This window comes from Nonomuraea sp. NPDC049758 (assembly GCF_040674635.1).
Lineage (GTDB): Bacteria > Actinomycetota > Actinomycetes > Streptosporangiales > Streptosporangiaceae > Nonomuraea.
In genome coordinates, this window is sequence record NZ_JBFAMZ010000013.1 from 57,672 (window position 1) to 172,113 (window position 114,442).

Annotated in this window: 105 protein-coding genes, 1 tRNA gene and 2 pseudogenes (2 of these 108 only partly in view); 66 read left to right on the plus strand and 42 right to left on the minus strand. The window is 71.5% G+C overall.

The window, feature by feature from the left end; translation table 11 throughout:
• The 19 genes and pseudogenes from mfd to AB0J46_RS30745 all read left to right on the plus strand — a co-directional run.
• Positions 1–2,957, plus strand: the 3' portion of a protein-coding gene (mfd, locus tag AB0J46_RS30655; protein ID WP_364337709.1) for a transcription-repair coupling factor. 544 nt of this gene lie to the left of the window's left edge; only the last 2,957 of its 3,501 coding nucleotides appear in the window; its start codon lies off the left edge, out of view; it ends in the stop codon at positions 2,955–2,957.
• Between the two features lie 23 nt (positions 2,958–2,980).
• Positions 2,981–3,577 (plus strand): annotated as a pseudogene (locus AB0J46_RS30660) (SurA N-terminal domain-containing protein); the annotation flags it as partial.
• 4 nt (positions 3,578–3,581) lie between these two features.
• Positions 3,582–4,514 carry a MazG family protein gene (locus AB0J46_RS30665; protein ID WP_364337710.1) on the plus strand — a complete coding sequence of 311 codons (933 nt, stop codon included), beginning with the start codon at positions 3,582–3,584 and terminating at the stop codon, positions 4,512–4,514.
• 75 nt (positions 4,515–4,589) lie between these two features.
• On the plus strand, positions 4,590–6,506 hold the full coding sequence (locus AB0J46_RS30670; protein ID WP_364337711.1) for a protein kinase: 1,917 nt from the start codon (positions 4,590–4,592) through the stop codon (positions 6,504–6,506).
• Between the two features lie 177 nt (positions 6,507–6,683).
• The gene (gene eno, locus AB0J46_RS30675; RefSeq protein WP_364337712.1) at positions 6,684–7,961 is read left to right on the plus strand and encodes a phosphopyruvate hydratase; all 1,278 of its coding nucleotides are present in this window, start codon (positions 6,684–6,686) and stop codon (positions 7,959–7,961) included.
• 71 nt (positions 7,962–8,032) lie between these two features.
• Positions 8,033–8,443 carry a septum formation initiator family protein gene (locus tag AB0J46_RS30680; protein WP_352323568.1) on the plus strand — a complete coding sequence of 137 codons (411 nt, stop codon included), beginning with the start codon at positions 8,033–8,035 and terminating at the stop codon, positions 8,441–8,443.
• Positions 8,433–8,921, plus strand: a complete 489-nt coding sequence (locus AB0J46_RS30685; RefSeq protein ID WP_364337713.1) for a DUF501 domain-containing protein — start codon at positions 8,433–8,435, stop codon at positions 8,919–8,921. The genes AB0J46_RS30680 and AB0J46_RS30685 overlap by 11 nt, the downstream gene beginning before the upstream one ends.
• A complete protein-coding gene (locus AB0J46_RS30690; RefSeq protein ID WP_358294514.1) occupies positions 8,912–9,859 on the plus strand; it encodes a Ppx/GppA phosphatase family protein in 948 nt (315 codons plus the stop codon). The genes AB0J46_RS30685 and AB0J46_RS30690 overlap by 10 nt, the downstream gene beginning before the upstream one ends.
• 188 nt (positions 9,860–10,047) lie before the next feature.
• On the plus strand, positions 10,048–11,469 hold the full coding sequence (locus AB0J46_RS30695; protein ID WP_364337714.1) for a hypothetical protein: 1,422 nt from the start codon (positions 10,048–10,050) through the stop codon (positions 11,467–11,469).
• Positions 11,470–11,557: 88 nt separating this feature from the next.
• Positions 11,558–11,884, plus strand: a complete 327-nt coding sequence (locus tag AB0J46_RS30700; protein WP_352323564.1) for a PadR family transcriptional regulator — start codon at positions 11,558–11,560, stop codon at positions 11,882–11,884.
• Positions 11,881–12,792 carry a hypothetical protein gene (locus AB0J46_RS30705; RefSeq protein ID WP_364337715.1) on the plus strand — a complete coding sequence of 304 codons (912 nt, stop codon included), beginning with the start codon at positions 11,881–11,883 and terminating at the stop codon, positions 12,790–12,792. Before AB0J46_RS30700 ends, AB0J46_RS30705 begins: the two co-directional genes overlap by 4 nt.
• Before the next feature lie 18 nt (positions 12,793–12,810).
• A complete protein-coding gene (locus AB0J46_RS30710; RefSeq protein ID WP_364337716.1) occupies positions 12,811–13,605 on the plus strand; it encodes a uracil-DNA glycosylase in 795 nt (264 codons plus the stop codon).
• A gap of 95 nt (positions 13,606–13,700) precedes the next feature.
• Positions 13,701–15,017 (plus strand): NAD(P)/FAD-dependent oxidoreductase, encoded by a 1,317-nt coding sequence (locus tag AB0J46_RS30715; protein WP_364337717.1) that lies wholly within the window; start codon positions 13,701–13,703, stop codon positions 15,015–15,017.
• Positions 15,018–15,097: 80 nt separating this feature from the next.
• A complete protein-coding gene (locus tag AB0J46_RS30720) occupies positions 15,098–15,610 on the plus strand; it encodes an ACT domain-containing protein (RefSeq protein WP_364337718.1) in 513 nt (170 codons plus the stop codon).
• Positions 15,607–16,131, plus strand: coding sequence for a peptide deformylase (locus AB0J46_RS30725; RefSeq protein WP_358294502.1), 525 nt, complete (start codon positions 15,607–15,609; stop codon positions 16,129–16,131). The genes AB0J46_RS30720 and AB0J46_RS30725 overlap by 4 nt, the downstream gene beginning before the upstream one ends.
• 49 nt (positions 16,132–16,180) lie before the next feature.
• Positions 16,181–16,256, plus strand: a tRNA-Leu gene (locus AB0J46_RS30730).
• A 365-nt stretch (positions 16,257–16,621) separates the two neighbouring features.
• Entirely contained in the window at positions 16,622–17,413 is a 792-nt protein-coding gene (locus AB0J46_RS30735) for a Bax inhibitor-1/YccA family protein (protein ID WP_364337720.1), read from the plus strand.
• Between the two features lie 159 nt (positions 17,414–17,572).
• A complete protein-coding gene (locus tag AB0J46_RS30740) occupies positions 17,573–17,806 on the plus strand; it encodes a DUF4287 domain-containing protein (protein ID WP_352323556.1) in 234 nt (77 codons plus the stop codon).
• A gap of 56 nt (positions 17,807–17,862) precedes the next feature.
• Positions 17,863–18,270, plus strand: coding sequence for a PPOX class F420-dependent oxidoreductase (locus tag AB0J46_RS30745; RefSeq protein ID WP_352352999.1), 408 nt, complete (start codon positions 17,863–17,865; stop codon positions 18,268–18,270).
• A 63-nt stretch (positions 18,271–18,333) separates the two neighbouring features.
• On the opposite strand, the gene AB0J46_RS30750 is transcribed toward AB0J46_RS30745, so the two are convergent.
• The 3 genes from AB0J46_RS30750 to AB0J46_RS30760 form a co-directional block, all read right to left on the minus strand.
• Positions 18,334–19,551 carry an acetyl-CoA C-acetyltransferase gene (locus AB0J46_RS30750; RefSeq protein ID WP_364337721.1) on the minus strand — a complete coding sequence of 406 codons (1,218 nt, stop codon included), beginning with the start codon at positions 19,549–19,551 and terminating at the stop codon, positions 18,334–18,336.
• A 74-nt stretch (positions 19,552–19,625) separates the two neighbouring features.
• The gene (locus AB0J46_RS30755; RefSeq protein WP_364337722.1) at positions 19,626–20,954 is read right to left on the minus strand and encodes a PQQ-binding-like beta-propeller repeat protein; all 1,329 of its coding nucleotides are present in this window, start codon (positions 20,952–20,954) and stop codon (positions 19,626–19,628) included.
• 146 nt (positions 20,955–21,100) lie between these two features.
• Positions 21,101–22,084 (minus strand): SGNH/GDSL hydrolase family protein, encoded by a 984-nt coding sequence (locus AB0J46_RS30760; protein WP_364337723.1) that lies wholly within the window; start codon positions 22,082–22,084, stop codon positions 21,101–21,103.
• 126 nt (positions 22,085–22,210) lie between these two features.
• Here AB0J46_RS30760 and AB0J46_RS30765 point away from each other — a divergent pair, with 126 nt between their 5' ends.
• Positions 22,211–23,581, plus strand: coding sequence for a cystathionine beta-synthase (locus AB0J46_RS30765; protein ID WP_352323551.1), 1,371 nt, complete (start codon positions 22,211–22,213; stop codon positions 23,579–23,581).
• Here AB0J46_RS30765 and AB0J46_RS30770 read toward each other — a convergent pair whose 3' ends face one another.
• Positions 23,582–24,430 (minus strand): NAD(P)-binding domain-containing protein, encoded by an 849-nt coding sequence (locus tag AB0J46_RS30770; RefSeq protein ID WP_364337724.1) that lies wholly within the window; start codon positions 24,428–24,430, stop codon positions 23,582–23,584.
• A 72-nt stretch (positions 24,431–24,502) separates the two neighbouring features.
• Between AB0J46_RS30770 and AB0J46_RS30775 the strand changes: the two genes are divergently transcribed.
• Positions 24,503–27,697, plus strand: a complete 3,195-nt coding sequence (locus tag AB0J46_RS30775) for a BTAD domain-containing putative transcriptional regulator (RefSeq protein ID WP_364337725.1) — start codon at positions 24,503–24,505, stop codon at positions 27,695–27,697.
• A gap of 285 nt (positions 27,698–27,982) precedes the next feature.
• Here AB0J46_RS30775 and AB0J46_RS30780 read toward each other — a convergent pair.
• Positions 27,983–28,645: pseudogene (locus AB0J46_RS30780) on the minus strand (histidine kinase dimerization/phosphoacceptor domain-containing protein); the annotation flags it as partial.
• Positions 28,646–28,837: 192 nt separating this feature from the next.
• On the opposite strand from AB0J46_RS30780, the gene AB0J46_RS30785 reads away from it, so the two are divergent.
• Together AB0J46_RS30785 and AB0J46_RS30790 are read left to right on the plus strand one after the other, a co-directional pair.
• Positions 28,838–29,038, plus strand: coding sequence for a hypothetical protein (locus tag AB0J46_RS30785; RefSeq protein ID WP_364337726.1), 201 nt, complete (start codon positions 28,838–28,840; stop codon positions 29,036–29,038).
• 134 nt (positions 29,039–29,172) lie between these two features.
• Positions 29,173–30,312 carry a cystathionine gamma-synthase gene (locus AB0J46_RS30790; protein WP_364337727.1) on the plus strand — a complete coding sequence of 380 codons (1,140 nt, stop codon included), beginning with the start codon at positions 29,173–29,175 and terminating at the stop codon, positions 30,310–30,312.
• Here the strand turns inward: AB0J46_RS30790 and AB0J46_RS30795 are convergent.
• Positions 30,309–30,740, minus strand: coding sequence for a DUF2269 family protein (locus tag AB0J46_RS30795; RefSeq protein WP_364337728.1), 432 nt, complete (start codon positions 30,738–30,740; stop codon positions 30,309–30,311). The genes AB0J46_RS30790 and AB0J46_RS30795 overlap by 4 nt on opposite strands.
• A gap of 10 nt (positions 30,741–30,750) precedes the next feature.
• Positions 30,751–30,876: a hypothetical protein gene (locus AB0J46_RS30800; RefSeq protein ID WP_352326121.1), complete on the minus strand. Its 126-nt coding sequence runs from the start codon at positions 30,874–30,876 to the stop codon at positions 30,751–30,753.
• 139 nt (positions 30,877–31,015) lie between these two features.
• Between AB0J46_RS30800 and AB0J46_RS30805 the strand changes: the two genes are divergently transcribed.
• The 3 genes from AB0J46_RS30805 to AB0J46_RS30815 all read left to right on the plus strand — a co-directional run bounded on the left by AB0J46_RS30805 (position 31,016) and on the right by AB0J46_RS30815 (position 33,315).
• Positions 31,016–31,438: a DUF6292 family protein gene (locus tag AB0J46_RS30805; RefSeq protein WP_364337729.1), complete on the plus strand. Its 423-nt coding sequence runs from the start codon at positions 31,016–31,018 to the stop codon at positions 31,436–31,438.
• Positions 31,439–31,509: 71 nt separating this feature from the next.
• Positions 31,510–32,403: an IS982 family transposase gene (locus AB0J46_RS30810; RefSeq protein WP_364337731.1), complete on the plus strand. Its 894-nt coding sequence runs from the start codon at positions 31,510–31,512 to the stop codon at positions 32,401–32,403.
• A gap of 456 nt (positions 32,404–32,859) precedes the next feature.
• Positions 32,860–33,315 carry a hypothetical protein gene (locus AB0J46_RS30815; protein ID WP_364337732.1) on the plus strand — a complete coding sequence of 152 codons (456 nt, stop codon included), beginning with the start codon at positions 32,860–32,862 and terminating at the stop codon, positions 33,313–33,315.
• Between the two features lie 74 nt (positions 33,316–33,389).
• Here AB0J46_RS30815 and AB0J46_RS30820 read toward each other — a convergent pair whose 3' ends face one another.
• The 4 genes from AB0J46_RS30820 to AB0J46_RS30835 form a co-directional block, all read right to left on the minus strand.
• A complete protein-coding gene (locus AB0J46_RS30820; protein WP_364337733.1) occupies positions 33,390–34,772 on the minus strand; it encodes a DUF2079 domain-containing protein in 1,383 nt (460 codons plus the stop codon).
• A 371-nt stretch (positions 34,773–35,143) separates the two neighbouring features.
• Complete coding sequence (locus tag AB0J46_RS30825) at positions 35,144–37,111, minus strand: hypothetical protein (protein ID WP_364337900.1); 1,968 nt, start codon at positions 37,109–37,111, stop codon at positions 35,144–35,146.
• Positions 37,112–37,148: 37 nt separating this feature from the next.
• The gene (locus AB0J46_RS30830) at positions 37,149–37,907 is read right to left on the minus strand and encodes a hypothetical protein (RefSeq protein WP_364337734.1); all 759 of its coding nucleotides are present in this window, start codon (positions 37,905–37,907) and stop codon (positions 37,149–37,151) included.
• A gap of 62 nt (positions 37,908–37,969) precedes the next feature.
• Positions 37,970–39,361: a sigma 54-interacting transcriptional regulator gene (locus tag AB0J46_RS30835; protein WP_352326127.1), complete on the minus strand. Its 1,392-nt coding sequence runs from the start codon at positions 39,359–39,361 to the stop codon at positions 37,970–37,972.
• 172 nt (positions 39,362–39,533) lie between these two features.
• Here AB0J46_RS30835 and AB0J46_RS30840 point away from each other — a divergent pair, with 172 nt between their 5' ends.
• Complete coding sequence (locus tag AB0J46_RS30840; RefSeq protein ID WP_352353142.1) at positions 39,534–40,715, plus strand: FIST N-terminal domain-containing protein; 1,182 nt, start codon at positions 39,534–39,536, stop codon at positions 40,713–40,715.
• Positions 40,712–41,725 carry an ROK family protein gene (locus AB0J46_RS30845; protein WP_364337735.1) on the plus strand — a complete coding sequence of 338 codons (1,014 nt, stop codon included), beginning with the start codon at positions 40,712–40,714 and terminating at the stop codon, positions 41,723–41,725. The genes AB0J46_RS30840 and AB0J46_RS30845 overlap by 4 nt, the downstream gene beginning before the upstream one ends.
• A gap of 116 nt (positions 41,726–41,841) precedes the next feature.
• Here the strand turns inward: AB0J46_RS30845 and AB0J46_RS30850 are convergent, their stop codons facing one another.
• The 4 genes from AB0J46_RS30850 to hppD form a co-directional block, all read right to left on the minus strand.
• The gene (locus tag AB0J46_RS30850; protein WP_364337736.1) at positions 41,842–42,525 is read right to left on the minus strand and encodes a hypothetical protein; all 684 of its coding nucleotides are present in this window, start codon (positions 42,523–42,525) and stop codon (positions 41,842–41,844) included.
• Positions 42,522–43,067, minus strand: coding sequence for a sigma-70 family RNA polymerase sigma factor (locus AB0J46_RS30855; protein WP_364337737.1), 546 nt, complete (start codon positions 43,065–43,067; stop codon positions 42,522–42,524). Before AB0J46_RS30855 ends, AB0J46_RS30850 begins: the two co-directional genes overlap by 4 nt.
• Positions 43,068–43,140: 73 nt before the next feature.
• Positions 43,141–44,547, minus strand: a complete 1,407-nt coding sequence (locus AB0J46_RS30860) for a M1 family metallopeptidase (RefSeq protein ID WP_364337738.1) — start codon at positions 44,545–44,547, stop codon at positions 43,141–43,143.
• Between the two features lie 186 nt (positions 44,548–44,733).
• The gene (gene hppD, locus AB0J46_RS30865) at positions 44,734–45,816 is read right to left on the minus strand and encodes a 4-hydroxyphenylpyruvate dioxygenase (protein WP_364337739.1); all 1,083 of its coding nucleotides are present in this window, start codon (positions 45,814–45,816) and stop codon (positions 44,734–44,736) included.
• Between the two features lie 130 nt (positions 45,817–45,946).
• Here hppD and AB0J46_RS30870 point away from each other — a divergent pair, with 130 nt between their 5' ends.
• Complete coding sequence (locus AB0J46_RS30870; protein WP_352323250.1) at positions 45,947–46,426, plus strand: Lrp/AsnC family transcriptional regulator; 480 nt, start codon at positions 45,947–45,949, stop codon at positions 46,424–46,426.
• A 217-nt stretch (positions 46,427–46,643) separates the two neighbouring features.
• The gene (locus tag AB0J46_RS30875; RefSeq protein WP_364337740.1) at positions 46,644–48,710 is read left to right on the plus strand and encodes a transglycosylase domain-containing protein; all 2,067 of its coding nucleotides are present in this window, start codon (positions 46,644–46,646) and stop codon (positions 48,708–48,710) included.
• On the opposite strand, the gene AB0J46_RS30880 is transcribed toward AB0J46_RS30875, so the two are convergent.
• A complete protein-coding gene (locus tag AB0J46_RS30880; protein ID WP_364337741.1) occupies positions 48,696–50,660 on the minus strand; it encodes a thioredoxin domain-containing protein in 1,965 nt (654 codons plus the stop codon). The two genes, AB0J46_RS30875 and AB0J46_RS30880, sit on opposite strands and share 15 nt — an antisense overlap.
• A 95-nt stretch (positions 50,661–50,755) precedes the next feature.
• Between AB0J46_RS30880 and AB0J46_RS30885 the strand changes: the two genes are divergently transcribed.
• The gene (locus AB0J46_RS30885) at positions 50,756–51,907 is read left to right on the plus strand and encodes a hypothetical protein (protein WP_364337742.1); all 1,152 of its coding nucleotides are present in this window, start codon (positions 50,756–50,758) and stop codon (positions 51,905–51,907) included.
• Here AB0J46_RS30885 and AB0J46_RS30890 read toward each other — a convergent pair.
• Genes AB0J46_RS30890 through mca form a run of 3 tightly spaced genes read right to left on the minus strand, consistent with a single transcriptional unit; the run spans position 51,893 to position 53,267 of the window.
• Positions 51,893–52,186 (minus strand): GNAT family N-acetyltransferase, encoded by a 294-nt coding sequence (locus AB0J46_RS30890; protein WP_352323254.1) that lies wholly within the window; start codon positions 52,184–52,186, stop codon positions 51,893–51,895. The genes AB0J46_RS30885 and AB0J46_RS30890 overlap by 15 nt on opposite strands.
• Positions 52,187–52,348, minus strand: a complete 162-nt coding sequence (locus AB0J46_RS30895) for a hypothetical protein (protein ID WP_352323255.1) — start codon at positions 52,346–52,348, stop codon at positions 52,187–52,189.
• 34 nt (positions 52,349–52,382) lie between these two features.
• On the minus strand, positions 52,383–53,267 hold the full coding sequence (gene mca / locus AB0J46_RS30900) for a mycothiol conjugate amidase Mca (protein WP_364337743.1): 885 nt from the start codon (positions 53,265–53,267) through the stop codon (positions 52,383–52,385).
• A gap of 147 nt (positions 53,268–53,414) precedes the next feature.
• Here mca and AB0J46_RS30905 point away from each other — a divergent pair, with 147 nt between their 5' ends.
• The 13 genes from AB0J46_RS30905 (at position 53,415) to AB0J46_RS30965 (ending at position 65,301) form a co-directional block, all read left to right on the plus strand.
• Entirely contained in the window at positions 53,415–53,837 is a 423-nt protein-coding gene (locus tag AB0J46_RS30905) for a DUF4307 domain-containing protein (protein WP_357974645.1), read from the plus strand.
• Positions 53,838–53,945: 108 nt separating this feature from the next.
• On the plus strand, positions 53,946–54,446 hold the full coding sequence (gene greA / locus AB0J46_RS30910) for a transcription elongation factor GreA (RefSeq protein ID WP_352323258.1): 501 nt from the start codon (positions 53,946–53,948) through the stop codon (positions 54,444–54,446).
• Between the two features lie 86 nt (positions 54,447–54,532).
• Positions 54,533–55,696 (plus strand): C40 family peptidase, encoded by a 1,164-nt coding sequence (locus tag AB0J46_RS30915; RefSeq protein ID WP_364337744.1) that lies wholly within the window; start codon positions 54,533–54,535, stop codon positions 55,694–55,696.
• A gap of 66 nt (positions 55,697–55,762) precedes the next feature.
• On the plus strand, positions 55,763–56,284 hold the full coding sequence (locus AB0J46_RS30920; RefSeq protein WP_352352974.1) for a hypothetical protein: 522 nt from the start codon (positions 55,763–55,765) through the stop codon (positions 56,282–56,284).
• A gap of 249 nt (positions 56,285–56,533) precedes the next feature.
• On the plus strand, positions 56,534–58,327 hold the full coding sequence (locus AB0J46_RS30925; protein ID WP_364337745.1) for a phosphoenolpyruvate carboxykinase (GTP): 1,794 nt from the start codon (positions 56,534–56,536) through the stop codon (positions 58,325–58,327).
• A 130-nt stretch (positions 58,328–58,457) separates the two neighbouring features.
• Positions 58,458–59,381, plus strand: coding sequence for a TIGR04222 domain-containing membrane protein (locus tag AB0J46_RS30930; protein WP_364337746.1), 924 nt, complete (start codon positions 58,458–58,460; stop codon positions 59,379–59,381).
• Between the two features lies 1 nt (position 59,382).
• A complete protein-coding gene (locus AB0J46_RS30935) occupies positions 59,383–60,222 on the plus strand; it encodes a DUF692 domain-containing protein (RefSeq protein WP_364337747.1) in 840 nt (279 codons plus the stop codon).
• A complete protein-coding gene (locus AB0J46_RS30940) occupies positions 60,215–60,613 on the plus strand; it encodes a hypothetical protein (protein WP_364337748.1) in 399 nt (132 codons plus the stop codon). Before AB0J46_RS30935 ends, AB0J46_RS30940 begins: the two co-directional genes overlap by 8 nt.
• A 36-nt stretch (positions 60,614–60,649) precedes the next feature.
• Positions 60,650–61,528: a hypothetical protein gene (locus AB0J46_RS30945; RefSeq protein WP_364337749.1), complete on the plus strand. Its 879-nt coding sequence runs from the start codon at positions 60,650–60,652 to the stop codon at positions 61,526–61,528.
• Between the two features lie 27 nt (positions 61,529–61,555).
• On the plus strand, positions 61,556–62,383 hold the full coding sequence (locus tag AB0J46_RS30950) for an amidohydrolase family protein (RefSeq protein ID WP_364337750.1): 828 nt from the start codon (positions 61,556–61,558) through the stop codon (positions 62,381–62,383).
• 25 nt (positions 62,384–62,408) lie between these two features.
• The gene (locus AB0J46_RS30955; protein WP_364337751.1) at positions 62,409–62,957 is read left to right on the plus strand and encodes a hypothetical protein; all 549 of its coding nucleotides are present in this window, start codon (positions 62,409–62,411) and stop codon (positions 62,955–62,957) included.
• 55 nt (positions 62,958–63,012) lie between these two features.
• A complete protein-coding gene (locus AB0J46_RS30960; RefSeq protein WP_352323268.1) occupies positions 63,013–63,774 on the plus strand; it encodes an isoprenyl transferase in 762 nt (253 codons plus the stop codon).
• Between the two features lie 207 nt (positions 63,775–63,981).
• Positions 63,982–65,301 carry a PhoH family protein gene (locus tag AB0J46_RS30965; RefSeq protein WP_352352966.1) on the plus strand — a complete coding sequence of 440 codons (1,320 nt, stop codon included), beginning with the start codon at positions 63,982–63,984 and terminating at the stop codon, positions 65,299–65,301.
• A 12-nt stretch (positions 65,302–65,313) separates the two neighbouring features.
• On the opposite strand, the gene AB0J46_RS30970 is transcribed toward AB0J46_RS30965, so the two are convergent.
• Genes AB0J46_RS30970 through AB0J46_RS30980 form a run of 3 tightly spaced genes read right to left on the minus strand, consistent with a single transcriptional unit; the run spans position 65,314 to position 67,930 of the window.
• Entirely contained in the window at positions 65,314–65,835 is a 522-nt protein-coding gene (locus AB0J46_RS30970; protein WP_364337752.1) for a hypothetical protein, read from the minus strand.
• Positions 65,836–65,843: 8 nt separating this feature from the next.
• Positions 65,844–67,259: a HAMP domain-containing sensor histidine kinase gene (locus AB0J46_RS30975; RefSeq protein WP_364337753.1), complete on the minus strand. Its 1,416-nt coding sequence runs from the start codon at positions 67,257–67,259 to the stop codon at positions 65,844–65,846.
• A complete protein-coding gene (locus tag AB0J46_RS30980; protein WP_125636689.1) occupies positions 67,256–67,930 on the minus strand; it encodes a response regulator transcription factor in 675 nt (224 codons plus the stop codon). Before AB0J46_RS30980 ends, AB0J46_RS30975 begins: the two co-directional genes overlap by 4 nt.
• A 267-nt stretch (positions 67,931–68,197) precedes the next feature.
• Between AB0J46_RS30980 and AB0J46_RS30985 the strand changes: the two genes are divergently transcribed.
• On the plus strand, positions 68,198–68,908 hold the full coding sequence (locus AB0J46_RS30985) for a lytic transglycosylase domain-containing protein (protein ID WP_364337755.1): 711 nt from the start codon (positions 68,198–68,200) through the stop codon (positions 68,906–68,908).
• Positions 68,909–68,998: 90 nt separating this feature from the next.
• On the plus strand, positions 68,999–70,981 hold the full coding sequence (locus AB0J46_RS30990; RefSeq protein ID WP_364337756.1) for a glycosyltransferase family 2 protein: 1,983 nt from the start codon (positions 68,999–69,001) through the stop codon (positions 70,979–70,981).
• Here AB0J46_RS30990 and AB0J46_RS30995 read toward each other — a convergent pair.
• The 9 genes from AB0J46_RS30995 to AB0J46_RS31035 form a co-directional block, all read right to left on the minus strand.
• Positions 70,971–72,122: a tannase/feruloyl esterase family alpha/beta hydrolase gene (locus AB0J46_RS30995; protein WP_364337757.1), complete on the minus strand. Its 1,152-nt coding sequence runs from the start codon at positions 72,120–72,122 to the stop codon at positions 70,971–70,973. The genes AB0J46_RS30990 and AB0J46_RS30995 overlap by 11 nt on opposite strands.
• The gene (locus AB0J46_RS31000; RefSeq protein ID WP_364337758.1) at positions 72,122–73,123 is read right to left on the minus strand and encodes an alpha/beta hydrolase; all 1,002 of its coding nucleotides are present in this window, start codon (positions 73,121–73,123) and stop codon (positions 72,122–72,124) included. Before AB0J46_RS31000 ends, AB0J46_RS30995 begins: the two co-directional genes overlap by 1 nt.
• Entirely contained in the window at positions 73,120–74,394 is a 1,275-nt protein-coding gene (locus AB0J46_RS31005) for an MFS transporter (RefSeq protein WP_357974599.1), read from the minus strand. Before AB0J46_RS31005 ends, AB0J46_RS31000 begins: the two co-directional genes overlap by 4 nt.
• A 31-nt stretch (positions 74,395–74,425) precedes the next feature.
• Positions 74,426–76,384 carry a helix-turn-helix domain-containing protein gene (locus AB0J46_RS31010; protein WP_364337759.1) on the minus strand — a complete coding sequence of 653 codons (1,959 nt, stop codon included), beginning with the start codon at positions 76,382–76,384 and terminating at the stop codon, positions 74,426–74,428.
• Positions 76,385–76,516: 132 nt separating this feature from the next.
• The gene (locus tag AB0J46_RS31015) at positions 76,517–77,269 is read right to left on the minus strand and encodes a 3-hydroxybutyrate dehydrogenase (protein WP_358294463.1); all 753 of its coding nucleotides are present in this window, start codon (positions 77,267–77,269) and stop codon (positions 76,517–76,519) included.
• Positions 77,270–77,344: 75 nt separating this feature from the next.
• Positions 77,345–78,742: a class II fumarate hydratase gene (locus tag AB0J46_RS31020; protein ID WP_364337760.1), complete on the minus strand. Its 1,398-nt coding sequence runs from the start codon at positions 78,740–78,742 to the stop codon at positions 77,345–77,347.
• 88 nt (positions 78,743–78,830) lie between these two features.
• The gene (locus tag AB0J46_RS31025) at positions 78,831–80,567 is read right to left on the minus strand and encodes a protein kinase (RefSeq protein ID WP_364337761.1); all 1,737 of its coding nucleotides are present in this window, start codon (positions 80,565–80,567) and stop codon (positions 78,831–78,833) included.
• A gap of 35 nt (positions 80,568–80,602) precedes the next feature.
• Positions 80,603–81,712: a serine/threonine-protein kinase gene (locus AB0J46_RS31030; protein ID WP_364337762.1), complete on the minus strand. Its 1,110-nt coding sequence runs from the start codon at positions 81,710–81,712 to the stop codon at positions 80,603–80,605.
• Between the two features lie 70 nt (positions 81,713–81,782).
• Complete coding sequence (locus AB0J46_RS31035) at positions 81,783–82,391, minus strand: superoxide dismutase (RefSeq protein WP_358294459.1); 609 nt, start codon at positions 82,389–82,391, stop codon at positions 81,783–81,785.
• Between the two features lie 340 nt (positions 82,392–82,731).
• On the opposite strand from AB0J46_RS31035, the gene AB0J46_RS31040 reads away from it, so the two are divergent.
• Both AB0J46_RS31040 and AB0J46_RS31045 read left to right on the plus strand, forming a co-directional pair.
• Complete coding sequence (locus AB0J46_RS31040) at positions 82,732–83,403, plus strand: CHAP domain-containing protein (protein WP_364337763.1); 672 nt, start codon at positions 82,732–82,734, stop codon at positions 83,401–83,403.
• A 463-nt stretch (positions 83,404–83,866) separates the two neighbouring features.
• A complete protein-coding gene (locus tag AB0J46_RS31045) occupies positions 83,867–84,055 on the plus strand; it encodes a DUF5999 family protein (RefSeq protein ID WP_358294619.1) in 189 nt (62 codons plus the stop codon).
• A gap of 79 nt (positions 84,056–84,134) precedes the next feature.
• On the opposite strand, the gene AB0J46_RS31050 is transcribed toward AB0J46_RS31045, so the two are convergent.
• Complete coding sequence (locus tag AB0J46_RS31050; protein WP_364337764.1) at positions 84,135–85,784, minus strand: fumarate hydratase; 1,650 nt, start codon at positions 85,782–85,784, stop codon at positions 84,135–84,137.
• Between the two features lie 31 nt (positions 85,785–85,815).
• Positions 85,816–86,682, minus strand: coding sequence for a DMT family transporter (locus AB0J46_RS31055; protein WP_364337765.1), 867 nt, complete (start codon positions 86,680–86,682; stop codon positions 85,816–85,818).
• Positions 86,683–86,750: 68 nt separating this feature from the next.
• On the opposite strand from AB0J46_RS31055, the gene AB0J46_RS31060 reads away from it, so the two are divergent.
• On the plus strand, positions 86,751–88,127 hold the full coding sequence (locus AB0J46_RS31060; RefSeq protein WP_364337766.1) for a PLP-dependent aminotransferase family protein: 1,377 nt from the start codon (positions 86,751–86,753) through the stop codon (positions 88,125–88,127).
• 24 nt (positions 88,128–88,151) lie between these two features.
• Positions 88,152–89,090: a Gfo/Idh/MocA family oxidoreductase gene (locus AB0J46_RS31065; RefSeq protein ID WP_364337767.1), complete on the plus strand. Its 939-nt coding sequence runs from the start codon at positions 88,152–88,154 to the stop codon at positions 89,088–89,090.
• Positions 89,091–89,103: 13 nt separating this feature from the next.
• On the opposite strand, the gene AB0J46_RS31070 is transcribed toward AB0J46_RS31065, so the two are convergent.
• Positions 89,104–90,267 (minus strand): MFS transporter, encoded by a 1,164-nt coding sequence (locus tag AB0J46_RS31070; protein WP_364337768.1) that lies wholly within the window; start codon positions 90,265–90,267, stop codon positions 89,104–89,106.
• Between the two features lie 105 nt (positions 90,268–90,372).
• On the opposite strand from AB0J46_RS31070, the gene AB0J46_RS31075 reads away from it, so the two are divergent.
• The gene (locus AB0J46_RS31075) at positions 90,373–90,975 is read left to right on the plus strand and encodes a TetR/AcrR family transcriptional regulator (protein WP_364337769.1); all 603 of its coding nucleotides are present in this window, start codon (positions 90,373–90,375) and stop codon (positions 90,973–90,975) included.
• On the opposite strand, the gene AB0J46_RS31080 is transcribed toward AB0J46_RS31075, so the two are convergent.
• Positions 90,950–91,612: a DUF998 domain-containing protein gene (locus tag AB0J46_RS31080; RefSeq protein ID WP_364337770.1), complete on the minus strand. Its 663-nt coding sequence runs from the start codon at positions 91,610–91,612 to the stop codon at positions 90,950–90,952. The two genes, AB0J46_RS31075 and AB0J46_RS31080, sit on opposite strands and share 26 nt — an antisense overlap.
• A 249-nt stretch (positions 91,613–91,861) precedes the next feature.
• On the opposite strand from AB0J46_RS31080, the gene AB0J46_RS31085 reads away from it, so the two are divergent.
• Entirely contained in the window at positions 91,862–92,512 is a 651-nt protein-coding gene (locus AB0J46_RS31085) for a DUF1707 domain-containing protein (protein WP_364337771.1), read from the plus strand.
• 6 nt (positions 92,513–92,518) lie between these two features.
• On the opposite strand, the gene glpX is transcribed toward AB0J46_RS31085, so the two are convergent.
• Complete coding sequence (glpX, locus tag AB0J46_RS31090) at positions 92,519–93,553, minus strand: class II fructose-bisphosphatase (protein ID WP_364337772.1); 1,035 nt, start codon at positions 93,551–93,553, stop codon at positions 92,519–92,521.
• Between the two features lie 248 nt (positions 93,554–93,801).
• On the opposite strand from glpX, the gene AB0J46_RS31095 reads away from it, so the two are divergent.
• From AB0J46_RS31095 to AB0J46_RS31105, 3 genes are read left to right on the plus strand one after another with little or no spacing between them, the layout of a single operon-like run.
• Entirely contained in the window at positions 93,802–94,410 is a 609-nt protein-coding gene (locus AB0J46_RS31095; RefSeq protein ID WP_364337773.1) for a TetR/AcrR family transcriptional regulator, read from the plus strand.
• 11 nt (positions 94,411–94,421) lie between these two features.
• Positions 94,422–94,952 (plus strand): DUF4245 domain-containing protein, encoded by a 531-nt coding sequence (locus tag AB0J46_RS31100; protein WP_364337774.1) that lies wholly within the window; start codon positions 94,422–94,424, stop codon positions 94,950–94,952.
• Positions 94,953–94,988: 36 nt separating this feature from the next.
• Positions 94,989–95,216, plus strand: coding sequence for an exodeoxyribonuclease VII small subunit (locus tag AB0J46_RS31105; protein WP_352325447.1), 228 nt, complete (start codon positions 94,989–94,991; stop codon positions 95,214–95,216).
• A 4-nt stretch (positions 95,217–95,220) separates the two neighbouring features.
• Here AB0J46_RS31105 and AB0J46_RS31110 read toward each other — a convergent pair whose 3' ends face one another.
• The gene (locus tag AB0J46_RS31110) at positions 95,221–95,634 is read right to left on the minus strand and encodes a nitroreductase family deazaflavin-dependent oxidoreductase (protein WP_364337775.1); all 414 of its coding nucleotides are present in this window, start codon (positions 95,632–95,634) and stop codon (positions 95,221–95,223) included.
• Between the two features lie 83 nt (positions 95,635–95,717).
• On the opposite strand from AB0J46_RS31110, the gene AB0J46_RS31115 reads away from it, so the two are divergent.
• Positions 95,718–96,323, plus strand: a complete 606-nt coding sequence (locus tag AB0J46_RS31115; RefSeq protein WP_364337776.1) for a helix-turn-helix domain-containing protein — start codon at positions 95,718–95,720, stop codon at positions 96,321–96,323.
• Here AB0J46_RS31115 and xseA read toward each other — a convergent pair.
• Together xseA and AB0J46_RS31125 are read right to left on the minus strand one after the other, a co-directional pair.
• The gene (xseA, locus tag AB0J46_RS31120) at positions 96,320–97,522 is read right to left on the minus strand and encodes an exodeoxyribonuclease VII large subunit (protein WP_364337777.1); all 1,203 of its coding nucleotides are present in this window, start codon (positions 97,520–97,522) and stop codon (positions 96,320–96,322) included. The genes AB0J46_RS31115 and xseA overlap by 4 nt on opposite strands.
• Before the next feature lie 26 nt (positions 97,523–97,548).
• Positions 97,549–98,649 carry a hypothetical protein gene (locus tag AB0J46_RS31125; RefSeq protein ID WP_364337778.1) on the minus strand — a complete coding sequence of 367 codons (1,101 nt, stop codon included), beginning with the start codon at positions 98,647–98,649 and terminating at the stop codon, positions 97,549–97,551.
• Positions 98,650–98,749: 100 nt separating this feature from the next.
• Here AB0J46_RS31125 and AB0J46_RS31130 point away from each other — a divergent pair, with 100 nt between their 5' ends.
• Positions 98,750–99,715 (plus strand): 4-hydroxy-3-methylbut-2-enyl diphosphate reductase, encoded by a 966-nt coding sequence (locus tag AB0J46_RS31130; RefSeq protein ID WP_358294443.1) that lies wholly within the window; start codon positions 98,750–98,752, stop codon positions 99,713–99,715.
• On the opposite strand, the gene AB0J46_RS31135 is transcribed toward AB0J46_RS31130, so the two are convergent.
• Together AB0J46_RS31135 and AB0J46_RS31140 are read right to left on the minus strand one after the other, a co-directional pair.
• Positions 99,712–100,221 carry a DUF6542 domain-containing protein gene (locus AB0J46_RS31135; RefSeq protein ID WP_364337780.1) on the minus strand — a complete coding sequence of 170 codons (510 nt, stop codon included), beginning with the start codon at positions 100,219–100,221 and terminating at the stop codon, positions 99,712–99,714. The genes AB0J46_RS31130 and AB0J46_RS31135 overlap by 4 nt on opposite strands.
• Positions 100,222–100,235: 14 nt before the next feature.
• Positions 100,236–101,501, minus strand: a complete 1,266-nt coding sequence (locus tag AB0J46_RS31140; protein WP_364337901.1) for a DNA recombination protein RmuC — start codon at positions 101,499–101,501, stop codon at positions 100,236–100,238.
• A gap of 86 nt (positions 101,502–101,587) precedes the next feature.
• Between AB0J46_RS31140 and AB0J46_RS31145 the strand changes: the two genes are divergently transcribed.
• Positions 101,588–102,313, plus strand: coding sequence for a hypothetical protein (locus tag AB0J46_RS31145; RefSeq protein ID WP_364337781.1), 726 nt, complete (start codon positions 101,588–101,590; stop codon positions 102,311–102,313).
• A gap of 11 nt (positions 102,314–102,324) precedes the next feature.
• Positions 102,325–103,401, plus strand: coding sequence for a redox-regulated ATPase YchF (gene ychF, locus AB0J46_RS31150; protein ID WP_352352936.1), 1,077 nt, complete (start codon positions 102,325–102,327; stop codon positions 103,399–103,401).
• A gap of 12 nt (positions 103,402–103,413) precedes the next feature.
• Here ychF and AB0J46_RS31155 read toward each other — a convergent pair whose 3' ends face one another.
• On the minus strand, positions 103,414–103,713 hold the full coding sequence (locus tag AB0J46_RS31155; protein WP_364337782.1) for a hypothetical protein: 300 nt from the start codon (positions 103,711–103,713) through the stop codon (positions 103,414–103,416).
• A 197-nt stretch (positions 103,714–103,910) separates the two neighbouring features.
• On the opposite strand from AB0J46_RS31155, the gene AB0J46_RS31160 reads away from it, so the two are divergent.
• From AB0J46_RS31160 to AB0J46_RS31190, 7 genes are all read left to right on the plus strand, one after another.
• Entirely contained in the window at positions 103,911–104,210 is a 300-nt protein-coding gene (locus tag AB0J46_RS31160; RefSeq protein WP_352352934.1) for a hypothetical protein, read from the plus strand.
• A 431-nt stretch (positions 104,211–104,641) separates the two neighbouring features.
• Entirely contained in the window at positions 104,642–105,586 is a 945-nt protein-coding gene (locus tag AB0J46_RS31165; protein WP_364337783.1) for a conjugal transfer protein, read from the plus strand.
• Between the two features lie 81 nt (positions 105,587–105,667).
• Positions 105,668–105,913 carry a hypothetical protein gene (locus tag AB0J46_RS31170; RefSeq protein WP_352325464.1) on the plus strand — a complete coding sequence of 82 codons (246 nt, stop codon included), beginning with the start codon at positions 105,668–105,670 and terminating at the stop codon, positions 105,911–105,913.
• A gap of 55 nt (positions 105,914–105,968) precedes the next feature.
• A complete protein-coding gene (locus AB0J46_RS31175) occupies positions 105,969–109,157 on the plus strand; it encodes a TcpE family conjugal transfer membrane protein (protein ID WP_364337784.1) in 3,189 nt (1,062 codons plus the stop codon).
• 47 nt (positions 109,158–109,204) lie between these two features.
• Positions 109,205–111,682, plus strand: coding sequence for an ATP-binding protein (locus tag AB0J46_RS31180; protein WP_364337785.1), 2,478 nt, complete (start codon positions 109,205–109,207; stop codon positions 111,680–111,682).
• Positions 111,679–113,991: a type IV secretion system protein gene (locus tag AB0J46_RS31185; RefSeq protein WP_364337786.1), complete on the plus strand. Its 2,313-nt coding sequence runs from the start codon at positions 111,679–111,681 to the stop codon at positions 113,989–113,991. The genes AB0J46_RS31180 and AB0J46_RS31185 overlap by 4 nt, the downstream gene beginning before the upstream one ends.
• 2 nt (positions 113,992–113,993) lie before the next feature.
• Positions 113,994–114,442: the 5' portion of a hypothetical protein gene (locus tag AB0J46_RS31190; protein WP_364337787.1), read on the plus strand. The gene runs 175 nt beyond the window's last position; only the first 449 of its 624 coding nucleotides appear in the window; it begins with the start codon at positions 113,994–113,996; its stop codon lies beyond the right edge, outside the window.

Here is a 114,442-nt window from a genome sequence, read left to right on the forward strand (position 1 = left end):
TGGCCGTGCGCGGCGGGCTGCTCGACGTGTTCCCGCCCACCGAGGAGCATCCGCTGCGGCTGGAGTTCTGGGGCGACACGGTCGAGGAGATCCGCTGGTTCAAGGTGGCCGACCAGCGCTCGCTGGAGGCGGCCGAGGACGGCCTGTTCGCGCCGCCGTGCCGCGAGCTGCTGCTGACCGGCGAGGTCAGGGCGCGGGCGCGGGAGCTGGCGCAGGAGCATCCGGCCCTCGCCGAGGTGCTCGACCAGCTCGCCGACGGCATTCCGGTCGAGGGCATGGAGGCGTTCGCGCCGGTGCTGGCGGGGGAGATGGACCTGCTCCTCGACCACCTGCCGGTCCGGTCGGCGGTGTTCGTGTGCGACCCCGAGCGCATCAGGGGCCGGGCGGAAGAGCTCGTACGCACCTCGCAGGAGTTCCTGGAGGCGTCCTGGATCAACGCGGCGGCCGGCGGCGAGGCGCCGATCGACCTCGGCGCGGCGGCCTTCCGCACGCTGGAGGAGATCCGCGGCCACGCCGACGCGCTGGGCCAGCCGTGGTGGACGATGGCGCCGTTCGGCAACGGCGTCGAGCTCGACGCCCATGACTCCGAGGCCTACCGGGGCGACACCGCCAAGGCGCTGGCCGACATCAAGGGCTGGCTGGCCGAGGACAAGGCGGTCGTGCTGCTCAGCGAGGGCCACGGGCCGGCCGAGCGCATGGTCGAGCTGCTCAAGGGCGTCGACGTGCCCGCGCGGTTGCAGCGTTTCCTGGACAAGGCGCCCGAGCCCAAGGTCGTGCACGTCTCGACCGGCCTGATCGAGCACGGGTTCATCACGCCGCGCCTGGCCGTGCTCACCCACCTCGACCTGGTGGGCCAGAAGGCGTCCACCAAGGACATGCGCCGGCTGCCCTCGCGCCGCCGCAACATGGTCGACCCGCTCCAGCTCAAGGTCGGCGACCACGTCGTGCACGAGCAGCACGGCGTCGGCCGCTACGTCGAGATGGTCCAGCGCACGGTCCAGGGCGCGACCCGCGAGTACCTGGTCATCGAGTACGCCAAGGGCGACCGCCTCTATGTGCCCACCGACCAGCTCGACGAGGTCACCCGCTACGTCGGCGGCGAGGCGCCCACGCTCAACCGCATGGGCGGCGCCGACTGGGCCAAGGCCAAGTCCAAGGCCAAGAAGGCGGTCAAGGAGATCGCCGGCGAGCTGATCAGGCTCTACTCGGCCCGCATGGCCTCGCCGGGCCACGCCTTCGGCGCCGACACGCCGTGGCAGCGCGAGATGGAGGACGCCTTCCCCTACGCCGAGACCGGCGACCAGCTCGAAGCCATCGACGAGGTCAAGCGCGACATGGAGCGCGGCGTCCCGATGGACCGGCTGATCTGCGGCGACGTCGGCTACGGCAAGACCGAGATCGCGGTGCGGGCGGCGTTCAAGGCCGTCCAGGACGGCAAGCAGGTGGCCGTGCTGGTGCCGACCACGCTGCTGGTGCAGCAGCACATGTCCACCTTCACCGAGCGGTTCTCCAGCTTCCCCATCGCGATCAGGCCGATCTCGCGCTTCCAGACCGACGGCGAGGTCAAGGGCACGCTGGAGGGGCTGCGGTCGGGCGCGGTCGACGTCGTCATCGGCACCCACCGGCTGTTCAGCCCCGAGGTGCGCTTCAAGGACCTCGGGCTGATCATCATCGACGAGGAGCAGCGCTTCGGCGTCGAGCACAAGGAGGCCATGAAGCACCTGCGCACGCAGGTCGACGTGCTGGCCATGTCGGCCACGCCGATCCCGCGCACGCTGGAGATGGGCCTGACCGGCATCCGCGAGATGTCCACGATCCTCACGCCGCCGGAGGAGCGGCACCCGATCCTCACGTTCGTGGGGCCGTACGAGGAGAAGCAGATCGGGGCGGCGATCCGGCGCGAGCTGATGCGCGACGGCCAGATCTTCTTCGTGCACAACCGGGTGGCCTCGATCAACCGGGTGGCGGCGCGGCTGCGCGAGCTGGTCCCCGAGGCGCGCATCGCGGTCGCCCACGGCCAGATGAACGAGCACCAGCTCGAAAAGATCATGGTCGGCTTCTGGGAACGCGAGTACGACCTGCTCGTCTCCACCACGATCGTCGAGTCCGGCCTCGACGTGCCCAACGCCAACACGCTCATCGTCGACCGGGCCGACAACTACGGCCTGTCCCAGCTGCACCAGCTCAGGGGCCGGGTCGGGCGAGGCAGGGAACGCGGTTACGCGTACTTCCTCTACCCGCCGGAGAAGCCGCTGACGGAGACCGCGCACGAGCGCCTGGCCACCATCTCCCAGCACACCGAGATGGGCGCGGGCATGTACGTGGCGATGAAGGACCTGGAGATCCGCGGCGCGGGCAACGTGCTCGGCGCCGAGCAGTCGGGCTTCATCGCGGGCGTCGGCTTCGACCTCTACGTGCGCCTGATGGCCGAGGCCGTCCAGGAGCAGAAGGCGAAGCTGTCCGGGGCCGAGGTCCAGGAGGAGCAGCAGGACGTCAAGGTCGAGCTGCCCATCAACGCCCACATCCCGCACGACTACGTCACCTCCGAGCGGCTGCGGCTGGAGGCGTACAAGCGCATCGCGGCCATCACCACGCCGATCCACATCGACGAGGTCCGCGACGAGCTCACCGACCGCTACGGCAAGCCGCCGGTGGAGGTGGAGAACCTGCTGGAGGTGGCCCGCTTCCGGATCAAGGCGCGCTCGGCCGGGCTCACCGACGTCACGCTGCAGGGGCAGAACATCAAGTTCGGCCCGGCGCGGCTGCGGGAGTCGCAGCAGGTCAGGCTCGACCGGCTGTACAAGAAGGCGGTCTACAAGCAGGCGGCCGAGACGTTGCTCGTGCCGGTGCCCAAGACCAAGCCGCTGGGCGGGCAGCCGTTGCGCGACCTGGATCTGCTCAAATGGTGCGGCGACCTGGTCGAGGCGATGTTTCTTGAGCCCGCGCGGGTAAGCTAAGCGCGGTTTTTGTTCGGAAAGGGACGCATGTGAAGTCGATTCGAGTGGCTGTGGCCGCCGGTGCGGTAGGACTCGCCGCGCTGACCGCCTGCTCTTCGCCCATGGAGGCCGGAGCCGCGGCCGTGGTCGGGAGCGAGCGCATCTCGGCCCGCGACCTGACCAAGAACGTTCAGGAGTACGAGGCCGCCCTCAAGCGCGCCAACGTCTCGGCCGAGCAGCTCGGGGTGCCCGTCACCCAGTTCGTGCTCTACCGGATGGCGAACGAGAGCGCGTTCAGGCAGCTCGCGGCCAAGCACAACGTGCAGGTCAGCGAGAGCGAGGTCGACAACGCGCTCAAGGACCCGGGCCAGTACCAGTCGCCCGAGATCAACCTGATCGCCAGGGGCGTCAGCCCGGCCGACGCGCGTGGCTACCTGCGCGCGGAGCTGGGCGCGGTCAAGGTGCGCAACCAGCTCGGCGGCGCCCAGGACCAGGCCGCGCAGGAGAAGTTCGTCAAGGAGCTGACGAGCATCAAGCCGATCTACAGCCCGCGTTACGGCGAGTTCAGCCAGCAGGGCTTCGTCGATCCGGGCCGGTTCGGCAAGTCCTCCCAGCAGGCGCAGCAGCAACAGCAGGGCTAGCCCGATGCCGCTGATCGTCGTCACCACCTCGCCCAGGGTCGCGCCGGGCCTGCTGAGCGACCAGGCCTGGCAGGCGCTGCGCTCGGGGCCCGTGCTGACCGGCTCCGCCGGTCATCCGCAGCTTCCCTATCTGGCCGCCGCCGGGATCGAGGCGGAGGTCGTCGTGCCCGACGCGGTCGCGCTGTCCAGGCGGGCGGTGCGCGAGCGGGTCGTCTGGCTCGCCGGTGACGACGAGGACTTCATGCGCGCGATCGGGCGCGCGGCCATCGCGCTCGACGAGCCGCCGCTCATCGAGGTCGTGCCCGGCTCGTACGATCTGCCCGGCTCGCGGGTGCTCGACCTGGTCGCGGTGATGGACCGGCTGCGCACCGAATGCCCGTGGGACCGCAAGCAGACCCACGAGTCGCTGGTGCCGTACCTGCTGGAGGAGTCGTACGAGGTCCTGGAGACGATCGAGCAGGGCGACTACCCGGCGCTCCGCGAGGAGCTCGGCGACCTGCTGCTCCAGGTGGTCTTCCACGCCCGCGTGGCCGAGACGTTCGACATGGACGACGTCGCCGCGGGGATCGTCGAGAAGCTCGTCCGGCGGCACCCGCACGTGTTCGGATCGGTGCGGGCCGAGAGCGCGGACGAGGTCAACGACAACTGGGAGGCGATCAAGGCGGCCGAGCGGGCGGCCAAGGGCGGCGAGTCGTCGGTGCTCGACGGCGTCCCCATGGGCCAGCCCGCGCTCGCGCTGGCCGCCCAGCTGCTGCGCAGGGCCGAGCGGGCCGGTGCGCCCGAGGCGCTGGCGGCCGCGATCGGCCAGGGGGTGGCGCGCGAGCTGTTCGACCTCGTACGCCGGGCGCAGGAGGCCGGGGTGGACCCCGAGGCCGAGCTGCGCGCCGCGGCCCGTGCCTACCGCGACCGCGTACGCGCGTGGGAGTCCAACGCCTGACCGCCCTGCTTGTCGGAAGAAGTCACCAAATGCCAGGATCCTCGGGGGCTTGAACCGGCGAGCCGAGGGGGACTGGTGGTGGAGCTGAGACCGCTGCGCTCGGGGGAGCCGCGGGAGGTGGCGGGCTACCGCCTGCTCGGCCGGCTGGGCGACGGCGGCCAGGGGTCGGTGTTCCTCGGCCGCGACGCGGGCGGCGGCCACGCGGCCGTCAAGGTGCTGCATCCGCGCCTGCTCGGCGACGAGCGGGCCACCCGCCGGTTCCTGCGGGAGAGCACGACCGCCGCCAAGGTGGCGGGCGCGCGCACGGCGCGGATCTACGGCAGCGGGCTGGCCGAGGGGCGGCCGTACATCGTCAGCGAGTTCATCGACGGGCCGTCCCTGCACGACCTGGTCCTCGACGGCGGCCCGCTGACCGGCGGCGAGCTGGACCGGCTGGCGGCCGGCACGATCACGGCCCTGACCGCCATCCACGGCGCGGGCATCGTGCACCGCGACTTCAAGCCGAGCAACGTGCTGATGGGCCAGGACGGCCCCCGCGTGATCGACTTCGGCATCGCCAAGGACCTGGACGTCTCCACCACGGCGAGCAGCATCGTCGGCACGCCGGGGTACATGTCGCCGGAGCAGATCGCGGGGGAGAGCGCGACGGCCGCCTCCGACGTCTTCAGCTGGGCGGCCACCATCGGGTTCGCCGCCACGGGGGAGCCGCTGTTCGGCCGGGACTCCATCCCGGCCGTGATGAACCGGATCCTGCACGCCGAGCCGGACCTGCGCGAGGTGCCCGAGCCGCTGCGCGCGGTGCTGGCGGCGTGCCTGGCCAAGGAGCCGCAGGCGCGGCCGTCGGCCGACGACGTGCTGGCGCGGCTGCTGGGCCGTACGGCGCCACGCGGGCACGTCGGCGGGCATGCCCGTGGGCACGTCAGCGGGCACGTCCGTGGGCGGGCGCGGTCCGGGGCCGGTGAGGGGCGGGGGGCGGCGTCCGGCGGGCGTCCGGTGACGCGGCGGGGGTGGGCCGCCGCCGGGGTCGGCGTGCTCGTCGTCGTGGGGGTGGTGGCCGGGGCGCTGTGGCGGAACGCCGGTCTGCCCTCCGGCGGCCGGGACGGTGGGCAGGCGGCGGCGTTCGGCGTCGAGCTCGGCCCCGAGTTCGGGCCCGAGCCGGGGGCCCAGGTGGCGGCGATGGCCATCGGCCACCACAAGGGAGCGCCCGTCGTCGTCTACGCCGAGCGGTCGGGCAACTCGATCGAGGTGTGGGACCCGCGTGCCGGCGAGCGGCTCGACCGGCTCGCGAACGCCGGCCCCACGCCGGTGCGCTCGCTGCTGCTGGTCCCGGTGGGCGGCCGGCAGACGGCGGTCTGGACGGGCACGGACGGGGCCGTGCGGCGCTGGCGCATCGGGGACGCCCGCCCCGGCACGTGGCAGGCGGTGTGCCCGTCGGAGGCCAGCCTGGCGCCCGGCCAGTGGCGCACGCAGCCCGCGGTCGTGATCGGCTGCCGCGACGGCCGGGTCGTGACGCTCGACCTGGCCTCCAACCGCGTCGTCGCCAGCGCCAGGGCCGCCGCCGGCCCGGTCACCGCCCTGGCCTGGGACGAGGCCAGCGGCAAGGCCCTCGTCGGCACCGGCCGGGGCCTGGTGGGCGCGGCCGGCGGGCTGCTCGGCGAGGGCAAGGGCGAGGTGCGCTCGGTCGCCGCGCTCGGCGACGGCCACGCCGCCGTCACCACGGGCCGCTCGACCGCCGTGTACGACCTGGCCAGCGGCGCCTTCGTGCGCGGCTTCAGCACGGGCGCGGCGGGCGCCGGCGTCACGGCCGCGGGCGGCCGCCGGATGATCGCCGGCGGCGGCGACGGGGTCACCGTCTGGAACGCCGACCGCGGCGAGCGGCTGGGCGGCCTCGCGCCGGGCAGGAAGATCACCGCCCTGGCGGTGGGCGACGGGCTGCTGGTCGCCGCGACGGGCGGCCGCCTCCAGGCCTGGAGCCTGTCCCCGACCAGCTGACCCACGACGGGCCCGACGCCTGTCCTCGACGGGCTGGGCCGCGAGCGGCCCGACGCCTCTTGCGACCGGCTGACCGCGAGGGGGCCGACGTCCGGCGGCCGGACCGTGCCGTACCGGTGGCCCGGGGTACCGATAGGCTCTGATGGCATATTGCCTTTCGATTTAGGAGCGCAACCCGTGGCTACCATCGAGGTCGTTTACGCTCGCGAGATCCTCGACTCCCGGGGCAACCCCACGGTCGAGGTCGAGGTCGTGCTCGACGACGGCAGCAGCGGCCGCGCCGCCGTGCCGAGCGGGGCGTCCACCGGCCAGTTCGAGGCGGTCGAGCTGCGTGACGGCGGCAAGCGCTATGGCGGCAAGGGCGTGGAGAAGGCCGTGCTCGCCGTGACCGACGAGATCTTCGAGGAGATCAACGGGGTCGAGGCCGAGGACCAGCGCATCATCGACCAGATCATGATCGACCTCGACCGCACGCCCAACAAGGCCAAGCTGGGCGCCAACGCCATCCTGGGCGTCTCGCTCGCCGTCGCCAAGGCCGCGGCCGACAGCGCCGACCTGCCCCTGTTCCGCTACGTCGGCGGCCCCAACGCCCACGTGCTGCCCGTGCCGATGATGAACATCCTCAACGGCGGCGCGCACGCCGACACCAACGTCGACATCCAGGAGTTCATGATCGCGCCGATCGGGGCGGAGACGTTCCGCGAGGCCGTGCGCATGGGCACCGAGGTCTACCACGCGCTCAAGGGCGTGCTGAAGGAGAAGGGCTACGCGACGGGCCTGGGCGACGAGGGCGGCTTCGCCCCCAACCTGCCCTCCAACCGCGACGCCCTCGACCTGATCCTGGTCGCGATCGAGCGGGCCGGCTACGTGCCGGGCGAAGACGTGGCGCTGGCCCTCGACGTGGCCGCCTCCGAGTTCCACAAGGACGGCGTCTACACCATCGACGGCAAGGGCATCTCGGCGCAGGAGCTCATCGCCTTCTACGCGGACCTGGTCGCCAACTACCCGCTCGTCTCCATCGAGGACCCCCTCGACGAGGAGGACTGGGAGGGCTGGAAGGCCATCACCGAGGCCCTCGGCGACAAGGTGCAGCTGGTCGGCGACGACCTGTTCGTCACCAACCCCGAGCGGCTGGAGCGCGGGATCAACGCGGGCACCGCCAACGCCCTGCTGGTCAAGGTCAACCAGATCGGCACGCTGTCGGAGACCCTCGACGCCGTCGACCTGGCCCACCGCAACGGCTACCGGTGCATGATGAGCCACCGTTCCGGCGAGACCGAGGACACGACGATCGCCGACCTGGCGGTGGCGGTCAACTGCGGCCAGATCAAGACCGGCGCCCCGGCGCGGTCCGACCGCGTGGCCAAGTACAACCAGTTGCTGCGCATCGAGGAGCTTCTCGACGACGCCGCCCGCTACGCGGGTCGCGCGGCTTTTCCGCGGTTCCGGCGCTAGTTTCGACTGACGGTCCGCGGCCTGGGAATGTCTGACGGCCGCGGGCCGTACGTCGAAGGGGGTGTGCAGCATTGGCGAAGAGGCCGCAGCTGACCGGGCGGGCCGCCATCCTCGCGGTCGTGGTGTGCGCGATCGCGATGAGCCTGGCCTACCCTGTGCGCGAGTACATCAGCCTGCGCCGCAGCATCGCCGAGCTGCAGGCGGAGAAGGCCAGGGTCGAGGCCGAGCGGCAGACGCTGCTGGCCCGCGACCGGCAGAGCGACGATCCCAACTGGATCAAGCGCACCGCCAAGGAGCGGCTGCACTTCTGCGGCCCCGGCGAGAAGTGCTATGTGGTGATGGAGCCCGAGCAGGGCAAGGAGCAGACGGCCGTGAAGCAGCCCGTCGAGGTGCCGCCGTGGTACCAGACGCTGTGGGAGTCGGTGGAGGCGGCCGACAAGGGCACGGGCCGCAGAGCGGTGGAGAGCAGCAGTGGAAAGTGACGACGTCGAGGCGGTCCAGCGGCAGCTCGGCCGGCCGCCCAGAGGGCTGCGCGGGGTGGCCCACCGCTGCCCGTGCGGCAATCCCGACGTGGTGGAGACCGCGCCGCGGCTGCCCGACGGGTCGCCGTTCCCGACCCTGTACTACCTGACCTGCCCCAAGGCCGCCTCGGCCATCGGCACGCTCGAAGGCTCCGGCCTGATGCGCGAGATGCAGGCCAGGCTGGCGAGCGACCCCGACCTGGCGGCCGCCTACCAGGCCGCGCACGACGACTACGTCGCCAGGCGCGACAAGGCGGCCCACGACGAGGGCATGGAGCCGCTGCCCCGCGACATGCAGAGCACCGGCGGCATGCCGCAGCGGGTGAAGTGCCTGCACGCCCTGGTGGCGCACGAGCTGGCGGTGCCGGGGAGCAACCCGTTCGGCAGGGAGGCGCTCGACGCGCTCCCCGACTGGTGGAGTGACGGACCATGCGTGTAGCCGCCATCGACTGCGGCACCAACTCGGTGCGCCTGCTCATCGCCGACGTCCGCGACGACACGCTGCACGACGTCGAGCGGCGGATGGAGATCGTCCGTCTGGGGCAGGGGGTCGACCGCACCGGCATGCTGGCGCCCGACGCGCTGGAGCGCACGTTCAAGGCGATGCGTTCCTACCGGGAGCTGATCGACCGGCACGGCGCGGTCGCGACCAGGGTGGTGGCCACGAGCGCGACCCGCGACGCGGGCAACCGGCAGGAGTTCGCCGACGGCGTCCGCGAGATCTTCGGCGTGACGCCCGAGGTCGTGACGGGGGCGGAGGAGGCCGAGCTGTCGTTCAGGGGGGCGACCAGGGGCCTGCTGCGCATCTCGCCGGAGACCGAGATGCCGCAGGGCCCGCTGCCGCCCTACCTGGTGGTGGACATCGGCGGCGGTTCCACGGAGTTCGTGGTCGGCTCCGAGCACGCCGAGGCCGCGCTGTCGGTGGACATCGGCTGCGTCCGGCTGACCGAACGCCACCTGAGGGACGCCGGCGATCCGCCGCCGGCCCCGGCGCTGGAGGCCGTCGTCGCCGACATCGAGGCGGCCCTCGACCGGGTCGAGGAGGCGGTGCCCGTCGAGCGGGCGCACACGCTGGTCGGCCTGGCGGGCTCGGTGACCACGATCGCGGGCATCGCCCTCGACCTGCCGGCCTACGACTCCGAGCGCATCCATCACTCCAGGATCACCGCCGAAGAGGTTCACGAGGTGACGCGGCGGCTGCTCGCGATGACCCATGGTGATCGCGCGCGGGTTCCGGTGATGCATCCTGGGCGGGTTGACGTGATTGGCGCCGGTGCGCTAATTCTTGACCGGATCGTGCGTCGTTTTGCGTTTTCCCAGGTCGTCGTCAGTGAACACGACATCTTGGACGGAATCGCCTGGTCCCTCGCCGGCTGAGATAGCCAAATCCGGACATTTCCGATCTATGACCCGTGTTGAGCGTGCAATCACTATTGTGATTAGGTAAAGGCGCAAAACGGGGGCTTTGCCATATTGCTGTGCACGGAATGTGACGGCGTGGCGACCGTTCCCGAGCGCGTCTTTTCCCTCACGGAATGGAGCACTCTCACATGATGTCTGTTGGGTTGGCACGTAAGGCGGCGGCGTTCGGCGCCTCCGCCGCCGTGCTGGCCGCCATGGCAGCGGGCCTGGTAGCCAGCCCCGCTCAGGCGGCGACCTCGGCCGCGGCGGGCAAGGCCAGTACGGCCACCGCGGCCAAGTCCTCCAAGGTCTCGGTCACCGCACCGAAGGCCGCCGACCAGGACTACCAGGGTTCCTGCCCGGTCAAGGTCAACTTCTCGGCCAAGATCAACGTCCCGGTCAAGGGCAAGACCGAGCTCGCCTACCGCTGGCTCCACGGTGACGGGTCCAAGGGCAAGGTCCAGGTTGTCAAGCTCAAGGGCCACGGCACCAAGTCGGTCACCGTCAAGGAGTCGGTGACCTTCAAGGGTGACGTCAAGGGCTGGGAGGCCGTCCAGGTCCTCGGTCCGAAGAAGGTCACGTCCAAGAAGGGCTACTTCTCGGTCTCGTGTGTCGACCTCGGTGGCGTCCGTACGGACAAGGACGTGTCGGTCTCGGCTCGCGCCTGGGCCAACCCGTCGTCCTACGAGGGCGCCTGCACCCCGGGTGACAAGATCGACTTCACCGGTCTGATCAGCGTCAACCACCCGACCTGGGTCCGCTACCGCTGGATCCTGAACGGTGAGGTCGCCGACCACGGCAAGGTCAAGGTCTGGAACAAGCGTAAGGTCGGCTTCGGCATCTCCCCGCGTCACAGCCAGCGTGGCTGGGCGCAGCTCGAGATCGTCGGCCCCGACGACGCCCTGTCCAACCGCGCCTACTACAAGGTGTGGTGCAAGGACTCGACCCCCGCTCCCGCTGTCAAGGTGTCGGCCACCAACCTGGTGACGGCCACCAACCACAACGGCTGCAAGGTCGGCGCGCACGCCACGGTCAGCGCGACCGGCGCCGCGCGCGTCCAGTACACCTGGGCGGTCAACGGCGAGTCCGTGGCCAAGGGCGAGAGCGTCTTCGCGGGCAGCGGTTCCAAGACCGTCGAGCTCTCCGAGCAGGCGCTGACCGGCGAGGCCGCCAAGGGTGGCAAGATCACCCTGACGGTCACCGGCCCGAACAACAACGACTCGATCACGCAGTCGTACGCGGCGTGCGAGGCTCCCAAGCCCACCGCGTCCGTGTCGTCCGTGTCGGTCACCAACACCCGCACCGACATGTGCAAGGACAACCGTGGTCCCGGCGTGGACTTCTCGGCCACCCTGCACAGCACCGGCCCGACCACCGTCAAGTACTACTGGGTGGTCAACGGCGTCAAGGACGTCAACGTCCTTGAGCGTCAGGTCAACGGCGACCTCGCCGTGACCTGGGGCGTCGGTGGCACGCAGAACAGCAAGGAGACGAAGGGCACCATCGAGCTCGTCGTCGTCAGCCCGAACGCCGCCTCGTCGGGCGTCGCCAACTACTCGGCGACCTGCCCCAAGGCCGACGCCTAAGCTGATCATGTGACCGGGCGGCACCCTTCCGGGAGCCGCCCGGTTCTCTTGTTGCCACTACTGTGCTTTGCACAGTACTCTGCTTCGCGTGGATAGCAGCCAGTTGCTCAAGGGCGTGCTCGACCTGGCCGTGCTGGCCGTGCTCGCCGAGCGCGACGGCTACGGCTACGACGTCGTGCGCCGGCTCAGGGAGGCGGGCCTGGAAGAGGTGGGCGACGCCTCCGTCTACGGCACGCTGCGCCGCCTGTTCAAGGCCGGCGCGCTCAACTCCTACGTCGTGGCCTCCGACGAGGGACCCCACCGCAAGTACTACGGGCTCAACGAGGTCGGCCGCACCCTGTACGCCACCTCCGCCAAGCGGTGGGCGTCGTTCGCGGCCACCATGGATTCCCTGCTCAAGGAGGGCCACGCATGACCACGCCGGAACAGTACGCGCAGGCCGTCCGCGACGCCCTGGCCGGTCACCCCGACCGCGAGGAGCTGATCGAGGACCTCGACGACCATCTGGCCGAGATCGCGGCCGAGTCCGACCTGCCGCTGGAGGATCGGCTCGGGCCGCCCGCCGCGTACGCGGAGGAGCTGGTGGCCGCCTACGGAGGGCGTCCCCAGAGCGGGCGGAGCCGTCGTCCGCGGCCGCGCGCGTGGGCGGCGCGGGCGCATGCCGGGCTGCTGCGGCACAAGCCGTACCGGAGCTTCGTGGCCTTCCTGCCCGAGCTGCGGCCCGGCTGGTGGGTGCTGCGCGGCTACCTGCTGGCCATGCTGCTGCTGGCGATCACGGCGGGCGGCGGCGTCGTGCCGGGGAACCTGGCGGAGTGGGCGCTCGTGGCGGTGGCGGTGTGGGTCTCGGTGTGGTTCGGCCGGGCCCGCGGGGGGCGTTTCGCCGCGCTGCTGGCCACCGGCGTCAACGTGCTGGCGGGGCTGGCGCTGCTCGCCGGCATGGCGACGGTCTCCGACCGGGACGACCAGCCGGTCGCGATGGCGGCGCCGGCCGACGTGATGCTGGTCGGCGGCGGCCTCGACGTCTACAACATCAAGCCGTACGCCAAGGACGGCAGCCCGCTGACCGACGTCTACCTCTACGACCAGGACGGCAAGCCGATCACGGTCAGCCCCGAGGACCACGGGTACATGGTCGACCGGTCCTGCGGCGAGCCGGTGCTCAACCGCTACCCGCTGCCGCTGGTCCAGCAGCAGGAGATGATGGCCGACAACGGCATGCCCACGGCCACGCCCGCCGCGTGCCCGACGGCCTCCACGGCGCCCCTCGCCCCCTCGGCGACGCCCACGCCGACCGCCACGCCCGTGCCCGAGAGGACGAGGTGATCGGGCACCATCGGTGTCATGAGCTTCGTACCACCCGGCACCGGCTGGCCCGGCGATCCCGCCACCCCTGACACCCCGGTGGCCCATGACCCCGCGGACGTGCGCCGCCTCGCCTCCACCACCGGCACCCTCGCGGAGCTCACGGCCGCGCAGTCCGTCTGCCGCGCCTGCCCGCGTCTGGTGGAGTGGCGCGAGGAAGTGGCGCGCGTGCGGCGGCGCGCGTTCGCGGACGAGACGTACTGGGGCCGTCCCGTGCCCGGGTGGGGGGCCGAGCGGCCGAAGGTGCTGCTGGTCGGCCTGGCCCCGGCGGCCCACGGGGGCAACAGGACGGGTCGCATCTTCACCGGCGACCGCAGCGGCGACTGGCTGTTCGCCTCGCTCCACCGCTGCGGCCTGGCGGCCAAGGAGACCAGCACGTACGCCGGCGACGGCCAGGAGCTCATCGACACCAGGGTGCTGGCGTCGGTGCGCTGCGCGCCTCCGGCCAACAAGCCCACGCCGGAGGAGAAGGCCGCCTGCTTCCCGTGGATGGCGCGCGAGGTGGCGATGGTGGCGGAGAGCGTACGGGCGGTGGTGGCGCTCGGCGGGTTCGCCTGGCAGGCCATGTGGCCCGCGCTCAAGGACGCCGGCTACGAGCTGCCGCGCACCCGCCCCCGGTTCGGCCACGGCGTCGAGGTCGAGGTCCGGCACGACGCCGCACCCGTCACCCTGATCGGCTGCTACCACCCCAGCCAGCAGAACACCTTCACCGGCCGCGTCACCGCCCAGATGCTGGACGACGTCTTCCTCCGGGCCAGGTCACTGGCGGTGTGACGCGTCCCACCATCCCCGGGTTGGACTCTCCGGAAGGCGCCGACGTAAGCTTGTGAATGCTTTCACAAGCATTCCACGAGGGATGGGGCCTCAGGATGAACAAGCACATCTTGATCGTCGGCGGCGGTTACGTCGGCCTGTACACCGCGCTCAGGCTGCAGCGCAAGCTCCACCGCGAGCTGCGCGGCGGCGAGGCGCGCATCACGATCATCGATCCCCAGTCCTACATGACCTACCAGCCGTTCCTGCCGGAGGCGGCGGCGGGCAACCTCTCGCCCAGGCACATGGTGGCCCCGCTGCGCCGGATCCTCCCCAAGGTACGCATCCTCAACGGCACGGTCACCAAGGTCGACCACGCCGAGCGCGTCGTCACCTTCCAGCCCGCCGAGGGCGAGCCGCGCCAGGTGGCCTACGACGTGATCGTGATGGCCGCCGGGTCGATCTCGCGTACGCTGCCGATCCCCGGGCTGACCGACATCGGCATCGGGTTCAAGACCGTCGGCGAGGCCATCGCGCTGCGCAACCGCGTGCTGCACCTGCTCGACGTGGCCGAGTCGACCGTCGATCCCGAGGTGCGGCGCAGGGCGCTGACGTTCGTGGTGGTCGGGGCCGGCTTCGCGGGCGTGGAGGCGCTGGCCGAGCTGGAGGACATGGCCAAGGACTCCACCCGCTACTACCGCAACATCACCCCGGCCGACCTGCGCTGGGTCCTCGTGGAGGCCACGAACCGGGTGCTGCCCGAGGTCGGCCCCGAGATGGGCAAGTGGACGCTGGAGCAGCTGCGCGAACGCGGCATCGAGGTCAAGCTGGACACCAGGCTGGAGTCGTGCGAGGGCGGCCACGTCGTGCTCAGCGACGGCACCGAGTTCGACGCCGAGACCCTGGTGTGGACGGCGGGCGTCAAGCCGAGCCCGGTCGTCAACGACAGCGACCTGCCCCTGGACGAGCGGGGCCGGATCAAGACCACCGCCGCCCTGACCGTCGCCGGCACCCGCGACGCCTTCGCCGCCGGCGACGCGGCCGGGGTGCCCGACGTGACGAACCCGGGCCAGTACTGCGCCCCCAACGCCCAGCACGCCGTGCGCCAGGCCAAGGTGCTGGCCGACAACATCGTCCGGCACCTGCGGGGCGAGCAACTGGTCGATTATCGCCACAAGTATGTCGGATCGGTCGCCGGACTGGGCCTGCATCAGGGCGTCGCCAATGTCTATGGCGTCAAGCTGCGCGGTTTCCCTGCGTGGTTCATGCACCGCACCTACCATCTGTCGCGGGTGCCGACGCTGAACCGCAAGGTCCGTGTCGTCGTCGACTGGACCCTGGCCCTGTTCTTCAAGCGAGAGACCATCTCGCTGGGTGAGATGGAGCATCCGCGCGACGGGTTCAGGGCCGCGGTGGCGACGACCCGCCGCTAGCCCAGGTACGGCAGCGCCCCGGCGAGCATCGCCGGGGCGTTTTCGGCACCCCTGGACGAAATGCGGAAGGGGTACCAGGGGTGGGGCTCTCAGCGGTGACCGTGCTCGGCGTGGACCGGCCCGGCGTGATCGCCGCCGTCACCGGTTCGCTGGCCGACTGCGGCGCGAACATCCAGGACTCGACCATGACGCTGCTCGGCGGGTACGTGGCGATGATGCTGCTGGTCTCCGGCGAGCTCGACTCCGCCGAGCTGACCAAGCGGCTCGGCGCGCCCGAGCTGGTGGTCTCCGCCTCGGCGATCGAGGCGCGGCGGCACTTCTGCGACGACGGCGGCGGCCTCGGCTACGTCCTGACCGTGCACGGCCCCGACCGGCCGGGCATCATCTCGGCCGTCAGCGCCGTGCTGGCCGCCGACGGCGGCAACATCACCGGCATGAGCACCCGGCTCACCGGCCGCCTCTACGTGCTCATCGCCGACGTCGAGCTGCCCAAGGACGTCGACGTCGCCGCCCTCATGCGCCGGCTGGCGGCGGTCGGGGCCGGGCTCGACTCGGAGATCACCTTCCGCCCCGTCGAGCCGGACCTGCTGTGACGGGCGCCAGAGGCACCCCGCGCCAGGTGCTCGGCGCGCCGCACCCGGCGCTGTCGGCCAGGGCCGAGCCGGTCGATCCGGCGGCCCCCGAGACCGTGCGGGCCGCGGCCGACCTGCTCGCCACCCTGCGCGGCGAGACGGCCATGACGGGGCTGGCCGCCCCGCAGATCGGCCTGAGGTGGCGGCTGATCGCCTTCAACGCCTGGGCCCACCCTCGGGCCCGGTCGTGGGCCGGGGAGCTCGTCCTGGTCAACCCTCGCCTCACGAGCGCCTCCCACTGGGACGGCGGGCGCGAGGGATGCGCGTCCATCGCGGGGCTCATGGCCGACGTGCGCCGGGCGACGCGTATCACCGTACATGGGCATTTGCCGGGCACAGGGGAGCCGGTCGTCATCGAGGCGGACGCCTTCGAGGCCCGCTGCATTCAGCACCAACTGGACCATCTGGACGGTCTACTCTTCTTGGACAGAGTGCCAGGGGCGCTATCACTTCACCGCAGACTTCACAGTTGTGACGCCTGATGCGAAGTTGTGCTCCTCGGAAGCATGGTCCGTTTCGTATGATTGCGGCGCCCCCGTAGCCCAATGGCAGAGGCAAACCCCTTAAAAGGGTTGTAGTGCGGGTTCGAATCCCGCCGGGGGCACCATTCTTAAGTGTCCCCGACCTGGGGTTTTCTCCGAGTGAAGCGTCTTGTCGCATCCGGTGGTTCACTACTGCTGTCAACCCGTCACACAATGCTTCCAGGCGTTTGCCGGGAAGACCCGGTGTGGTGAGGCATCCGGAAGATTCCGTTTTCATCACGAAACCCAACAGAACCCGGTTTCCATTGGTTGCGACGCAGTTACTCGCCGCCCGGCCGCCGGCCCAGGACGGCCGTCCCGGCCTCGGGAACTCGTGCGAGGTCACGTTCGTTGTCCTCGCTGCCGAAGTCCCCCCGACGAACTTCGATCTGAGCGTGAGTTGACCTAGGTGCCGCCAGGCCCCGTAGGCTCGGCGCCACAGGAGGCAGCGATGGAGAGCAAGAACCCCGTTTTCGGCAGGGCGCGCCAGCAGCGCGCGGGTTGGGCCGGCCCGGCCCCGTCACCCGACACCCTGCGGAACATGTACGACGCCCCGTCGTACGCACCCCCGGCCCCGCCCGCCTACCGGGCGATGACCCTCGACGACGTCGTCGTCCGGGGCTTCCTCACCCTCGGCGCGCTCGTCGTGGCCGCCGCCGCGACGTGGGTGCTCAACGTCCCCCCGATGGTGGCCGTCGGCGCCGCCGTCGTGGCCCTCATCCTCGGCCTGATCGCCTCGTTCACCCAGAGCACCAACCCGGCGCTCATCCTGGGCTACGCGGTGTTCGAGGGCGTCTTCCTCGGCAAGATCAGCCAGCTGTTCGAGGGCGCCATCAGCGGCATCGTCTTCCAGGCGGTGCTCGGCACGGCCTTCGCCTTCGGCGCGGTGCTGACCGTCTACTCGCTGCGGGTCGTCCGCGTCACCCCCAAGCTGGTCAGGTACGGCATGGCGGCCGCCATCGCGGTGGTCGGGCTGGTGCTGGTCAACCTGCTGGTCGGCATCTTCAACGGCGTCGGGCTCGGCCTGCGCACCGACAGCCCGCTCGGCTACGTCTTCAGCATCGTCATGATCCTGATCGGCTGCTTCTTCCTGCTCCTCGACTTCGACTCGATCGAGCAGGGCGTGCGCCAGGGCGTTCCGGACAAGTTCGCCTGGCAGTGCGCGTTCGGCCTCATGCTGAGCCTGGTCTGGATCTACCTTGAGGTGCTCCGCCTCATCAGCTATTTCACCGGCGACGACTGATCGTTCATCTCCTGGGGGCCTCGCCGTAACCGGCGGGGCCCTCTCTTTGTGCGACCGGAAATCTACCTGCCGTCACAGAATGATGCCTGGCCGGGGGGTTGCCATTCGCAGCGCGGTGTTGCAGTGTCGAGCAAAGGACCTTAATCCGCGGAGGTGCCCATGTCCTTGAACCACTCACCGGAGACGCAGACGAAGCTCATCGCAAGGGTCCCCACGATAACGGGACGCGAACTCCCCGAGTGGTTCCAAGCCATCGACAACGGCCCATCCTTCCTGAGGTGCGACGAGCGGGCCAACTGGCTCGCCGACGAGCACGGGCTGACCCACGGCTACGCCGCCGCGATCGTGCTGGAGCACGAGCGGCACCGCCGTACCCGAATGGGCTTGATGTAGAGCCCTTCCCCATCCCCGCGCCCGTGCTCCGAGTACGGGCGCGGCATCATGAACACATGGATCTGGACAAGGCGCTCGGCTTCATCGAGACCCACCACCACGCAGTCCTGCTCACCAGCCGTCGCGGAGGGCACCCGCAGATGTCGCCGGTGCTGGCGGGCGTGGCCGGCGGGCACATCGTCATCAGCACCCGCGAGACGGCGATGAAGGTGCACAACATCCGCCGGGATCCCCGCGTCTCGCTCTGCGTGCTCGCCGACGGCTTCTTCGGCGAGTGGCTCCAGGTCGACGGCACGGCCGAGATCGTCTCCCTGCCGGAGGCGATGGACCAACTCGTCGCCTACTACCGGGACATCTCCGGCGAGCACCCCGACTGGGACGCCTACCGCGAGGCCATGGTCAGCGAGCGGCGCGTCATCGTCCGCGTCACGCCGCTCCAGGCCGGCCCCGACCGCCAGGGCTGACCTCCGGGACGCGAACGGCCCCGCGTGGCCGGGGAGGCCGGGCGCGGGGCCGCCGAGCACGATCTAGGACAGGCGCTCCAGCACCATCGCCATGCCCTGGCCGCCGCCCACGCACATCGTCTCGAGGCCGAGGCTCTTGTCGTGGTGGCGCAGGCTGTTGATCAGCGTCGAGGTGATGCGCGCCCCGGTCATGCCGAACGGGTGCCCGACGGCGATGGCGCCACCGTTGACGTTGAGCCGGTCGAGCTCGATCCCGAGGTCCTGGTACGACGGGATCACCTGCGCCGCGAACGCCTCGTTGATCTCCACGAGGTCGATGTCCTCGATCGCCATGCCCGCCCGGGACAGCGCCTGCTTGGACGCCTCCACCGGCCCGAGGCCCATGATCTCGGGCGAGAGCCCGCTGACGCCGGTGCTGACGATCCGGGCCAGCGGCGTGATGCCCAGCTCGGCCGCCTTGACGTCGCTCATGATGACCAGGGCCGCCGCGCCGTCGTTGAGCGGGCAGCAGTTGCCCGCGGTGACCGTGCCGTCGGGGCGGAAGACCGGCTTGAGTCCGGCCACCCCCTCGTACGTGGTGCCGGCCCGGGGGCCGTCGTCCTTGCTGACCACGGTGCCGTCGGGGAGCGTGACGGGGGTGATGTCCTTCTGCCAGAACCCGTCGGCCAGCGCCTTCTCGGCCAGGTTCTGGGAGCGCACGCCGAACTCGTCCTGCTCGCGGCGGCTGACGCCCTTGAGCTGGGCCAGGTTCTCGGCGGTCTGCCCCATGGCGATGTAGATGTCGGGGACGGCGCCGTCCTGGCGGGGGTCGTGCCAGGTGCGGCCGCCCTCGGCCGTCTGCTTGGTGCGGGCCGTCGCGTCCAGGAAGAGCGGGTTGTGGGTGTCGGGCAGCGAGTCGGAGTTGCCCTTGGCGAAGCGCGAGACGGTCTCGACGCCGGCCGAGACGAACACGTCGCCCTCGCCCGCCTTGATCGCGTGGAAGGCCATCCGCGTCGTCTGCAGCGAGGAGGAGCAGTAGCGCGTGACGGTCGTGCCCGGCACGGTGTCGAGCCCGAGCAGCACCGCCACCACCCGGGCCATGTTGAAGCCCTGCTCACCGCCCGGCAGGCCACAGCCGAGCATGATGTCGTCGATCGTGTTCGGGTCGAGCTGGGGCACCTTGGCCAGCGCCGCCTGGATCATCTGTACGGTCAGATCGTCGGGACGGATGTCCTTGAGCGACCCCTTGAAGGCTCGTCCGATCGGGGAACGCGCGGTTGCGACGATGACTGCCTCGGGCATGGCCCCTCCTTGTGTCCGGCGGTGATATTAGAACTATATTCCAGTCCTCCTCGCAAGCACCCCGGGGCCCCGCGTCAGCCGTACATGCCGGGGGCGGTGGCGGTGTGGTCGTTGACGGCGTGCACGGCGCCCTTCTCGTCGCGCCACAGGCGCCAGCCGTCCTGGCTGCCGGTGAACCAGGGCGGCGGGGCGTTCATGGGGGAGACGCGGGTGCCGGTGCCCAGGTCGTACTCGCAGACGGCGGCCGTGGAGTAGAAGCCGGGGGCCTGGCCGCGCAGCGGCAGCGGCTTGGGGTCGGTGACGCAGAAGGACCAGCCCCGCTCCTCGCCCACCTGCGCGGGCTTGCCCGAGACCAGGTCGAAGGCGCTGCCCTTGGCGTCGTGCTTGAGGAAGCCCAGTTTGTCCATGCGGTCGGGGAAGGCCAGCCACCAGCCCGAGCCGGGGACGTCGGAGGCGGTGATCTGGCCGACCACCCGGCCGGTCTCGGAGTCGAGCCTGGCGAAACCGCCGTAGGCGCCCTGGCGGTCGACCGGGCGGACGACGGGCGCGTAGCCGGGGCTGCCGCTGGGATAGACGCGCACGACCGAGGGCCGCATCCAGTTGACCGTGCCGTCGCTGATCCTGATGGAGAACAGCCCGAAGGTGGAGACCTTCTTCGTCTGGGGGTTGGTGTAGGGGGCGACGTAGCCGACCAGGTTGTCGCCGGTCGAGCCGAACGCCCACCCGCCCGACAGGTCGATGCCGGGCCCGAGCGCCTGCTCGATCGGCTGCTGCCACTGCAGCTTGCCGGTCTTGACGTCGTAGGACTCGATCATGGGGTTGGCGGCCATCCGCAGCAGCAGGACCCGGGCCGGATCGGACCATTCGACCTCGGAGATGCCGGGCAGCCGCCACATCACCCGGCCGGTCGCCGGGTCGAGCACGACCATCCGGGCGTGGGTCAGGGCGGTGTGCTCCGACACGCACAGGTAGGGGCCGCAGCGCTGCGGCCCGAACGTGGAGTGCATGGGCCTGGCCCACTTCTGCGCCCCGGAGCGGGCGTCGCGGGCGATGAGGGTGGCGTTCCAGCGGCCCTTCTTCGCCGGATCGAGGGCCACGACCACCCCCTGGCCCTTGGCCGTCTCCACGACCGCGGGGGCGGAGACGCCCATGCCGGGCAGGCGGCCCGCCATGGTGGCCGGGTACGCCCACAGGCGCCGGCCGTCTTCGAGGCCGAGCGCCACGGTCTCCAGCGTGCCGTCGGGCTTCATGGAGGTGGTGGTGACCACACCGGCCGCGGACACGATCCGGCTGACCGCGTTGACCTGGGTGTTCTGCCAGGAGGGGAAGTTCGCCGTGGCGGCGTCGCTGCCGGAGCAGGCGGTCAGGGCGAGGGTCCCCGCGAGGGCCAGGGAAGGTTTCATGAGGGGCCGGAGCACAGGCAATTCACTCCAAAAGAGGACGAGGAGTGACGGCTCAGGCTCGGAGGGTGACCGGATCAGGCGTCGCCGACCCCCCGGCGCGCACGATCACGCGTCGGTGGGATCGTCGAGCCGCCCGCCTGGCGCGCTCACGCGTCGGTAGGCGTCTCGCCGAGCCGCCGGCGGAACAGCGTGGCCCACTTGCCGTGGAGCCCCGTGGCCCGCCCGTCGACCCGGGTCGCGGTGACCTCGGTGCCGGACTCCTCCGCGGCCGTTGCCGCCGCAAGGTAGATCGGTTGCAGTCCTTCGCCCCGCGCGGGCCGCGGCTCAGGCCACAGCCCCAACGCAGCGCACACCGACGGTAGCACCGCGTAAGCGGCCTGCGCGTAACCTCGGTCAGATGGATGGAAACGATCCGGTCCGAACATTTCTGTCGGATTTGTATCGAATTCCGGTCCGAGGACGTCGGCGAACGCCACCGTGCGGCCGCCCGCGTCCACCACGGCGACGGTCTGGGCCGCCGCGAGCTGACGGCTCCACCGCCGGGTCACCCAGCGCAGCGGCTGGGCGATCGGCCGCACCGTGCCGAGGTCGGGGCAGGTGCCGACGACCACCTCGACGCCCGCGTCGCGCAGCCGCCGCACCGCCTTGGCCAGATGGCGCACCGCCACGGCGGGCGGCGTCTGGGTGATGATGTCGTTGGCCCCCACGAAGATGACCGCCACGTCCGGGCGCATGGCGAGGGCGGCGTCCACCTGCTCGGGCAGCTCGGCGGAGGGGGCGCCCGACTTGCCCGCCACGAGCAGGTGCACCGGCCGCTCGGCCACCGCCGCCACGCCGTTGGCCAGCAGGACGGCGGGGGTATGGCTGGGGTCGGTCATGCCGAGGCCCACCGAGGTGGAATCGCCGAGCATGGCCATCTTGAGGGGCTTGCCGCGGAAATCGCCGTAGACGCCGTCGGAGGGCGGTCCGTCCAGACCGTGGGGGCGGCCGATGGCCTTGCGCGCGAGCAGTCCCTCGGCGATCAGCAGGCCGTACGCCGTGGCTCCCAGAGCCGTGAGCCCGCCACCTCCGAGCGCCGCCGCCATCGCGATCCGCCTGGCCGCGCGTGCCATGCCTGCTGCCCAGACCACGTAGTGTCCTCCCGGTCGAACTCGGCGGTAGCGTTTGCTTGAAAACTAGCCGAGGGCCTGCCACCCCCACTGGATCTCGGCCTCGGGCAAGCTGATCAAGCTTCGGCAAAGAAGGTGAACACCTCGGTGCGCGTTTACGATTCCCTGGTCGATCTCATGGGGAACACTCCGCTCGTCCGCCTGCACAAGGTCACGGCGGGGATCTCCGCCCAGGTGCTGGCCAAGGTCGAATATTTCAATCCCGGCGGCTCGGTCAAGGACCGCATCGCGCTGCGCATGATCGAGGCCGCCGAGGCCTCGGGCGCGCTGCGGCCGGGCGGCGTCATCGTCGAGCCGACGTCCGGCAACACCGGAGTGGGCCTGGCCATCGTGGCCCAGCAGAAGGGCTACCGGTGCCTGTTCGTGGTGCCCGACAAGGTGGCCCAGGACAAGATCGCGGTGCTGCGCGCGTACGGGGCCGAGGTCGTGGTCTGCCCCACCGCCGTCTCGCCCGACCACCCGGAGTCCTACTACTCGGTCTCCGACCGGCTGGCCCGCGAGATTCCCAACGCCTGGAAGCCCGACCAGTACTCCAACGTCAACAACCCCGACTCCCACTACCACTCGACCGGCCCCGAGCTGTGGGAGCAGACCGACGGCCGCATCACGCACTTCGTGGCGGGCATCGGCACCGGCGGCACGATCAGCGGCACCGGCCGCTACCTCAGGGAGGTCTCCGACGGCCGGGTGAAGATCATCGGGGCCGACCCCGAGGGCTCGGTGTACTCCGGCGGCTCCGGCCGTCCCTACCTGGTGGAGGGCGTGGGCGAGGACATCTGGCCGGCCACGTACGACACCGGGATCTGCGACGAGATCATCGCGGTGTCCGACAAGGACTCCTTCAACATGACCCGCCGCCTGGCCCGCGAGGAGGGGCTGCTGGTCGGCGGCTCGTGCGGCATGGCCGTGGTGGCGGCGCTGCAGGTCGCGGCCAAGGCGGGCCCCGACGACGTGGTGGTCGTGCTGCTGCCCGACGGCGGCCGCGGCTATCTGTCGAAGATCTTCAACGACGACTGGATGGCCGACTACGGCTTCCTGACCACCAGCTCGGACGAGGGCCTGGTCGGCGACGTGCTGGCGCGCAAGGGGCCGGGCCTGCCGGAGTTCGTGCACGCCCACCCGCACGAGTCGGTCGGCACGGCCATCTCGATCATGCGCGAGTACTCGGTGTCCCAGCTTCCGGTCATGAAGGAGGAGCCACCGGTCATGGCGGCCGAAGTGGTCGGCTCCATCGTCGAGCGCGACCTCCTGGAGGCCCTCTACCACGGCAGGCTCGCCTCCGACGACCCGATCTCCGACCACATGTCGGCGCCGCTACCCACGATCGGCAGCGGTGAACCCGTCGCGCGCGCGGTCGAGGCGCTGGAGAAGGCCGACGCGGCCGTCGTCCTGGAGGACGGCAAGCCCGCCGGGCTGCTCACCCGGCAGGACCTGCTCGCCTTCCTCGCCAACCACTGATCAGGGTTTCCTTATCGATTCGATCACGGTGCCGAGGCCCTCGTGCCCGCGTCCCTCGGCGTCGGCGCGCTCGAACAGCTCCTTCAGCGCGTTCGGCACCGTGGTCTCCACACCGGCCTCGGCCAGCGCGTGCACGACGTGGCCGAGGCCCACGGCCTGCATGTGCAGCGAGTTCAGCTCGCCGGGGTAGCTCCCGGCGGCGAACTCCTCGGCCAGGATCTTCGCGAACCCCATCACGCCGTCGCCGCCGAGCTGGGTGAAGGTCTCCCGCACGTACGGCAGGAACTCCAGCGGTGAGACCCCGGCCGTGCTCAGCATCGCCATGGCGTGCATCTGGCTGGTCAGGCTCGACCAGAAGATCAGCAGCAGCGACTGGTAGTACATCATCGCCAGGCCCTCGTCCGCGCCGACGTGGACGACGTCGCCGAGGGCCCTGAGCGTCGCCGTGTGCCGGTCGAGCACGTCCTTGGGGCCGCTGTAGAAGGAGTAGGCCCCCGGCTGCCCGATGCCCGGGGGCGGGACCATGATCCCGGCGGTGATGAGCGTGCCGCCGCGTCCGGCCACCCAGCGGGCCGCCGCGCGCAGCTCCTCCGGGGTGCCCGAGCTGAGGTTGACCAGCACCTTCCCGTCGAGCCGGGCCTCGCCGAGGCTGTCGTACATCGCCTGGTAGCCGATCTGGCTGAACACCAGCAGATCGCCGTCCGCGGCCGAGGCCGCGCGCCGGGCTCCCCGCTCGACCAGCGGTTCGGTCTTGCTCGCCGTACGGTTCCACACGGCCACGTCGAAACCCGCGCCGAGGAACGTCTCGGCCATCTTCGACCCCATCGGGCCGAGTCCTGCAACTGTCACCTGAGTCATGACAGGGAGCCTGCGGCACCGCCCTACGGAAATCCTTATGACCGGCTACGGGTTAGTCTCTGCATGGTGCGATTCGGGGTGCTCGGCCCGCTGGCCGTCCGGACGGACGGCGGCGAGGAGATCCACGTCGCCGAGCCCAAGGTCCGCGCGCTCCTCGCCGCCCTGCTGGCGGCCGGCGGCGGCCCGGTCTCCGCCGACCGGCTGATCGACGACCTGTGGGGCGACCGGCCCGGCCGCAACCCGCTCGGCACCCTCCAGGCCCGCGTCTCCCAGCTCCGCCGCGCGCTCGGCGACCCGGCCATGGTCGTCCACGGCCCGGCCGGCTACCGGCTGGCCGCCCACGACTGCGACGCCGTCCGGTTCCGCGCGCTCGTGGGCCGCCGCGGCGCCGCCCCGCGTGAGCGCGCCCGCGAACTCGACCAGGCGCTCGCCCTGTGGCGGGGCGCGGCCTACGCCGACTTCGCCGACGAAGGGTTCGCCCGTCCCGAGATCACCCTGCTGACCGAGCTGCGCCTGTCGGCCCTGGAGGAGCAGGCCGAGGTGCGCCTCGCGCTCGGCCACGACGTCGACCTCGCCGACCTGGTCGCCCGGCACCCCCTGCGCGAACGGCTGCGCGCCTCGCACATGAAGGCCCTGTACCGGGGCGGCCGGCAGAGCGAGGCGCTGGCCGGCTACGAGGAGCTGCGCGTCAGGCTGGCCGAGGAGCTGGGGCTCGACCCCTCGCCCGAGCTGGCCGCGCTGCACCGGGCCATCCTGCGCCACGACTCCTCGCTGGCCGCCCCGCCGCCGGCCGCCGACCCGGGGCCGCTCACCAACCTGCCCGCGCCGCTCACCCCGCTGGTCGGCAGGGACGCCGAGCTCGCCGAGGTGGCCGCCCTGCTGGCGGACTCGCGGCTGGTGACCCTGACCGGGCCGGGCGGCGTGGGCAAGACCCGTCTCGCCCTCGCCGCCGCCCGCAGCCTGGCCTTCCCCGAGGGCTCCGCCGAGCCGCGGCGGGGCGGATTCGCCGACGGGGTGTGGCTGGTGGAGCTGGCCGGGGCCGGGGGCGCCGACGTGGCCGAGGCGGTGGCGGCCGTGCTGGGCGTGCGCGACGACGACTCCGTGCCGCTGGCGTCCAGGCTGGCCGGGGTGCTGGCGGGCCGGAGCGCGCTGCTGGTCCTGGACAACTGCGAGCACCTGGTCGAGCAGGTCGCCGGGCTCGTCTCGGCGCTGCTGCGGGCCGCGCCCGGCCTGCGCGTGCTGGCCACCAGCCAGGAGCCGCTGGGGGTGTCCGGGGAACGGGTCCGGGTCGTCCACCCGCTGGCCGAGGCCGACGCCGTACGGCTCTTCGCGGCCCGCGCGGACGTCGAGCCCGGCCCCACCGTGGCCGTCATCTGCCGGCGGCTCGACGGCATCCCGCTGGCCCTGGAGCTGGCGGCGACGCGGGTGCGCGCGCTCGGCGTACAGGAGCTGGCCGCCCGCCTGGACGACCGGTTCAGGCTGCTCAGCGCCGGGATGCGGGACGCCCCGGCCCGGCAGCGCACGCTGCGGGCCACCATCGACTGGAGCTGGGAGCTGCTGTCGGACGAGGAACGCGCGGTGCTGCGGCGGCTGGCCGCGCACGCCGACGGCTGCACCCTGGAGGCCGCCGAGGCGGTCTGCGCCGAGCCCGGCGTGGACGTGCTCGACGTGCTGGCCAGGCTCGTGGACCGGTCGCTGGTCGCCGTGGCGCCCGGCCCCCTGGGACCCCGCTACCGGCTGCTGGAGTCGGTGACCGCCTACTGCCTCGAACGGCTGCGCGAGGCCGGTGAGCACGACCTGCTGCGGGAGCGGCACGCCCGCTACTACACCGACCTGGCCGCCCGCGCCGAGCTGCGCGGCCCGCGTCAGCACGAATGGCTGGACCGGCTGGACGCCGAGAGCGCCAACCTGCGGCTGGCCCTGTCAGGGCCGGAGCCCCTGCGCCTGGCCAACGCGCTCGCCTGGTACTGGATCCTGCGCGGCAGGCTGCGCGAGGCCCGCAGGTCGATCGAGGCGGCTCTGGCGGCGGCCGGCGAGGACAGCGCGGCCGCCGCCCTGGCCTCGGCGTGGGTTGCCGGGGTCGGGCTGCTGCTCGGCGAGCCCACCCCGCCGGTACGCCGGGACGCGCTCGACCGTGCGGGGTCCGCGCTGGCCGACTGGTTCCTCAGCTTCGCCCGGTGGGCGTACGGCGACCTCGCGGCGCACCGGGACGCGGTGGGGCGGGCGCTGGCGGCGTACGAGGAGCTGGGGGACCGGTGGGGGGTGGCGGCGGCGCTGTGCCTGCGGGCCAAGCTCGCGGTGGGCCGCGGCGACCTCGCGGCGATGGAACGCGACGGCGAGCGCGGCCTGGCCCTCTTCCGCGAGCTGGGGGACGAATGGGGGCAGGTCGAGGCCATGGACGTCCTCGACCGGCTGGCCGAGATCCGCGGCGACTACGAGCGGGCGGCCCGGCTGCGGCACGAGGCGCTGCGGCTGGCCGAGAGGCTGGGGTTCGACGTGTCGTTCAAGCTGGCCGCGCTCGGCCGGCTCGCGCTGCTCGCGGGCGACTACGAGCGGTCCGACGACTACCACGGGCGGGCCAGGCGGCTGGCGGCGGCGCAGTCGTACCGGTCGGCGGAGGAGAACGCGCTGCTCGGCCTGGCCATGAGCGCCCGCAGGCAGGGGCGGTACGAGGAGGCGGAGTCGTACCTGCTGTCCGCGCTCGACTGGCTGCGGCAGGTGGGGGGGATGCCCGGGACGGCGTTCGTGATGGCCGAGTGGGGGTTCGTGGCAGAGCAGCGCGGCGACGCCGGGACGGCGCTGGCCCGCCAGCGCGAGGGGTACGCGAACGCCCGCGCGACGGGCGACCCGCGGGCCGTGGCGCTGGCCCTGGAGGGGCTGGCGGGCGCGCTGTCGATCGCGGGCCGCGAGCACCTGGCGGAGGCGGCGCGGAAGCTGGGACGGGCCGCGGCGCTCCGGCGGGCCGCCGGCGCGCCCCTTCCCGCCGGCGAACGCCATGACGTGGACCGGATCACCGCCCGCCTGCGCGCCGCAATGGGCGAGCCGGAGTTCGCCGGATCCTTCGCGGCGGGGGAGCGGGACTCCGGCGAGGTCGCGGTCGGCCGGTCGGGCGGGTCAGGGGAGCGGGAACTCGGCGATCACTTCCCAGGGGCCCTCGGGGGACGGGCCCGCGTAGAGCCTGCCGCCCAGAGCCTCCACCCGCTCGGCCATGCCGACCAGCCCGAACCCGCCGCCCAGCCGGGACACCCGCGGGTCTGACGCGACCGAGCCGAAGTTCCGCACCCGCAGCACGACCACCCGCTCGTACCGCCGCAGGTCGGCCTCCACCCACGCGGCCCGGGTGGCGTGCTTGCGCACGTTGGTGAGCGACTCCAGCAGGACCCGGTGCAGCGTCGTCATCACCTCGGGCGGCAGCGTCCGGTCGTCGATGCCCGACCCGATCTCGAAGGCCACCTTCGGCCCTTCGACCGAGAACCGCTCGGTCAGCAGCCGCAGGTCGGCCAGCGTCGTGCCGGGCCTGCGGTCGGCCTCGTCCTCGGTGCGCAGGACGGTGACCATGCGCCGCATCGAGGTCAGCGCCTCCGACCCGGCCGAGGCGATCGCGTCGAGCGCGGGCAGCACGGCCTCGGGCTTGTGCTCGGCGACCGTACGCGCGGCCTGGGCCTGGACGACGATGCCGGTGATGTGGTGGGCGACCAGGTCGTGCAGCTCCCTGGCCAGTTCGAGGCGTTCGGCCCGGCGTACGGAGTGCACCGCCTCGGTCCGGCGCTCCTGCTGGAACCGCAGGTAGCCGCCGATGCCCGCGGCCATCGACCACCCCGCGAACAGCAGGAACGCGAACGCCAGCCCCGCCGTGGGGTAGTCGCGCCTGGCCGACTCGGCCATCAGCACGCCCAGCCCCACGAGCGACAGCACGGCCGCCCGCCGTACCGGCTCCACGTGCCGCAGCACGCCGATGAGGAGGATCAGCAGCGACCCCGTCTCGGCCAGGCCGGGCGCGCCCAGCGCGTGGACCGACCCGATGACCACCGACACCGCGAAGGACAGCCCCAGCAGCGCGCAGAAGCCCTCAAGCCGGTGGCGGCGGCGCAGGACGACCGCCGCGATCCCGGCCGCGCCGCAGAACGGCACGAGCCACTGCAGCCCCCCGGTGCTGACGGCGATGGCCAGGTCGAGCATCAGCATCATGCCGAGCCAGCCGAGCATCGCGATCTCGCTCAGCCGCCGGACCCAGTACGCGATGCCTTTCGAATCCCCCACGTCACGAGAGTAGGCCGGAAGTCGGACAACTCGTATCAACCGATCGGCCGACCCGGTCGCCGCCGGACCAGCCCTTCAGCGGAGGCGGCGGCGACGGCCCCTCGGCGATGCTGGAACACGTCGGAAGGGGGACAGGACATGGTTGTCATCGGGTTCGTTCTGCTGGGGTTGGGACTGGTCGTCATGGCGCTGCTCGCGCTGGCCGACCCCGTGCTGCTCTCGCGCATCAACGGTGAGGAAGCGGAGGGCGCCAGCGGCCGCCACATCGACGTGGAGGTCGTCCGGCTCAGCGCCCCGGCCGCGACGGCCGCGACGGCCCGCGAGCCCCGGGCGGCCTGAGCCTTCGAGAACGTGGCCCGCGCGGGCATGGCCGCGCGGGTCCGGGCGGGCGCCGTCGGGGGACGGGGCCCCGCCACCGGCCCGCGATCCGCTGGGGAACGGATCGCGGGCCGCTTTCCGTTAACGTGGGGCCTATGACCAACGGTTTTGAGACCCTGGCGATCCACGCAGGTCAGGAGCCCGACCCGCTGACCGGCGCGGTCGTGCCGCCGATCTACGCCACGTCCACCTACAAGCAGGACGGCGTGGGCGGCCTGCGTTCGGGATATGAGTACAGCCGCTCCGCCAACCCCACGAGGACGGCGCTGGAAGAGGCGCTGGCCGCCGTGGAGGGCGGCGCGCGCGGGCTGGCGTTCGCCTCGGGCCTGGCCGCCGAGGACACCCTGCTGCGCACGGTGTGCCGGCCGCAGGATCACGTGATCATCCCCAACGACGCGTACGGGGGCACGTACCGGCTGTTCGCCAAGGTGCACGAGCGCTGGGGCCTGCACTACGACCCGGTCCCGCTGCACGACCTCGACGCGGTGGCGTCGGCCATGACGCAGAAGACGAAGATCGTGTGGGTCGAGACGCCCACCAACCCGCTGCTCGGCATCGCCGACATCGCCGCCCTGGCGCAGCTGGCCCACGAGAACGGCGCGCTGCTGGTCGTGGACAACACCTTCGCCTCGCCGTACCTGCAGCAGCCCCTGGCGCTCGGGGCCGACGTGGTCGTCCACTCCACCACCAAGTACATCGGCGGCCACTCCGACGTGGTCGGCGGCGCGCTGATCGCGCGGGACAAGGGCCTCGGCGACGAGCTGACCTACCACCAGAACGCGATGGGCGCGGTGGCCGGCCCGTTCGACGCCTGGCTGACGCTGCGCGGGCTCAAGACCCTCGGCGTGCGCATGGACCGCCACTGCGACAACGCCGAACGCGTCGTCGACCTGCTGCTCGCGCACCCGCGCGTGACCCAGGTGCTCTACCCGGGCCTGGCCGAGCACTCCGGCCACGAGGTCGCGGCCAAGCAGATGCGGCGCTTCGGCGGCATGGTGTCCTTCCGCGTGGCGGGCGGCGAGGCCGAGGCCGTGGAGGTGTGCAACCGGGCCAAGCTGTTCACGCTCGGCGAGTCGCTGGGCGGCGTCGAGTCGCTCATCGAGCACCCGGGCCGCATGACGCACGCCTCCGCGGCGGGCTCGCCCCTGGAGGTGCCGAGCGACCTGGTGCGCCTGTCGGTCGGCATCGAGACGGTCGACGACCTGCTCGCCGACCTCACCCAGGCCCTCGGCTAAGGCGTCGGGACGACCATCAGGAAGAGGATCACCAGCCAGATCACGGCCAGCAGGCCGCTGATCGCCGCGACCCGTCCGGTCTGCACCTTCGCGTCGTCCTCCGCGTTCTCGCTTTCGAGCGCGCGGAGGGCGGTGCGCAGGTCGCGGTCGATGATGACCAGCAACACGATCGCCACGATGAACAGCGTCATCGACGCCGTCATGTACCACAGGCCGAGCACGCCGTGCCCGACGACGATGCCCAGGGCCACGCCGAACACCAGCACACCCAGGCTGGCCAGGCTGTAGATCCTCGTGGTGCGCTGGATGTTCCGCAGGACGGGCACGTTGTTGTTGCGGATGGCCCGCGGAGCCGCCATCGTCGCGGCGGTCAGCGGGCCGATCGTGAAGATGGCGAAGCCGATGTGCAGCCAGAGAAGCAGGGACATGCGCCTGAGACTAGTCCCCGACGATCTCGGTCGGCGGCTCGACACTCTCTTTAACCTGCGAGGAGCAACGCATGATGAGCTCCGTGGCGGCCACCGCTACGGCCATCAGGGTGATCAGCAGGATCGTGGCAATCATGGGCTCTCCTCCTTCCCCGTGTCTGACGTAAATATCGTCCGTAATGACTAGACGGACGTGCAACGGAATAAGTTCGCCACGGGTATGGTTGGTCACCGTCGCTTTTTTCTTACCTTCAGGGCACAAGGGGGTGCCGTCCGTGGCCATCAGGCATGTCGAGCCGTACACCGACGAGTGGCTGCAGCAGCCGGCCGGCTATGTGGAGCGCGTCGTCGACCTGCTCGGAGCCGAGGTGGCCGACTGGTGGGAGGGCCCGTGCGATCCGCGGCACGCCACGGTCAAGCTGACCGACGGCCACGCGCTCGTTTGGGACGAGGAGAGCGGCTGGCGGCTCGGCCGCTTCGTCTCCGGCGGGGCGGGCGCGCACACCGAGCTGACCGGCGTCCGCTACCTGGGCCACGGGCTGCTGCCCCGGCCGGAGCGCGTGCCGTCGGCTCTGGTGGACGCGCGGGCGGGAGTGGGGGCCAGCTCGGCCTGGCGGCCCTGTTACCGGTCGCACCGCAACTGCCGCGACGGGTTCGACGTGGCCCTCGACTTCTACGCCCGCCTGATCGAAGCCTGACAAACCCCTAGACGAGTAAGTCCTAAGTCGTTCGGAGTGCAGGTACGACGAAGGGTGTCGAGGATCGATGTGTGACGAACGACCTCAACACCCTTCTGACCGCACTGTACGTGAAGATCGACGACTGGCTGGGCAAACCACCCAGGCTGGGACGACCACCCCGACTGACCGACGCCGAGCTGCTGACCTTGGCGGTCGCCCAGGTCCTGCTCGGCGTGCACTCCCAGACCCGCTGGCTGCGCTACGTCCCCGCACATCTGCCCGGCGCCTTTCCGTACCTGCCCGGCCAGTCCGGCTACAACAAGCGCCTGCACAAAGCCCTCCCCCTGCTCAAACGAGCGATCCGAGCCCTGGCCCGTGACACCGACCTGTGGGACGACCCGCTCTGGGTGGCCGACTCCACCCCGGTCGAGTGTGGTCGTTCCCGCCCCACAGCCCGCCGTTCCGAGCTGGCGGGGTGGGCCGGCTACGGCTACTGCCGCTCCCACTCTCGCTGGTTCTGGGGCCTGCGCCTGCACCTGATCTGCACCCCGGCCGGACTGCCCATCACCTGGGCTCTGGCCACCCCGAACATCGACGAACGCCAGGTGCTCATGGCCGTCATCGAACACGACCCGGATCTCGTGACCGAACGCCCCGGCCTGCTCATCATCGCCGACAAGGGATACATCTCCGCCGAGCTGGACACCTTCCTGGCCGAACGAGGGGTGCGGCTGTTACGCCCGTCCCACCGCAACCGCACACCCCGCCCCGGCGAGGAACTCCTCAAGCCCACCCGCCAGCTCATCGAGTCCGTCAACGACACCCTCAAGGGCCAGCTCGACCTGGAGCTTCACGGCGCCCGAACCGCCATCGGCGTCAGCGCCCGCATCGCCCAGCGCATCCTGGCCCTGACCGCCGCCATCTGGCACAACCGCGCCACCGGCCAGCCCATCACCCGATCCCTGATCGCCTACGACCACTGACCCGACTTAGGACTTACTCGTCTAGAAGGCAAGGGCCTCAAGGGCAAGGGCCAGAAAGGCAAGGGCCTCCGCCCTAAGGGCGCTACGCGCCGAAGGGCTCCGGGGCTCTTTCTGCCGGGGGAGCCAAGCTCCCCCGAACCCCCTGGCCGGGGGTCTCCCGCCCCCCCCGGACCCCCAGCGGTCACCGGCTTCCCCTCGCCCATGTGGTGGAGAAGGCGTCTTCGGTGATCCCGAGGCAGGGCCTTTTCCTCGTGTCCCATGGGCGCCCCGGTGAAGCCAAGTTGCTCATCCCCTTGACCTCGCCCATCAGGCCGAGGACCGTCCACGCGGGCCCGGGCGTACGACGCGCTGAGCCGGGTCAGTCTCTATCGCGGCGATCCGCTGCGCGCGGTACGGCATGCCCAGCGGGGTCTGCGCATCCCGGACCTCCCGCCGAGCCGCCTGTCGAGCCTGCACATGCGGCTCGGCCGTGCCCTGGCCTGTATCAACGGCAACCAGCGGGAGGCCCGCGAAGCCCTCGATCGGGCATTGGGCACGTCCGGCCTGAGCCCGTTCGCTGAGGCCGCTCTGGGGGGAGACGTCGCGGTCGGGCTGAGCAGGCTGGGTCACTACGACCAGGCCGACCGGCTGCTGCGCGAAGCGGCGGCGGCCATGGCCCAATGGTCTCCGCTCTTCCGGGCCCAATATCTCGGCAGGCAGGCTCAGACGGCGGTGCGAGCGGATGAACCGGCGCTCGCCGTGCACCACATGCACAGCCTCACCCGGGCGCTACCGTTCGTCGGCAGCGCTCGGGTGAATACTCGCGTCGCTGCAGTCATCACCGCGACTGCCAAATGGGACCGCATTCCGGAGGTCCGCACCGCGCGTGAGAGCCTGCGTGCGCTGTTGCCCGCCGAATTCCCTTCCGCCTGAGGCGATTCAACCTTCTCTTAGACGGCCGTGGACATGCGGTACTGCTGGTGCACCTGGAAAAGGGGACTTCCTGTTCATCCCTGCGTGGGCGACGGGTCGAAGAGAACAACGTATCCGTCTCGCGAGAAGGCTTCGCGATAGCCGCGCTGCCGCAGCAGTTCGACATCCGCGGCCTGGGCCTGGATCGAAGCGAAGTGCGGCTGCTTGTCCTTCAGGTCGGCCAGGATCCATGGCGCGCGCTCCGGTCGCGACGCCGTCTTCGCGGCCCAGGCCACGACCTTGGTTCGAGCCGAAATGTTCGGGCCTACGGCGTTGGCCACTTCGACGAGCACGCCGTCCGGAATCCGGCGCATGGCTTCCACGGCTGCGGTGGATCGGGCGTCAGCCGGGTACCAGCTCGGTTTGAACAGATTTCCAAGGGCGAAGAACGGCACGATCGCCACCGCCGCCACCGTCGTGACCGCCGCGAGGACGGTTGCGGACGGAAGAAATCGCCACGGTCGTCGTCCTCGTGTCGCCCGGTGAAGCCGTGCCGCGCCGTCGACGGCGGCGCAGAACAGGGCCATCACGATCGCGGCGTTGTAGTGGTAACGCGTCCCCCACCAGCCGGCCGCGCCCGCGTCCGTGGCCAGCATGCGCTCCGCCAGCAGCGCGAGCGGGGCCAGAGCGTACGGCGACAGCAGCGGCAGGAAGCACAGCGGGGCGAAGAGCAGCAGGAGCGTCCACAGTTTCGTGTCTGGGGTGGCGAGAACGTGCAGGATGTCCAGCGGCTGTGACAGCAGGTGCCCCAACGCCTCGGCCGGGTCAGCGCCCCAGCGGGTGTAGTACCAGTACCGGCCCGGATCGGCGCCGAAGGCCGGCATGATCACGTAGGTCGCCAGGCAGAGGAAGGCGGCACCGCCCGCCAGCATCGCCGCCCCGACACGGCGCCACTCGCGGACGAACAGCAGCCCTGCGCCGAGACCGACGACGAAGATCGCCAGGTCCTCCTTGACCAGAAGCAGCACGCCTGCCGCCGCCAGTGCCTGCCATCGCCGCCCGGCCTGGATCCGCTCGAACAGCACCGCGGTGATCAAAGGCACGAAGGCGTACTCGTGGAAGTGGAAGTTCACCGCCTCGGCGATCGGCCAGGACAGAAGATAGGCGACGGCCAGCGAATACGCGGCCCCGGCGCCGAGCGCGCGTCGGACGTAGACCCAGAAGGGCACCGCCGCGGCGGAGAAGAGGGCGGCCTGGGCCACGATGAGCGTCTCAGGGCCGTCGTGGACCCAGTAGAGCGGGGCCAGCAACGCGAGCATCGGCGAGAAGTGGTCACCGAGCAAGGTGAACGCTGAACCGAGTTCCTGCCAGTTGCCCTTCACGGACGAAAGAGGCGCACCGAGGTGCGCGTAGCCTCTTACGCCCTGGTCGAAGATGACGAGGTCGTAGATGCCGGTCCGGAAGGTGTGGAGCTTCACTAATCCGAGTGTCGAATAGGCTGCGCAAGCGATTATCGTGAGGGTCCCTAATAAATATCTGTGGGGCATGCGCCTGAGGTGGCGATATAAAGGCATGGCATGAACTGTGCCAGGAGGAGATGGCCGTCATGCCGGCATTGCACTTTTTCGCCGCCGCTGCACGGCGACGGAAAGCGACCGGCCGGGCAGCGCTACTCTCGGTGTTCATTTCGTCGCGTTGGCCGATGTCCCGTGGGCGGGGCGTTCCAGGATCCGCCGCCCGCGGTGACATCGGTTCGTCGTTAAGGGGCAAGCGTCTTTTGTGCGGGCCGAACCGGCCGGCAGCGATAGGGGAATGAATTTGCACGCGTGCCGACGAGCGCTTTTCTTTGTCAGCGGGAGCGGCGGAGGCGGAGGAAGTCGCTGACGACGTATTCGCCGAGCCGGTCGGCGCTCGGTGAGAACACCCGGCCGCCGTTCCTGCGGGCCACCTCGTCCACGAACTCCTTCAGCCGATCGTCGGCCGCCAGCATGAAGACGTTGATCGTCGCCCGTCGCCGCGTCATCTTGTCCACCTCGGCCAGCGTCAGCTCCAGCGTCTCGTGCGACGGCGGCCACTCGAAGGCCGATCTGCCGTTGCGCATGAGATGGGCGGTCGGCTCGCCGTCGGTGACCACCAGCACCACCGGCTCGAAGTCGGGGTGGCGGTCGAGGTGGCGGCCGGCGATCAGGAGGGCGTGGTGGAGGTTGGTGCCCTGGACCATGTCCCAGTCGAGGCCGGCCAGCTCGTCGGGCTGCAGGACCCTGGCGTAGTTGGAGAAGCCGATGATCTGCACGGCGTCCTGCGGGAACTTGGAGGCCACCAGCGCCTGGAGGGCCAGCGCCGTCTGCTTGGCCGCGGCCCACGTGCCGCGCAGGGCCATCGAGTACGACAGGTCGACCAGCAGGCACACCGCCGCCGCGCTGCGGCGTTCGGTCTCGGAGACCTCGAAGTCGTCGACGGACAGCCGCACCCGGGCCCGCCCGTCCTGCGGGGCGGTCGCCACGCCGCCGCTGCGCACGCCGTTGACCAGCGTACGGACGACGTCGATCGGCTGCTCGTCGCCGAAGCGCCACGGCCGGGTGGAGCCGGTGAGCTCGCCGGCCGAGCCCGCGTCGTGCTGGTCGTGGTCGCCGCGCCGGCCCGCGTCGAGGGAGGAGAACACGCGCCGCAGCGCGGTCTCGCCGAGCCGCCGGACCGCCTTCGGGGTCAGCTCCAGCTTGCCGCGGCGGCGCAGCAGGTAGCCCTGCTCCTCCAGCTCGCGTTCGATGCGCTTGAGCGCCTCCAGGTCGTCGACCGCCGCCCGGCCCAGGGCGCGGCGTACGGCGGCCTCGTCGATGTCGTCGAGCCGCGCGCCCGGGTAGTCCTGGCGCAGGGCGGTCTCCAGCTGGGTGAGGTCGGCCAGCTCCTCCAGGGCGGTGACGGCGTCGCCCATGGCCAGGGGCTCCTCGCCGGTCAGGCGCTCGGGGGCGTTCCAGGCCAGGTCGGGACGGCGGGCGTGCAGGGCCTCGCCGAGGCGGCGCATCTGGTTTGACAGGCCGGCCTGGTCGAGGGTCTGGTTGATGAGGCTGGACAGCTCCTCGCGCTGGCGGGGGGTCATCGAGGCCAGCATGCGCTGGGTGGCGGCGGCCCGCCGGGCCAGGATGTCGACGAGCTCCTCAAGGTTTCGGGGCGTTTCTGGGAACAAATCGCCATATTTCGCCATAAAGGCGTCAAAGTCTTCTTGGGTGTGCTCGCCCCGGGTGTCCCTGTCCAGCATGTCGTTCAAATCGGACATCATCTGCCGGACGCGGGCCATGGCCTCGGGGTCGGGGTTGGCCAGCGCGTCGCGGAGCCCTCTGAACTGGCTGTCGAGCACCTCGCGCCGCAGCAGGTCGCGCAGCTCCTCGAACGTCTGGCGGGCCGCCGCCGAACGCCACTCGTACGTGCTCAGCTCCTGGATGGCGCTCGCGGTGTCCTCGGGCAGCCCGTCGAGCCCGGCCTCGCGCAGCCGCGCGTCGTCGGACGGGTCGGGGAACAGCTCGGCCCGCTCCTGCCCGATCGCCTTGTCCAGCAATGCCCGCGCGCGCTCGAGGGTGCCGTCGAGCCGCCCGCGCTCGCGCAGGTCCCTGCGCCGCCTGCGGACCTCCTTGAGCATGTCGTCGAGCCCCCGCCGGTCCTGGCTGCCGGGCAGCCCGCGCTTGAGCAGGTCGCGCAGCGCGTGGACCGGCGTCGAACCGGACAGGATCGCGTCGCCCATCTCGTCGAGGGCCGCGCGTACGTCGTAAGGAGGGGCCAGGGGGTCGGGGCCGTCGTGGTATTCGCCGTAGCGGAAGGCCATCACGCTTCCACGCTAACCCCAACCCGCCCCCGCCCGTCTACGGACGCCTGGCCACTTCCCACACCTCGACCGCGCTGTTCGCGTCGGGCGTATAACTCACCTGCACCTGCACCGCGCGCCCGGCCACCTTGAGCGCCTTGGTCAGATCGGCCGACTCGCAGGGCAGCGTGCCGAGCCCGCGCTTGTCGACGCCGGCCGGCTTCCCGGACACCCAGCGGTCGCCGCAGCGGGCGGTGGCCCGGTAGAAGGACGTCAGGTACGTGTAGCCCAGCTTGAGCTGCTTGCCGCCGGTGCTGAACAGGACCGTCGCGTCGTCGATCCGCTTGACCGAGCCGCGCGCGGTGACCGGCTCCGGCCAGGCGTTCAGCAGGAACTCCTGGGCCTTCACGGCCCTGCCGTCCTCGTACTCGACCCGGAGCGGGACCGCGCCCTCCCGGAGCCCGACGGTGAGCTGGGCGGGCTTGCACGACGTCCGGCCCAGGCCGTCGCGGTCGAGCGCGACCCGGCCTTCGGTCTCCTTCAGGTTGCAGGCCGTCGTCACCCGGCTGTAGGCGGCGCGGGTGTAGTCGAGCTTGAGCTCTTCGGCCCCCGGGATCGCGGTCAGCTTGTAGAGCACGTTGCCGCCGCGCCGCACCTTGGCGGGCTTCATGGGCACGATCCGCAGGCTGCCCTTGCCGTCGGCCCAGGCATAGCCGTAGGCGGTCTTGACGGCTGCCCTGGCGGGGGCCGCCTGCGCGGGAAGCGCGAGGCCGCCCAGGACGAGGCCGACGGCGGTGGCATGGATGAGCAGGCGCATGGGCGGTTCCCCCCGGAGTCGTGATCAACCAAACACTACGACGCGGGAAACCGCCCGATTGTTCACGTCCTGTAGATCGTGACCCCGTCGAGGTCTTCCTTTGACAGCCGCCGCATCAGGTAGAGACCTTCCAGCGCGAACTCCAGGGCCGCCGCGGCGTGCCCGGGGGACTCCTCGCCGGCGCCCATGCCGAGCCTGGACATGATCTTGGCGAGGCCGCTGACCGGACCGATCCGGTGCAGCAGCTCGGCCGCGGCCACCATGTCGCCGGACTCCACCTGGTTGCCCTCGGCGAACTTGTCGGTCACCGGGGCCAGGTCCATGCCGCCCAGCCTGTTCCTGAACGTCTCGGCCGTGGCCCGGCGCAGCAGGTGGGCCAGGATCTCGGTCTCCCTGCCCTCCTCGCTGACCTCGAACTCCACCTTGCCGCGCAGGCTGTGGACGACGCAGGCCAGGTCGCAGACGCGCGTGACGGCCTGGTCCTCGCCCTTGATCGCGGACCTGCGCACGGCGGAGGCCGCGGCGGTCTCGGCGGCGGCGATCGAGAAGCGCGCCGACACGCCGGAACGGGCGTCGACGGCCGTGGACTCGCGGACCAGCCGGGTGAACCTGGCGATCACCTCGATCAGGTGCTCCGGCACGTCGGCCCCGATGTCGGGCACCGACTCCTGGCGGATGAGGGTGAGCTCGTCCTCGACCGTGAGCGGGTAGTGGGTGCGGATCTCGGCGCCGAAGCGGTCCTTCAGCGGCGTGATGATGCGGCCCCTGTTGGTGTAGTCCTCGGGGTTGGCGCTGGCGATGAGCAGGATGTCGAGGGGCAGGCGCAGGTTGTAGCCGCGCACCTGGATGTCACGTTCCTCCAGCACGTTGAGCAGCGAGACCTGGATGCGCTCGGCCAGGTCGGGGAGCTCGTTGACGGAGAACACGCCGCGGTTGGTGCGGGGGACCAGGCCGTAGTGGACGGTCTCGGGGTCGCCGAGGGTGCGCCCCTCTGCGATCTTGATGGGGTCGACGTCGCCGATGAGGTCGCCGACGGAGGTGTCGGGAGTGGCGAGCTTCTCGCCGTAACGCTCGTCGCGGTGCTTCCACGCCACCGGCAGCTCGTCGCCCAGCTCCCGCGCCAGGGTCTTGCAGCGCGTGCAGGCGGGTGCGTACGGATGGTCGTTGATCTCGCAGCCCTCGACCACCGGGGTCCACTCGTCGAGCAGGCCGGTGATCGTGCGGATGAGCCGCGTCTTGCCCTGCCCTCGCTCACCGAGCAGGACCAGGTCGTGCCCGGCGAGCAGCGCCCGCTCCAGGTGTGGCAGGACGGAGTCGTCGAAGCCCACTATGCCGGGGAACCGGGGCTCGCCGGCCCGCAGCCTGGCCAGCAGGTTTTCCCGGACCTCGGCCTTGACGCTGCGATGAACGTGGCCGCTCTCCCGCAACTCGCGGAGAATACGTGGCTGATGCACGGGATCGAGACTACGTCCCCCGCGAGAAATGCGGCAGAGAGTTTCGCATCTGGCGGAGATTTCGGATCTTGACCTATTGCGTGACGGTTCGTACGCGTGCTTGTCCCTTTAGTGGGGAGAATCGGCCCTAGGGAACATGCACATGTCGAGGGAGGCGAGACGCGTGGCCTTGATGACAAGCCGCTTCGCCGACGGCCTCGCCGTGGGTTCCGACCTGGTGGAGGCCGCGGAGAGCGCCGTCGGTCAGGCACTGTCGAGGCTCAGCGGCCAGGCCGACCTGGTCTGCTTCTTCATCTGCGGCGAGGACCCCGAGGACGTCGCGAGAGCCGGCCAGGCCGCGATGAAGCTGGCGCCCGAGGCGCACGTGATCGGATGCAGCGCCACCGGTGTGATCGGCGACGGGCAGGGGGTCGAGCTGACGCCCGCGGTGAGCGCGTGGGCGGCCACCCTGGAGGGGGCCAGGCTCACCACGTTCGCCCTGGAGACGCTGGCGGCGGAGGACCGGTTCGTGGTCGTCGGGCTGCCCGAGCGCACAGGCGACGACCACGTGGCGATCCTGCTGGCCGACCCGTACACCTTCCCGACCGACGCGTTCGTGGAGCGTTCGGTCGACGTGCTCGGCGACCTGCCGCTGATCGGCGGCCTGGCCAACGGGCTGCAGGGCAGGGGGTCCGTACGGCTGTTCGCGGACGGCAAGATCTACACCGAGGGCGCGATCGGCGTCCTGCTCAGCGGGCCTATCAAGATCAGTACGGTGGTCAGCCAGGGCTGCCGCCCGATCGGCCCCAGCATGGTGGTCACGGCCTCGGAGGAGAACCTGCTGCTCGAACTGGCCGGTCAGCCCGCGCTGGCCCGGCTGGAGGACATCGTCAGCGAGCTGGACGAGGACGACCGCGAACTGGTCGCCGCCGGCCTGCAGATCGGCGTGGCCATGGACGAGTACGCCGAACGTCACGAACGCGGCGACTTCCTCATCCGGGGCGTCATCGGCATCGACCCCGAACGCGAGGCCGTGGCCATCGGGGACATCGTGGAGATCGGCCGTACCGTGCGCTTCCAGGTCAGGGACGCGGCCACCGCCGACGAGGACCTGTACGACCTGCTCGACGCCCACCGCGAGGAGCTCGGCAAGGTCGACGGCGCGCTGCTGTTCTCGTGCAACGGCCGGGGCTCGGCGATGTTCGGCACCGCCGACCACGACCCGGTCGCACTGCGCGACACGCTGGGACCGATCGGCGTCGCGGGCTTCTTCGCCGCGGGCGAGGTCGGGCCGGTCGGCGGGCACAACCACGTGCACGGGCTCACGGCGTCCGTGCTGGTCTTCTCCAGCGCCGCGGAGCCGGAGCTGTCGTGATCCTGGCGATCGACGTCGGCGGCACCAAGATGGCCGCCGGGCTGGTGGCCTCTGACGGCACCGTGATCACCTCCCGGCGCGCCGCCACCCCCCAGAACGCCGACGCCGAGACGCTGTGGCACACCCTCACCACCCTCATCGACCCACTGTCGGCGCGCGCCGAAGGGGTCGGCGTGGGCTGCGGCGGGCCGATGACCTGGCCCGACGGCGAGGTTTCGCCGCTCAACATCCCCGCCTGGCGCGGCTTCCCGCTGCGCGCCCGGCTGGCCGGCCGGTTCCCCGGTTTACCGGTACGCCTCCACAACGACGCCATCTGCCTGGCCATCGCCGAACACTGGCAGGGCGCCGGCCAGGGCAGCGCCGACATGCTGGGCATGGTGGTCTCCACCGGCGTCGGCGGCGGCCTGATCCTGGGCGGACGCCTGGTCAACGGCGGCACGGGCAACGCCGGCCACATCGGTCACGTCGTGGTCGAACCGGACGGCGGCCCCCGCTGCGGCTGCGGCGGCCACGGCTGCCTGGAAGCGGTCGCCCGCGGCCCCGCCCTCACCACCTGGGCCCTCACTCAGGGCTGGACCCCTGCCGCCGTCTCCGAGCCTGTGAAGGCGTCCGAGCGCGTGGAGGCGTTCGAGGGTGGGGAGGTGTCCGAGGGTGGGGAGGCGTACCGGGAGGATCGGGCGGTCACCGGGCGGGCGCTGGCGGCCGACGCGCTCGCCGGGGACCCCGTGGCCGTGCTGGCGATGCGGCGGGCCGGACGGGCGCTCGGGATCGCGATCGCCTCCGCCACCCACCTGTGCGACCTGGACCTGGTGACGATCGGCGGCGGACTGTCGCAGGCCGGCGACCCCCTGTTCGGCCCCCTGGAGGAGGCGCTGCGGGACCACGCCCGCATGGGTTTCGCCCGCCGCCTCAAGGTCGTGCCCGCCGCCCTCGGACAGGACGCCGGCCTGGTAGGCGCCGCCGCCCTCCTCCTGGCCGGCGGCGCCTACTGGACCTCCTCCCGCGACTGACCTCCGCGGGAGGGTCGCCGGGCGGGCGCGGGCCGAGGGTGCGGAGGCCGCCGCCTGCCCGGGAGGGCGGTCGTGTGCCGGGCGGAGGGCGGCAGAACCGCCGACCGCCCGGGACGTCAGCCCTGTTCGGTGTGCCAGCCGGCCCCCTCGCCCGTGCCCTCGCCGGTGCTCCCGCCGGTGCCTTCCCCGGTGCCCGTCCGGGTGCCGGAGCGGTCGGTGGGGCCGTCCGTGGGCGGCGCGGGCATCGCGGTCGGCTCGCAGGGGGCCACCGCGCCCTTGACGATCTGCAGCGAGGTGGAGACCGGAGGGGCCTCCGGCCCGCTCCTGTCGAGGGTGACCGCCAGCACGAGCGTCTGCCCGGCGGGAACCTGCCCCTTCGGGATCTTGAAGGAGATTCCGTGCCCGGTGCTGCCGATGCTCGCCTCGAACCGCCCCTCGGCGGTGCCGTGCTGCCCGCGCGGCTCCTTGCAGACCTGCCCGTACGGCAGGTAGTCCACCACCGACCTGACCCCCGCCGCGGCCAGCTCGGACGCCAGCCCGTCCGGGTCGCGGAAGGCGTTGATCTCCACCGACACCCCGCCGTCGGCCGTCCCGGTCACCGCGTACGCCGGCGCCCCGCCGAACAGGCCGGTCGCCGCCACCGTCGCGACGGCGGCGACCCCGGCCGCCGCGGCCAGCCCCACGAGCCTGCGCCGGGGCCGCCGGACGACCGGCGTGACGACCTGCCCCCCGACCTGCGCCGGCCCGGCCGCCATCTCCTGCTTGAGCGCGCCCAGCAACCGCTCCTCGAAAGTGTTCATGCCTGTCCCTCCACGTACACGGCCGACGGCGAAGCGACGTTCTCCAGGGCGCGTCTGGCCCGGTGCAGGCGGACCCGCGCGGTCACCTGCCTGATGCCGAGGGCGGCGGCCGCCTCCGAGACGGTGAGCTGGTCGATCGCCACGAGCTCCAGCACCGCGCGTTCGCCCTCCGGCAGGCCCGCCATGGCCTCCAGGGCGCCGCGCATCCCGCGCTCGGCGTCGATCCGCTCCTCCATCCGGACGAGGTCGTCGTCGTCCATCAGCCGCCGTCCCGCGATCCGGCCGGCCGCCCGCGCTTCCCTGGCCGACCTGCGCAGCTGGGCCGACACCACGTTGCGGGCCACGCCGTACAACCACGCGGTCTGACTGCCCCGGCCCGGCACGTAGGTGTGGGCCGAGTCGAGGGCCGCCAGGAAGACGTCGGCAGTCAGGTCGGCGGCCAGGTGGGGATCGCTCACCCGCCGGACCACGAACCGCATGACGACGTCGACATGGCGGCGGTAGAAGGCCTCGAAGGCCACCGGGTCCTCGTTGAGGCGCACTGGCCTCGCTCCCTTCGTCGTTCGCCCTTACACCTGTACTTGGACCGGGCGAAGGAAAGCGTTTCGGCGCAGGTCAGGCGAGGGTGGGGCGGCGCGGCTGGAAGAGCCACGCGTCGAAGAGCGGGTCGAGGTCCTTGCCGGACAGCCGCTCGGACAGGTCGACGAACTGCCGCGTGGTGACGTTGCCGTAGCGGTGTTCGGCGGTCCAGGTCTTGAGCAGCTTGAAGAACGTCGGGTCGCCGACCGCCTTGCGCAGGGCGTGCAGCGCCATGCCGCCGCGGGTGTAGACCGACTCGTTGAACAGGTCACCGGGTTTGGCCCGGCCCGGCGGGTAGGACCACATCGGGTCTTTGGCGCCGCGGTTGTAGAAGTCCTTGAAGAGGGTGTCGGCGGTCTTCTTGCCCCGGTGCTCCGACCACAGCCACTCCGCGTACGTCGCGAAGCCCTCGTTGAGCCACAGGTCCTTCCACCGCTTGATGGTCAGGCTGTCGCCGAACCACTGGTGGGCCAGCTCGTGGGCGATGATGCCCTCGTCGGGGTCGAAGCCGCCGTAGAGGGGCTTGGTCTGGTTCTCCAGGGCGTAGCCGGCCGAGTAGTCGTCGACGATGGCGCCGGTCGAGGAGAACGGATAGGGGCCGAAGACCGTGCTCCAGTAGTCGGTGATCTCGCCCGAGACGTTGTAGACGCGGTCGAGGCCGGTCTTGAACTTCGGATCGACGGCCGCGTACGTCGGGATGCCGCCCGGCGACCGGCCCTGACGCACCTCGAACTTGCCGATCGTGGCCGTGGCGAGGTAGGTGGCCATCGGGTGCCGCTCGCTCCACCGGTAGGTGGTGCGGCCGCCCGCGGTGGACGGGGACGCGCTCTGCTCGCCGTTGGCCACGACGGTCAGGCCGGCGGGCACGGTGACCGTGAAGTCGAACGTGGCCTTGTCGGCCGGGTGGTCGTTGCTGGGGAACCAGGTCTTGGAGCCGTTGGGCTCGGAGGCCACGAACGCGCCGTCGGCGGTGGGGATGAACCCGTACGTGCCCAGGTTGGCGGTGTCCTTGGCGGGCGTGGGGCTGCCGGAGTAGGAGATCTCGGCGGTGAACGGCGAGCCGGCGTCGAGCCGCGCGGCCGGGGTCACGGTCAGCTCGCCGTCCTTGCGGGAGAAACGCGCGGGCGAGCCGTCGACGCTGACCTTGGCGACGTCGAGGCCGGTGAGGTCGAGGTTGAAGCTCGACAGGTCTTGAGTGGCCTTGGCGCGGATCTTCGTCAGGCCGGTGAGCCGCTTGGTCGCCGGGGTGTAGTCGACGGTCAGCGAGTAGTGGGCGACGTCGTAGCCGCCGTTGCCGTCCTGCGGGAAGTCGGGGTCGCCGATGCCCGGCGCGCCCGTGTGGCGGCCGGCGGCCGAGCGGGGCGGCGGCTCGTCGGTGGGCGCGCACGCGAGCACGCTGATCAGCGCCACCAGCACGGCCGCGCCGCGTCTTCTGATCCGCATAGGTGAACCAGCCCCCTTCAGCCCGTGACCGGAATCTTACGCTGGGTCACACGCTCCCGACGACTCGTCACCGTGGAGGGGGAAGAGCCGGAGGCGCCGGCGGCTCCCCGCCGCCGGCGCCTCATCAGCCCAGAATGTGGTGGTGGTCCCATAAAATCCAGATCACCACCACTAAGTCGGGACAAACTAAAGGTTGCCCCTGCGTTCCTGCTCGCGCTCGATGGCCTCGAACAGGGCCTTGAAGTTGCCCTTGCCGAAGCCGAGCGACCCGTGCCGCTCGATCAGCTCGAAGAAGACCGTGGGACGGTCCTGGACCGGCTGCGTGAAGATCTGCAGCAGGTAGCCGTCCTCGTCGCGGTCGACCAGGATCTTGCGCTTCTTCAGCTCCTCGATCGGCGCCCTGACCTGCCCGATGCGCTCGCGCAGCTCGGGGTCGTCGTAGTAGGAGTCGGGCGTGTCGAGGAACTGCACGCCGGCCGCGCGCATGTGGTCGACGGTGGTGAGGATGTCGTTGGTGGCCAGGGCGATGTGCTGCACGCCCGGCCCGCCGTAGAACTCCAGGTACTCGTCGATCTGCGACTTCTTGCGGCTGATCGCCGGCTCGTTCAGCGGGAACTTGACCTTCCGGGTGCCGTCGGCCACGACCTTGGACATCAGCGCCGAGTACTCGGTCGCGATGTCGTCGCCGACGAACTCGGCCATGTTCGTGAAGCCCATCACCTTGCGGTAGAACTCCACCCACTCGTCCATCTTGCCGAGCTCGACGTTGCCGACGCAGTGGTCGACCGCCTGGAACAGGCGTCCGGTCTTCGTCGCCGGCGGCGCGACGAGCGGCTCGGCCGGCACGTAACCGGGCAGGTACGCCCCCGCGTAGTTGGACCTGTCCACGAGCGTGTGCCGGGTCTCGCCGTAGGTGGCGATGGCCGCGAGCACCACCTTGCCGTGCTCGTCCTCCAGCGTGTACGGCTCCACCAGGCCCGTGGCCCCGTGGGCGACCGCGTAGGCGTACCCGGCCTCCACGTCGGGCACCTGGATGGCCAGGTCGATCACGCCGTCACCGTGCTCTGCGACGTGCCTGGCCATGTCCGTGCCGGGCCGGATCGAGGCCCTGAACTCGAAGGTGGCGCTGCCCGAGGTCAGGACGTAGGCGACCTCGTCGCGGCTGCCGTTCTCCGGCCCGCGGTAGGCCACCAGTCGCATGCCGAAAGCGGTCGAGTAGTAGTGGGCGGCCTGCCGGGCGTTGCCCACGGCGAACACCACGGCGTCCATGCCGTTAACCGGAAAGACATCAGTCATACCTCCAACTCTCGATTTAGCTGGACGAGTTGTGCAACAGTTACTTGAACGAGTGCACAATCTGTCCACCCATCTCAGGTCAGAGTCGGAGAACTTGTACAGCATGACGATCGACGAACTGGACGCCCGGCTGATCTCGCTGCTGACCGCCGAGCCCCGGCTGGGCGTGCTGGAGTGCTCCCGCCGCCTCGGCGTCGCCCGCGGGACCGTCCAGGCCAGGCTCGACCGGCTGGTGGCCAGGGGTGTGATCACCGGGTTCGGGCCCGACGTGTCGCCCGTGGCGCTCGGCTACGACGTGACGGCGTTCGTCACCATGGAGATCAGGCAGGTCTCCGGGCACGACCCGGTCGCCCACCGGCTGGCCCACATCCCCGAGGTGCTGGAGGTGCACACCATCACCGGCGGCGCGGACCTGCTGTGCCGGGTGGTCGCGCGGACGAATGCCGATCTGCAAAGGGTCATCGACCAAATCGTGGATGTTCAGGGGGTGCTCAGGACTTCTTCGATCATCGCACTCGACACACCGGTTCCTTACCGAGTGCTGCCTTTGGTCGCCGATGTTCCGCGCCGCGGGGGGCGCTAGACGTACCATCGCTTAGGGACGAGGCACCGTTATCGATCGTTTACCCTTGACATTCGCCCAGCTGGCGGGGGTTGGGCGAAGGTGTCTCAGAGGGGGGTCTCGGATGCGGGGCGGTGGTGGAAAAGGCATGCGGAAACGGCGCGTACTCCGAATAGTGTTGATCTCTTTCGGCGCCGGAATCGCCGTGCTTGCCGGTCTTTTCGCCGTTGCGTGGGCGATGACTCCCATTCCCGACAGCACGCAGAAATCAGCCACCGCCGAAGGCTCGGTGATCTATTACCGCGACGGCAAGACGGTGCTCGCCCGGCAGGGCGTCGACCGCAGGAACGTCGAGCTGGCCAAGGTGCCCAAGCACGTGCGCGACGCGGTCATCGCCGCCGAGAACCGCTCGTTCTACAACGACGGCGGCGTCTCGCTCAAGGGCACCGCGCGGGCCGTGTGGTCCACCGTCACCGGGCAGCAGCTCCAGGGCGGCTCCACGATCACCCAGCAGCTCGTGCGCAACTACTACAGCGGCCTCAGCCAGGAGCGCTCGGTCACCCGCAAGTTCAAAGAGATCCTCATCGCGATGAAGGTCGACCAGTCCAAGTCGAAGGACTGGGTCCTGGAGCAGTACCTCAACACGATCTACTTCGGCCGCGGCGCCAACGGCGTCCAGTCGGCCGCGCGCGCCTACTTCGGCAAGGACGTCGACAAGCTCACCGTCGCCGAGGGCGCGTACCTGGCGGCGGTCATCCAGCAGCCCAGCCGGTTCGCCGACCCCGAGGGCGCCGACCTCGACGCGGCCCGCTCCCGCTGGCAGGCCGTGATCAACGCCATGGGCCAGACGGGCGCGCTGTCGCGTCAGCAGGCCGCCGCCGAGCGTTTCCCTGTGCTCAAGGCGCCCAAGAAGCCGTTCGAGCTCAAGGGCCAGGGCCAGTACATGCTCGACCAGGTCACCGCCGAGCTCAACCGGCGCGGCTACTCCGACGAGACCATCAACAGCGGCGGCCTGAAGATCGTCACGACGTTCGACAAGAAGCTCATGACGGCGGCCGAGCAGGCGGTCAAGGACGTGCTCCCGGCCTCGACGCCGAAGAAGGTGCGCACCGGGCTGGCCGCCGTCGATCCGGCCACCGGCGAGGTCGTCGCCTTCTACGGCGGCCGCCACGACCAGGTCGGCGACTACGACAACGCGTTCTCGGCCAAGCGGATGGCGGGGTCGACGTTCAAGCCGTACACGCTGGCCGCCGCGCTCGACAACGGCTTCGACCTGTCCACCAGGGTCGACGGCAACTCGCCGCTGCGCGTGGCCTCGGCCGACAAGCCCATCCCCAACGACAGCGGCCGCTCCTACGGCCAGATCAACCTGGTCAGCGCCACCCAGAACTCCGTCAACACGGCCTTCGTCGACCTCGGCCAGAAGGTCGGCCTGAACAAGGTCGCGGAGGTCGCCGAGGCCGCGGGCATCCCCAAGGAGCAGTTGCAGGGGCAGCAGGCGTACGCGACCTTCCCGCTCGGCGTGTCCTCGGTCAGCGCCGTCCAGAACGCCTCGGGCTTCTCCACCTTCGCCAACAAGGGCGTGCACATGGAGGCCCACGTGGTGAAGTCGGTCACCGACGGCAAGGGCGAGAAGAAGACGGTCAAGCCCGTCGCCACGAAGGTGGTGGGGGAGCAGGCCGCCGCCGACACCGTCTACGCGATGCAGCAGGTCGTCAAGTACGGCACCGGCACCGCCGCCCGCCTCTACGACCGTCCGGTGGCCGGCAAGACCGGCACCACCGACGACTCCAAGAACGTCTGGTTCAACGGGTTCGTCCCGCAGCTCGCCGTCGCCGTGAACATGTTCCGCAGCGACGACGAGACCGTCACCATCCCGGGCTACGGCACCCAGTTCGGCGGCCAGCTCCCGGCGCAGATCTGGCGGGCGTTCATGACCGAGGCCATGGCCGGCGAGCCCGTCGAGGAGTTCCCCGAGCCCTCCCAGTACGGCTACGAGTCCTCCTACTCGCCGCCCGACCGCGGCCGCGACGTCCGCGACCAGCAGTCGACGCCGCCCGCCGACCAGAACGAGTGGGGCAACCCCGACTCCGGCCCCACCGATCAGCAGCCGTTCGGCGACCCGGCGGTCACCGAGGCGCCCACCGACGACGGCTCCGGCGACAACGGCAGGACCGGCCGCGACCGGCAGGACGAACGCCCCCAGGACGCGCCCACGGCGCCCTCCGACCAGCCTCTGGGGCCCCCGGACGAGAGCCGCGACACCCAGCGCGACAACCTCGGCCGGCCGTCAGGCACCGGCTAGCTCGGCCCGCAGCTCCTCCACCGTGGTGACCGGCAGCCGGCAGGAGAACCCCCTGCACACGTAGGCGGCCGGCGCGCCCCCGATCGGCCCGCGCCCCTCCAGCAGCGCAGGGAACGGCTCGCCGCCGGCCTCGCCGTCGCCGGGCGCGACCACCAGGCCCGGCACGTCGGCCAGCAGCGCCTCCCGGTGCAGGGCGGCCGTACGCGGGTCGGCGGGGCTGCCGACGACCGCCACCTCCACGGGCCCGTCGAGCGCCGCGCGGGCCACGGCCAGCCCCCAGCCGGCGAACCTGGCGTGCCGGTCGGCCAGCACCGACACCGTGGCGAGCGCGGCCGCGGCGGCCTCCCGGTGCCGGGCCGAGCCGGTCAGCGCGCCGTAGGAGAGCAGGGCCCCCGCGGCCGCGTACTGGCCGGAGGGCGTGGCGTTGTCGGTGGGGTCCTGTGGACGCTGGAACAGCCGTTCGGCGTCGTCAGCGGTGTCGTAGAAGCCGCCGGAGCCGTCGGAGAAGCGGTCGAGGACCGTGTCGAGCAGCGTCCCGGCCAGCCGGAGCCATCTCGTCACGCCGGTCACGCCGTAGAGCGAGATCAGGCCCTCGGCCACGTTCGCGTAGTCCTCCAGCACGCCCGCGTTGGCGCCCGCGCGCCCGTCGCGGGAGGTGCGCAGCAGCCGCCCGCCGGTCGTGTGCACGTCCGCGAGCAGCTCGGCCGCCGCCGTGGCGGCCTCGACCAGGTCGGGACGCTCGAACACCACGCCGGCCTCCGCGAGCGCCGCGACGGCCAGGCCGTTCCAGGAGGCCACGACCTTGTCGTCGCGGCCCGGCCGCACCCGCAGCTCCCTGGCCGCCAGCAGCCTGCCGCGCACGCCGGCGTACCGCACCGGGTCCTCGGGGTCGCGCGGGAGCTGGAGCACCGACGTGCCGTGCTCGAACGTGCCGGTGACGTCGAACAGGCCGGTGGCCCAGCGGCCGTCGTCGTCCCCCAGGACCTCGCGCAGCTCCTCGGGCGTCCAGACGTAGAACTTGCCCTCCACGCCCTCGCTGTCGGCGTCGAGGGCCGAGGCGAAGCCGCCCTCGGGCGTGCGCAGCTCGCGCAGCATCCAGCCGGCCGTCTCCAGCGCCACCCGGCGGGCCAGGTCGCCGCCGCCCGCCTTCCACCAGTGGGTGTACACCCGCAGCAGCAGGGCGTTGTCGTAGAGCATCTTCTCGAAGTGCGGGACCACCCACTCGGCGTCGACGCTGTACCGCGCGAAACCGCCGCCGAGCTGGTCGTAGATGCCGCCGCGGGCCATGGCTGCAAGCGTCCGGCCGCTCATCTCGCGCTCGCCGGAGCGCAGCAGGAACTCCAGGACCATCGACGGCGGGAACTTCGGCGCGCCGCCGAACCCGCCGTTGACCGGGTCGAACGACTCCCGCAGGTTGGCGACGGCCCGCTCCAGCGTCTCCGCCTCCGGCGTGCCGCCGCGCGGGAACGCGGTGTTCTGGTTGAGCGCCTCGACCACCTTGGCGCCCTGCGCCAGCACCGACTCCCGGTCGCCGGTCCACACCCGGTGGATCTCGGCCAGCAGCCGCCGGAAGTGGGGGCGCGGGAAGTACGTGCCGCAGTAGAACGGATGGCCGTCGGGCGTGGCGAACACCGTCATCGGCCAGCCGCCCTGCTGGGTCATGGCCTGGGTGGCGGTCATGTAGACGGCGTCGACGTCGGGCCGCTCCTCGCGGTCGACCTTGACGTTGACGAAGTGCTCGTTCATGAGGGCGGCCGTGTCGGCGTCCTCGAAGCTCTCGTGGGCCATCACGTGGCACCAGTGGCACGCCGAGTAGCCCACGCTGATCAGCAGCGGCACGTCCCGGCGCCGGGCCTCGGCGAACGCCTCGTCGCCCCACGGGTGCCAGTCGACGGGATTGCCCGCGTGCTGCAGCAGGTATGGGCTCGTGGCGTCGTTCAACCGGTTCATCAGGACCTCCCTCGCTCACCCTAAACCGCGTACCCGGGGCCGGGCCGCCACCCCCGCGGCTGACTCGGGCGGGGCGGACGGCGTAGGTTACGGGCGTGGACATCGACTACGTCTGCGCCCACGCCGGCCGCCCGCCGGCCGCCGTCACGCGCAGGGACGTCGCCCGCGCGCTGCTGGCCGTGCCCTCGGGCGTGGCGCTGGTGGCGCTGCCCGATCTGCGACGGGCCATGGTGGCGGCGGGCAACCCGCTCTCGCAGCCGTTCTGGGACTCCGCCAAGGCCACGCTCAGCTCCATCGAGGCGGGCGTGGCCACCGTCGGCGACGTGCAGCGCTGGGTCGAGTCCACCGGCACCGAGCCGATCCTCATGACGCCCAGCTACTTCGTCTGGCCCGAGGAGGACGAGCGCGGCCCGGTCGCGGCCGAGATGTTCGGGCGCATGGTCTCCTTCCTGGAGGAGCGCGTCGCCGCCGGCGAGATCGACCCGGACGCGCTGGCCCAGGGCGACCACGCCGCCCGCCGGGCGTACGAGGAGCTCCAGGAGCACTGGCTGGCCACGCCGCTGCCCGACGGCCGGGTGCCCGGCTTCGCGGTCAGCGACGAGCAGGACGAGGAGCTGTTCGCCGCCCTCGACGAGGAGGAGGCGTTCGCGCTGTCGGAGCTGCGCCGCATCGTCGGCGAGCTGCCCAAGGCGCCCGAGCTGCCGCTGGTCGAGCTGGAGCTGGCCGCCGCGCGCCTGCGCGTGCTGCTGGACCTGCCCGGCTACCCCGCGAACGTGCTGCGCGCCTGCGCCGGGTTCGACGACCGGCCGATGCCGGACGACGACCGGGAGCTGTGGCTGGCGGTGGCCGCGGGCGTGGCCGGGCCGATCTCCGACCTGTCCGAGGCCGACGACGTGCCGGAGGAGTTCGCCGACCTGGAGGGGGAGCTCGGCCACGAGGACACCGCCCTGGCCAACCTGTGCGCGATCCAGCACGCCGACTGGCTGGCCGCGGTGGCGGCGCTGGCCCGCATGGGGCCCGGGGTGCTGGCCTCGCCGGAACGCCTGGCCAGGCTCATCGCCGAGTCCGACGACATCGAGTCGGGCGAGCAGGACGACGACGACCTCGACGCCACCGAGGGCCTGTTCGCCTCGGTGGTCAGCCTGTGGACCTACCTGGGCATCGTGGACGCCGACGAGGTGCTGACCCCGCTCGGCTGGTGGGGCCTGCCCAAGGCACTGGAACGCGCCTGGTCACCCCGCGACTGACGGGTCGCTGTACTCCTTGAACTCGGGGTGACGCTCGATGTAGCGGGCCACGTACGGGCACAACGGCACGATGCGCAGCCCGGTGTCGACGCTCGTGCGCAGCGCGTACTCGACGAGCCTGCTCGCCAGGCCCTGGCCCTCGTAGGCGGGCAGCACCTCGGTGTGCGTGAAGACGACTTTGGTGGGCAGCAGTCGATAGTCGGCGAACCCGGCGACCTTGCCGTCGACGAGGACCTCGAAGCGGCACTCCGTCGAGTTGTCGACTACTTCGATCGGCATCTATTCGGCTTTCTTGTCCGTGTCGCCCTCGTGCGGAACCTGGATCTTCGACATCTGCTTGTTCATCGACTTGATGAGGATGTAGAGGGCCAGCCCGATGAGGGCGACGACGGTGAAGCCGAGCAGACCCGGACTGACATCACCAGCTGCGAGAACTGTCACACCTTCAGTCTGCCACCCGTATGCCGTGGTCCGTTCAGTGGCAGGCGGGCGAGACGTCCTCGGCGTGGATGCCGGCGAACAGGTCGTCCTCGGGCAGCTCGGTGTCGACGAGCGAGCGCGCCAGGTGGTAGTCCTCGGTCGGCCAGATCTCCTGCTGCAGCTCGCGCGGGCAGACGAACCAGAAGCCGTCGGGGTCGACCTGGGTGGCGTGCGCGAGCAGCGCCTCGTCGCGGATCTGGAAGTACTCGCCGCACGGCACCCGCGTCGTCACCGGCCACTTGGCCGGCCGGTCCTCCCACCGGGAGATCCAGTCGGAGTACGGGGAGCCGAGCCCGCGCTCGGTCATGGCCTCGTGCAGCGCCTCGAAGCGCTCCTTGGTGAAGCCCATCTGGTAGTAGAGCTTCATCGGCTGCCACGGGTCGCCGGCGCCGGGGTAGCGGTCGGGGTCGCCGGCCGCCTCGAACGCCTCGACGGAGACCTTGTTGGTCATGATGTGGTCGGGGTGCGGGTAGCCGCCGTCGTCGTCGTACGTGATGATCACGTGCGGGCGGAACTCGCGCACGGCGGCCACCAGCGGGGCCGAGGCGTCCTCAAGCTTCTGCACGGCGAAGCAGCCCTCGGGCAGCTCCTCCTCCTCGCTCTCCGGCAGGCCGGAGTCGACAAAGCCCATGAAACGCTGCTGGACCCCGAGGATCTCGCGGGCCCGCTCCATCTCCGCCCGGCGCACCTCGCCGATGTTGGCCACGATCTCGGGCCGGTCCATCTTCGGGTTGAGCACGGAACCCCGCTCACCGCCCGTGAGGGTACAGACCAGCACTTCCACGCCTTCGCGCACGTAACGCGCCATCGTGGCGGCGCCCTTGCTCGACTCGTCGTCGGGGTGGGCGTGTACAGCCATCAACCTCAGGGGTGCACTCACGGGCGCGTTCTCCTCACAGGGTCTCCTCGGTGGAGGACCGGTCACTCGTCCAGAGAGGTTAGTTTCTGCTGGGCGGTCGCGAGGGCACGCCCCCCGCGGGCGACAATTGTCTCGGATAACGCTCAGGGAGTGCAGGGAGATTCCGCCATGGTCACCGAAGATGTCGGGAACGGACCCGTTCTCGGCACACCCGACGACTTCCCCGACCGTCCGAAGAGAGGCGGCCGGCTGGTCGTGCATGTCGTGATCGGCGTGCTGGTGGCCATCGTCGCGGGTGGCTGGGGATGGGTGATGTGGTCGATGACGGCCGGCGGCGGCTCGGAGGCCCCGGCGCAGGTCGTCTCGTTCAGCATCGACGCGCCCGGGCGCGCGGAGATCACCTTCGAGGTGTACAAGCCCGACGATAGAGTGGCCGTCTGCCGGATCAGGGCACTGGACGTCTACCACGCGGAAGTCGGTAGCAAGGAAGTAAGAATCCCGGCTGGTGAGGGTAGTAAGCAGCTCAAGGAGAGCCTCGACACCAGTGGTCAGGCCACTTCCGTCCACATCCAGTACTGCAATCTCGTATAGTGAGACATTTGGGGAAGCGTCCGGGCGGTTGAGTTGTTAGCCTTTCGCAATTCGACCGTCCACATCCTCAAGTGATCTCAGGGCCCCCTAGGCAAGCAAGGAGAACCCGTGGCCGACTCTCGCGATGAGAACGTCACATGGCTGACGCAGGAGGCGTACGACCGCCTGAAGGCGGAGTACGAATATCTCTCTGGCCCCGGGCGCGTCGACATCGCCAAGAAGATCGAGGCCGCCCGTGAGGAGGGCGACCTGAAGGAGAACGGCGGCTACCACGCCGCCAAGGACGAGCAGGGCAAGATGGAGGCCCGGATCTTCCACCTCCGCCAGATCCTCGACAACGCCAAGGTCGGAGAGGCCCCCAAGACCGAAGGCGTGGTCGGCCCCGGCATGACCGTGACGATCCGGTTCGTCGGCGACGACGACGAGGTCACCTTCCTGCTCGCCTCCCGCGAGGAGAGCGGAGCGCCGATCGACGTGTACTCGCCCAAGTCGCCGCTCGGCTCGGCGATCAACGGCAAGAAGATCGGTGAGAAGGCGACGTACTCGATGCCCAACGGCCGCCAGAACACCGTCGAGATCCTCGAGGCTGTGCCGTACATCGGCAACTGACCCCCGCAGATCCTGACCGCCGGGCCCACGTCGGCCCGGCGGCGTTTTCGCGTTCGCCGGGAATCGCGCAGGACCTCAGCTTCCTGGTGAAGACGCGGAAACGGCGGGACTTATCCAGGCTCATCCCCTTCATCGTGGTGATGCTGGTGGCCGTGCTCACCACCGACGTGCTGGTGCTGGTCCAGACGGGGGAGGAGCAGGCGCCGGTCGAGGTGGTGCGGGCGCGGCCGGTGCCGAAGCAGACGCTCATGGCCCAGTCCCGTGCCGACCAGCCCGTGGCGCCGCTGGGCAAGCTGCGCAAGCCCAACCTCTTCGTGCTCACCCGCAAGCCGTTCACGGACGAGCTGCTGCGCAAGGTGGCCCGGCTGCGCGGCGTACGGGCCCTTGAGCTGGCCGACGCGGCCTCCATCCCGCTCGACGGCAAGCGGGTGCAGACGCTCGCGGTGAACCCCTCCACGTTCCGGGCCTACACCCCCAAGGTGACGGCGTCCTCCGACGCCCTGTGGCAGAACGTGGCCTCCGGCGACGTGGCGGTCTCGTTCGTGCTGGGCAACGACGGCGGCCTCGCGCTGCACAGCCGCGTGAGCGGGCCGGCCGGGCCGCTGCGCATCGGCGCGTACGCCACCACCGGGTTCGGCGCGGTCGACGCGGTCGTGTCCAAGGAGACCGGACGCAGGCTGCGCCTCCCGCGCGACAACGCGCTCATCGTCAGCGCCCCGGGCGCGAACTCCGATGCGCTGCGCCGGGCCATCCTGGCCGCGATGCCCAAGGGCACGCAGGTGGCCACCGTCAACCCCGTCCAGCCGCGGGCCAGGCCCGACACCCCGAAGAACTGGCCGTCCGGGTCGTTCATGACCGTGGAACAGCTCACGGCGGCGCTGAAGGCCGCGGTGTCCAAGCTGGGCCGGCCGTACGTGTGGGGGGCCGAGGGGCCCGACACGTTCGACTGCTCGGGGCTGGTGCAGTGGGCGTACGGGCAGGCGGGCGTACGGATGCCGCGGGTGACCCACCAGCAGTGGGTGGCCGGGCCGCAGGTGCCGCTGGCGCAGGCGCAACCAGGCGACCTGATCTTCTGGCGCAACGACCCGACCAACCCGGGTTACATCTCGCACGTGGCGATCTACTGGGGCAACGGGAAGGTGCTGCAGGCGCCGCGCACCGGTGACGTCGTCAAGATCTCTCCGTTGAGCACGCGGAACCTGGCCGGCGTCGTCCGGGTCAGCCCGGTCGCGGCCGCCCGCGTCCGCTGAACGAACCTTCGCACGAACCGCGGTCCGGCTCGTGCATTTCGCGCGCAACTGTGTAATCGTGATTACATGTCAACAGACGATATGAGCGCGCAGGTCCGCGGCTGGTTCACCGGCCGGCTCCCCGAGGGGTGGTTCACCGGGGCCCCCGAGATCGTCCGTGACCGCGAGGAGATCGCGGTGCTCGGCACGCTGCCCGACCCGCCCGCCGACACCCCCGAGGCCGAGCGGCTCGCCCTCATCGAGGGGCTGGCCCGCCGGTTCCGTGAGGAGACCCGCGAGCGGCGGATCGAGATCGCCCGCGAGGCGGAGCGCCGGTTCCGCCAGAAGGTCTCCTGGGGCGTGCGGTGCGGGGGCGAGACTGTGATGTTCACCACACTATCCGTGCCCGTGATGACGCGTCTGCGTCAGTCGGAGCGTCAGGTGCTCGACACGCTGGTCGCCGCCGGGGTGGCCAGGAGCCGCAGCGACGCGCTCGCCTGGTGCGTGCGCCTGGTCGGCAAGAACACCGACACCTGGCTGGCGGAGCTGCGCGACGCACTCCAGCACGTCGACAGAGTGCGCAACGCGGGCCCCGACGTCAATTCCTGAGAACACCGGCGGAAACGGCTCGGGAAATTGGACTAAACCACTGCGGTAATTGGTTTAGACCACGCTAATTGGCCTGGACCGGCCCCGCGAAATTCCTCTTTTAAAACTCGGAGACCTGGGTAGGCTCCCCGGATCGTCAGGGCCGCTGCCTGCGGCGACGGTCGCGCCAACAGGTCTATGCCAATTGGCTCTCATGCGCCTTCGTCGTTAATGATGACTGGGCCCTGAGAGAGTGGAGGAGTCGCAGTCGTGTCCGTTTCCGTGGAAGTCCCCGCGCCGACGAGCAATCGCGAATTGGTCGCGTGGGTGAACGAGATCGCAGCCCTGACCCAGCCCGACCGGATCGAGTGGTGCGACGGCTCGGAGGAGGAGTGGACGCGCCTGACCAACCTCCTCGTCGAGCAGGGCACGCTCACCCGGCTCGCCGCGCGCCCGAACAGCTTCTACGCCAAGTCCGATCCCAGCGACGTGGCGCGGGTCGAGGACCGTACCTACATCTGCTCGGAGCGCGAGGAGGACGCGGGCCCGACCAACAACTGGATCGCTCCAGCGCAGATGCGCCAGACCTTCTCCGAGCTCTTCGCGGGCTGCATGCGCGGCCGCACGATGTACGTCGTCCCGTTCTGCATGGGCCCGCTCGGCGGCGAGATCTCGCAGCTCGGCGTCGAGATCACCGACTCCGCGTACGTGGCCGTGTCGATGCGGATCATGACGCGCATGGGCGACCGGGCGCTGCGCCTGATCGAGCAGCGCGGCGGCTTCGTCAAGGCCGTCCACTCCGTCGGCGCCCCGCTGCGGCCGGGCCAGTCCGACGTGGCCTGGCCGTGCAGCTCCACCAAGTACATCAGCCACTTCCCCGAGACCCGCGAGATCTGGTCCTACGGCTCGGGCTACGGCGGCAACGCGCTGCTCGGGAAGAAGTGCTACGCGCTGCGCATCGCCAGCGTCATGGCCCGCGACGAGGGCTGGCTGGCCGAGCACATGCTCATCCTCAAGCTCACGCCGCCCGACGGCGAGACCCGTTACGTCGCCGCCGCCTTCCCGAGCGCCTGCGGCAAGACGAACCTGGCCATGCTCCAGCCCACGATCCCGGGCTGGAAGGTCGAGACGATCGGCGACGACATCGCCTGGATGCGCTTCGGCGACGACGGCCGCCTGTACGCCATCAACCCGGAGGCCGGCTTCTTCGGCGTCGCGCCCGGCACCGGCCAGGTGACCAACGCCAACGCCATCAAGACCCTCTGGGGCAACAGCATCTTCACCAACGTCGCCCTGACCGACGACGGGGACGTGTGGTGGGAGGGGCTCACCGAGGAGCCCCCGGCGCACCTGACCGACTGGAAGGGCCGCTCATGGACGCCCGACAGCGACGAGCCCGCCGCCCACCCGAACGCCCGCTTCACCACACCCGCCTCCCAGTGCCCGACCATCGCACCGGAGTGGCAGGACCCCAAGGGCGTGCCCATCTCGGCGATTCTCTTCGGCGGCCGCCGCGCCACCGCCGTGCCTCTGGTCACGGAGTCGCTGAGCTGGGAGCACGGCGTCTTTCTCGGAGCCAACGTCGCCTCCGAGAAGACCGCCGCGGCCGAGGGCAAGGTGGGCGAGCTGCGCTACGACCCGTTCGCCATGCTGCCGTTCTGCGGCTACAACATGGGCGACTACTTCGGCCACTGGCTCGACATCGGCCGGGTCGAGGGCGCGAAGCTGCCGCGCATCTACTACGTCAACTGGTTCAGGAAGAACGACGAGGGCACGTTCATCTGGCCCGGGTTCGGCGAGAACAGCCGCGTGCTCAAGTGGATCGTCGACCGCCTCAACGGCGAGGCCAAGGCGAACCCGACGGCGATCGGCCTGCTGCCCGCCGAGCTCGACACCGACGGCCTCGACCTGTCCGAGGAGGACCTGCGCACGCTGCTGTCGGTCGACCGCGACGTGTGGCGCGAGGAGGCGGCCCTGATCCCGGCCCACTTCGAGAAGTTCGGCGACCACCTGCCGAAGGAGCTGTGGGACGAGTACGACGCCCTGCTCGACCGGCTCGGCTGAGCGGGCGCGCGCGGTGCGGCGGTGCTGGCCGCCGCACCGCGTGGGGGCGTTCTGATCGCCCGGAACCTTTATGCCTTGCTTATACGTCTTTCCGGTACGCGGCCCGACGGGCCGCACGAGGGGAGGGCGTATGGATCTGTTCCTTCTCATCCTCGCGGTGGCGCTGGCCGTGGCGGCCGGGGTCACCGTTCTGGCGGTCCGGCGTGAGCACGCCGCCATCCGGGGGGCCGCCGTCGAGTCCCGGTCGCACGATCTCGGCCCCTACGAGCTGGCCTTCCTGGCGGGCGGATCCAGGCGCGTCGCCGACACCGCCGTCGGGCTGCTGGCGGCGTCAGGGGCCGTACGCGTGTCCCGCGACGGACGGGTGCACCGGGTGGCCGGCGTCCGGAGCACCGGCGAGCCGGTCGAGGACGCCGTCCTGGACGAGGTCGAGCGCAACCCCGGCGCGTGGGCGAGCACGATCAGGGAGCGCGTGAGCCAGGGCGAGACCCTGGACGCCCTCAGGTACCGGCTGGGCAGGATCGGCGCCGTCCACCCCACCGGCTCCTTCACCCAGGTGGACCGGCTGATCGTCCGGTTACGGGTGCTGGCGGTGCTGGCGCTCGCCGGGGCGGCCGTGGAGGCGCTGTCGGTGGCCGTCGAGGGCACGTCGCCGCTTCCCCTGGCCGCGCTCGGCGTCCTGGCCGGGACGGTCGTGGGCGCGCCGAGCGCCATCGCCGGACACCGGCGCACGTTCCCCACCGATCTCACCGCTTCCGGGCAGGCCGCGCTCGACCGGGCCAAGCTGGACCACCCGCCGGGCACGTCCAGCGGCCCGGAGGCCGTCGCGCTGTACGGCCTCGGCGAGCTGAACGACGCCAACCTCGTCCTCGCGCTCGACGGCTCCCCGGCCCGTACGGTCGCCACCAGGCGGCGGCGCGGCGGCGACCAGTCGCACAGCGCCGGCGCGGGCGGTTGCGGCACGGCGGGATGCGGCGGCGCGAGCGGCTGCGGCGGCGGAAGCGGCTGCGGAGGCGGCGGCTGCGGGGGCGGCTGCGGCGGCGGGGGGAGCTGACATGCCGGACCTGCCGGACCTGGGGGTGGGCATCGGGTGGCGGCCGGAGCTCGACCTGACGATCGAGCGGATGGCGGGCGTCGGGTTCGTCGAGGTGGTGGCCGAGAACATCGACCCCGGCGACCTGCCCGAGTCGCTGCGCGTGCTGCGGGCCAGGGGCGTGCCGGTGATCCCGCACGGCGTCTCGCTGGGCGTCGGCGGCGCCGAGCCGCCGGACCCGGCCCGGCTCGCCCATCTCGCGGCCTGCGCGCAGGCTCTGGACTCGCCGCTGGTCAGCGAGCACCTGGCGTTCGTCCGCGGCGGCGGCGTGGAGGCGGGGCACCTGCTTCCGGTGCCGCGGACGCGGGAGTCGCTGGAGATCGTCGTGGAGAACGTGCGGCTGGCCCAGGAGGCGCTGCCCGTGCCGCTGGCCCTGGAGAACGTGGCGGCGATCTTCGGCTGGCCGGACGACGAGCTGACCGAGGCCCGCTTCCTGGCCGAGGTCGTGGAGCGTACCGGGGTGGGGCTGCTGGTGGACGTCGCCAACCTGTACGCCGCCCAGGTCAACGTGGGGTTGTCGGCCGTGGACGCGCTGGACGCGCTGCCGCTGGAGCACCTGGCGTACGTGCACGTGGCCGGCGGGCACGAGCACCAGGGGATCTGGCACGACACGCACACCGCCGCCGTGCCGCCGGCCGTCCTCGGCCTGCTGACCGAGCTGTGCGCCCGGACCAGCCCACCCGGGGTGCTGCTGGAGTGGGACGACGACTACCCGGGCGACGCCGCGCTCGCCGGCGAACTGACCCGCATCCGAGCCGCCATGTCCCCGGCCGAGCAGACCGTGGGCGGGCGCGGTGAGTGAGGAGGCGCCGGCGCGGCGTGCGGGCGCGGTGAGTGACGGGGCGCGGGCGCGGCTGGCGCAGGCGCAGGGGCGGGTCGTCGCGTGCCTGGTGGCCGGGGCGGATCCACCGCCGGGCTTCGACGCCGGACGGCTGCGCGTGCAGGCGTCCGCGCTGCTCGCCAAGCGGCGCAGTGTGGTGGCCAGGCTCCGCCCGGACGCCGCCCGTGCCGCCGGGCCCGCCCTGGCCGCGGAGTTCGCCGCCTACGCGGCGGCTCGTGCCGTCCCGCCGCCCGGGTACCGGGCCGACGCCGACGACTTCGCCGCCTGGCTGCGCGCCCGCGGCCTCATGCCGGCCGCGAGGCCGCGCGGGTGGGCTCGCCTGCTCTTCGTGTTCCGCCGTGATCGCCGCTAGGCTTGCTCGTAGCAAGCGCTTGGGAGGCGGTACGGCATGCGCATCGTCAACATGGGTGACTGGCCCCTCGGCGAGCAGGACGAGCAGCTCCACCCGCCGGGCGACGACCCGCTGTGGAACGAGTCCTACTACCTCGACTTCGTCGCCGACGACGGCGAACTGGGCGGATACGTCCGCATCGGGCTCTACCCCAACTGGAAGCGCACCTGGTTCTGGGCCCGGCTCGTCCGGCGCGGCGGCGGCCCGGTGGAGATCACCGACCACGAGGCCCCGCCGACCGGCCTGACGATCTCCACCGACGCCTACGAGGCCGACCTGGCCGCGACCGACCCCCTGCGCACCGCGCGGCTGCGCCTGGCCGCCCCCGGCCTGTCGCTCGACCTCGAATGGCACACCCGCGGCGGCGTGTACGGCTACCAGCTCACCCCCCGCTACGAGGTGCCCTGCGAGGTGACCGGGACGGTCGACGGCCGCCCCTTCCACGGCCACGGCGAGCGCGACCACAGCTGGGGCGTCAGGGACTGGTGGTCGCTGTCCTGGACGTGGACCAGCGGCCGCCTCTCCGACGGCACCCACCTGCACGGCACGCAGGTCAACCTGGGCATGCCGTTGCCGTGGCCGGCGTTCACGGTGCCGCCCGGCGGCGGCATCGAGCACGCGGACGGCTTCGCGGCCGGCACCCGGTTCGACGGCGACCGCCCGGCGCAGACGCTGCTGAGCTTCCCGGGCCGCGCGGTGACCGTGCGGCCGGTCGCGTTCGCCCCCGTGACGCTGGTCTCGCCCGACGGGGCGGTGGCCGAGTTCCCGAGGGCGCTGTGCGAGCTGGAGTGCGACGACGGCGGCACCGGCTTCGGCTGGACCGAGTGGCACCAGCCGCCGGGCTGGCGTGAGCACGGCTGGCACCCCTTGCTCTGAAATATCAAGACATCCTAGGTTTGGGGGGTGATTGTCGATGCGCACCAGCATTTCTGGGACCTCGAAACCGGCGACTACCCCTGGCTCACCCCCGAGGCGGGCGTGCTCTACCGGACGTACGCGCCGCACGACCTGGCCCCTGAGCTGGCGCGGGCCGGTGTGGACCGGACGGTGCTGGTCCAGGCCGCCGACTCCGGTGCCGAGACCGACGCCCTGCTGGCCCTGGCCGACGCCCACGACTTCGTCGGCGCGGTGGTCGGATGGATCCCGCTGTCGCGCCCGGACGAGGCCGCCGAGGCGATCGCCCGGTACGCCGCCCATCCGAAGTTCCGCGGCGTCCGGCACCTGATCCACGACGAGCCCGACCCCGACTGGCTGGTCCGCGACGAGGTGCTGGAGTCGCTGGGCCTGCTCGCGGCGGCCGGGCTGACGTTCGACGTCGTCTCGCTGCTGCCCAGGCACCTCGACCACGTGGTCACGCTGGCCGGGCGGCACCCGTCCCTGAAGATCGTCATCGACCATCTGTCCAAGCCGCGCATCAGGGACCACGAGTGGGAGCCGTGGGCCGGCGGGCTGGCCCGCGCCTCCCGCTTCCCCAACGTGTACGCCAAGGTCTCCGGCCTGGTCACCGAGGCCGACCACCGGAACTGGACGGTGGAGGACCTGCGGCCGTACGTGGAGCACGCCGTCGAGCTGTTCGGCCCGGACCGGCTGATGGCCGGCAGCGACTGGCCGGTGGCCCTGCAGGCGGCCGACTACCGGACGGTCTGGGAGGTCACCGGCGCGCTGCTCGGCGGAACCGACCGGGACCTGGTGCTCGGGGACACAGCCAGGGGTTTCTACGGGTTTAGCTGACTTGGGGCCGGAAACGGGGAAGGGCGTGGGGGGACTACGCTGTGTCGATGGATCGTACCTGACCGTCACGCCCGTCGCGTGCACGGACACCGTCGGCACGCCGTACGAGATCACCCTTGAGCTTCATCGCGACGGCACGCCGTACGGCAGCGTGGGGGAGCGGTGCGGCTGGCTGCTCGCGCGCCTGGCGCGCGGGGTCGACGAGGCGCGGCAGGGAAGGGGGGCGGCCCGGCAGTGGAACGACCCCGACGACCGCTTCCCCGACGAGGAGCCGGAGAGCGAGCTGTTCTCCTTCCGCTACCGCACCCGCTCGGGGCTGGTGGGCGGCGGCGAGTTGCGCTGCCAGCTGCGCACCATCCCCATCTGGCAGCCCGCGCCGGGTCAGTGGCGGCTGACCCGCAGGGCCTACGTCGAGGCGTGGGGGGCCTCCGGCGTGGGCATGAGGGCCGTCCTGACGTCCGCGGAGTTGTCCGAGTTCGTCCGCGAACTGGTCCATGAAGCCGAGGGGTGTCTCGGCGGAAGAGATCTCGCCAGGAATCCCATTGGGGGAGCAGGCACGGGCGAAACGCGGTGATAATTGCCTGTTGGGTCATTCGACCAAAGGCACAGCACCGCTGGGGAGGCACTCCGTGGGCCTGCGCGACCTGGTCTACCGGCTGTACGAACACAGGCTGGAGACCAAGCTGTCCAAGGACAGCGTTCCCCGGCATGTCGGGGTCATCATCGACGGCAACCGCCGCTGGGCGCGCGCCATGGGCATGCGCGACGTGGCGACCGGCCACCGCAAGGGCGCGGACAAGATATCGGAGCTGCTCGGCTGGTGCCGGGAGACGGGCGTCGAGGTCGTCACCGTCTGGATGTTGTCCAACGACAACCTCAACCGGCCGCGCGAGGAGCTGGAGCCGCTGCTGCGCATCATCGAGGACGTGGTCCAGGAGCTCGTGGCCGAGGGCTGGCGGATCAGCCCGGTGGGCGCGCTCGACCTCCTCCCGGACCGCACGGCCAATGTCCTGAAAAATGCAAAAGAAGCGTCATCACACCGTCCGGGCCTGATTGTGAACGTTGCAGTTGGGTATGGAGGAAGACGTGAGATTGCCGATGCGGTGCGCTCACTCCTCCAGGAGCATGCGAGTAAGGGCGCCAGCATCGAGGACCTCGTGGAGGTCCTCGATGTCGAACACATCGCGGAGCATCTCTACACTCGCGGCCAACCCGACCCGGACCTCCTCATCCGTACGTCGGGCGAGCAGCGTCTGTCCGGATTCATGTTGTGGCAGAGCGCTCACTCCGAGTTCTACTTCCACGAGGCTTACTGGCCGGACTTCCGCAGGGTCGATTTCCTGCGGGCGCTGCGCGATTACGCTGCGAGACACCGGCGTTACGGTTCTTGATGCGACATTCGGGTATCCAGGACGTAACGTTGAAAGTGTCCGGCCACAGGCCGGGCATCCCGGAGAGGGCCCGCCTTTGCACCGACATCTGCTGAGGGGGGCCGGAGTCCGGCTCCGCCGGCAGGTTGCGGTCGGGGACGCGGGTCCGGTCCGGTTCCCACCTCGTCTGCAGGGTGCCCGCACCTATGGGCGCCCGGGGGAGAACGTGTGGCAGTGTCCTCGAGCAACCCTACTCACCAGCCGGCCAAGCGCACGTACGTGCTCGACACCTCGGTCCTGCTGGCCGACCCGGCGGCATTGACGCGCTTCGCCGAGCATGACGTCGTCCTTCCCATCGTGGTCATCACGGAGCTGGAAGGTAAGCGGCACCATCCCGAGCTCGGCTACTTCGCGAGGAAGGCCCTGCGCTACCTCGACGACCTGCGGGTTCAGCACGGCAGGCTCGACGAGCCGATGCCGACAGGGGATGGAACGATCAGGGTTGAGCTCAACCACAGCGATCCGTCCATCCTGCCCGTCGGATTCCGCCTGGGCGACAACGACACGCGCATCCTGACCGTCGCGCGCTCGCTCGCGGCCGAGGGCTGCGACGTCGTGCTGGTCTCCAAAGACCTGCCCATGCGGGTCAAGGCGGCCTCGATCGGCCTGGCGGCCGAGGAGTACCGCGCCGAGCTGGTGGTCGAGTCCGGCTGGACCGGGATGGCCGAGCTGCAGGTGACGGCCGAGGACGTCGAGACGCTCTTCGACAAGGGCGTGGCCGACCTGGAGGAGGGCAGGCAACTGCCCGCGCACACCGGCCTGCGGCTGCTGTCGGCCAAGGGATCGGCGCTGGGCAGGGTCGCGCCGGACAAGTCCGTCCGCCTGGTCCGCGGCGACCGCGAGGTCTTCGGCCTGCACGGCCGCTCGGCCGAGCAGCGCATCGCGCTGGACCTGCTGATGGACCCGGAGATCGGCATCGTCTCGCTGGGCGGCCGGGCCGGCACCGGCAAGTCGGCGCTGGCGCTCTGCGCGGGCCTGGAGGCGGTCCTGGAGCGCCGCCAGCACCGCAAGGTGGTCGTCTTCCGCCCCCTGTACGCCGTCGGCGGCCAGGAGCTCGGCTACCTGCCGGGCACCGAGGGCGAGAAGATGGGCCCGTGGGCGCAGGCGGTCTACGACACGCTCGGCGCGATCACCTCGCCCGAGGTGATCGAGGAGGTGCTCGACCGGGGCATGCTGGAGGTGCTCCCGCTGACGCACATCCGCGGCCGGTCGCTGCACGACGCGTTCGTGATCGTGGACGAGGCCCAGTCGCTGGAGCGCGGGGTGCTGCTCACGGTGCTGAGCCGGATCGGGGCCAACTCCCGGGTGGTGCTCACGCACGACGTCGCCCAGCGCGACAACCTGCGGGTCGGCCGGCACGACGGCGTGGTGGCGGTCGTGGAGAAGCTGAAGGGCCACCCGCTCTTCGCGCACGTCACGCTCACCAGGTCCGAGCGTTCCCCGATCGCCGCCCTGGTGACGGAGATGCTGGAGGACATCACGATGTGAGCCGCGGCGGGCTCACCTGAGCTCGCCGCAGGTGTACGGCCGTCCCTCCGCCTTGGCGGGGCGGCCGTCGCTCTCCCGGACGATCTTGACCTGCTCGAACGCGGCGTCCTGCTGCGCGGTGCAGACGATCTGGGCCTTGCCGAGCCGGCTCAGCGGCCGGTCGCCCTTGAAGTACACGGTCAGCGTGGAGGTGCGCGGGAGCTGCATCTCGTCGCGCTGCACGGGGTCGAGCGAGTCCTTCATGCCGACGTACTCCAGGCCGTGCAGCTCGGTGGTGCGGTCGCCGAGCGGCTGGTCGGAGGCGGCGAACAGGGCGCCGAGCAGGCTGCCCACGGTGCCGTTCTCGACGTCGGCGGGTTCGAGCGTGAGCTGCTTGTTCCTGATCAGGTAGATGGTCTTCGAGGGCGGCGGGAGCTTGATGGTGGGCGCGGCGCCCTTGGTCTGGACGTCGGTCGGCGAGATGCCGCAGGCCGCCACGGCCAGCAGGGCCGCGGCGGCGACGAGGACCCGGCGCCCGGTCATCGGTGCGGTCATCGGTGCCTTCATTGGTGCGGCAGCCAGACCGTGAACAGGGTGCCCGGCAGCTGGGCGCGTACGGAGATCGTGCCGCCGTGCAGGTGCACGTTGGCGCGGGCGATGGCCAGGCCGAGGCCGCTGCCCTGGCTGCGGGCCCGGCCCGCGCCCGCCTTGAAGAAGCGGTCGAAGACGTGCGGCAGCGCCTCGGCGGGGATGCCCTTGCCGTGGTCGCGCACCTTCACCTCCAGGCCGTTCTCGGTGCCGCGCGCGGTGACCTCCACCGGGGGCAGGCCGTGCTTGAGCGCGTTGCCGACCAGGTTGGCCACGATGACGTCGAACCTCCTCGGGTCGAGATTGACGGTCAGGCCCTGGGAGGCGGTCACGTCCACCTCGTCGCTCCAGCCGCGCACCTCCAGGCAGTCCAGGATGGCGTCGGCGACGTTCACGGGCTCCACGTTGAGCGTCGCGGTGCCGGCGTCGAACCTGCTGACCTCGATCAGGTGCTCGACCAGCTCGCGCAGGCGCCCGATCTCGCGCAGCACCAGCCGTACGGCCTCCGCGGGCGCGTCGGGCAGCCGGCCGGCCTCCTCCGAGAGCATGTCGGCCACGGCCGTCATGGCGGTGAGCGGCGTGCGCAGCTCGTGCGAGACGTCGGCCACGAACCTGCGGGACATGGCCTCCAGCGAGCGCAGCTCTGACACGCTCAGCTCCAGCGCCGCCGCCGCGTCGTTGAACCTGGCGGTCAGCTCGGCCAGCTCGTCCTGGCCGTGCACCGGCAGGCGGGTGTCCAGCCGGCCCTGGCCGAGCGCCTGCGCCGCCGCGCTGAGCCGCCGTACGGGCAGCAGCACCTGCCGGGCCGACAGCAGCGCCACCACCAGCGCGATCAGCACGATCACCGCGCCGCCCTGGGTGAGCGTGTTGCGCAGCGTCGTGAGCTGGCTCTCCTCGTCGTGCAGCGGGAAGAAGACGAACGCGCGCAGCCCGGTGGCCTCGGGGGCGACGCCGGGCTCGAACCGGTGGACCTCGGCGCCGACGATGAGCCACAGCTCGTTGCCGATCACCTTGCGCTGGGTGACGACGTTCTGCTTGGCCCGGCCGTACAGCTCGTTGGGGACGTCCTTCATGGTCATCGGGCCGTCGGCGGACAGCAGGTTGCCGTACTCGACCAGGACGCTGCGGCCGGGGCTGGACAGTGTCCGGACGACCTGGTCGAGCTCCTTCATGGACGGCGCCGCCTCGCCCGGCCTGAGCTTGCCCACGGGGAAGGTGATCCGGCCGAGCTCGCGGGTCACCAGGTCGAGGGAGGTGGTCTCGGCCCTGGTCACGAGCGCGGTCTTGGCCAGCTCGAAGCCGATGGTGGCGACCAGCGTCGACGCGGTGACCGCGACGAGGGTGAAGGTGATGACCAGGCGCGCCCGCAGCCCGGTGGGCAGCGGGATCACGGAGGGCTGAACCGGTAGCCGAACCCGCGCACGGTGTGGATGAAGACGGGCTCGGCCGGCCTCGGCTCGATCTTGGCGCGGACGCGCTGGACGCAGGCGTCCACCAGCCGCGAGTCGGCGACGTGCGTGTGGTCCCAGACGACCCGCAGCAGGTAGCGGCGGTTGAGCACCTGGCCGGGATGCCGGACCAGCTCCAGCAGCAGCCGCAGCTCGGTCGGCGTCAGGTGGATCTCCTTGCTGGCCAGCGTGACCTTGAGCGCCCCCCGGTCGATCACGAGGTCGCCGAAGGTGATGCGGTCGGAGGTCGCGGACTCGGCCCTGCGCAGGATGGCCCGGATGCGGGCGTCGAGCACCCGCGGCTCGACCGGCTTGACCACGTAGTCGTCGGCGCCCGCCTCCAGGCCGACCACCACGTCCAGGTCGTCGCCGCGGGCGGTGAGCAGGATGACGGGGAGCTGGTCGAGCTTGCGGATGCGGCGGCAGACCTCGACGCCGTCGATGCCGGGCAGCATGACGTCGAGGATCGCGATCTCGGGGCGGCGGGCGCGGATGTGGTCCAGAGCCTCCTCGCCCGTCGCGTAGGACGTGACGGAATGTCCCTGCCGCGTCAACGCCAGCTCCAAGGCTGTGCGGACGGAGGGATCGTCTTCTACAAGGAGGATGCCGGCCACGCGCACATTATTATTCCATGTCCCCTATACCCGGGTTGTGTCATCAAACTGTGACCGGGTGCGGATCAGATCCTGAAGATGGGGCGGAAGCCTGAAAGCGGCCTCCCTTCGGTGCGGGCGCTCGAAGGGAGGCGCCCACCAGTCTGTGACGAAATTCACAATTTTTCGTGAAAAAGGTTGTTACCTGCTGGTTGGCCAAGAGAACGTCAACCGAATCCCGCGTTCCGGTTGCGGACCACCCCCCATGACAGGGCAAGCTCATGGATCGTGAGCCCCGGTCCGCAGTTGAGTGAGCGCCGCCCGAAGGATGACCTTCGCTCGGCGCGCCGCCGGCCTTCGCGTTTCACCCCCAAGCGCGTCGCCGTCGCCGTCGTGTCGCTGGTGGTGGTCGTGGGCGGTGGCGGCTACGTCGCCTACCGCGCCGTCGACAACGCCAACAAGCCGCCGGTCGATCCGTTCACGGCCGAGCAGCTCGGCGCGCTCGCCGGAGGCAACCTGTTCGCCCCCGACCCCGAGACCGACGCGCTGAAGAACGCCGCCGAGCAGGCATACCGGGCCGACCTGCTCAAGAAGAACCGCGGCGGCACCAAGAAGCTCAACTGGGTCGTGCCCAAGAAGGCGCCGGGCGGCAGCGGCTTCCCGCCCGCCAACTTCCCGCCGGGCAGCAACCCCTCGCCGGGCAGCAACAAGGCCGTCGCCAAGCAGATGCTCGCCGCCAAGGGCTGGGGCGCCGACCAGTGGGGCTGCCTGGAGCTGCTCTGGCAGAAGGAGAGCGGCTGGAACGAGCGGGCGATGAACCGCTACTCCGGCGCGTACGGCATCCCGCAGGCCCTGCCCGGCAGCAAGATGGCCAGCGCGGGCGGCGACTGGCAGACCAATGCCACCACCCAGATCGCGTGGGGGCTCGGCTACATCAAGGGCCGCTACGGCACGCCCTGTGGCGCGTGGGGGCACTCCCAGTCCACAGGTTGGTACTGACAGGTCAAACTCTTCTCCTGTAATCGGCAAGCCGTCTCACCCGATCGTGTATGAGCGGCGCACGCTGGCCGCATGGGTGTGAAGGTCAGTGTGATCGTCAATGTCCACAACCCGGGTGACACCGCGGACGCGTGCATCCGCTCCGCGCTGGAGCAGACGTTGCCCGCCGCCGACTACGAAGTGATCTTCGTGGACGACGGGTCCACGGACGGCATCGGGGAACGGCTGGACACCATCGCCGGTCTCCGCGAGAACGTCCGCGTGCTGCACCTGCCGCACACCGGGTCGCCCTCTCGCGGCCGCAACATGGGCGTGGCCGCGGCGGAGGGCGATTACGTCTACTTCCTCGACCAGACCGACCGGCTGGCCCGCGACGCGCTGGCCCGCATGCACGAGCGCGCGGTCGAGACCGACGCCGACGTGCTGATCGGGCGGCTGGCCCGCGACTACGGGCCGCCGATGGTGGCGTTCGAGCGCAGCAGCGCCCGTGCCGACATCCTGCGCGAGCGCCTGATGACGCTGCTCGTCCCGCAGCAGCTCTACCGCCGGGCCTTCCTGGAGGAGCACGAGCTGGGCTTCGGGATGCCCGGCGGCCGGCTGGCCGAGCAGGCGTTCGTGATGCGGGCCTACCTCGCGGCCAAGGTGATCGCCGTCCTGGCCGAGGAGGTCTGCTGCCAGCTCGGGCCGCGGCCCGAGGCGCCCGAGGAGGACCCCCGGGTGATCGTGGCCGGGCTGAGCACGCTGCTCACCGACATCGACACCTACGTCGGCGCCGGCCGCCAGCGCGACCGCATGTACGCCTACTGGTTCCGCTCGGCCGTGCTCAGGCCGCTGCTGACCGCCAGGTTCGCCGACTCCTCCGTGGACCGGGGCATGCACTTCCGGGTCGTCCAGGAGCTCATCGGCGAGCGTTTCCCCGAGCGGATCGACCGCTACCTGCCGGTCCAGCTACGGGCGGTGGCCGCGTTCGTCCGGCGCGGCCGCCTGGACCAGATCGTCATGTTCGCCAACTCCACCCGGCGCGCGGGCCTGCGCGCCGAGCTCACCGAGATGCGCTGGGACGCCCACATCCTGGTGCTCGGCCTGACCGTGGAGGTCATGTCCGGCGACGGCCTGCCCGACCGCTACCGCGTGGACGGCGAGCGCCTGCACTGGATCCCGCCGCGCTCGGCCGACACCAAGCTGCTGTCCGACGACGTCACCGACATCACGGCCGACGTCGAGCGGGCCCGCATCGACGTCTACGTCCGGCACAGCACGACCGGCGTGGTGCACTTCCTGCCGGTCACCCAGCACGTCGAACGTCTCCCCGACGGCCGCCGCCGGGTCCGCGTGCAGATCAGGGGCGAGGTCCGCCTGGACGTGACCAGCGCCGCGATGGGCCAGCCGCTCAGCCCCGGGCAGTGGGAGGTGCACGTCCGCATGTTCAGCGGCGCCAACCAGGCCAGGAGCCGGGTCGGCCGGGCCGAGGGGCCGCTCAACTGCCTGGGCGTGCTGGCCCAGCGGCCCAGGATGCGGCTGGTGGTGCCGTGCTGGTCGGACAAGGGGGAGCTGGGCCTGGCCGTCGAGCCGCGCTCGTTCTCGGAGTCGATCGCGCTGGTGTCGCCGGGGGTGACCGTCCGCCAGCTCGACGGCCACGTGTACGTCGTGCTGCCGGTCCCGTACGTGCCGCCGAGCGGCGGGCCGCCCCTGGAGCTGGTGCTGCGCAGCACCGGCCGCCGGGAACGCGAGGTGTGCGCGCCCGCGCTGGTCGAGGCCGGGGTGCCGGGCAAGCTCGCCGGCCAGCTCGTCGCCAAGATCCCGGTCAAGCGGCACATGCCGAGCGAGGAGCAGCTGGGGCCGGGCGCCTGGCTGTCGTCGCTGCGCTCGTCCGACGAGGAGATCGGGCTGCGGTTCGGCCTCCAGGTGCGCCGCGGCCGGGTCGAGACGCGCCCGGCCGTCGCGGTGGACCCCCAGCGGCGCTCGCCCATGGGCCGGGACACCGCGCTCCACCGCCTCGGCAGGCGCCTGCCCGGGGCGCGGCACATCGTGCGCTGGGCGCGCGCGGGCAGGCATCGCTACCTCAAGGAGTGACCCAGCCCTCCAGCTCCTGGAAGGCGTCCCTGAAGGCCGGGAGCATGGGCCTGAGCCGGTCGGGATAGACGTCGACGAGGCTGTCGAGGTGGTTGCCGCCCTCGATCCGGTGGTAGCGGAACGGGCGGTGCGGGCCGACCATCCTGGCGTAGACGTCGGAGTCGCGGGAGATCGGCAGCAGCGAGTCGAGCGTCCCGTGGATCGTGATCAGCGGCTTGGTGATCCTGCCGGTCAGCCCGATCCTGGCCATCGCGGCGTACGGCCGGCGCGCGTCGTAGTCGTAGTCGGCCGCCGCGCCCGCGTAGGACGGGTCCAGCTCCTTCTGGTAGAGCTGCTGGGTGAGCTCCCAGTAGTACTGCCGGTGGAAGGGCCACAGGAACTCCGACCCCGGCGCGAACCCGGCCGCGCGCACGCCCGCCTCGTCCGGGTACGCCTTCAGCGCGGGCGGCAGGAAGTTCAGCAGATTGTCGCCCTTGACCCGGAAGAGCGTGCCCTCCCAGTCCACGCCGCCGTCGTAGAGCCAGCCGCGGTTCTCCAGCTGCCACCTGACCAGGTAGCCGCCGTTGGACAGGCCGGCCATGAACGTACGGGCGGGCGGGCGGCCGTACCGCTGCCTGACCACGGACTTGGCGGCCACGGCGAGCTGGGTGACCCGGTCGTTCCACTCGGCGATGGCGTCGCCGGGGCGGCGGCCGTCCTCGTGGAAGGTGACGCCCACGTTGCCCTTGTCGGTGGCGGCGAACGCGTAGCCCTTGGACAGCACCCAGTCGGAGATCGTGTAGTCGTTGGCGTACTGCTCCCGGTTGCCCGGGGTGCCGCTGACGACCAGGCCGCCGTTCCACCGGTCGGGCAGCCTGATCACGAACTGGGAGTCGTGGTTCCAGCCGTGCGTGGCGTTGCCGGTGGAGGTGTCGGGGAAGTAGCCGTCGAGCTGGGTGCCGGGCACGCCGGTCGGGTTGACGGTGGCCTTGGAGTGCAGGCCGGCCCAGTCGGCCGGGTCGGTGTGGCCGGTCAGCGTGGTGCCGGCCGTGGTCAGGTCGTCGAGGGTGGCGCTGATCAGCTTCTCCGCGCCGGGCACGGTCAGTTCGCCCGCGGCGGGGGCGGTGAGCAGGCTCGCGACCAGGGTCAGGGCGACGAGCATCAGACCTCCTCCAGGTGCTCGGCCAGCAGGCGGCCGAACTCGGCGGGCCGCTCCAGGTGGGGGCTGTGGCCGCAGTCGTCCAGCACGACCTCGCGGTAGCGGCCGTAGCGGTCGAGGACCGCCCTGGTCTGGGTCACCATCGGCTGGGCCGGGGTGCCGGGGGAGCCGGGCACGACGCCGATCGCGCCCAGGTGGGCCAGGTCGAACAGCGAGGTGTCGGAGACGATCACGTCGTCGGCGCCCCTGATCCACAGCACGGGCGGCCTGGGGTCGATCTCGTGCAGGTCGTCCAGGCGGAAGTGGGTGGGGGCGCACGCGTTGAGCACGCCGTGCTTGCCGGGGGCCACGCCGGGCCAGGCGGGGGAGCCGGCGGCGTCGCCCGGGTAGTTGGCCTCGCCCACGCGGGTGGTGAGCATGGATCGCAGGTAGAAGTCCTCGTCGGGGATCCGCGGGTGCTTGACGTAGCCGGTGCGGAGCACGTTGCGGGGGGACGTGGGGGATTCGTCCGACATGTCGCCCGCCTTGAGCCGGGCCACGAAGTCCAGGTTCGCCGCGCCGGCGCCCGATCCCGCGCCGTCGGGGTGGGTGAGCGTGCCGTCCGGGCCCTCGGTGCCGCCGAAGCCGTACGGGGAGATCGGGTTGACCAGCGTGACGCTCCTGACCAGCTCAGGACGGTCACGCAGCAGCTGCAGGACGACGCCGCCGCCGAGGCTCCAGCCGACCAGGTGCACGCCGTCGAGCCCGAGGGCCTCGACCAGCTCGGCCAGGTCGTCGGACCAGTCGCGCAGGCCCCTGGTGGCGTCCACCGGCTCGGGGTCGGTGTCGCCGAAGCCGCGCAGGTCGGGGGCGAGCGGGCGGTAGCGGGCGGGCAGCGCGGCCATGCTGTCGCGCCAGAAGGCGCCGGAGGAGACGTTGCCGTGCACGAACAGCACGGGCTCGCCGGACGTCCGGCCCTCGACGGTCAGGACGTGCTGCGTGAGGCGGGGGGTGGTGACCTTCATCGCGCGTGGATCCTCTCGGCCAGGTCGCGTCCCTGGGTCTCGCGGGCGGTGTAGACGGCGACCAGCGTGAGCACCGCCGCCAGGCCAAGGTAGACCGAGATGGGCACGCTGCTGGAGTAGCTCTTGAGCAGCGCCACCGCGATCAGCGGGGCCAGCGCGCCGGCCACGATCGCCGAGAGCTGGGCGCCGATCGACACGCCGGTGTAGCGCGTCCTGGTGCCGAACAGCTCGGAGAAGAAGGCCGCCTGCGGGCCGTACATCATGCCGTGGAAGAGCAGGCCGACGGTGACCGCGAGGGTGATCGCCAGGAAGTTGCCGGTGTCCACCAGCGGGAAGAAGGCGAAGATCCACACGCCGATCCCGGCGGCCCCGGCCAGGTAGATCGGACGGCGGCCGACCCGGTCCGACAGCGCGCCCCACATCGGGATCGTGACGAAGTGGATCGCCGAGGCGACCAGCACCGCGGTCAGCACCGTCGAGTTGTCGATCTTCGCGTTCTTCGCGTACGTGATGACGAACACCGTCAGCAGGTAGAACGAGATGTTCTCGGCCAGCCGGGCGCCGATGGCGGTGAGCACGTCCTTCCAGTGGTGCCGCAGCACGCCCACGATCGGCGCGGTCGGCTCCGGCTCGGCCTGCTGGAACACCGGCGACTCGGTGATCGTCAGCCGGATCCACAGCCCGACCATCACCAGCACCCCCGACAGCAGGAACGGGATCCGCCAGCCCCACGACAGGAACGCCTCGTCGGACTGCCAGGCGGCCAGCACTGCCAGCACGCCGGTGGCCAGCAGGTTCCCGCCGGGCGCGCCCGCCTGCGGCCAGGAGGCCCAGAACCCGCGGCGCTTCGTGTCGCCGTGCTCGGACACGATCAGCACCGCGCCGCCCCACTCGCCGCCGAGCGCGAAGCCCTGCACGAGCCGCAGCGCGGTCAGCAGCAGCGCCGCCGACGAGCCGAGCGTGGCGTACGTCGGCAGGCAGCCGATCAGGAACGTGGCGGCGCCCATCATCAGCAGGCTGACCACCAGCAGGGTCTTGCGGCCCACCCGGTCGCCGAAGTGGCCGAAGACCAGGCCGCCGAGCGGGCGGGCGACGAATCCGACGGCGTAGGTGAGGAACGACAGCAGCGTGCCGGTCAGCGGATCGGACTCGGGGAAGAAGAGTTTGTTGAACACGAGAGCGGCTGCCGAGCCGTACAGGAAGAAGTCGTACCACTCGATGGTGGTGCCGATCAGGCTCGCGGCGACGATCCTCTTGATGGAAGTGGCCATGCCGGTCACGGTAAAGAGTGACCGGCGTCACTTATATGGGGCCAGGCCCCACAGTCTGCGGGGAGGATGTGTGGCCGAGCCGGTGCAGGCGGAGGGCGAGCTGGATCTCCAGCGCGCGCTCGGGCTCCAGCCAGCCGTCGCCCAGCAGCTTGCCGATCCGGTCGAGGCGCTGGGTGACGGTGTTGACGTGGATGTGCATGGCCTCGGCCGTACGGGAGGGTGAGCCGCCCGTGCCGAAGTAGGCCGACAGGGTGTCGGTGAGCGCGGTGCCGCGGCGGGCGTCGTAGTCGATCACCGCGCCGACCACGCGGCCGACGAAGCCGCGCACGTCGCGGCCGTCGCCCACGAGCAGCCCGACGAAGCCCAGCTCGGCGGGGCTCGCGCCGTCGCCGGCCCGGCCGAGCGCGAGCAGCGCCTCGGCGCACCGCCGCGCCTCCTGGTACGCCTCCGCGACGTCCCGCGCGCCCGCCGATCCGCTTGTCGCGCCGCCTCCCGAGCCGCCTGCCGGCGCGCCCGCCGAGCCGCCCGGCGGGCCGCCGGGGGAGGCTTCGGGGAGGCGGGCAGGGGAGGCGCCCGCCGTCGCCGGGCTGTGCAGGGACGCGCTCAGCTCGGCCGCCACCCGCTGGGCCAGACCACCCGCGTCCACGCCCGGCAGCAGCAGCACCACCTCGTCGCCGCGCCCCGCCGCCAGCCCGTGCCGGACCGTGGCGTGCGAGGAGGCCCAGAACGCCGCCCGCTCCCGCTGGCCGCCGTGCCTGGCCACCACCACGACGTGCGGCGCGCGCAGGTCCACGCCGAGCCGCCGGGCCCGGTCGGCCAGGCCCGGCGAGTCCGGCCGCGAGATCAGGTCCTCCAGCAGCTCGCCCCTGACCCGGCCCTCGGCCTCGGCCACGCTCCGCCTGAACAGCAGCAGCAGCGCGCACACCAGCGCCGCCCGCTCCAGGATGCGCTCGTCGGCGTCGTCGCTGCGCAGGACGAGCGTGCACAACGGCTCGCCGCCGACGTCCACCGACGCGATCACCTGGTCGCCCCTGCGCACGGTACGCCCCAGCGCCCTGGACGCCTGCGCCGCCTCGAACACCCCCGCGTCCAGCTCGCCCACGTCGCCGGTGATCGGCCGGCCCAGGTCGTCGAGCACCGCCAGCGACCCGCCGAGCACCTCGGTCACGACGGCGGCGACGTCCTCGATGCCGCCGCCGCGCAGCACCAGCGAGGTCATCCGGTCGTGGGCCAGCGCGGCCCGCTCGACGGCCTCGCCGTGCGCCCTGGCGGTGCGGTGGGCCTGGGAGAGCTCCTCCAGGGCGTTCCTGGTCTCCTGGAGCAGCCGGGCGTTGTCGATGGCGACGGCGGCGTGCGCGGCCAGGCTCGCCAGCAGCGAGACCTCCTCCTGGTGGAAGGGCCTGGCGCTGCGGTTGGCCGCCATGAGCACGCCGATCACCCGCTGGCCCAGGCGCAGCGGCACCCCCAGGATCGCGACCAGGCCCTCCTCCTTGACGGCCTCGTCGATGTGACCCTTGTGCCGGAACCTGGCGTCGGCGAAGTAGTCGGCGGTCGCGTACGGGGTGGCCGTCTGCGCGACCAGCCCGCCCAGCCCGGCGCCCATGGCCAGCCTGAGCGCCCGGAACTTGGCCGAGATCGACCCGTCGGTGACCCGCATGTACGTGTCGCCCTGCTCGGGGTCGTGCAACGTCATGTACGCGATGTCGGTCGCGAGCAACTGCCTGGCCCGGTGGACGATGGCTTCGAGCACGGCGTCGAGGTCGCGCAGCGCGGCCAGGTCGCCGGCGGTGTCGTAGAGCGCCGACAGCTCGGCCTCTCGCCGGGCCCGCCGCCTGAGCAGCGCCCTGACCTTCAGCGCCTCGACCTTGGCCTGCTCCAGCTCCTCGATCGTGGCCGGATCGGCGCCCTGCGCCCTGGCCTCCACGATCGGCCCCTCGAACTCGACCGCCGACGCCTCCCGCGCCAAAAGCTCCAGAAAACGCCTGCTCATGGCCTCACTCCGTGAGGCGGGCTCGGTCGCCAGATGCCGGTGGCTTCCCCCGCTCTGGTCGCTCCGCTCCCGCCACTCCTCCAGCCACCGGCACTCCCTCGCCTGCTCATGGCCTCACTCCGTGTGGGCTCACTAATGGGCCGTCCAGCCGCCGTCTACGGGGAGGGAGGTGCCGGTGATGAAGGAGCCGTGCGGGCCGCAGAGGTAGGCGACCAGTTCGGCGACCTCCTCGGGCTCGATCAGCCGCTTGATCGCGGCCGGCTGGAGCATGATGTTCTCGACGACCTCGTCGCTGCCGATGCCGTGCACCCGGGCCTGGTCGTCGATCTGCGCCTCGACCAGCGCCGTGCGCACGTACGCCGGGCACACGCAGTTGGACGTCACCCCGTGGGCCGCCCCCTCCAGCGCGACGACCTTGGAGAACCCCTCCAGCGCGTGCTTGGCCGTCGTGTACGCCGACTTGTACGGCGAGGCCCGCAACCCGTGCACCGACGACATGTTCACGAACCGTCCCCACCCCCGGGCGTACATGCCGGGCAGCACCCGCCGCGCGATCAGGAACGGCGCCTCCACCATCACCCGCATCATGGTGGAGAACACCTCCGGCGGGAAGTCCTCGACCGGCGCCACGTGCTGGAACCCGGCGTTGTTCACCACGATGTCCACCGGCTCGTCGGGCAGCGACGCCGCGAAGGCCGGATCGCTCAGATCGGCCACCACCGCGACCCCGCCGACCTCCGCGGCCACCTTCCCGGCCGCCTCGCCCTGCCTGTCGACCACCAGGACCTTGGCCCCCGCGGCGGCCAGTCGCCGGGCGCAGGCGGCGCCGATGCCGCCCCCAGCCCCCGTCACCAGCGCGGTCCGCCCAGTCAGCTCCTTCGCCATACTCCGAACCCTAGGCGCTCGCCGCGCCGGGACGCATGGGTGCGGCCGACATAGATCCGAGCCGACCTATGTGGATCACCCCTCCGTCGGCGGCCGGGTCATGGACAGCACGTCGAGGGCGGCGTCGAGCTGCTCCTCGGTCAGCGTGCCGTCGGCGACGTGGCCGCGCTCGACGACGACCTCCCTGATGGTCCTGCGCTCGGCCAGCGCCTGCTTGGCGATCTTGGCCGCCTCCTCGTAGCCGACGTGCCGGTTGAGCGGGGTGACGATCGAGGGGGAGGACTCGGCGTACTCGCGCAGGCGCTCGACGTTGGCCGTGATGCCCGCGACGCAGCGGTCGGCCAGCAGCCTGGACACGTTCGCCAGCAGCCTGATCGATTCCAGGATGTTGCGGGCGATGACCGGGAGCTGCACGTTCAGCTCGAAGCTGCCCGAGGCCCCGGCGAACGTGATCGCCGCGTCGTTGCCGATGACCTGCGCCGCGACCATGGCCGTGGCCTCCGGGATCACCGGGTTGACCTTGCCCGGCATGATGGACGAGCCCGGCTGGAGGTCCGGCAGGTTGATCTCGCCGAGCCCGGCGCGCGGGCCAGAGCCCATCCAGCGCAGGTCGTTCGCGATCTTGTTGAGCGACACGGCCACCACCTTGAGCTGCCCCGACAGCTCCACGATGGAGTCCTGGGCGCCCTGGGCCTCGAAGTGGTCGGCGGCCTCGCGGAAGGGGATGCCGGTCGCCTCGGCCAGCTTCGCGATCGCCCGCTGCGCGAAGCCGGGCGGCGTGTTGATGCCCGTGCCGACCGCCGTCCCGCCCAGGGGCAGCTCCAGCACGTGGTTCAGCGCCGTGCGCACGCGGGTGCCGCCGTGGTCGATCTGGGCGGCGTACCCGCCGAACTCCTGCCCGAGGGTCACCGGCGTGGCGTCCATCAGGTGGGTCCGGCCGGACTTGACCACCTGCGCGAACTCGGCCTCCTTGGCGTGCAGCGTCTCGGCCAGGTGGGTGAGCGAGGGCAGCAGGTGGAAGGTCACCTCGATCGCGGCCGCCACGTGGATCGAGGTCGGGAAGACGTCGTTGGACGACTGGGAGGCGTTCACGTGGTCGTTGGGGTGCACGGGCCGTCCCAGCCGCTCCTCGGCCAGCGTCGCGATCACCTCGTTGGCGTTCATGTTGGACGAGGTGCCCGAGCCGGTCTGGAAGACGTCGATGGGGAAGTGGGCGTCGTGCTCGTTGTCGGCGACGTCCGCGGCGGCCTGCGCGACGGCCTCGGCCAGATCTTTGTCGATCACGCCCAGCTCGCCGTTGACCTCGGCGGCGACCGCCTTGATCAGGCCGAGCGCGGCGATGTGGGACGGTTCGAGCGGCCGCCCCGAGACCGGGAAGTTCTCCACCGCCCGCTGGGTCTGGGCCCGCCACCGCGCTCCCGCCGGCACCCGGACCTCGCCCATCGAGTCATGTTCGATTCTGAACTCGCTCATGACTCCAGTCTGTCCCACGGCCGGGCGATCAGTCCGGGGCCGGCCCGCCCCGGGCGGGGACGGGCCGTCGTACCGAAGACGAGCTCGCTCAGCTGGAGATGAGCGCCACGATGAGGACGGCGATCACGACCGCGGCGGCCGCCGCCACGGCCATCAGCACGAGCATGCCGTTGCGGTTGCCCGCCTGCGGCTTCTCGGGCGGCCCGGCGATGGCGAACAGGTCGGTCCCGAGGCCCTGGCCCTGGTGCGGGCCGGCGGCGGGCGGCACCGGCTGCCCGGGCCGGCTCTGGCCGGGCCCGCCCGGCACCGGGCCGCCCTGCTGCGGGCCCCCCGGCCCCTGCTGTCCCGGGCCCTGCTGTCCCGGGCCCTGCTGTCCCGGGCCCTGCTGTCGCGCGGCGTGCGGCGGTTGCTGCGCCGGCGGGTAGACCTGCTGGCCGGGGGAGCCGATCCGCGGCGTGGCGATGTGCCTGGTCGTGACGGTCCCCTCGTCGTCGGGGCGCTGCGGCGGACGGTCGCCGCCCTGCTCGGGCCCCGGCGGGAACGGCCCCTTGGGACGCATGACGCTGACCGTCCGGTCGGGGTCGAAGCCGCCGTCGTCGCCGGCGTCACCCGCCTGCGGCGGCTGCGCCGGGCGCGCGGCCTGCGGCGGCCGGCCGGGTGCGGTGCTCTGGGGCATCGTCGGCGCCCCCAGCGGGCTCCGGGCGGGCTCCTGCGGTCCTGAAGGCCCCTGCGGCGCCGCCGCACGCCCTCCGGCCGCGCCGGACCCCTGCGCGCTGGACGGCACGGGCCCCTGCCCCTGAGGCCCGGAAGGCCGCCCCCCGGCGGGACGCGTCGGCTGCGGGCCCGAGACGGGCGGCGCGCCCGCCCCGTACGCCTCCTGAGCCCCTGAGGGGCGCCCCTGAGGGCCGGCGGGACGCCGTGGGCCGGAGTCGGTGAAGGGGTCGGGCAACGCGGCCTCCTGGGCCATCAGGGCTTCCGCCGTGAGCGCCGGCATCTCGCTCGTGGGCGTGTCGGCGACCATCCGCATGAGGGTCTCCGCCTTGGCGGCGCTGAGCCGCTGCCGGTAGTCCTTGTTGAGCAGCCCGTTCAGCACCGGCCGCAGCCGACCGGCCTGCGTGGGCGGGTCGGCGCTCTCGCTGAGCAGCGCCGCCAGCGTCTCGGCGATCGTGGCCCGCTCGTACGCCGGCCGCCCCTCGACCGCGAAGTACAGCGTCGCCCCCAGCGACCAGATGTCGGACTCGGGCCCGGTGTACTCGCCCCTGGCACGTTCCGGGGCCGTGTAGCCGGGGGAGCCGATCACCATGCCCGTCTTGGTGAGCCGCGAGTCGCCCTCGGCCTTGGCGATGCCGAAGTCCGTCAGGACCACCCGGCCGCTCTCGGTGATGAGCACGTTGCCCGGCTTGACGTCGCGGTGCGTGATGCCCTGGGAGTGCGCGGCGCGCAGCGCGCCGAGCAGGTCGACGCCGATCTCGGCCACGAGCCGCGGCGGCAGCGGGCCCTCCTCCTCGATCACCTGCTCCAGGGAGCGCGCCTCGATGAGCTCCATGATGATCCAGGGGCTGTCGTCCTGGATGAGCACGTCGTGGATGGCGGCGACGGACGGGTGGTTGATCCGCGAGGCGATGCGGCCCTCGCGGACCATGCGCTCGCGTAGCTCGGCCCGCTGGTCCTCGGTGAGCCCCTGGTCCTGGCGGATCTCTTTGACCGCCACCTCGCGCCCGAGCGCGCGGTCGCGGGCGCGCCACACGGTCCCCATCGTGCCCCGGCCGAGCGGGGCGATGAGCTCGTAGCGCTCCGCGAGCAGGCGTGTCTGCTGTTCCGGCATGAGAAGAAGATATCGATTCTCGGTTGGGAAGTGCTTTACCCTCGCTTGCGAAGTTCTCTTGGCCAGAACCGCCGAGGAAGGAACAACTTTATCACCGCAGCCTTGAAACGGACATAAGTGGACGGACTTGGACGTGGTTCGACCCGCTTGCGGTGGACGCCCTCACCCGGCCTGCGCTCCTGGCGCGGCGGCGGGACCGACAGCGCGGCGGCGGTGGCCTCCGCCCTGTGCAGCCCGCGGTGCGCGGGCCTGCGCGCGAAAGGGGGTGAGGTGACCACGGGAACCGGGCGTACGGGCCGACGTGAGGCCAGCGGCTCTTCCGCCGAGCCGCCCGCGGCCACCCGGGCCAGCATGAGCGAGGCCCGTACGGAGTCGAGCCGGGTCTGTGGATCGATCCTGAGCAGCGCGTCGAGCACGGGCGCCAGCGGGCCCGCCTTGCTCATCGGGATCGGCTCGCCACTGGTCAGCGCGGCCAGCGCGGCGGCGGCCGTACGGCGGCCGTGCAGCCCGCGGCCCTCGACGGCGGTGTAGAGGGTCGCGCCGAGCGACCACAGATCGCCCGCGGGGCTGGCCTTTGAGCCGAGAACCCGTTCGGGGGCGATGTAACCGGCCGAGCCGAGCACGATGCCGGCCTGGGTGATGGAGACGTCGCCTTCGAGCGCGGCCAGGCCGAAGTCGGTGAGCACCGCGCGGTCCTCGGTCACCAGCACGTTGCTGGGCTTCACGTCGCGGTGGAGGATGCCCTTGGCGTGGACGGCCCGCAGCGCGCCGAGGATCTGCCGGCCGATCTCGGCGGCCCGGCGCGGATGGAGCGGTCCGTGCTCCTGGATGAGCTGCTCCAGGGACCTGGCCCGGAGCAGCTCCATCACGATCCAGGGACGGTCGTCCTCGGTCACGACGTCGAAGACGGTGATGACCGACGGATGGGCCACCATCGCGGTCGCCCTGCCCTCGCGCTCGGTGCGGGCGCACAACTCCGCGCGCAGCTCCTCGTCGAGGACGGTGGGCAGCCGTACTTCCTTCACCGCCACGTCGCGGTCGAGCAACTCGTCATGCGCCCGCCAAACGGTGCCCATGCCGCCGCGACCAACCGGCTCCACAAGCCGATAGCGCGCGGCGAGAAGGTAACCGGAGGGCGCACGCATGCCAGGCAGCTTACCTATTTGTGTAAACCGACCAGTAGAGGCGGGGCCGATAAATTGTTGCGAACTTAAGTCAACCCGCCTGACTCGTTACGTCAGCGAACCTCCGGGCCACATCTGCCCAGTTGACGAGGCCCCACAGTTTCTCGACGTAGTCCGGACGCACGTTGCGGTACTGCAGATAGTAAGCGTGCTCCCACGCGTCGAACACGAGAAGCGGCGTGGTGTTCATTCCGACGTTGCCGTGGTGGTCGTAGATCTGCTCGACCACCAGCCGGCGGCTCAGCGGCTCCCAGGCCAGCACGCCCCACCCGGAGCCCTGCACCGACGCCGTGGCCGTGGTGAGCTGCTTCTGGAACGCCTCGAACGTGCCGAAATGCTCGTCGATGGCGGCCCTGAGCGCGCCGTCGGGGCGGTCGCCGCCGTCGGGGGAGAGGTTCTCCCAGAAGATCGAGTGCAGGACGTGGCCGGACAGGTTGAAGGCGAAGGTCTTCTCCAGTCCCACCAGGCCGGTGAAGTCGCCCCCGTCGCGGGCCTCGGCCAGGCGGTCGAGCGTGTCGTTGGCGCCCTTGACGTAGGCCGCGTGGTGCTTGGCGTGGTGCAGCTCCAGGATCTCGCCGGTGATGGCGGGCTCCAGCGCGCCGTAGTCGTACGGCATGTCGGGAAGGGTGTAGTCCCCCATGGGTCCGTCCTCTCGAAGTAGATCTCTGGAGGACACTATTGCAAGTAGTTCGCAAGTGCATCAGACTTGCGACCTAGGTCTCGCCTTGGCATCGTGGCGAGAGTCAGTTGGGTCCAGTTTGTGCGCGGACGGCATGAGCCGTCCGCGCACAGGCGTCCTGTGGGGATTTCTTGGGGTGGGAATTACCCAGGTCAGGGCGCTGTTGTACCTGTTTGTACGCGACGGCAGGGCAGCCGTGTCGAGGCGCCCCCGCAGATCTGTCGTCATCACCCATCGCAGGATTCACACCTGTGACCCGCCGTGCCTCATGCGCGGACGGTGAGCAAAGGAGCACCCCCCGATGGCCAAGCACGCCATGATGACCACGTCCAACATCGCCAAGCTCGCTCTCGGCGCGACCATCGCCGTGAGCGCCCTGGGCGCCACTGCCGCCGTCAGCGCCGCGACCGCGGGCCGGACCGACGCCCAGACCGCCGCGCAGCGGTCGGCCGCGCAGGGTTCGGCCCAGGGCCGGGTGAACGTCACCGCCGCCCAGGTGCTGGCCACGGCCCGCGCCCAGGTGGGCACCTCCGAGGACGCCAACGGCGGCGGCACCAAGTTCCAGAAGTGGTACGCCGACTCGCAGCGCGCCGGTGAGACCGTCGCCCGCGACGGCGGCAGCCGCCAGGACTACCTGAACGCCGCCTGGTGCTCGATGTTCGTCTCCTGGGTCGGCGAGCAGACCGGCGCCCGCCCGCAGGTCGGCTGGGACGCCTACACCGTGACCCACGCCAAGTGGTTCGCCGCCAACGACCGCTGGGGCACCGAGGCCAAGCCGGGCGCCGTCGTCTTCTTCTCCTGGAGCGGCAGCAAGAGCCTGAACGACATCCAGCACGTCGGCTTCGTCGTCAAGGACAACGGCGACGGGACCATTTCCACGATCGAGGGCAACACCGGCAACGGCAAGGTCGAGGAGCGCGTCCGGCCGACCTCGCAGGTCGTCGGCTACGGTTACCCGTCCTACGCCGCCTGACACATCGACACAGCGCGCATTCCTGCCCGGGATGCGCGCTTTGTTGTATTACCGCACGTCAGAGCGACTGTGACGCTCGGCACACCCCTCTCCCCGATAAATGTGCATGATGCCTAGTAGGGCACTTTCCCGCGTACGGCAGGCTGATTGACAGGAACCACGGCACGCCGTCAGCAAGATGTAAGGGTGCCGAAAGGGGACGGGGGCATGGTTAGGACATGAGACCAGGCGAGAACCCGCGAGCAGCTGAAACTGTCGGTGCCGGCCCTGAGACTGGGTAGGACGCCGACGTTCCACCACTGACGACAGAAGTTGAAGGACGTGATGGAGATGCGCCAGACACAGGTTCGCCGCCGGCCGAGGAAGCCGGTCGGCGCCACCCTGGACCTTCGCACGCCGTCGGGGCGACAGTTGCCCTTTTGAACATCAGGAAGCAGGAGCGCCATCTGAGAGGTGCGCGATGATGTGCAGTCACTTTCCCGTATGCCCCAGTGCGGACTCGCCCGACCGCGAGCGTTCGCACGTGATCTCGGCCCACCCCGACCAGGGCTGGAGCCTCCTCTGCAACGGCGTGGTGCTGTTCGAGGACACGGGTCTGCTCCTGCCTGACGGCAGCGTCGTCGCCCCCCACCGAGCCGCCGTCGCGGCCTGAGACGCCCGAGGGCAACCCCCCGTCGTCCGGTGCCGAGGGGCTTCGACCGCCGCCCGGCACCCTTCGACGCGCTCGGGCCCTATCTGCGCCCGATGCTCAGCACCGGCCCGGTGCGGTCGGTGAAGAAGTCGTCACCCTTGTCGTCGACGACGATGAAGGCCGGGAAGTCCTCGACCTCGATCTTCCACACCGCCTCCATGCCCAGCTCGGGGTATTCGAGCACCTCCACCTTCCTGATGCAGTCCTGGGCCAGCCGGGCGGCCGGGCCGCCGATGGAGCCCAGGTAGAAGCCGCCGAACTTCTGGCACGCGTCGGTGACCTGCTTGGACCTGTTGCCCTTGGCCAGCATGACCATCGAGCCGCCCGCCGCCTGGAAGCGCTCGACGTAGGAGTCCATGCGGCCGGCCGTGGTGGGGCCGAACGAGCCGGAGGCGTAACCCTCGGGGGTCTTGGCCGGGCCGGCGTAGTAGACCGCGTGGTCCTTGAGGTACTGCGGCATCTCGCCGCCGTCGTCGAGCAGCTCGGCGATCTTGGCGTGCGCGATGTCGCGGGCGACGACGAGCGGGCCGGTGAGGGAGAGCCGCGTCTTGACGGGGTACTTCGTCAGCTCGGCCAGGATCTCCGGCATCGGCCGGTTGAGGTCGATGCGGACGACGTCGTCGGACAGGTGCTCGTCGGTGGTCTCGGGCAGGAAGCGGGCCGGGTCGGTCTCCAGCTTCTCCAGGAACACGCCCTCCGCAGTGATCTTGGCCAGCGCCTGGCGGTCGGCCGAGCACGACACCGCGATGGCAACCGGGCAGGACGCGCCGTGCCGGGGCAGGCGGATCACGCGCACGTCGTGGCAGAAGTACTTGCCGCCGAACTGGGCGCCGATGCCGAGCTTCTGCGTCAGCTCGAAGACCTTGGCCTCCAGCTCCAGGTCGCGGAAGCCGTGCCCGGAGGGCGAGCCCTCGGTGGGGATGGAGTCGAGGTAGCGGGCGCTGGCGTACTTGGCGGTCTTGAGCGCGAACTCGGCGGAGGTGCCGCCCACCACCACGGCCAGGTGGTACGGCGGGCAGGCCGCGGTGCCCAGCGAGCGGATCTTCTCCTCCAGGAAGGCCAGCATGCGCTTCTCGTTGAGCACCGCCTTGGTCTCCTGGTAGAGGAAGGACTTGTTGGCCGAACCGCCGCCCTTGGCCATGAACAGCAGCTTGTACTCGTCGGCGTGGCCGTGGGGGTCCTCGGCGTAGAGCTCGATCTGGGCGGGCAGGTTGCTGCCGGTGTTCTTCTCCTCCCACATGGTCAGCGGGGCCATCTGGGAGTAGCGCAGGTTGAGCTTGGTGTAGGCGTCGTACACGCCCTTCGAGACGTGCTCGGCGTCGCGGCCGTCGGTCAGCACGTGGCGGCCGCGCTTGCCCATGACGATGGCGGTGCCGGTGTCCTGGCACATCGGCAGCACGCCGCCGGCCGAGATCGAGGCGTTCTTCAGCAGGTCGAGGGCGACGAACCGGTCGTTCCCGCTGGACTCGGGGTCGTCGACGATCTTGCGCAGCTGCGCCAGGTGCGACGTGCGCAGGAAGTGGGAGATGTCGTGGACCGCGGTCTCGGTGAGCAGCCGCAGGGCTTCGGGGTCGACCTCCAGGAACGTACGCCCGGCCGCTTCGACCTTCCGCACCCCCTCCGACGTGATCAGCCGGTACTCGGTCTCATCGGCGCCCAGGGGAAGCAGATCGGTGTAGTCGAAGTCCATGTCCATAGAGGGTACGCCCCCCGTCAGGTGGTCATCCCGGGGCCGGCACGGGCTCCGGCGAGCGCCGCGCGGTGAGCCCCACCAGGATGCCGACGATCACCAGACCGGCCCCCGCCAGGTCGTAGACGCTCGGCGTCGCGATGCCGAGCACGAGCCCCGTCACGATCGCGCCGACCGGGATGAGCCCGGCGAACAGCCCGGCCGTCCCGGGGCCGAGCCTGGGCAGCGAGGTGTACCAGAGGAAGAAGGCCACGACCGTGACCACGACCGCCAGGTACACGAAGCCCAGCGTCTCGGCCGCGGTCGGCGTCCTGAACATGGCGGAGCCCTCCTGGACCAGGCCGACCACGGCCAGCATGGGCACGGCCAGCGCCGTCGAGTACGCCGACACCCGGATCGCCCCCAGCTTCGGCAGCAGGGGGATGGCCAGCATGGAGAAGCTCACCTCGCCCACCAGCGCCCCGAGCGCCCACAGCAGGCCGGTCGGGTTCCCGCTGCCCAGGCCGGTCGCCAGCGTCGCGCCGGCCACCACCACCGACGCCCCCACCAGCAGGCGCGGCGCCGGACGCCCGCCGGCCAGCGCCAGCGCCAGCGGCACGGTGCCGAGGACGGTGCCCACCAGCGCCGGCCCCGAGGCCCGGGTGGACTCGACGACGCAGACGTTGAAGACCACCAGCCCGAGCAGGGTGAGCCCGCCCAGGTACAGGGTCTCCCGCCCGGTCAGCCGGACGAACCGCAGGCCGAGCGCCCTGGTGACGACCAGCAGGATGACCGCGGCGGCGAGGTAGCGCACGGCCTGGCCGCCGTACACGGGATAGGAGCCGATCAGGCCGGACACTCCGGCCAGGGTGCCCACCAGGAACATGGCGGTGGCGGCTCCGGCGATTCCGTTTCTCATGTGCAGGATCGTAGGGAGACAATGGTTCGGGCAAACAGTCCAATGGGCCGCTATATGACAGGACCAATATGGCCGACCTGCACATCCAGATCAATCGGGATGCGGGAGGGATCGCTGGGCAGATCGCGGCCGAGCTGCGCGAGGGCGTGCGCCTCGGGCGGCTCGTGCCCGGCACCCGCCTGCCCGCCACCCGCGACCTCGCCGCCGACCTCCAGGTCTCCAGGGGCGTGGTGGTGGAGGCGTACGAGCAGCTCGTGGCCGAGGGGTTCCTGGTCTCGCGGGTGGGGGCCGGGACGGAGGTGGCCCCGCTGGGCGCCGTCCGGTCCGCCCGTCCCTGGCCGGTGGCCGACGGTGGCGCCTGCCGGCCGTACCAGGGGCACCGGGCCACGTCCCCCGACCTGGGGCATTTTCCCCGGGAGCGGTGGTCGGCGGCCGTCCGGCACGTGCTGGCCACCGTGCCGTCCGACGCGCTCGACTACGGCGACCCCGGGGGCGTGCCGGAGCTGCGCGAGGAGCTGGCCGGTTACCTGCGGCGGGTCAGGGCGGCCGACGTCCATCCCGACAATCTGGTCGTCGTGGGCGGCGTGGCGCAGGGGCTGAGCCTGGCGCTGCACGTCCTGGCCCGGCGCGGCGGCCTGCGCCTGATCGTCGAGGACCCCACCAGCCGCCGTCAGGTCCCGCTGCTGGAACGGGCCGGGGCCCGCCTGGTGCCGGTGCCCGTGGGCTGCGAGGGCCTGGTCACCGGCGCCATGGAGGGCGACGCGGCGCTGGTCACGCCCGCACACCAGTACCCGACGGGCGTCGTGCTCTCCCCGGCCAGGCGGGCCGCGCTCATGGAATGGGCCTGCGCGGGCGACCGCACGGTCCTGGAGGACGACTACGACGCCGAGTTCCGCTACGACCGCGACCCGGTCGGCTGCCTCCAGGGGCTGGCCCCCGACCGGGTGATCCTGACCGGCAGCGTCAGCAAGTCGCTCGCGCCGGGTCTGCGGCTCGGCTGGGTCGCCGCCCCCGCCCACCTGGCCGAGGCGATCCGTCGCGCCCGGAGCGAGCTCGACCTGGGCTCCCCGGTCATCGAGCAGTACGCGCTGGCCCACTTCCTGCGCACCGGCGGCTACGACAAACACCTGCGGCGCATGCGCAGGGAGTACCGGCGCCGCCGGGACGCCCTGGTCAGGGTGCTGGCCGAGGAGCTGCCGGAGATCCGCGTCCGCGGCATCCAGGCCGGGCTGCACGTCTACCTCGACCTGCCGGACGGCTGGGACGAGCTGCGGCTCGTCCGCGCGGCCGAGGAGGTCGGCCTGGCCGCCGAGCCGGTCGCGCCGATGCGGTTCTCGCCCGGCCCGCCGGCGGTCGTGGTCGGGTTCGCCCGGCTGCCGGTGCATCAGGCGGCGGAGGCGGTCCAAGGCTTAAAAGTCCGTATGTCTGGACACATCATGGATTGAGGCGGAAGCGGCACTGGAGGCGTCATGCGGGTGGGACTGCTGGGCCTGGGCCGGATCGGCGCGTTCCACGCCGCGAACCTGGCCGCGCATCCCCTGGTCGAGGAGCTGATCGTGGCCGACCCGGTCAGGACCTCGCCGTACGGCAGGCCGGGGGACCCGTTCGAGGCCGACGCCGTGGTCATCGCCACGCCGACGAGCACCCACGCCGAGCTGCTGATCAGGGCGTGCGAGCGGGGCGTCCCCGCCCTGTGCGAGAAGCCGGTGGCGGGCACGGTCGCCGAGACGGTCAAGGTGCTGGAGGCGAGCGCGGGCCGGCGGGTGTGCATCGGGTTCCAGCGCAGGTTCGACCCCGGCTACCGGGCCGCCCGCGCCGCGCTGCGGGCCGGCGAGCTGGGGGAGCTGCACCGCGTCCACCTGGTGACGGCCGATCCCGCGCCGCCGCCCGCCGGGTACGTCCCGCTGTCCGGCGGCCTCTTCCGCGACTGCCACGTCCACGACTTCGACGCCCTGCGCTGGGTGACCGGGCGCGAGGTCGTCTCCGTTCACGCCGTCGGCGCGAACCGGGGGGCGGCGTTCTTCAAGGAGGCCGGCGACGTGGACAACAGCGCCGCGCTGCTCACCCTCGACGACGGCACGCTGGCCACCCTCCAGGGCTCCCGCTACAACGGCGCCGGCTACGACGTGCGCATGGAGCTGGCCGGCACGAAGGGCACCCAGGTGGCCGGGCTCGGGCCGCGCGCCCCGCTGCGCAGCGCCGAGGGCCTGCAGCCGCCCGGCCCGCCCTGGCCCGACTTCGTCGCCAGGTTCGGCCCCGCCTACGCGGCCGAGATCGACGCCTTCCTGCGCGGCGGCGAGGGCCTGTGCTCGGTCGAGGACGCCCTGGCCGCCCTGTACGTCGCCGAGGCCGCCGACCTGTCGCTGCGCGAGTCGCGTCCCGTCCAGGTGGCCGAGGTGCGCGGCTGAGGAGGCTCGCGGATCACGCCTGCGCGGCGGCCCGCCGGGGCGCGAAGCCCGGCGCGAGCGCGATGATCACGCCGGCCAGCAGCAGCGGCGCGACGAACGCCAGCCGCCAGTCCGTGGCGTCGGCGATGCCGCCGATCAGCGCGGCTCCCACGATGAAGCCCACGTAGTTGAAGAGGTTCACCCGGGCGATGGCCACCCCGGTGCCCGCCGGGTCCAGCTTGCCCGCCGCCGAGAACGACTGCGGGGCGACCACCGACAACCCCAGCCCGGTCAGCCCGAACGCGACGATCGCCAGCGGCTGGTTCGGGGCCACCACGACGCCGAGGAAGCCCAGCGTGGCCAGCGCGCCGCCGAGCCGGACGATGGCGGCCGGGCCGTAGCGGCGGACCGCGACGTCGCCGGCGAGCCGCACGGCCAGCGTCGCGCCCTGGTAGACGCTGTAGGCCAGCTTCGCCACGCTGTCCTGGGCCAGCAGGGCCTTGCCCATGAAGACGGTCGCGAAGTTCGACACCGCTGCGTCGCCGATGTAGAGGAAGCCCATCGCCAGGCAGAGCGGGATGATCGGCCGCCAGGGGAACTTGCCGGTCGCGGCCTCGACGACGTTCTCGACCTTCTCCTCGGCGATCGTGCACAGCTTCGGCCCGGCGTAGATCGAGCCGGCCACCGCCAGGATCATGGGGATCGCCATCGTGACCGCCAGCGAGACCCGGCCGGCCGCGAACACCGCCCAAAGGGCCCCCGCCAGGCTGAGGACGCTCCACACGCTGTGGAAGCCGTTCAGCACGGCGGTCCCGTACCGGCGTTCGACGGCCACGCCCTGCATGTTCATGCCCGCGTCCACCGCCCCGACCGCCAGGCCGAACAGCAGCAGCGCGGGCACGGCCAGCGGCACCGAGGGCGCGAGGCCGGTGAGCACCACGGCGAGCGCCACCGCGGGCTGCGCGACCCGCAGGAGCAGCTTGCTGCCGTACCGGGCGGCGAACGTGCCCGCGCCGACGCTGCCCACGCCGGCGAAGACGGGCACGATCAGCAGCAGGAGCGTGAGCGCCCCGTCGGTGAGCTCCAGCTCGGTCTGGAGGCTGGCCACCTGGACGAGCAGGGTGGCGAAGGAGAGGCCCTGCACGCCGTACACGACGTACGTGGCGGTACGGGCCTGGCGATCACGCGGGGACGGCACGACGGCCTCCTGATCGGGGGGGAATCAAACGTGAGGCGGAGTCAGGTTAGCGGCTGCTCAGGGCCGTACGCCAGCGTCAGATCCGGCGGCGGATAGGGTGCCTGGGTGAGACGGGGGTACGCGACCGGCGAGGCGCGCAAGGAGCGCATCCTGGCGGTGGCGCTGCTGGAGTTCGCCGAGCACGGCTACCGCGGCGCCTCGCTGGCCCGCATCGCCGAGCGGGTCGAGCTCTCCCAGGCCGGGCTGCTCCACCACTTCAGGAGCAAGGAGCGTCTGCTCGTCGCGGTGCTCGACTACCGCGACGAGCTCGACCGGCGCAGGTTCGGGCCGGGGCACGACGGCCACGACGGCGGCGCCGCCGCGCTGCGCGCCCTGGCCGACGTCGTCGACCACAACGCGCGGGTGCCGGGCCTCGTCCAGCTCTTCTCGGTGATCAGCGGCGAGGCGGTGACCCCCGGCCACCCCGGCCACGAGTGGGCCAGGCGGCGCTACCGGCGGCTGCGCGCCGACGTGGCCGCCGCGCTGCGCGCCGGCGCCGAGCGCGGCGAGTTCCGGCCCGGCCTCGACGCCGAGGCCCACGCCGACCGCCTGATCGCGATGATGGACGGTCTGCAGACCCAGTGGCTGATCGACCCCGGCCAGGTGGACATGGCGGCCGTCTTCCGCGGTTACGTGGAGGACCTCATCGCCGCTCTACGGCCCGCCTGACCGCCCGCACGGGCTCGGCCTCCGCCAGCCGCCCGGCCGCCCACACCCCGAGGGCCAGCAACGCGGCCACCTCGGTCACCGCCAGCCCCCGTTCGACCAGGCCGAGGGGCATGACCCGGTACCACGGCAGCCCGTGGCGGGCGCCGATCAGCATAGCCGCGCCGATGCCCGCGACCCACAGCGCCGAGCACACCCCCAGCCCGAACGCCACCATCGCCGACCTGCGGCGCTCCCGCTGCCGCCAGGGCCGGGCGATGACCAGCGCGGCGAGCGGCAGGCTGAGGAAGGCCACGAAGCTGCCGACCCGGTGGATGCTGCCGCTCGTGCTCGGCCCGACCGCCCAGTCGTGCTTCTGGAACGACGCCGTCAGCAGCAGGCCCACGCTCCAGGCCATGAGCGCGACCGTGCCGACCGCCCCGGCCAGCCGCTTGCGCGCCAGCGAGACGCCGATGGCCGCCGACCCGGCCGCCAGCAGCCCCACGGCGAGCCCGAAGATCCACCCGTCGGGGCCGAGACCGTGCTCGCTGATCGTGCGCCTGAACGGGTTCGTCTCGTCGAGGCTGGTCAGATCCAGGCCCGCGATCACGGCGATGCCCACCCCCGCCGCACCGAGCCCCCATCGCGCCGGTTGGTGCACGCCCGCCTCCCGGGATCAGCGCTCAGAAGCCTGTCGCGTGGATCAACGGCGGAAAACGCTGGACGATTCCGGCGTACGGCCATCGGCACGCCGACCGGACGATTCCGGCGCACGGCCACCGGCACGCCGAGGCGAACGGAGAGCCAGCTCGGGAGATCGGCGCGTTGCTCGGGCGGATTCGCCGATGTGCGCCCTGTTGGTCCGCTCTTGGGCGAGCGAATACCCGGGCCGCCGGATATCGTCAGAAGTGTGAACGAACGCGCGGGATCGTGGTTGCCGAAGCTGCAGGAAGTCGGAGAGCGGCTTGCTGAGGAGTTCGTGACGTCCCGGCGCGCACCGGCCGCGCCCGGCCTGCCGCAGCCGCACGAGCTGCGCGCCTCCGACGCCGACCGAGAACGCATCGCGCAGGTGCTCCAGGACGCCCACGCCGACGGCCGGCTCGACCTCGTCGAGCTGGAGGAGCGGCTCGGCGTCGTCTACTCCGCGCGCACGCTCGGCGACCTCGCCGGGCTCACCGCCGACCTGCTCCCGGCCGAGGAGCAGCCGCTGAACCTCGACGGCCGGCCGGTGTCGGCCATCTTCAAGAAGGAGCAGCGCGGCGGGCGCTGGGTGGTGCCCGCCGAGCTCGACGTCACGGCCATGTTCGGCACGACCAAGCTGGACTTCCGCGACGCGATCCTGCAGAACAGCCGGATCGTCATCAACGCCACCCTGGTCTTCGGCGGCCTGGAGATCCACGTGCCGGAGGACCTTGAGGTGATCAGGGTCGCCAAGGGGGAGACCGTCCGCCTGACCAAGCAGCCGGTCGAGCCCGGCGGGCCCGTGGTCGAGGTGCGCACCACGAACTTCGCCGGCGACATCAAGGTCAAGGAACCGCCCAAGCGCAAACGCCGCCGCTGAGCCGGGTCAGCCGGCCGTGTCGAAGTTGATCGCGCTGTAGGCGCGCAGCTTCCAGAGCTGGTGCTCGCTCTCGATCTTCCTGATGGTCCCCGACCGGCCGCGCATCACCAGCGAGCTGGTCACCGCCGCGCCCGACCTGAACCGCACGCCCTGCATCAGCTCGCCCTGGGTGATGCCGGTCGCGGCGAAGAACACGTCGTCCGACCTGACCAGGTCGTTCGTGGTGAGCACCTGGCTGAGGTCGTGCCCGGCGTCGACGGCCTTGGCACGCTCGGCGTCGTCGCGCGGCCACAGCCGGCCCTGGATCACGCCGCCCAGGCACTTGAGCGCGCACGCGGCCACGATGCCCTCGGGCGTGCCGCCGATGCCCAGCATCAGGTCGATGCCGGTGCCCGCACGGGCCGCCATGATCGCGCCGGCCACGTCGCCGTCGACGATGAACTTGATCCGCGCGCCCGTCTCCCTGATCTCCTTGACCAGCTTCTCGTGCCGCGGCCGGTCCAGCACCACCACCGTGACGTCGGACGGCGAACAGTGCTTGGCCCTGGCCACGGCGTTGATGTTGTCGGCCACCGACGCCTCGATGTTCACCACGTCGGCCGCCTCCGGCCCGGTGACCAGCTTCTCCATGTAGAACACCGCGGACGGGTCGTACATCGAGCCGCGCTCACTCACCGCGATCACCGACACCGCGTCCGGCATGCCGAGCGCCGTCAGCCTGGTCCCGTCGATCGGGTCCACCGCCACGTCACAGTCGGGGCCGCTGCCGTCGCCGACGCGCTCGCCGTTGTACAACATCGGGGCGTGGTCCTTCTCGCCCTCCCCGATGACCACCACGCCGTTCATCGACACCGTGTTGATCAGCTGGCGCATGGCGTTGACCGCCGCGCCGTCGGCGCCGTTCTTTTCGCCGCGGCCCACCCAGCGGGCCGCGGCCATGGCGGCCGCCTCCGTCACGCGTACCAGCTCCATCGCCAGGTTGCGGTCGGGGGCGTGCTCGCCCGTCGCGAGCGCTGCCGGTACCGACGTCTGATCGGACATGATGAGCCTCCTCGTTGAGAACTCTCTCGATCGTAGTTGCCGGTCTATTCCCGGCCAGAGGGGGATAATCTGCCCAGTCCGGCTCAGCTCTCTGCACAAGGGCCGCCACGCGATGGTCAGGGACCGGCGAAAAGGGATATCTATATGGGTGCCCCGCATGACGGAGACCGGATTTTGCGCCATATCGCGTGCGCGTAGGAGATCTCGCCTCCACCATGGACATGCGCCCCCGCCGTGGAGGAGATCGAATGAGCGAAGTGGAACACGCGGTGACCCAGCCTCGCACGTCCGAGCGGGGGGCTGCGACGCGGAGCTCGCTGCTGGCCGCCGCGCGGGAGGTCTTCGTCTCCAAGGGGTTCGCCGAGGCCGGCGTGACGGACGTCGTCGCCAGGGCCGACGCCAGCGTGGGCAGCCTCTACCACCATTTCTCCGGCAAGGCCGACCTCTACCTCACGTTGTGGGAGGAATGGCAGGCCCGCCAGGCCCAGCGCACCAAGCAGGCCGCCCGTACGGCCCGCGCCGCCGCCGAGGGCGACCCCATGCGGGTGTTCATCGACGCGGCCCGCGCCTACCTCGAAGGCTGCCTGGAGGAACGCGAGCTGGCCGCCCTGTTCCTGCGCGGCGACGGCCCGCCCGGCTTCGAGGTGGTCATGCGCGACCGGCTGCGCACGTGGGCCCAGCGCAACGCCGCCCTGTTCGAGGACGAGCCCGCGCTCGTCGTCGTGGTCACCGGCGCCCTGGCCGCGGCCGTCAGCGAGATCGTCTTCTCCGGCGACCGCGCGATGGTCGACGACGTGCTGGCGATCATCGGCCAGATCAGGCCCGCCGCTTCGGCGACCGCATCCTCCAGCGGGTAACCTCGCCAAGTGTGCGACGGTTCAGCCAAAGTTTCTACGGCTACGCGGTAGCCCTCTTCGTGTGCCTGGCGGGCGTGGGGCTCTTCATGCTCGTCGCCCCGCAGAGCCGCGAGGAGCACATCCCGCGGCTCGACTACTCCATCACCGTCGCCAACTTCGGGCACGGCGTGCCCTACCAGGTGTGGTCCCCGCAGAAGGACCCGGCGGGCTGGGTGCCCAACAGCAACAGGATCGCCAAGGGCGAGAACGGCGCTCAGGTGCTCTACCTGGGCTACGCCACGGCCGAGCGGCAGCACGCCATGTTCGCCCAGAGCGACGAGAAGCCGGCCGCCGAGTTCGCCAACCGCATGACCGGCATCGCCAAGCCGTCCGGCAGCCAGCAGGTGGGCGGGGTGACGTGGGAGAAGCGGTTCCGCGAGGACAAGAACCAGCGCTCGCTCGTGCGGGTGCTCCCCGACGTCACCCTCGTGATCACCGGCACGGCCGACTGGCCCGAGCTGACCGAGCTGGCCGGGCTCCTGCAGCAGCGCGCCAAGGGATGACCCTGGCCGGGCGCGGCGGCGTCTAGGGTGGTGGCCGTGGCAGACGAGAAGACACCTTCGTACGAGCAGGCCCGCGAGGAGCTGACCGAGGTGGTGCGCCGCCTGGAGACGGGCGGGCTCACCCTGGAGCAGTCGATCGAGCTCTGGGAGCGCGGCGAGAGGCTCGCGGCCGTCTGCGAGGAGTGGCTGCAGGGCGCCCGGGTCAAGCTCGCCGCCGCCATGGCGAGGCGCTCGGAGCCGGGCGCCGACGACGCCCCCTTCTGATCCGTCAGGAGGCGGTGCGGTTGAGCGCCACCACCGGGATGCGGCGGCTGGTCTTGGCCTCGTACTCCGCGAAGCCGGGGGCGATCTCGACCATGCGGGCGTAGAGCCGGTCGCGCTCGTCGCCCTCGATGAAGTCCGCCTTCACCTCGAACGTCTCGGTGCCGATCTCGGCGGTCGCCGCGGGGTTGGCGCGCAGGTTGTGGTACCAGGCCGGGTGGTTGTCGGCGCCCGCGTTGGAGGCGATGATCACGTAGCGGTCGCCGTCGGCCAGGTACATCACCGGCGTGGTCGTCGGCCGGCCGCTCTTGGCGCCCGTCGTCGTGAGCAGCACCAGCGACGCGCCCTCGAACGGGCCGCCCACCCGGCCCTCGTTGGCCCGGAATTCGTCAATGACCTGCTGGTTGAACGAGTTGGTCATCCTCAGCTCCTCATAATCGGAGAGTTCTCCGATTCGGAGAATACCGGAGAGCTCTCCGTTCGCCACGGAGTTATGCTCCAGGCGTGTGCGCACGTCCACTGCTGCCCGTCGTGGGGCAGCCCCAGCCGGAGCGGGCCGACGCCGCGCGCAACCGCCGGAAGATCATCGAGGTGGCCGCCGCGATGATCGCCGAGCGCGGCGCCGACGAGCTCTCGCTCGACGAGGTGGCCAAGGCCGCCTGCGTCGGGGTGGGCACCGTCTACCGGCGCTTCGGCGACCGCGCGGGGCTCGTCCTCGCGCTGATCGACGAGCGGGAGCGGCGCTTCCAGGCGGCGTTCCTGAACGGCCCGCCGCCGCTCGGTCCCGGCGCGCCGCCGGCCGAGCGGGTCACGGCGTTCCTGCACGCGCTGGTCGATCGCATCGTCGAGCAGCAGGACCTGTTCCTGCTGCTGGAGAACGGGCCGGGCAAGGCGCGCTACAGCGGGCCGTACAAGGTGCACCAGGTGCATCTGGCGAGCCTGCTCGCCGCGGCCCGGCCGGGGGCCCACGCCGCCTACCTGGCCGACGCGCTGCTCGCGCCGGTCACCGCCTGGCTGATCAAGTTCCAGCGGGAGGAGCGGGGCATGACGGTGGAGGACGTCAAGGCCGGTCTCACCGACCTGGCCGCCGCCGTCGTGCGGGGGCCCTAGTCCTCCGTACGGACCGTGAGCCGGTCGTCGCTCAGCCTGATCGTCAGCGGGGAGCCCGGCGGCACGTCCTTGGCCAGGCGCACGACCTCGCCCGACGGATGTTGCACGATCGCGTAGCCGCGCTCCAGCGTGGCCGCGGGCGACAGCGCGACCAGGCGGGCCCGCAGGTGCGTGAGGTCGTCGGCGGCCCGGTCGAGCGAGCCGGTCAGCGAGCGCCTGGCCCGCTCCCGCAGCGCGTCGACCTGCTCGGCCCGGCGTTCGAGCTCGCGCACCGGATCGGCCAGCGACGGCCGCGAGCGCACCGACGTCAGCCAGGACATCTCGCGGTCGAGCCAGCCGTTGAGCACCCGCCGCCCGCGGTCGCGCAGCTGGCGGATCAGCGCGAGCTGCTCGCCCACGTCGGGGACGACCTTCTTGGCGGCGTCGGTGGGCGTGGAGGCGCGTACGTCGGCCACCAGGTCGAGCAGCGGGCTGTCCTGCTCGTGGCCGATCGCGCTGACCACGGGGGTGCGGCAGGCGGCCACCGCGCGCACGAGCGTCTCGTCGGAGAAGGGCAGCAGGTCCTCCAGCGAACCGCCGCCGCGGGCCACGACGATCACCTCGACCTCGGGGTCGGCGTCGAGCTTGCGCAGCGCCTCGGTGACCTCCCCGACCGCGTACGGCCCCTGGACGGCCACCTCCTCCACCTTGAACCGCACGGCCGGCCAGCGGCGGCGGGCGTTCTCCAGCACGTCGCGCTCGGCGGCCGAGTCGCGCCCGCAGACGAGCCCGATCGTGCCCGGCAGGAACGGCAGCCGCCGCTTCCTGTCGGCGTTGAACAGCCCCTCGGTGGCCAGCAGCCGGCGCAGCCGCTCCAGCCTGGCCAGCAGCTCGCCCACGCCGACCGGCCGGATCTCCATCGCCGTGAAGGCGAACGAGCCCTTGTTGACCCAGAAGTCCGGCTTGACGTGCACCACGACCCGCGCGCCGTCGGAGGGACGCGGCTCGGCGGCCTCGTAGACGCCGCGCGGAGCCGTGACCCGGGCCGAGACGTTGGCCACCGGGTCACGCAGGGTCAGGAACACCGTGCCGCCGCGCGCGCTCAGATCGGTGATCTGGCCCTCGACCCACACCGTGCCGAGTCTGCCGATCCAGCCGCCCACCATCTGCAGGACCGTGCGGATCGGCAGCGGAGACTCGGGTGTGGTCTTCGAGGTCATGGCGGAAGACTACGGGTTCGCCGCGACTACTCCCCGGTCTGCAGCTTGGCCAGCCGGTTCTCGAACATGCGGACGACCTCGTCGCGGGCCTGGGTGGCGCGCTCGTAGGCGAGGTAGTCGCCGATCTGCTCGGCGGACTTGCCGCGCATCCTGGCCCGCAGCGAGGCCACGGTCAGCTCGGAGTAGCCGGGCAGCGGCTCGGCCAGGTCGTCCGGGACGACCTTGGGCTCCGCCACGGGGGCGGCCGGCTCGGTGACGGCCTCCGCGGCGGCCTTCAGCACGCCGTCCTGGGGCGCGACGGTGGCCGCGGGCTCCTCGGTGACCTCGGTGACGGCGGCGGGCTCGGCGGCGGCCTTGGCGGCCTTCGTCGCCTTCGCGGGCTTGGCCGGCTTGGCGGTCGTGGTGGTCGCGGCGGCCTTCGTGCTCTTGGCGGTCTTCGTGGCCTTGGCGGTCCTGGCGGGCTTCGCGGCGGGCTCGTCCGCGGGCGCGACCTCAGCCGCGACGCCCGGCTCGCCCTCTGCGACCGGCTTGGCCTCGTCGGCCTTGACCTCGGCGGCCTTGACCTCGGCGGCCTTGGTCTGGGCGGCCTTGGTCTGGGCGGTCGGCTCGACCTCGGCGGCGGGCTCGGCCTCCGTCGGCGCCTCGGCCTTGACCTCGGTCTCCGCGGGCGCCTTGGCCTTGACCTCGGCCTTCGCCGGCGCTTCCGTCTCAGTGGTGGCTTCCGGCTCGGTCTCCGCCTTCGGCTCGGTCTCCGGCTTGGTGGCGGTCTTGCCCGCGGGGGCGAAGATGACCGGGTCCGGCTTGCTCTTGGCCGACCCGTTGGGCGCGGCCTCCGGGCGCGGCGTGAAGATGACCGGCTCCTTGCGCGCCGGCTTCTCCTCCTCGGCCGGGGGAGCGGCGACCTGCGCGGCGGCGGAGGGACGGGACTCCTGCTCCTCCTCCTGCTCCTCCTTCGTGCCGAGCCCCTTGATGGAGTTCTTCACCCGGTCCACCACCAGCAGCGCCTGCCCGGCCGCGCTGAGCGTGGTCTGGACGACGAGCAGCGGCAGATCCTTGGCCTTCTCCTTGAGTTCGTCCTTGTTGGTAACGGTTCTGGCGATGTTGCGTATCACGTCGCTGAGGGACATGACGTCTCCCTGGGAGGTCTGTATTGGACGGCCAGTCTGGCAAACGGCGGGCGACCACGCACGCGCAGCCCTGATGGCCGCTCCACGTAGCATAAGAAGTATGGAGCCCCAGACCCCCACTTCCCGCCGAGTACTCGTAGCCAAGCCGCGCGGCTACTGTGCCGGAGTCGATCGAGCCGTGGTAGCGGTCGAGAAGGCTTTGGAGCAGTACGGCGCGCCGGTCTACGTCCGCAAGCAGATCGTGCACAACACCCACGTCGTCAAGACGCTGGAGGCCAGGGGCGCCATCTTCGTCGAGGAGACCGAGGAGGTGCCCGAGGGCGAGATCGTGGTGTTCTCGGCCCACGGCGTCTCGCCGGCCGTGCACGAGGAGGCCAGGCAGCGGGGCCTGCGCACCATCGACGCCACCTGCCCGCTGGTCACCAAGGTGCACAACGAGGCCAAGCGGTTCGCCGCCCAGGACTACGACATCCTGCTCATCGGGCACGAAGGCCACGAGGAGGTCGAGGGCACCTCGGGCGAGGCCCCCGACCACATCCAGCTCGTCGACGGCCTCGACTCGGTCGAGAAAGTCCAGGTGAAGGACCCCGACAAGCTCGTGTGGCTGTCGCAGACCACCCTGTCGGTCGACGAGACCACCGAGACGGTCGCCCGCCTCAAGGAGCGCTTCCCCACCCTGATCGACCCGCCGAGCGACGACATCTGCTACGCCACCCAGAACCGGCAGGTCGCGGTGAAGGAGATCGCCGCAGAGGCCCAGCTCGTGATCGTGGTCGGGTCGGAGAACTCGTCCAACTCCAAGCGCCTGGTCGAGGTGGCCAAAGACTACGGCGCCGAGGCCGCGTACCTGGTGGACAACGCCGGCTTCATCCAGGACGAATGGCTCGACGGCGTCACCACGGTCGGCGTGACCAGCGGCGCGTCGGTGCCGGAGGAACTGGTCGACGAGGTGCTCGCGCGGCTGGCCGGGCACGGCTTCGGCGACGTGCGCGAGGTCGAGTCGGTGCCGGAGAGCATGCGCTTCGCGCTCCCGCACGAGCTGCGCAAGGACCTTCGCGTGTCCTAGTCGTCGCCGCGCGGGGTGCCGTAGACCTTGGGCTCGAAGTAGCCCTCCGGCTCGGGCACGAACGGCTGGCGCGGGCGCGGCATCTCCGCGCCCGCCTTCAGCTCCTCGCGCAGCTCCCGCACGTTGTCGCGCAGTCCGCGCCGCCAGGCGACGGCCAGCACGACCGCCGAGCCGGCGAACAGCCAAGGGGCGCCGCGGGTCAGCGAGCCGTACAGGCCGAGGGCCAGCGACTGCATGATCGACACCGAGCCGAACGCGCGCCCTAGCTCGACGAAGAGCGTCGCGCAGAAGAACACCAGCGGCGGTGTGACCACCAGCGACAGCAGCTCGCGCTTGTTGACCAGGAGCGCGCCGAGCAGGCTCGACACCACGAACGCGGCCCCCACCAGGTAGGACAGGCCGAGCACCGCGGTCAGGACATAGCCCGCCAGGGTGGCGACCAAGGTGAGCGCGATGGCGCCGCGAGCGGTCAGCCTGACGCCAGAACGCCTGCCCTTCTCTGCCACTGTCCCACCCCCGTTTACGGCGACCCGCCTGCCAACTTACCGTTCGAGTGCGAAATCAGAGACGTGGTTTCGAGCAGTTCGGGCGAGGCCAGGGGTCTCGGCAGCCCTTCGAGCATCTCCGGGGCGTCCAGGTCGCCGTCCACGACGCCCAGATCGTGGAGTTTGCGTGCGGTGACCAGGACGCGGCTTTCGAGCGAACCGACCGACTTGTTGTACGCCTCCACCGCCCGCGTCAGCGCCTTGCCCAGCGACTCCACGTTCCTGCCGAGGGACGACAGCCGCTCGTACAGCTCCTTGCCCAGCTCGAACACCGCCCGCGCGTTCTCGCTCAGCGCGGCCTGCTGCCAGGCGTAGTGGGCGGTGCGCAGCATCGTGATCAGCGTCGTCGGGGTGGCGATGTGCACCCGCCGCGCCATGGCGTACTCCAGCAGCGCGGGGTCGCGTTCGAGCGCGGGCGCGAGGAACGCCTCGCCCGGGATGAACAGCACCACGAACTCCGGCGAGGGATTGAACCCCTGCCAGTACGCCTTGGCCGCCAGCCGGTCGACGTGCTCGCGCACGTGCCTGGCGTGCGCGTCGAGCCGGACGGTGGCCAGTGACTCGTCGCCCGCCTCGGCTGCCTCCAGGTAGGCCGCGAGCGAGACCTTGGAGTCGACCACGATGTTCTTGCCGCCGGCCAGCCTGATCACCATGTCAGGACGCATCGCGCCCTCGACGACCTGCTCCTCGAAGTCGCAGTGGCGCTGCATCCCGGCGATCTCGGCCACCCGGCGCAGTTGCAGCTCGCCCCACCGCCCGCGCGCCTCGGGCCGCTGCAGGGCCCTGACCAGCGCGGTCGTCTGCGAGCGCAGCTGCTCGTTGCTCTGCTGCACGAACTCCATCTGCTTGGCCAGCTCCGCCCGCGCCGCCCGCTGCCCGGCCTCGGTGTCGCGAAGCTGCGACTCGACCCGCGCGAGCGCGTCCTTCAGCGGCTCGACCAGGTGCTCGACGGCCTGCCTGCGCTGGTCGAGATCGCCGGCGGCCTCGGCGCGGCTGGCCGACAGCCGGGTCTCGGCCAGTTCGAGGAAACGCACGTTGTTGACGTCGAGGGCGCGCGTGGACAGGGCCTGGAACCGTTCGGCGAGCTGTTCCTCGACGTAGACCAGCTTCTCGGCGGCCGATCTGGCCCGCGCGTCGGCCTCGGCCACCCGCACCGCCGCGCGGGTCCTGGCGACCAGGAAACCGACGAGGAGTCCGAGGGCGAGTCCGATGAGCAGCGAGACGACATCCACTCCAACGATGATTGCAGCACATCGCGTCTGGATCTTCCCGACACGCTTGCGGAATCCGCTTGTGCGCCGACTGATCCGTCACGCACAGTATTGGGATGGCTACCGGTACGAGGCTCGCCGTCGCCGTGTCCGCGGTGTCGGTCGCCCTGATCGCCCTGGCCGGAGCCGTGATCACCGGTCCCGGGGCCGAGAAGCCGGCGGCCACCCGCCCGACCCTGCGCTGGACGCCCGGCGCCTGCGTCACCGACCGCTACGCGCTGATCCCCTGCAACGGCGGCGACTTCGAGGTGCTGGCCATCGCCCACGACCCGCCGCGGCCCGCCGACTGCCCCGACGACACCGACGACGTGCTGCGCATCGGCCTGGGCCGCACGGCCTGCGTGCGGTCCTTCCTGGCCCCGCACGCCGGCGTGCCCGGCGGTGGCGGCGGCGTGCTCAGGCCCGGCGACTGCGTGGCCCTCGACGGCCGCGAACGCCCGTGCGCGGGCGCCGGCTGGTACGGCAGGTCCGTCGCGATCGCCTCGACCGCCGACGAATGCCCCTCGACCACCCTCGACACGCTCGAAAGCGGAGCGAACGTCGTCTGCCTGGGCCCCGGCGGACAGGTGCTCGCCGAGGGCGCGTGCGTGGCCAGACCGGCCGCCGACGTCGTCGCCAGGTCGGCCGTGACCAGGGCCGCCTGCGACTCGTCCGCGGCCTGGGCCCGCGTCGTCTCCTTCGAGACCACGCCCGCGGCCTGCCCGGCCGGAGTCCAGCGCTACCTGCGCGCGGCGCCCGGGACCTACCGTCCGGTGACCTGCCTGCACCTGCTCAGCAAGTAAACTCGCTGTCCGTGAGCCTTTCCATCGGCATCGTCGGCCTGCCCAACGTCGGTAAGTCCACGCTCTTCAACGCGTTGACCAAGACCGGCAACGCACTCGCCGCGAACTACCCGTTCGCCACCATCGAGCCCAACGTGGGGATCGTGGGCGTGCCCGACGACCGCCTGCCCAAGCTGGCCGAGATCTTCGGCTCGGCCCGCATCCTGCCCGCCAAGGTGGAGTTCGTCGACATCGCGGGCCTGGTCAAGGGCGCCTCGGAGGGGCAGGGCAGGGGCAACCAGTTCCTCGCCAACATCCGCGACACCGACGCGATCTGCCAGGTCATCCGCGTCTTCGGCGACCCCGACGTCACGCACGTCGACGGCGAGATCTCCCCCAAGCGGGACATCGAGACCATCAACACCGAGCTGATCATGGCCGACCTGCAGACGGTCGAGAAGGCCGTGCCGCGCCTGCAGAAGGAGGCGCGCAACAACAAGGACAAGAAGGCGGCGCTGGAGGCCGCCGAGGCCGCGCTGGCCGTCCTGGAGACCGGCAGGACCATCTTCGAGAGCGGCCTCGACCGGGAGGAGCTGCGCGAGCTCCACCTGCTCACCGCCAAGCCCTTCCTCTACGTCTTCAACCTCGACGCCGACGAGCTGACCGACACCGCGCTCAAGGAGCAGCTGTCGGCCATCGTCGCGCCCGCCGAGGCCGTCTTCCTCGACGCCAAGATCGAGTCCGAGCTGGTCGAGCTCGACGAGGAGGAGGCCCTGGAGCTGCTCCAGTCGGTCGGCCAGGAGGAGTCGGGCCTGCGTCAGCTCGCCCGGGTCGGCTTCGAGACGCTGGGCCTGCAGACCTACCTGACCGCCGGCCCGAAGGAGACCAGGGCCTGGACGATCCGCAAGGGCGCCACGGCGCCCGAGGCGGCCGGCGTGATCCACACCGACTTCCAGCGCGGCTTCATCAAGGCCGAGGTGGTCTCCTTCGACGACCTGGTCGAAGTGGGCTCCATCGCCAGCGCCCGGTCCGCGGGCAAGGCCCGCATCGAGGGCAAGGACTACGTCATGCGCGACGGCGACGTGGTGGAGTTCCGCTTCAACGTCTGATCCGCCGGCCCGCTATCCGAGCAGCCCGCCGAGCAGGGCCGCGGGGCCGCCGCTGAGCGGGCCGCCGCCCCCGCTGAGCGGGCCCCCGCCGCCGTTGCCGGCGGGCTTCTTGTCGAAGTGGATCATCTCGTTCGCGTACGTGCCGCCCTGGCACACGGCCTTGCCGCGGCCGACGGGGGAGACCTTGCCGCCCGCCTCGGTGCACTCGCTGTCGGTGACCCAGGAGGGCGCGGCGGTGGCCGGGGAGGGCGCGCAGAGGGCGAACGCGGCGAGCGCGGCGGCGGGCAGGAGGGCGGCGGCGAGGCGACGCATCACATCAGTCCAATCACGGTGGGCTAACTTTCGCTACGCTAGGTTACCGGCGGATCGCCGTCGAAAGCCCATCGTCCGGATGACGAACGCGCAGGCCCCTCCGGGATTATGTGATTCCGGGACAACTGACGCGTCAACCACTTTGGGTCTCTACGCGTCGAATCGTCACGGCGTTCACGCTGACTCGGGAGGCCCTCATGATCCGACGCATCATCCGGAAACGACGTCCGGCGCCCACCCTCGCGGGCATCAGCCTGGAGGAGGAGCTGGCCCTGATCAGGGTCGAGCTCATGTACGGGCTGCGCGTCAACCGTGAGGCGTACCTGCGCAGGAAGGTCGACGAGCGCAACGAGCTGGCCAGCCGCATGCGAGAGCGGGACGCCGCCTCGATGCTCGCCGACCTGCGGGGGTCGCTGGAGCGCGCCGTGTCGCCCACGGTCGTCGACCTGCACAGCCGTCGCCGGGCACGCACGAGCCAGGACCCCGAGCCCGCCTGAGCCGAGACTGTCGTACCCCCAGAAGTGGTGCATAACACCCTCTGTCCTCCTCTCATGCCAAATGCGCAGGTCGTGAGCATCTATGCCTGTTTTGGACAGGAATCCATGTCTGCCGCGCTAGGCGGAAATGGGCGTCTGGCCTGGTCAAATGGTGATTCCGCCAGTAAGTGACGGGAACCGGCACTGACGTCTGCCATACGGATCCGGTTTGCCGTCAGGGCGGTCATGCCTGCAGCATGGGCGTGGCTTTCCTGGAAGAATGGCGGGACCGGATAGGGTGACTACTTCACCGCGGATGATGGGGATCGGCAACGGACGACACCGCGCCAACCGGGGGGATCGGCGCGAGCGGAGGCGTGATGGCTCGTAGGTCTACCGTCCAGCACGATCCTCGGATCGCTGGCGAGCCCGAGCTTTCCGCGCGCCCGGACATGGCTGACTTCGACGCGCCGCCCTCGCGCAGGCCGCGTCGGGGCGGCTGGTCCGGTGGCGGCGGACGGTGGCTGGTCTGGGCCGGCCGCATCATTCTCTGGGCGCTTATTGTGGTTATCGTGGTGAATGGGATTCGTGCCCCATTTGAGCGGTTTACCCAGCAAGAGCCCACGACGACGAATGGCGCCGCCGTGGCGCACAAGGGATTCCCCGCTGACCAGGGCATGGCTTTCGCCGCCCAGTTCGCGGGGGTCTATCTGAATTTCAGCCCGGAAGACGCGGCCAGCCGGACCAGGAAGCTCGCCGCGTTCCTGGCCGAGGGCATGGACGCGCAGATGTGGTGGGACGGCTTCGGCAAGATGGCCGCCGTCGCGATCCAGCCGTACGACATCGAGGCGACCGACGCCCAGAACGCCGTGGTCAGCGTGGCCTTCCAGTCCGGGCCGCGCCGGCTCATGCTGTCGGTCCCGATCTACTACTCCGGCGACGACAACGGCAGGCGGTTCGTCATCGCGGGCCGTCCGGCGATCCTTCCCGCGCCGGCCCCGGCCGACCTGCCGCAGCTCGCGAAGCCGGAGACCGACGACGCGGCGGCGGCCGAGCTCAAGCCGCAACTGGAGGGCTTCTTCAAGGACTACGCCTCCGGCGACACCGCCGGGCTGCAGCGCTACGTGGCCGCCGGGAAGACCCTGCCGAGCTTCGGCAGCGCCTTCACCTTCGCGGAGCTGAAGGACATCGTGGTGCCTGTGGGGGGTGCCACCCGAGAGATCCAGGCGGTCGTGGTGTGGATCGTGCCCAACGGCGACGCTCCGGCCACGCCGAGCGCCACCGACCCGGCCGCCGTTGGCGGGCGGCTGGAGCAGGCCTACCGCCTCACCGTGGAGAAGCAGGGCGACAAGTGGTACGTCGCCGACATCCGCGGCGCTGGTCGGGCCGTTGGATAGACGCACGACCGCGCTGTTGTTCGGTACCCCCCGGGAGGACAAGAAGTGACGTTGAAGACCGTAGTGCTCACCTTGATCGAAATGTCGCCGTCGCCGTCGCCGACCGGCATTGACACCGGAGGGCTCGCCAACTTCCTGCGTGCCTTCTTCGCCCCGTTGTTCCTGGTAGTCGTCTCCGTGGTCGCGCTCTTCTTCCTCTTCACCCGCGAGATCACGCGTTTCGTCCAGTTCCTCATCCTGGCTGTGGCCATCGGAGTGATCTTCTACGTGCCCAACATCATCGAGGTGACGGCGAAGGCGATCGCGGGCGCTCTCGGCATCAAGTAAAGGGTTGAGACCGCTCCAGGGCGGTCATGTACGAGCGGGTGGAGAGGAGGACTGCGTGGACCTGCCCACGTATACGAACATCTGGCGCATCGAGAAGCGGCTCTACAAGCTCTACGACCTTCGCCTCCCGATGCCGCTCCCCATCGTCTGGATCGGCGTGTTCGTCGGGGTGTTCGTGCCGTGGTCGCTCCTGCTGATCCTGGTGGGCGTGCCGGTGGCCATGCCGTGGCACGTGTTGTTCCTGGTCCCGCCGGGGATCGTGACGTGGTTGTCCACGCGTCCCGTCATCGAGGGGAAGCGGCTCACCGAGCTTCTGGAGTCCCAGCTGCGCTACCTGGGCCAGCCCAAGGCCTGGTACCGGCTCGCGCCCACCTCCGAGCCCGAGGCGGTCACGTTCTCGGGGCGCATCTGGCGTACCACTCCGGTGCGGGTCAAGGCGAAGGCGGCGCGCAAGTCCCGCCAGCCGCAGCGCAAGCGTGAGGGTCAGCGGATCACGGGTCCGCGCCAGGTCCGTCCGGCCGTGGCCGCCGCGGCGGCGGCCGCCCAGCAGGCGCCGGTGGCGGAGGCGCGTACTGGATGGGGGTCGCGTACCAGGCGGGGCACGGCGCCCGCGCTGGCGCCGCAGGCCCGCCGTCCCGCCCCCGCCTTCGGCCGGGACGTGCCGCTGGTCCTGGTTCCGGGGGATGAGAACGGACCGGCGTTGCCGCCGGTCGAGCACGACGTCGCCGCCGGAGAGCTGGCCAGCCGCGAGCTCACCGGCGGCGCCCTCCCGGCCCGCCCCCGCCGCGCCGCCCCCGCCCGCCGCTCCGAACGCGACACGCCCGGCCACGAGACGGTGGGTTCCGAGGCCGCCGCTCCCGAGGCCGCCGTTCCCGAGGAGCGGGACGCCTCTGAGACGGCGCAGCCGAGCGCTCGTAGGGGCTCCACAAGCAGGGCGTCGGGCGAGCGTACGGACTCCGACCGGGCGTCGGGTGAGCGTACCGACGCGGCTGCGGGCGAGGTGCAGGGCGGTCCTGGGGCCGTCGTGCCGATCCGGTCGGCGGAGGGGCTCAGGCCCGTGGCCGGCAAGCCGATCGACACCGAGGCCCTGCGGCGGCTGCGGCGGCTCGCCGCCACCGCCGACGCGCCCGGTGAGGCGGCGGGTCGCGCGGACGGCGAGCGCGGCGTGGCAGAGCGCCGCGACGACGTCGCCGGACGTCGTGAGAGCACGGACGATCGTCGCCAGGGCGTCACCGGCCGTCCCGAAGGCGTGGGCCGCGAGGACGAGAACACCGTCGCCCGCGACCAGCACAGGAAGGGGCAGCCGCCGCGGGTCGCGCCCGGGGCGGTGATCCTGGGCGCGCAGCGTTCCTGGCCCCCGGTCGACCCCGACGCCAAGCCCCTCTCCGGCCCACCCCTGCGCCTCGAAGACCAGATCCCCACCCCCCACCCTCCCGCCGACAACTCACCGGCAGGCGAAGCCGGGCAGGTGGGCGAGGGCACGCACACGGGCGAAAGCGTGCCCCTGGAAGAAAGCGCGCACGCGGGAGAAACCGCGCATCCGGGCGAGCGGACGCGGACCGGCGCAGGTGCCCCGACAGCCGAGGGGACGCGGACCGGCGCAGGTGCCCCGACAGCCGAGGACGAGTCGGCAGGCGAAGGCGCTTTCGTCACGGAGACCGCTCCCGCCGCCGGCCCAGACGCTCCGAGCCCCGACGCGCCCGACGCCGAACGGTCCTCCGAGACCGCACACGAGGCTGCCGCCGAAGCCGCCACCCGCAGCGAAGCTCCTACCGGTAGCGAAGCTTCCGTTGGTGGCGAGGATGTTGCCGAGCGGACCGTCTCCGGCGAAGTGCACGTGTCCTCCGGGCCGGCTGTCACCGGCGAGGAGAATGTCCCCGCTGGGCAGGGCACTCCCGACGGGAGGGCCGGTGCCGGGAGGCGGGCCCTTTCCGAGGGTGAGGATGCCGTCACCGAGCCGGGTGCTGCCGTAGAGGTGTCTGCCGACGCGGGCGCGGTCGTCGAACGGTCTGGGGGCGGACGTACGGAGGCGGCGGCCGGTCGGTCCGAGGGCGATGGGGGCGTAGCGGACGAGCAGGCCAAGCCTGCCGAGGCGTACGGCGAGCCCGGGCGGGACGTGGCCGCGCGGCGGCGGCCCGCCGGTGGCCGGCCAGGGGACGGGGCCGGCGGCAGGACAGGTGACAGAGCCGGCGGCAGGACAGGAGACAGGGCGGGCGGGTTCGTGGCGCCTGTGCCGGTTCCCAGGCCCGGTGAAGGTGGCAGGCCCGCCGAGGGACGGGTGCGTAGAGTCGAGTCCGTGGTGGGCCGGGACTCCGGCGGATGGCGTCGGATCGCCCAGGTCGTGGTGGGCGGAGGCGGCGTACGCACCGACGGGTCCGAGATCGACGAGGCCCGGGCCAGGGCCGTGTTCGGCGGCAGCAGGCGGATCGTGGTGCTCGGCTGCACCGGCGGCGCGGGCCAGTCCACGACGGCGCTCATGCTCGGCCACACCTTCGCCACCTACCGCGACGACCGGATCGTCGCCGTCGACGCCAACACCGGCGGCACCACGCTGACCAGCAGGATCGAGCCCGAGACGCCGGAGACCCTCACGTCGCTGCTGTCCGGCCTCGACCAGGTCAGCGGCTACCTGACGATGCGGGGCTTCACCACCCGCACCGCCTCCGGCCTTGAGGTGATCTCGGCCGACACCGACGCGGGCGCCGAGCAGCGGCTCGCCGACCGCAGCTTCTTCTCCGACCACCGACTGGGCGAGTCGATGCGCCTGCTCGACCGCCACTACAAGCTGTCGGTCATCGACCCGGCCGCCGCGCTCGCGGCCCGCATCCTGCCGTACGCCGACCAGCTCGTGCTGGTGGTCCCGGCGAGCGAGGAGGCGGCCGAGGCGGTGGCGATGACGTACGAATGGCTCGACGGGCACGGCTGCGGCGAGCTGCGCAGGCGTGCTGTGATGGTCGTCAACGGCGTGAGCAGGCGTTCGATGGCCGACGTCGAGCAGGCGGAGGCGGTGGCCAGAGGCAGGTGCCGGGCCATCGTCAGGGTCCCGTGGGAGGACGGCCTGGCGCCCGGCGGCGCGGAGATCGTCGACCCCGGTCAGTTGCGCGCGGCCGGACGGCGGGCCTACCTCGCCCTCGCCGGCGTCGTGGTTGCAGGCTTCGCGGTACAGGCACACGGACAGGCCGTCCGACCGAGCGAAGAGGAGTTGGCGAGTGACCCCCCGGGCACGAGAATCGGTGAGCGTTAAGTGAACATGCGAGCAGGTCTGGCCCGTTCATGCGCCGAGGGGGCGGCATGAGCAGGGCGTCCCGAGCGCACCAGCGTCTCGCGGTCCGCTACTTCGACGACCGCATCCTGCTCACGGACACCTGCGCGTGGGCGTACTTCCGGCTTCCGACGGTCAGCTACGAGTTCGTCACGCCGGAGGAGCGCGAGGCGCTGGCCACCAACGTCACGATCGCGCTGGCCGCGATCAGGATGCCCGACGCCGAGGTCCACCTGCGGGTCGCGCACCGCACCTACCCGGCGGCCGAGTGGGCGATGGCGCTCAACGCCACCTCCGACGAGGGGCCGGGCTGGCGCGACTACCTGGAGGAGATGTACCGGCACGTCTGGGCGAAGGACTTCTGGTCGAAGGAGGTCTACCTCGGCGTCCGCCTCGGGCCGCGCGGCAAGCAGCTCGGCAGCGGCGTGCTCGCCCAGCTCCTCGGCTTCTACCAGAAGACCGAGAAGGCGCTCGGCATGGAGGACGGCCACGTCCCGGACAGCGAGATCGGCCGCTGGACGGAGTCGGCCGAACGGCTGGGCCGGGCCCTGGCCTCCAGCGCCCTGTACGCCAGGCATGCCACGTCCGTCGAGGTGGCCTGGTTGTTCCAGCACGCCGCCGCGGGAGCGGTCGGCGACCCGCCGCCCTCGGCCAGTCCGAAGCGGCGCTGGGGCAAGGGCGAGATCGAGTCGCTGGTCGAGGGCGAGATCCACAACGGCAGGTCGCTGCTGCGGATCGTGCAGCCGCAGGGCGACTCGTACGTGGCCCACCTGTCGTTCGCCCGCTTCCCCGACCTCATGCCGTTCCCCGACGGCGAGCCGTGGATGCACTTCGCCGACCAGCTGCCCTTCCCGGTGGAGATCTCGTCCAGGATGCGGCTGATCCCGCCGGTCAAGGCGTCCAAGGACGTCGCGCGCAAGCTGGCCCACGCCCGCGACATGGACCACCACATCCGCGAGGCGGGCGCCGAGGCGCCGATCGCGCTGGCCGAGCAGATCGACGCGGCCCGCATGCTCGAACACGGCATCACCAAGGAACGACTGCCCTTCGTGTACGGCTGGCACCGCCTGATCGTCTCGGCCCCCACGGAGGACATCTGCGTGCAGCGGGTCGAGGCGGTCGTCGAGCACTACCGCGACATGGGCATCGACGTGGTGAACTCGACCGGCGACCAGTTCTCGCTGTTCTGCGAGACGCTGCCGGGCGAGAAGGTGCGCGTCAACGCCTACGCCCAGCGCCAGCCGCTGCGGACGATCGCGGGCGGCATGGCCACGGCCACCGTCGACCTCGGCGACCGGCTCGACGACGGCAGCGAGGGCTGGCTCGGGCCGTACATCGGGGAGACGGTCGGCAGGGCGCGCAGCATCGTGCACTTCGACCCGCTGCTGGCCGCGAGCCGCAACCGGCCGACCGCCATCGCGATCACCGGCGAGCCGGGCGGCGGCAAGACCACGCTAGCGCTGCTGATGATCTACCAGATGGCGCTGCGCGGGGTCACGGTCGCGGTGATCGACCCGAAGGGCGACGCCGAGTCGCTGGTCCAGCTCCTGGAGAAGCGCGGGCGCAAGGCCAGGGTGATCCCGCTGGGCTCGGCCGCTCCGGGGCTGCTCGACCCGTTCTCGTTCGGCGACGACATCGCGGCGAAGAAGACCATGGCGACCGAGACGCTGCGGCTGCTGCTGCCCCGCATGTCGGAGGAGCGCGAGTCGGCCATGATCCAGGCCGTGGCCGCGGTCTCCAACGGCCCCGACCCGTCGCTGGGCAAGGTGGTCGACTACCTGGAGCAGGCCGACGACCCGGCCTCCAAGAACCTGGGCGCGGTGCTGCGTTCCATGTCGGAGATGCACCTGGCCAGGCTCTGCTTCGACCCCTCGGGCGGCGACCAGATCGACAGCGAGGGCTGGACCACCGTGTTCACCCTGGGCGGCCTGACGCTGCCCGACGTCGCCACGACCAGGGACGACTACTCCTACGAGCAGCGGCTGTCGGTGGCCCTGCTCTACCTGGTCTCGCAGTTCGCCCGCAGGCTGATGAACGGCCTCGACCGGCGGGCCCCCAAGGCGATCTTCCTGGACGAGGCGTGGGCGATCACCTCCACGCCGGAGGGCGCCAAGCTGGTCCCCGAGGTCAGCCGCATGGGCCGGTCCAGGAACACCGCGCTCGTCCTGGTCTCCCAGAACGCCGGAGACCTGCTGAACGAGCAGGTGACCAACTGTCTGTCCTCGGTGTTCGCGTTCCGTTCCACCGAAAGGGTGGAGGTGGACCACGTCATGTCGCTGCTCGGGGTGGAGCCGTCGGAGGAGCACAAGGCCGTGCTGCGCTCGCTCGGCAACGGCGAATGCGTATTCCGTGATCTGGATGGCAGAGCCGGGCGCATCGGAGTAGACCTGATCTCCGAAGAACTGCTCCGCTGGCTCGACACGAACCCGACACACGACAAACCAGGCGGTGGCGGGCATGATGATCTTCGAGGGGGCGTGGGCAGGGCGCAGGAGGTACGGTCATGAAGATCCGACTATCCCGACGACTGGCGCTGGTGCTCGCGCTCGTGAGTGCCGTCCTCGTGGTTCCGCTGGTGGTGGGCGGTCTATCCACGCCCGTCGCCGCGGCGCCCTGTGACCTGTCAGGGCCGCTCAACCCCGAGATGATCGGCGGCGGCACCGACGGCATGATCCAGCCGCCGCCTCCCGCGGGCGGCGTCCAGGCCCCGACGACGAACTACGGCCAGTTCGGCATGGCCGGCCAGTTCTGGCAGACCCACGGGCTCGGCTGCTCCGACTACGTCGCCGTGCTCGGCAACATGTGGGCCAACGGGGTCTTCACCGCGGCCAAGGCCATCGACCGGCTGACGATCACGACGTACCAGGCGGCCGCGACCGAAGGACCGCTCCAGTCGATCAAGGACGTCGTCGACGACATCGTCCAGAACCTGTCCGAGGCCATGTACTGGCCGTTCCTGCGGCCGATCGTGATCCTCGGCGCGATCTGGCTCGCCTGGTACGGCCTGATCCGCAAGCGGGCCACCACCACCGCCGAAGGCGTGATCTGGATGGTCCTCGCGGTCACCGTGGCCGTGTGGTTCTTCAGCAGGCCCGGCGACTTCACCGGGCTCGGCAAGGTCGTGACCGACAAGACGGGCGAGGTGGTCAACTCCGCCTTCTCCGGCCTGCCGGGCGCCGGCGGCGCGTCCTGCCTGCCGCCACCCGGCCAGACGAACCCGCAGGTCAAACCGGGCGGTTACGGCCAGGTCGGCACGGCCGGCGTCGACCAGAACGCCGACGCCCTGTGGTCCACGCTGGTCTGCAAGCCGTGGCTGGTGGGCATGTTCGGCACCGCCGACCCGCAGCAGCCGATCGTGCGCGACTTCGGGCGCAAGATGCTGGAGACCCAGTCGATCGCCCCCGCCGTGGCCGGCCAGCCAGCCCCCGACATCGCCGCCCACCAGGCCGAGTACGTCAAGGTCGCCGAGCTGCTCAAGAACGACTCCCGCTACACCGTCTTCTCCGGCCGCGACTGGTCGAGCAGGCTCGGCGTGGCCGTCGGCGCGCTCATCGCGGCGGTGGTGGCCGGGTTGCTGATCTTCCTGGTGGCGGTCTCGCTGCTGGTGCTCAAGGTGGGCTTCCTGCTGCTGCTGATACTCGGGCCGGTGTTCCTGCTGGTCGGCGTGCATCCGGGCAGCGGGCGCATCATCGCCATGCGGTGGGTGGAGATGCTCGTCGGCACGCTGCTCAGGCAGGCGGTGCTGACGCTCGTGCTCAGCGTCCTGGTCTACGGGTACGCGCTGATCATCTCCACGGCCATGCCCTGGGGGCTCCAGGTGCTGTTCATGGCCCTGCTGACGATCGCGGTGTTCTTCTACCGACGTCCGTTCCAGCACCTGTTCGCGTCCTTGAGCGGCCACACGGTCACCACCCGCATGCTCGGCGACGCCGCGAGCTCGCCCGTCCTGGAACGGGCCGCGAACGTGTTGCCGCCGGTCGCCGGGGCCAAGCTCGGCCGGTGGGGCCTGCGCAAGGCCGAGCCGCTCATCAGGGCGGCGGCGGCCGGCAGCGGCGCGGGCGCGGCGGCCGGCGCCGCGGTCGCCCAGGCGCGGATGCGCGGCGAGGAGGGCGAGGGCGTCTCGGCCGGCACCCGGATGCCGGTGGCGGCCGCGCCGCTCGACACCGACCAGCACGGCGGCAAGGCGGGGGCCCGGCCTCCGCTCGAACCCCGCAGGGGCACGGCGCCCCCGCTCAACCTCGGTGGCCAGGCCAGCCGGACGCGCCCCGCGACGGCCGGCGGCGCCCGCGGCGGCTCCGGTGGCGCGGCGGCGGGCGGCACCGCGTCCGGGGGCATGGTCGCCGGAGCCACGACCTCCGGTGGCGGTTCCGGTGGCGGTTCCGGCAGTGGCGGCGGTGGCTGGTTCGGCGGGCGGTCGGGCGGCGGATGGGCCTCACGCGGTGGTGGTTCTGGCGGCTCGCGCAGCGGGTCGTCCGGCGGCTCGCGGGGCTCCCGGTTCGGCGGGTCCGGCGGGTCGGGCGGCTCGCCGTCCTCGGGGTCGCGTGGCTCCGGTGGCGGGCTGTTCGGCGGCGGCGGGTCCAGGAGCGGCGGGTCCGGGAACGGCGGCGGGTCCAGGAACGGTGGCGGGTCCAGGTCCGGGGGGGCCGCGTCCCGGCCGTCCGGCGCGTCGTCGGGGTCGAGGATCTTCGGCTCGGACGAGTCGTCGTCCCGCTCGTCCGAGGCGCCGCCGTTGTGGCTGCGCGGCAGCGGCAACGGCGGCTCGGGTGACGATCCGTCGGTGCCCTTCTGGCTCAAGCCCAACCGCGGCAAGGACTGACCATGGCTCAGTCCGGTGACAAGCGCGGGCTGGCCTTCGCCGCCATCGTCGTGGTCATCGCCGCGGTCGGCGTCTACCTCACGATGTGGCCGAGCTCGGACGATCCGCCCGAGCAGGCGCCTGCTACGGGCACGACGTCCGCGTCCGCGCCCACGGCGGTGAGCAAACCGCTGGCCACGGCCAGCGCCGCGCCGTTCGACGTCTACTCCTACCTGCCGATGAAGAAGGAGCAGCTGGCCGCGGCGGCGGACCTCGCCGAGCGCTTCACCGCCGTCTACGGCACCTTCAGGTACGACGAGGACCCGGCGGCGTACGCCACGAGGGTCAAGACGTTCACCACCGCCGAGCTGGGCAACATCCTCGCCCGGACGCTCACCTCGGCGGGCACCGTCCAGCAGAACCGCGACGACCAGATCGTCTCCCAGGCCACGGCCAGGCTGAAGGAGATCAG

Coding starts and splice junctions, on each gene's coding strand:
- AB0J46_RS30665 (WP_364337710.1), top strand. CDS start 3,582: ATGCCGCTGATCGTCGTCACCACCTCGCCCAGGGTCGCGCCGGGCCTG.
- AB0J46_RS30690 (WP_358294514.1), top strand. CDS start 8,912: ATGCGTGTAGCCGCCATCGACTGCGGCACCAACTCGGTGCGCCTGCTC.
- AB0J46_RS30705 (WP_364337715.1), top strand. CDS start 11,881: ATGACCACGCCGGAACAGTACGCGCAGGCCGTCCGCGACGCCCTGGCC.
- AB0J46_RS30710 (WP_364337716.1), top strand. CDS start 12,811: ATGAGCTTCGTACCACCCGGCACCGGCTGGCCCGGCGATCCCGCCACC.
- AB0J46_RS30715 (WP_364337717.1), top strand. CDS start 13,701: ATGAACAAGCACATCTTGATCGTCGGCGGCGGTTACGTCGGCCTGTAC.
- AB0J46_RS30735 (WP_364337720.1), top strand. CDS start 16,622: ATGGAGAGCAAGAACCCCGTTTTCGGCAGGGCGCGCCAGCAGCGCGCG.
- AB0J46_RS30740 (WP_352323556.1), top strand. CDS start 17,573: ATGTCCTTGAACCACTCACCGGAGACGCAGACGAAGCTCATCGCAAGG.
- AB0J46_RS30745 (WP_352352999.1), top strand. CDS start 17,863: ATGGATCTGGACAAGGCGCTCGGCTTCATCGAGACCCACCACCACGCA.
- AB0J46_RS30750 (WP_364337721.1), bottom strand. CDS start 19,551: ATGCCCGAGGCAGTCATCGTCGCAACCGCGCGTTCCCCGATCGGACGA.
- AB0J46_RS30755 (WP_364337722.1), bottom strand. CDS start 20,954: ATGAAACCTTCCCTGGCCCTCGCGGGGACCCTCGCCCTGACCGCCTGC.
- AB0J46_RS30775 (WP_364337725.1), top strand. CDS start 24,503: ATGGTGCGATTCGGGGTGCTCGGCCCGCTGGCCGTCCGGACGGACGGC.
- AB0J46_RS30785 (WP_364337726.1), top strand. CDS start 28,838: ATGGTTGTCATCGGGTTCGTTCTGCTGGGGTTGGGACTGGTCGTCATG.
- AB0J46_RS30790 (WP_364337727.1), top strand. CDS start 29,173: ATGACCAACGGTTTTGAGACCCTGGCGATCCACGCAGGTCAGGAGCCC.
- AB0J46_RS30795 (WP_364337728.1), bottom strand. CDS start 30,740: ATGTCCCTGCTTCTCTGGCTGCACATCGGCTTCGCCATCTTCACGATC.
- AB0J46_RS30800 (WP_352326121.1), bottom strand. CDS start 30,876: ATGATTGCCACGATCCTGCTGATCACCCTGATGGCCGTAGCGGTGGCC.
- AB0J46_RS30815 (WP_364337732.1), top strand. CDS start 32,860: ATGCGGCTCGGCCGTGCCCTGGCCTGTATCAACGGCAACCAGCGGGAG.
- AB0J46_RS30825 (WP_364337900.1), bottom strand. CDS start 37,111: ATGGCCTTCCGCTACGGCGAATACCACGACGGCCCCGACCCCCTGGCC.
- AB0J46_RS30830 (WP_364337734.1), bottom strand. CDS start 37,907: ATGCGCCTGCTCATCCATGCCACCGCCGTCGGCCTCGTCCTGGGCGGC.
- AB0J46_RS30840 (WP_352353142.1), top strand. CDS start 39,534: ATGACAAGCCGCTTCGCCGACGGCCTCGCCGTGGGTTCCGACCTGGTG.
- AB0J46_RS30850 (WP_364337736.1), bottom strand. CDS start 42,525: ATGAACACTTTCGAGGAGCGGTTGCTGGGCGCGCTCAAGCAGGAGATG.
- AB0J46_RS30860 (WP_364337738.1), bottom strand. CDS start 44,547: ATGCGGATCAGAAGACGCGGCGCGGCCGTGCTGGTGGCGCTGATCAGC.
- hppD (WP_364337739.1), bottom strand. CDS start 45,816: ATGGACGCCGTGGTGTTCGCCGTGGGCAACGCCCGGCAGGCCGCCCAC.
- AB0J46_RS30870 (WP_352323250.1), top strand. CDS start 45,947: ATGACGATCGACGAACTGGACGCCCGGCTGATCTCGCTGCTGACCGCC.
- AB0J46_RS30875 (WP_364337740.1), top strand. CDS start 46,644: ATGACTCCCATTCCCGACAGCACGCAGAAATCAGCCACCGCCGAAGGC.
- AB0J46_RS30880 (WP_364337741.1), bottom strand. CDS start 50,660: ATGAACCGGTTGAACGACGCCACGAGCCCATACCTGCTGCAGCACGCG.
- AB0J46_RS30890 (WP_352323254.1), bottom strand. CDS start 52,186: ATGCCGATCGAAGTAGTCGACAACTCGACGGAGTGCCGCTTCGAGGTC.
- AB0J46_RS30905 (WP_357974645.1), top strand. CDS start 53,415: ATGGTCACCGAAGATGTCGGGAACGGACCCGTTCTCGGCACACCCGAC.
- AB0J46_RS30920 (WP_352352974.1), top strand. CDS start 55,763: ATGTCAACAGACGATATGAGCGCGCAGGTCCGCGGCTGGTTCACCGGC.
- AB0J46_RS30930 (WP_364337746.1), top strand. CDS start 58,458: ATGGATCTGTTCCTTCTCATCCTCGCGGTGGCGCTGGCCGTGGCGGCC.
- AB0J46_RS30935 (WP_364337747.1), top strand. CDS start 59,383: ATGCCGGACCTGCCGGACCTGGGGGTGGGCATCGGGTGGCGGCCGGAG.
- AB0J46_RS30945 (WP_364337749.1), top strand. CDS start 60,650: ATGCGCATCGTCAACATGGGTGACTGGCCCCTCGGCGAGCAGGACGAG.
- AB0J46_RS30970 (WP_364337752.1), bottom strand. CDS start 65,835: ATGACCGCACCGATGACCGGGCGCCGGGTCCTCGTCGCCGCCGCGGCC.
- AB0J46_RS30995 (WP_364337757.1), bottom strand. CDS start 72,122: ATGCTCGTCGCCCTGACCCTGGTCGCGAGCCTGCTCACCGCCCCCGCC.
- AB0J46_RS31000 (WP_364337758.1), bottom strand. CDS start 73,123: ATGAAGGTCACCACCCCCCGCCTCACGCAGCACGTCCTGACCGTCGAG.
- AB0J46_RS31005 (WP_357974599.1), bottom strand. CDS start 74,394: ATGGCCACTTCCATCAAGAGGATCGTCGCCGCGAGCCTGATCGGCACC.
- AB0J46_RS31010 (WP_364337759.1), bottom strand. CDS start 76,384: ATGAGCAGGCGTTTTCTGGAGCTTTTGGCGCGGGAGGCGTCGGCGGTC.
- AB0J46_RS31015 (WP_358294463.1), bottom strand. CDS start 77,269: ATGGCGAAGGAGCTGACTGGGCGGACCGCGCTGGTGACGGGGGCTGGG.
- AB0J46_RS31020 (WP_364337760.1), bottom strand. CDS start 78,742: ATGAGCGAGTTCAGAATCGAACATGACTCGATGGGCGAGGTCCGGGTG.
- AB0J46_RS31025 (WP_364337761.1), bottom strand. CDS start 80,567: ATGCCGGAACAGCAGACACGCCTGCTCGCGGAGCGCTACGAGCTCATC.
- AB0J46_RS31030 (WP_364337762.1), bottom strand. CDS start 81,712: ATGCGTGCGCCCTCCGGTTACCTTCTCGCCGCGCGCTATCGGCTTGTG.
- AB0J46_RS31035 (WP_358294459.1), bottom strand. CDS start 82,391: ATGGGGGACTACACCCTTCCCGACATGCCGTACGACTACGGCGCGCTG.
- AB0J46_RS31040 (WP_364337763.1), top strand. CDS start 82,732: ATGGCCAAGCACGCCATGATGACCACGTCCAACATCGCCAAGCTCGCT.
- AB0J46_RS31045 (WP_358294619.1), top strand. CDS start 83,867: ATGTGCAGTCACTTTCCCGTATGCCCCAGTGCGGACTCGCCCGACCGC.
- AB0J46_RS31050 (WP_364337764.1), bottom strand. CDS start 85,784: ATGGACTTCGACTACACCGATCTGCTTCCCCTGGGCGCCGATGAGACC.
- AB0J46_RS31055 (WP_364337765.1), bottom strand. CDS start 86,682: ATGAGAAACGGAATCGCCGGAGCCGCCACCGCCATGTTCCTGGTGGGC.
- AB0J46_RS31060 (WP_364337766.1), top strand. CDS start 86,751: ATGGCCGACCTGCACATCCAGATCAATCGGGATGCGGGAGGGATCGCT.
- AB0J46_RS31065 (WP_364337767.1), top strand. CDS start 88,152: ATGCGGGTGGGACTGCTGGGCCTGGGCCGGATCGGCGCGTTCCACGCC.
- glpX (WP_364337772.1), bottom strand. CDS start 93,553: ATGTCCGATCAGACGTCGGTACCGGCAGCGCTCGCGACGGGCGAGCAC.
- AB0J46_RS31095 (WP_364337773.1), top strand. CDS start 93,802: ATGAGCGAAGTGGAACACGCGGTGACCCAGCCTCGCACGTCCGAGCGG.
- AB0J46_RS31110 (WP_364337775.1), bottom strand. CDS start 95,634: ATGACCAACTCGTTCAACCAGCAGGTCATTGACGAATTCCGGGCCAAC.
- xseA (WP_364337777.1), bottom strand. CDS start 97,522: ATGACCTCGAAGACCACACCCGAGTCTCCGCTGCCGATCCGCACGGTC.
- AB0J46_RS31125 (WP_364337778.1), bottom strand. CDS start 98,649: ATGTCCCTCAGCGACGTGATACGCAACATCGCCAGAACCGTTACCAAC.
- AB0J46_RS31130 (WP_358294443.1), top strand. CDS start 98,750: ATGGAGCCCCAGACCCCCACTTCCCGCCGAGTACTCGTAGCCAAGCCG.
- AB0J46_RS31145 (WP_364337781.1), top strand. CDS start 101,588: ATGGCTACCGGTACGAGGCTCGCCGTCGCCGTGTCCGCGGTGTCGGTC.
- AB0J46_RS31155 (WP_364337782.1), bottom strand. CDS start 103,713: ATGCGTCGCCTCGCCGCCGCCCTCCTGCCCGCCGCCGCGCTCGCCGCG.
- AB0J46_RS31160 (WP_352352934.1), top strand. CDS start 103,911: ATGATCCGACGCATCATCCGGAAACGACGTCCGGCGCCCACCCTCGCG.
- AB0J46_RS31165 (WP_364337783.1), top strand. CDS start 104,642: ATGGCTGACTTCGACGCGCCGCCCTCGCGCAGGCCGCGTCGGGGCGGC.
- AB0J46_RS31170 (WP_352325464.1), top strand. CDS start 105,668: ATGTCGCCGTCGCCGTCGCCGACCGGCATTGACACCGGAGGGCTCGCC.
- AB0J46_RS31180 (WP_364337785.1), top strand. CDS start 109,205: ATGAGCAGGGCGTCCCGAGCGCACCAGCGTCTCGCGGTCCGCTACTTC.
- AB0J46_RS31185 (WP_364337786.1), top strand. CDS start 111,679: ATGAAGATCCGACTATCCCGACGACTGGCGCTGGTGCTCGCGCTCGTG.